107 protein-coding genes and 2 tRNA genes (1 of these 109 cut by a window edge) are annotated in these 115343 nt (G+C 30.7%); 45 read left to right on the top strand and 64 right to left on the bottom strand.

Features of this window, described 5'->3' with window-relative positions:
- The 4 genes from MHN29_RS06330 to MHN29_RS06315 form a co-directional block, all read left to right on the top strand.
- On the top strand, positions 1-448 hold the end of the coding sequence (locus MHN29_RS06330) for a transglutaminase domain-containing protein (RefSeq protein ID WP_235274214.1). 671 nt of this gene lie to the left of the window's left edge; the window shows 448 of its 1119 coding nt (coding positions 672-1119); the start codon falls outside the window, past its left edge; it ends in the stop codon at positions 446-448.
- A 122-nt stretch (positions 449-570) separates the two neighbouring features.
- Positions 571-918, top strand: a complete 348-nt coding sequence (locus MHN29_RS06325; protein ID WP_235274215.1) for a YciI family protein — start codon at positions 571-573, stop codon at positions 916-918.
- Entirely contained in the window at positions 918-2156 is a 1239-nt protein-coding gene (locus tag MHN29_RS06320) for an RNA polymerase sigma factor (protein ID WP_235274216.1), read from the top strand. Before MHN29_RS06325 ends, MHN29_RS06320 begins: the two co-directional genes overlap by 1 nt.
- Positions 2157-2223: 67 nt before the next feature.
- Positions 2224-2565, top strand: coding sequence for a VOC family protein (locus tag MHN29_RS06315; RefSeq protein WP_235274217.1), 342 nt, complete (start codon positions 2224-2226; stop codon positions 2563-2565).
- Positions 2566-2572: 7 nt separating this feature from the next.
- On the opposite strand, the gene MHN29_RS06310 is transcribed toward MHN29_RS06315, so the two are convergent.
- Positions 2573-2743, bottom strand: a complete 171-nt coding sequence (locus MHN29_RS06310; protein ID WP_235274218.1) for a hypothetical protein — start codon at positions 2741-2743, stop codon at positions 2573-2575.
- A 148-nt stretch (positions 2744-2891) separates the two neighbouring features.
- Here MHN29_RS06310 and MHN29_RS06305 point away from each other — a divergent pair, with 148 nt between their 5' ends.
- The gene (locus tag MHN29_RS06305; protein WP_235274219.1) at positions 2892-3986 is read left to right on the top strand and encodes a DUF4476 domain-containing protein; all 1095 of its coding nucleotides are present in this window, start codon (positions 2892-2894) and stop codon (positions 3984-3986) included.
- A gap of 22 nt (positions 3987-4008) precedes the next feature.
- Here MHN29_RS06305 and MHN29_RS06300 read toward each other — a convergent pair whose 3' ends face one another.
- The 13 genes from MHN29_RS06300 to thiL all read right to left on the bottom strand — a co-directional run bounded on the left by MHN29_RS06300 (position 4009) and on the right by thiL (position 14449).
- Entirely contained in the window at positions 4009-4566 is a 558-nt protein-coding gene (locus MHN29_RS06300) for an MOSC domain-containing protein (protein ID WP_235274220.1), read from the bottom strand.
- Positions 4567-4570: 4 nt separating this feature from the next.
- Complete coding sequence (locus tag MHN29_RS06295; RefSeq protein WP_235274221.1) at positions 4571-6067, bottom strand: GH3 auxin-responsive promoter family protein; 1497 nt, start codon at positions 6065-6067, stop codon at positions 4571-4573.
- Positions 6068-6931, bottom strand: coding sequence for a M23 family metallopeptidase (locus MHN29_RS06290; RefSeq protein WP_235274222.1), 864 nt, complete (start codon positions 6929-6931; stop codon positions 6068-6070). It abuts the gene before it with no gap.
- Between the two features lie 91 nt (positions 6932-7022).
- On the bottom strand, positions 7023-7910 hold the full coding sequence (locus tag MHN29_RS06285; protein WP_235274223.1) for a hypothetical protein: 888 nt from the start codon (positions 7908-7910) through the stop codon (positions 7023-7025).
- Positions 7911-7980: 70 nt separating this feature from the next.
- Positions 7981-8418: a Spy/CpxP family protein refolding chaperone gene (locus MHN29_RS06280; protein ID WP_235274224.1), complete on the bottom strand. Its 438-nt coding sequence runs from the start codon at positions 8416-8418 to the stop codon at positions 7981-7983.
- Positions 8419-8474: 56 nt separating this feature from the next.
- Entirely contained in the window at positions 8475-8849 is a 375-nt protein-coding gene (locus MHN29_RS06275) for a hypothetical protein (RefSeq protein ID WP_235274225.1), read from the bottom strand.
- A 6-nt stretch (positions 8850-8855) separates the two neighbouring features.
- Entirely contained in the window at positions 8856-9419 is a 564-nt protein-coding gene (locus tag MHN29_RS06270; RefSeq protein WP_150898412.1) for an RNA polymerase sigma factor, read from the bottom strand.
- A gap of 144 nt (positions 9420-9563) precedes the next feature.
- Positions 9564-10415 (bottom strand): hypothetical protein, encoded by an 852-nt coding sequence (locus tag MHN29_RS06265; RefSeq protein ID WP_235274226.1) that lies wholly within the window; start codon positions 10413-10415, stop codon positions 9564-9566.
- Positions 10416-10481: 66 nt separating this feature from the next.
- Positions 10482-11066: a nicotinate (nicotinamide) nucleotide adenylyltransferase gene (gene nadD, locus MHN29_RS06260; RefSeq protein ID WP_235274227.1), complete on the bottom strand. Its 585-nt coding sequence runs from the start codon at positions 11064-11066 to the stop codon at positions 10482-10484.
- Between the two features lie 9 nt (positions 11067-11075).
- Positions 11076-11678, bottom strand: a complete 603-nt coding sequence (gmk, locus tag MHN29_RS06255) for a guanylate kinase (RefSeq protein ID WP_235274228.1) — start codon at positions 11676-11678, stop codon at positions 11076-11078.
- A 2-nt stretch (positions 11679-11680) separates the two neighbouring features.
- Entirely contained in the window at positions 11681-12547 is an 867-nt protein-coding gene (locus MHN29_RS06250) for a YicC/YloC family endoribonuclease (RefSeq protein ID WP_235274229.1), read from the bottom strand.
- Between the two features lie 214 nt (positions 12548-12761).
- Entirely contained in the window at positions 12762-13232 is a 471-nt protein-coding gene (gene lysM, locus MHN29_RS06245) for a peptidoglycan-binding protein LysM (protein ID WP_235274230.1), read from the bottom strand.
- A 170-nt stretch (positions 13233-13402) separates the two neighbouring features.
- Positions 13403-14449 carry a thiamine-phosphate kinase gene (thiL, locus tag MHN29_RS06240; RefSeq protein ID WP_235274231.1) on the bottom strand — a complete coding sequence of 349 codons (1047 nt, stop codon included), beginning with the start codon at positions 14447-14449 and terminating at the stop codon, positions 13403-13405.
- A 139-nt stretch (positions 14450-14588) separates the two neighbouring features.
- Here thiL and MHN29_RS06235 point away from each other — a divergent pair, with 139 nt between their 5' ends.
- The 8 genes from MHN29_RS06235 to sufD all read left to right on the top strand — a co-directional run bounded on the left by MHN29_RS06235 (position 14589) and on the right by sufD (position 23073).
- Positions 14589-15809 (top strand): choice-of-anchor B family protein, encoded by a 1221-nt coding sequence (locus MHN29_RS06235; RefSeq protein ID WP_235274232.1) that lies wholly within the window; start codon positions 14589-14591, stop codon positions 15807-15809.
- The gene (locus MHN29_RS06230; protein WP_235274233.1) at positions 15810-17138 is read left to right on the top strand and encodes a hypothetical protein; all 1329 of its coding nucleotides are present in this window, start codon (positions 15810-15812) and stop codon (positions 17136-17138) included.
- Positions 17139-17141: 3 nt separating this feature from the next.
- On the top strand, positions 17142-17909 hold the full coding sequence (locus MHN29_RS06225) for an MbnP family protein (protein WP_235274234.1): 768 nt from the start codon (positions 17142-17144) through the stop codon (positions 17907-17909).
- A 49-nt stretch (positions 17910-17958) separates the two neighbouring features.
- Positions 17959-18975 carry a cytochrome-c peroxidase gene (locus tag MHN29_RS06220; protein WP_235274235.1) on the top strand — a complete coding sequence of 339 codons (1017 nt, stop codon included), beginning with the start codon at positions 17959-17961 and terminating at the stop codon, positions 18973-18975.
- 106 nt (positions 18976-19081) lie between these two features.
- Entirely contained in the window at positions 19082-19411 is a 330-nt protein-coding gene (locus tag MHN29_RS06215; protein WP_150898403.1) for an iron-sulfur cluster assembly accessory protein, read from the top strand.
- Positions 19412-19426: 15 nt separating this feature from the next.
- Positions 19427-20875 (top strand): Fe-S cluster assembly protein SufB, encoded by a 1449-nt coding sequence (gene sufB / locus MHN29_RS06210; protein ID WP_150898402.1) that lies wholly within the window; start codon positions 19427-19429, stop codon positions 20873-20875.
- Between the two features lie 102 nt (positions 20876-20977).
- Positions 20978-21730: a Fe-S cluster assembly ATPase SufC gene (gene sufC / locus MHN29_RS06205; protein WP_150898401.1), complete on the top strand. Its 753-nt coding sequence runs from the start codon at positions 20978-20980 to the stop codon at positions 21728-21730.
- A gap of 29 nt (positions 21731-21759) precedes the next feature.
- Positions 21760-23073 (top strand): Fe-S cluster assembly protein SufD, encoded by a 1314-nt coding sequence (gene sufD / locus MHN29_RS06200; RefSeq protein ID WP_235274236.1) that lies wholly within the window; start codon positions 21760-21762, stop codon positions 23071-23073.
- A 69-nt stretch (positions 23074-23142) separates the two neighbouring features.
- Here the strand turns inward: sufD and MHN29_RS06195 are convergent, their stop codons facing one another.
- The 4 genes from MHN29_RS06195 to MHN29_RS06180 all read right to left on the bottom strand — a co-directional run bounded on the left by MHN29_RS06195 (position 23143) and on the right by MHN29_RS06180 (position 30645).
- The gene (locus MHN29_RS06195) at positions 23143-25638 is read right to left on the bottom strand and encodes a trypsin-like peptidase domain-containing protein (RefSeq protein WP_235274237.1); all 2496 of its coding nucleotides are present in this window, start codon (positions 25636-25638) and stop codon (positions 23143-23145) included.
- 96 nt (positions 25639-25734) lie between these two features.
- Positions 25735-27048 carry an amidohydrolase family protein gene (locus MHN29_RS06190; protein ID WP_235274238.1) on the bottom strand — a complete coding sequence of 438 codons (1314 nt, stop codon included), beginning with the start codon at positions 27046-27048 and terminating at the stop codon, positions 25735-25737.
- Between the two features lie 85 nt (positions 27049-27133).
- Positions 27134-27706, bottom strand: a complete 573-nt coding sequence (locus tag MHN29_RS06185; RefSeq protein ID WP_235274239.1) for an AraC family transcriptional regulator — start codon at positions 27704-27706, stop codon at positions 27134-27136.
- 512 nt (positions 27707-28218) lie between these two features.
- Complete coding sequence (locus MHN29_RS06180; protein ID WP_235274240.1) at positions 28219-30645, bottom strand: helix-turn-helix domain-containing protein; 2427 nt, start codon at positions 30643-30645, stop codon at positions 28219-28221.
- Positions 30646-30788: 143 nt separating this feature from the next.
- On the opposite strand from MHN29_RS06180, the gene MHN29_RS06175 reads away from it, so the two are divergent.
- Positions 30789-31499, top strand: coding sequence for a DUF547 domain-containing protein (locus MHN29_RS06175; RefSeq protein ID WP_235274241.1), 711 nt, complete (start codon positions 30789-30791; stop codon positions 31497-31499).
- Between the two features lie 75 nt (positions 31500-31574).
- Here the strand turns inward: MHN29_RS06175 and MHN29_RS06170 are convergent, their stop codons facing one another.
- From MHN29_RS06170 to MHN29_RS06150, 5 genes are all read right to left on the bottom strand, one after another.
- A complete protein-coding gene (locus tag MHN29_RS06170; protein ID WP_235274242.1) occupies positions 31575-32057 on the bottom strand; it encodes an acyltransferase in 483 nt (160 codons plus the stop codon).
- Positions 32058-32164: 107 nt separating this feature from the next.
- Complete coding sequence (locus MHN29_RS06165; RefSeq protein WP_235274243.1) at positions 32165-33043, bottom strand: nuclear transport factor 2 family protein; 879 nt, start codon at positions 33041-33043, stop codon at positions 32165-32167.
- Between the two features lie 100 nt (positions 33044-33143).
- The gene (locus MHN29_RS06160; RefSeq protein WP_235274244.1) at positions 33144-34022 is read right to left on the bottom strand and encodes an AraC family transcriptional regulator; all 879 of its coding nucleotides are present in this window, start codon (positions 34020-34022) and stop codon (positions 33144-33146) included.
- Between the two features lie 98 nt (positions 34023-34120).
- Entirely contained in the window at positions 34121-35332 is a 1212-nt protein-coding gene (gene odhB / locus MHN29_RS06155; protein ID WP_150898391.1) for a 2-oxoglutarate dehydrogenase complex dihydrolipoyllysine-residue succinyltransferase, read from the bottom strand.
- Between the two features lie 34 nt (positions 35333-35366).
- The gene (locus MHN29_RS06150) at positions 35367-38093 is read right to left on the bottom strand and encodes a 2-oxoglutarate dehydrogenase E1 component (protein ID WP_235274245.1); all 2727 of its coding nucleotides are present in this window, start codon (positions 38091-38093) and stop codon (positions 35367-35369) included.
- A 259-nt stretch (positions 38094-38352) separates the two neighbouring features.
- Between MHN29_RS06150 and MHN29_RS06145 the strand changes: the two genes are divergently transcribed.
- The 6 genes from MHN29_RS06145 to bioA all read left to right on the top strand — a co-directional run bounded on the left by MHN29_RS06145 (position 38353) and on the right by bioA (position 41997).
- Positions 38353-38426, top strand: a tRNA-Asn gene (locus MHN29_RS06145).
- A gap of 69 nt (positions 38427-38495) precedes the next feature.
- Positions 38496-38569: transfer RNA gene (locus MHN29_RS06140), tRNA-Asn, on the top strand.
- A 44-nt stretch (positions 38570-38613) separates the two neighbouring features.
- Positions 38614-39738, top strand: coding sequence for a pyridoxal phosphate-dependent aminotransferase family protein (locus tag MHN29_RS06135; protein WP_235274246.1), 1125 nt, complete (start codon positions 38614-38616; stop codon positions 39736-39738).
- Positions 39739-39749: 11 nt separating this feature from the next.
- Positions 39750-40127 carry a DUF2007 domain-containing protein gene (locus MHN29_RS06130; protein ID WP_235274247.1) on the top strand — a complete coding sequence of 126 codons (378 nt, stop codon included), beginning with the start codon at positions 39750-39752 and terminating at the stop codon, positions 40125-40127.
- Positions 40127-40735: a dethiobiotin synthase gene (gene bioD, locus MHN29_RS06125; protein WP_235274248.1), complete on the top strand. Its 609-nt coding sequence runs from the start codon at positions 40127-40129 to the stop codon at positions 40733-40735. The genes MHN29_RS06130 and bioD overlap by 1 nt, the downstream gene beginning before the upstream one ends.
- The gene (bioA, locus tag MHN29_RS06120; RefSeq protein ID WP_235274249.1) at positions 40732-41997 is read left to right on the top strand and encodes an adenosylmethionine--8-amino-7-oxononanoate transaminase; all 1266 of its coding nucleotides are present in this window, start codon (positions 40732-40734) and stop codon (positions 41995-41997) included. The genes bioD and bioA overlap by 4 nt, the downstream gene beginning before the upstream one ends.
- Here bioA and MHN29_RS06115 read toward each other — a convergent pair.
- Positions 41983-42432 carry a cytochrome c oxidase assembly factor Coa1 family protein gene (locus tag MHN29_RS06115; RefSeq protein WP_235274250.1) on the bottom strand — a complete coding sequence of 150 codons (450 nt, stop codon included), beginning with the start codon at positions 42430-42432 and terminating at the stop codon, positions 41983-41985. The two genes, bioA and MHN29_RS06115, sit on opposite strands and share 15 nt — an antisense overlap.
- Positions 42433-42518: 86 nt before the next feature.
- Here MHN29_RS06115 and MHN29_RS06110 point away from each other — a divergent pair, with 86 nt between their 5' ends.
- From MHN29_RS06110 to MHN29_RS06100, 3 genes are all read left to right on the top strand, one after another.
- Positions 42519-43673, top strand: a complete 1155-nt coding sequence (locus tag MHN29_RS06110; RefSeq protein ID WP_235274605.1) for a beta-ketoacyl synthase N-terminal-like domain-containing protein — start codon at positions 42519-42521, stop codon at positions 43671-43673.
- A gap of 36 nt (positions 43674-43709) precedes the next feature.
- Positions 43710-44864 (top strand): biotin synthase BioB, encoded by a 1155-nt coding sequence (bioB, locus tag MHN29_RS06105; protein WP_150898384.1) that lies wholly within the window; start codon positions 43710-43712, stop codon positions 44862-44864.
- A 179-nt stretch (positions 44865-45043) separates the two neighbouring features.
- The gene (locus MHN29_RS06100) at positions 45044-45913 is read left to right on the top strand and encodes a cupin-like domain-containing protein (RefSeq protein ID WP_235274251.1); all 870 of its coding nucleotides are present in this window, start codon (positions 45044-45046) and stop codon (positions 45911-45913) included.
- A 43-nt stretch (positions 45914-45956) separates the two neighbouring features.
- On the opposite strand, the gene MHN29_RS06095 is transcribed toward MHN29_RS06100, so the two are convergent.
- The 8 genes from MHN29_RS06095 to panB all read right to left on the bottom strand — a co-directional run bounded on the left by MHN29_RS06095 (position 45957) and on the right by panB (position 50323).
- Entirely contained in the window at positions 45957-46334 is a 378-nt protein-coding gene (locus MHN29_RS06095; RefSeq protein ID WP_235274252.1) for a hypothetical protein, read from the bottom strand.
- A gap of 23 nt (positions 46335-46357) precedes the next feature.
- Positions 46358-46651, bottom strand: a complete 294-nt coding sequence (locus MHN29_RS06090; RefSeq protein ID WP_235274253.1) for a TM2 domain-containing protein — start codon at positions 46649-46651, stop codon at positions 46358-46360.
- 32 nt (positions 46652-46683) lie between these two features.
- A complete protein-coding gene (locus MHN29_RS06085; protein WP_235274254.1) occupies positions 46684-47076 on the bottom strand; it encodes a VOC family protein in 393 nt (130 codons plus the stop codon).
- Positions 47077-47535 carry a DUF1801 domain-containing protein gene (locus MHN29_RS06080; RefSeq protein WP_235274255.1) on the bottom strand — a complete coding sequence of 153 codons (459 nt, stop codon included), beginning with the start codon at positions 47533-47535 and terminating at the stop codon, positions 47077-47079. It lies immediately after the preceding gene.
- Positions 47536-47541: 6 nt separating this feature from the next.
- A complete protein-coding gene (locus tag MHN29_RS06075; RefSeq protein WP_235274256.1) occupies positions 47542-48003 on the bottom strand; it encodes a DUF4199 domain-containing protein in 462 nt (153 codons plus the stop codon).
- Between the two features lie 81 nt (positions 48004-48084).
- The gene (locus tag MHN29_RS18325; protein ID WP_150898377.1) at positions 48085-48495 is read right to left on the bottom strand and encodes a response regulator transcription factor; all 411 of its coding nucleotides are present in this window, start codon (positions 48493-48495) and stop codon (positions 48085-48087) included.
- Positions 48496-48504: 9 nt separating this feature from the next.
- Positions 48505-49461, bottom strand: a complete 957-nt coding sequence (locus MHN29_RS06065) for a 2-hydroxyacid dehydrogenase (RefSeq protein ID WP_235274257.1) — start codon at positions 49459-49461, stop codon at positions 48505-48507.
- A 43-nt stretch (positions 49462-49504) separates the two neighbouring features.
- Positions 49505-50323 carry a 3-methyl-2-oxobutanoate hydroxymethyltransferase gene (gene panB, locus MHN29_RS06060; RefSeq protein ID WP_235274258.1) on the bottom strand — a complete coding sequence of 273 codons (819 nt, stop codon included), beginning with the start codon at positions 50321-50323 and terminating at the stop codon, positions 49505-49507.
- 169 nt (positions 50324-50492) lie between these two features.
- On the opposite strand from panB, the gene MHN29_RS06055 reads away from it, so the two are divergent.
- The 5 genes from MHN29_RS06055 (at position 50493) to MHN29_RS06035 (ending at position 53499) form a co-directional block, all read left to right on the top strand.
- Positions 50493-50966 (top strand): nuclear transport factor 2 family protein, encoded by a 474-nt coding sequence (locus MHN29_RS06055; RefSeq protein ID WP_235274259.1) that lies wholly within the window; start codon positions 50493-50495, stop codon positions 50964-50966.
- 4 nt (positions 50967-50970) lie between these two features.
- Positions 50971-51888 carry a hypothetical protein gene (locus tag MHN29_RS06050; RefSeq protein ID WP_235274260.1) on the top strand — a complete coding sequence of 306 codons (918 nt, stop codon included), beginning with the start codon at positions 50971-50973 and terminating at the stop codon, positions 51886-51888.
- A 22-nt stretch (positions 51889-51910) separates the two neighbouring features.
- On the top strand, positions 51911-52483 hold the full coding sequence (locus tag MHN29_RS06045; RefSeq protein ID WP_150898372.1) for a sigma-70 family RNA polymerase sigma factor: 573 nt from the start codon (positions 51911-51913) through the stop codon (positions 52481-52483).
- 6 nt (positions 52484-52489) lie between these two features.
- Positions 52490-52750: a hypothetical protein gene (locus tag MHN29_RS06040; RefSeq protein ID WP_150898371.1), complete on the top strand. Its 261-nt coding sequence runs from the start codon at positions 52490-52492 to the stop codon at positions 52748-52750.
- A 107-nt stretch (positions 52751-52857) separates the two neighbouring features.
- Positions 52858-53499, top strand: coding sequence for an O-methyltransferase (locus tag MHN29_RS06035; protein ID WP_235274261.1), 642 nt, complete (start codon positions 52858-52860; stop codon positions 53497-53499).
- A gap of 6 nt (positions 53500-53505) precedes the next feature.
- Here the strand turns inward: MHN29_RS06035 and MHN29_RS06030 are convergent, their stop codons facing one another.
- The 11 genes from MHN29_RS06030 to MHN29_RS05980 form a co-directional block, all read right to left on the bottom strand.
- On the bottom strand, positions 53506-53784 hold the full coding sequence (locus tag MHN29_RS06030; protein WP_150898369.1) for a twin-arginine translocase TatA/TatE family subunit: 279 nt from the start codon (positions 53782-53784) through the stop codon (positions 53506-53508).
- Between the two features lie 93 nt (positions 53785-53877).
- Complete coding sequence (locus tag MHN29_RS06025) at positions 53878-54171, bottom strand: F0F1 ATP synthase subunit epsilon (protein ID WP_150898368.1); 294 nt, start codon at positions 54169-54171, stop codon at positions 53878-53880.
- 39 nt (positions 54172-54210) lie between these two features.
- Positions 54211-55722: a F0F1 ATP synthase subunit beta gene (atpD, locus tag MHN29_RS06020; RefSeq protein WP_150898367.1), complete on the bottom strand. Its 1512-nt coding sequence runs from the start codon at positions 55720-55722 to the stop codon at positions 54211-54213.
- Between the two features lie 179 nt (positions 55723-55901).
- Positions 55902-57275 carry an OmpA family protein gene (locus tag MHN29_RS06015; protein ID WP_235274262.1) on the bottom strand — a complete coding sequence of 458 codons (1374 nt, stop codon included), beginning with the start codon at positions 57273-57275 and terminating at the stop codon, positions 55902-55904.
- 120 nt (positions 57276-57395) lie between these two features.
- Complete coding sequence (kbl, locus tag MHN29_RS06010; RefSeq protein ID WP_235274263.1) at positions 57396-58589, bottom strand: glycine C-acetyltransferase; 1194 nt, start codon at positions 58587-58589, stop codon at positions 57396-57398.
- 48 nt (positions 58590-58637) lie between these two features.
- On the bottom strand, positions 58638-61760 hold the full coding sequence (locus MHN29_RS06005; protein WP_235274264.1) for a UvrD-helicase domain-containing protein: 3123 nt from the start codon (positions 61758-61760) through the stop codon (positions 58638-58640).
- A gap of 51 nt (positions 61761-61811) precedes the next feature.
- Entirely contained in the window at positions 61812-62972 is a 1161-nt protein-coding gene (locus MHN29_RS06000) for a metal ABC transporter permease (protein ID WP_235274265.1), read from the bottom strand.
- Positions 62965-64089, bottom strand: a complete 1125-nt coding sequence (locus MHN29_RS05995; RefSeq protein WP_235274266.1) for a metal ABC transporter permease — start codon at positions 64087-64089, stop codon at positions 62965-62967. The genes MHN29_RS06000 and MHN29_RS05995 overlap by 8 nt, the downstream gene beginning before the upstream one ends.
- A complete protein-coding gene (locus MHN29_RS05990; protein WP_150898361.1) occupies positions 64089-64826 on the bottom strand; it encodes a metal ABC transporter ATP-binding protein in 738 nt (245 codons plus the stop codon). The genes MHN29_RS05995 and MHN29_RS05990 overlap by 1 nt, the downstream gene beginning before the upstream one ends.
- A gap of 1 nt (position 64827) precedes the next feature.
- A complete protein-coding gene (locus MHN29_RS05985; RefSeq protein ID WP_235274267.1) occupies positions 64828-65739 on the bottom strand; it encodes a metal ABC transporter solute-binding protein, Zn/Mn family in 912 nt (303 codons plus the stop codon).
- 1 nt (position 65740) lies between these two features.
- Positions 65741-66397 (bottom strand): metal-dependent transcriptional regulator, encoded by a 657-nt coding sequence (locus MHN29_RS05980; protein ID WP_235274268.1) that lies wholly within the window; start codon positions 66395-66397, stop codon positions 65741-65743.
- Positions 66398-66568: 171 nt separating this feature from the next.
- Here MHN29_RS05980 and MHN29_RS05975 point away from each other — a divergent pair, with 171 nt between their 5' ends.
- The 4 genes from MHN29_RS05975 (at position 66569) to MHN29_RS05960 (ending at position 73741) form a co-directional block, all read left to right on the top strand.
- A complete protein-coding gene (locus tag MHN29_RS05975; protein ID WP_235274269.1) occupies positions 66569-68926 on the top strand; it encodes a TonB-dependent receptor in 2358 nt (785 codons plus the stop codon).
- Positions 68927-69040: 114 nt separating this feature from the next.
- Complete coding sequence (locus MHN29_RS05970; protein ID WP_235274270.1) at positions 69041-69454, top strand: thioredoxin fold domain-containing protein; 414 nt, start codon at positions 69041-69043, stop codon at positions 69452-69454.
- 245 nt (positions 69455-69699) lie between these two features.
- Positions 69700-72516, top strand: a complete 2817-nt coding sequence (locus MHN29_RS05965; RefSeq protein ID WP_235274271.1) for a TonB-dependent receptor — start codon at positions 69700-69702, stop codon at positions 72514-72516.
- Positions 72517-72547: 31 nt separating this feature from the next.
- A complete protein-coding gene (locus tag MHN29_RS05960; RefSeq protein ID WP_235274272.1) occupies positions 72548-73741 on the top strand; it encodes a multidrug transporter in 1194 nt (397 codons plus the stop codon).
- A 51-nt stretch (positions 73742-73792) separates the two neighbouring features.
- Here MHN29_RS05960 and MHN29_RS05955 read toward each other — a convergent pair whose 3' ends face one another.
- From MHN29_RS05955 to rimP, 5 genes are all read right to left on the bottom strand, one after another.
- A complete protein-coding gene (locus MHN29_RS05955) occupies positions 73793-73996 on the bottom strand; it encodes a hypothetical protein (protein ID WP_235274273.1) in 204 nt (67 codons plus the stop codon).
- Positions 73983-74216 carry a hypothetical protein gene (locus tag MHN29_RS05950; RefSeq protein ID WP_235274274.1) on the bottom strand — a complete coding sequence of 78 codons (234 nt, stop codon included), beginning with the start codon at positions 74214-74216 and terminating at the stop codon, positions 73983-73985. Before MHN29_RS05950 ends, MHN29_RS05955 begins: the two co-directional genes overlap by 14 nt.
- Before the next feature lie 82 nt (positions 74217-74298).
- Complete coding sequence (gene infB / locus MHN29_RS05945) at positions 74299-77163, bottom strand: translation initiation factor IF-2 (protein ID WP_235274275.1); 2865 nt, start codon at positions 77161-77163, stop codon at positions 74299-74301.
- Between the two features lie 128 nt (positions 77164-77291).
- Positions 77292-78548, bottom strand: coding sequence for a transcription termination factor NusA (gene nusA / locus MHN29_RS05940; RefSeq protein WP_150898354.1), 1257 nt, complete (start codon positions 78546-78548; stop codon positions 77292-77294).
- Between the two features lie 12 nt (positions 78549-78560).
- Positions 78561-79022 carry a ribosome assembly cofactor RimP gene (gene rimP / locus MHN29_RS05935; protein ID WP_235274276.1) on the bottom strand — a complete coding sequence of 154 codons (462 nt, stop codon included), beginning with the start codon at positions 79020-79022 and terminating at the stop codon, positions 78561-78563.
- A 159-nt stretch (positions 79023-79181) separates the two neighbouring features.
- On the opposite strand from rimP, the gene MHN29_RS05930 reads away from it, so the two are divergent.
- The gene (locus MHN29_RS05930; protein ID WP_235274277.1) at positions 79182-80009 is read left to right on the top strand and encodes a universal stress protein; all 828 of its coding nucleotides are present in this window, start codon (positions 79182-79184) and stop codon (positions 80007-80009) included.
- Between the two features lie 26 nt (positions 80010-80035).
- Here the strand turns inward: MHN29_RS05930 and MHN29_RS05925 are convergent, their stop codons facing one another.
- Together MHN29_RS05925 and MHN29_RS05920 are read right to left on the bottom strand one after the other, a co-directional pair.
- Positions 80036-81028, bottom strand: a complete 993-nt coding sequence (locus MHN29_RS05925) for a glycosyltransferase family 4 protein (RefSeq protein WP_235274278.1) — start codon at positions 81026-81028, stop codon at positions 80036-80038.
- A complete protein-coding gene (locus MHN29_RS05920) occupies positions 81029-81838 on the bottom strand; it encodes a hypothetical protein (RefSeq protein WP_150898350.1) in 810 nt (269 codons plus the stop codon). It abuts the gene before it with no gap.
- A gap of 102 nt (positions 81839-81940) precedes the next feature.
- Between MHN29_RS05920 and MHN29_RS05915 the strand changes: the two genes are divergently transcribed.
- From MHN29_RS05915 to mscL, 3 genes are read left to right on the top strand one after another with little or no spacing between them, the layout of a single operon-like run.
- Positions 81941-82552: a thymidine kinase gene (locus tag MHN29_RS05915; protein ID WP_150898349.1), complete on the top strand. Its 612-nt coding sequence runs from the start codon at positions 81941-81943 to the stop codon at positions 82550-82552.
- A complete protein-coding gene (gene alr / locus MHN29_RS05910) occupies positions 82545-83645 on the top strand; it encodes an alanine racemase (protein WP_235274279.1) in 1101 nt (366 codons plus the stop codon). Before MHN29_RS05915 ends, alr begins: the two co-directional genes overlap by 8 nt.
- Positions 83646-83689: 44 nt before the next feature.
- The gene (gene mscL / locus MHN29_RS05905) at positions 83690-84100 is read left to right on the top strand and encodes a large-conductance mechanosensitive channel protein MscL (protein ID WP_304650939.1); all 411 of its coding nucleotides are present in this window, start codon (positions 83690-83692) and stop codon (positions 84098-84100) included.
- Positions 84101-84159: 59 nt separating this feature from the next.
- On the opposite strand, the gene MHN29_RS05900 is transcribed toward mscL, so the two are convergent.
- Positions 84160-85158 carry a helix-turn-helix transcriptional regulator gene (locus MHN29_RS05900; protein ID WP_235274280.1) on the bottom strand — a complete coding sequence of 333 codons (999 nt, stop codon included), beginning with the start codon at positions 85156-85158 and terminating at the stop codon, positions 84160-84162.
- A gap of 227 nt (positions 85159-85385) precedes the next feature.
- Entirely contained in the window at positions 85386-85976 is a 591-nt protein-coding gene (locus tag MHN29_RS05895) for a carboxymuconolactone decarboxylase family protein (RefSeq protein WP_150898345.1), read from the bottom strand.
- A gap of 119 nt (positions 85977-86095) precedes the next feature.
- Here MHN29_RS05895 and MHN29_RS05890 point away from each other — a divergent pair, with 119 nt between their 5' ends.
- From MHN29_RS05890 to MHN29_RS05880, 3 genes are read left to right on the top strand one after another with little or no spacing between them, the layout of a single operon-like run.
- Complete coding sequence (locus MHN29_RS05890; RefSeq protein ID WP_235274281.1) at positions 86096-86521, top strand: OsmC family protein; 426 nt, start codon at positions 86096-86098, stop codon at positions 86519-86521.
- Positions 86522-86539: 18 nt separating this feature from the next.
- Positions 86540-88225 carry a single-stranded-DNA-specific exonuclease RecJ gene (gene recJ / locus MHN29_RS05885; RefSeq protein WP_235274282.1) on the top strand — a complete coding sequence of 562 codons (1686 nt, stop codon included), beginning with the start codon at positions 86540-86542 and terminating at the stop codon, positions 88223-88225.
- 57 nt (positions 88226-88282) lie between these two features.
- Positions 88283-88627: a hypothetical protein gene (locus MHN29_RS05880; protein ID WP_150898342.1), complete on the top strand. Its 345-nt coding sequence runs from the start codon at positions 88283-88285 to the stop codon at positions 88625-88627.
- 30 nt (positions 88628-88657) lie between these two features.
- Here the strand turns inward: MHN29_RS05880 and MHN29_RS05875 are convergent, their stop codons facing one another.
- The gene (locus MHN29_RS05875; protein ID WP_235274283.1) at positions 88658-89707 is read right to left on the bottom strand and encodes an endonuclease/exonuclease/phosphatase family protein; all 1050 of its coding nucleotides are present in this window, start codon (positions 89705-89707) and stop codon (positions 88658-88660) included.
- 188 nt (positions 89708-89895) lie between these two features.
- Between MHN29_RS05875 and MHN29_RS05870 the strand changes: the two genes are divergently transcribed.
- Together MHN29_RS05870 and MHN29_RS05865 are read left to right on the top strand one after the other, a co-directional pair.
- Positions 89896-92637, top strand: a complete 2742-nt coding sequence (locus tag MHN29_RS05870) for a TonB-dependent receptor (RefSeq protein ID WP_235274284.1) — start codon at positions 89896-89898, stop codon at positions 92635-92637.
- 18 nt (positions 92638-92655) lie between these two features.
- Positions 92656-94656 (top strand): DUF5689 domain-containing protein, encoded by a 2001-nt coding sequence (locus tag MHN29_RS05865; RefSeq protein ID WP_235274285.1) that lies wholly within the window; start codon positions 92656-92658, stop codon positions 94654-94656.
- Positions 94657-94727: 71 nt separating this feature from the next.
- On the opposite strand, the gene MHN29_RS05860 is transcribed toward MHN29_RS05865, so the two are convergent.
- Positions 94728-96800: a M20/M25/M40 family metallo-hydrolase gene (locus MHN29_RS05860; protein ID WP_235274286.1), complete on the bottom strand. Its 2073-nt coding sequence runs from the start codon at positions 96798-96800 to the stop codon at positions 94728-94730.
- A gap of 213 nt (positions 96801-97013) precedes the next feature.
- On the opposite strand from MHN29_RS05860, the gene MHN29_RS05855 reads away from it, so the two are divergent.
- The 3 genes from MHN29_RS05855 to MHN29_RS05845 all read left to right on the top strand — a co-directional run bounded on the left by MHN29_RS05855 (position 97014) and on the right by MHN29_RS05845 (position 101516).
- Entirely contained in the window at positions 97014-97898 is an 885-nt protein-coding gene (locus tag MHN29_RS05855) for a metallophosphoesterase (RefSeq protein ID WP_150898337.1), read from the top strand.
- 75 nt (positions 97899-97973) lie between these two features.
- Entirely contained in the window at positions 97974-99176 is a 1203-nt protein-coding gene (locus tag MHN29_RS05850) for a porin (protein WP_235274287.1), read from the top strand.
- Positions 99177-99251: 75 nt separating this feature from the next.
- Positions 99252-101516, top strand: a complete 2265-nt coding sequence (locus MHN29_RS05845; protein ID WP_235274288.1) for an inorganic phosphate transporter — start codon at positions 99252-99254, stop codon at positions 101514-101516.
- A gap of 63 nt (positions 101517-101579) precedes the next feature.
- On the opposite strand, the gene MHN29_RS05840 is transcribed toward MHN29_RS05845, so the two are convergent.
- From MHN29_RS05840 to leuS, 5 genes are all read right to left on the bottom strand, one after another.
- Entirely contained in the window at positions 101580-102449 is an 870-nt protein-coding gene (locus MHN29_RS05840) for an acyl-CoA thioesterase II (protein ID WP_235274289.1), read from the bottom strand.
- A gap of 2 nt (positions 102450-102451) precedes the next feature.
- Positions 102452-103663 carry a GNAT family N-acetyltransferase gene (locus MHN29_RS05835; RefSeq protein WP_235274290.1) on the bottom strand — a complete coding sequence of 404 codons (1212 nt, stop codon included), beginning with the start codon at positions 103661-103663 and terminating at the stop codon, positions 102452-102454.
- A 51-nt stretch (positions 103664-103714) separates the two neighbouring features.
- Positions 103715-104671, bottom strand: a complete 957-nt coding sequence (locus MHN29_RS05830; RefSeq protein WP_235274291.1) for a hypothetical protein — start codon at positions 104669-104671, stop codon at positions 103715-103717.
- A gap of 65 nt (positions 104672-104736) precedes the next feature.
- Positions 104737-105180, bottom strand: coding sequence for a hypothetical protein (locus MHN29_RS05825; RefSeq protein ID WP_235274292.1), 444 nt, complete (start codon positions 105178-105180; stop codon positions 104737-104739).
- A 94-nt stretch (positions 105181-105274) separates the two neighbouring features.
- Positions 105275-108088: a leucine--tRNA ligase gene (gene leuS / locus MHN29_RS05820; protein ID WP_235274293.1), complete on the bottom strand. Its 2814-nt coding sequence runs from the start codon at positions 108086-108088 to the stop codon at positions 105275-105277.
- Between the two features lie 185 nt (positions 108089-108273).
- Between leuS and MHN29_RS05815 the strand changes: the two genes are divergently transcribed.
- Positions 108274-109179, top strand: a complete 906-nt coding sequence (locus MHN29_RS05815) for a DMT family transporter (RefSeq protein ID WP_235274294.1) — start codon at positions 108274-108276, stop codon at positions 109177-109179.
- Between the two features lie 47 nt (positions 109180-109226).
- On the opposite strand, the gene MHN29_RS05810 is transcribed toward MHN29_RS05815, so the two are convergent.
- The 5 genes from MHN29_RS05810 to MHN29_RS05790 all read right to left on the bottom strand — a co-directional run bounded on the left by MHN29_RS05810 (position 109227) and on the right by MHN29_RS05790 (position 114999).
- The gene (locus MHN29_RS05810; protein WP_235274295.1) at positions 109227-109778 is read right to left on the bottom strand and encodes a DUF2911 domain-containing protein; all 552 of its coding nucleotides are present in this window, start codon (positions 109776-109778) and stop codon (positions 109227-109229) included.
- Positions 109779-109856: 78 nt separating this feature from the next.
- Positions 109857-111101, bottom strand: a complete 1245-nt coding sequence (locus MHN29_RS05805; RefSeq protein WP_235274296.1) for a PepSY domain-containing protein — start codon at positions 111099-111101, stop codon at positions 109857-109859.
- Between the two features lie 64 nt (positions 111102-111165).
- Positions 111166-113514 carry a TonB-dependent receptor gene (locus tag MHN29_RS05800; RefSeq protein WP_235274297.1) on the bottom strand — a complete coding sequence of 783 codons (2349 nt, stop codon included), beginning with the start codon at positions 113512-113514 and terminating at the stop codon, positions 111166-111168.
- A 33-nt stretch (positions 113515-113547) separates the two neighbouring features.
- Complete coding sequence (locus MHN29_RS05795) at positions 113548-114594, bottom strand: transporter (RefSeq protein WP_235274298.1); 1047 nt, start codon at positions 114592-114594, stop codon at positions 113548-113550.
- Positions 114595-114681: 87 nt separating this feature from the next.
- Positions 114682-114999, bottom strand: coding sequence for a hypothetical protein (locus MHN29_RS05790; protein ID WP_235274299.1), 318 nt, complete (start codon positions 114997-114999; stop codon positions 114682-114684).
- Between the last annotated feature and the right edge of the window lie 344 nt (positions 115000-115343).

Below are 115343 nucleotides of genomic sequence, written 5' to 3'. Positions count from 1 at the left end.
TTTAAAAACAAAAGATGCTGAAACAAGAAAATCATCTCCTGGTCATGTTGCTACTGAAGTATATGTTAACAGTTTAAACAAATGGGTCTTTCTAGATGGGCAATTTAATATTATGCCTTCCCTTAACAATACCCCTTTAAATGCCGTTGAATTTCAAGATGCTCTAACAAATAACTACAAAGACTTAAAACTAAAAAGTTTAAAAAAGGTTTCTAAAAGACAATATGCTGAATTTGTATACGACTATCTGTATTATTTAGATACTAGTTTAGATCACAGAACTAGAATAGGTTCTAATATTGAAGCACATAAAATTAAAGATAAAACAAGTATAATGCTTGCTCCAATTGGCGCACCAAATCTTACAAAAGTTAACTTTTGGGACTTGACAATAGATTATTGTTTATATACTAACTCACTAAACGATTTTTACGCTAAACCACAATAAATCAATTGTTTTAATAATTTTCAATTAAATTAGTAACTCTAAGTTATAAAAAAAATTAAAGAAGTGTCCTCTTTACATTTCTGGTATACGTCTTAATAGTAAATAATTTAAAACTTTAATTTATGAAAAATTTTATGATGATTTTTATCGGTAAAGAATATATCGATTTAGGACTTTCAGAAGAAGATGTACAAGCAAGAATGGAAAAATGGTTTGCTTGGAGTAACAAAATGGAACAAGCTGGAATTTTACGTGGAGGTGAAGCTTTGACTCCACAAATAAGACGTGTTGTTGGGAAAAACAGAACAATTACTGACTTAACCTCAGCAGATGTAAAAGAAGTTGTTGGTGGATATTTTTTAGTTGAAGCTAAAGATTTTAACGAAGTGCAAGAAATTGCACAAGATTTTCCTGATTATGACTTAGGGAATACTGTAGAAATTCGTGAAATTATGGTATTTGACAAATAATGAAAGACACTCAAATAGATCATCTTTTCCGCCATCATAGCGGAAAGATGATTTCTGTTTTAACTCGAATTTTTGGGCTTTCTAATTTAGAAATCATTGAAGATGCTATTCAAGATACTTTTTTAAAAGCAAGTAGTAGTTGGCAAAATAAACAACCTGAAAATCCTGAAGCTTGGTTAACTCAAGCTGCTAAAAATAGAGTACTTGATATTTTCAGAAAACTTAAAACTGAACAAAAACACCTGCCTGAAATTAAAAGTGGGATTGAAGTTATAAGTATTAACGAATTATTCTTAGACACTGAAATTGAAGATGCTCAGTTACGAATGATTTTTACTGCCTGTCACCCAAACTTAGCTCCAAAAGACAGAATTACCTTTGCTTTAAAAACAATTTCCGGTTTTAGTATAAAAGAAATAGCTTCTGCTTTACTCACTAAAGAAGAAACAATTAAAAAGCGTTTATTAAGAGCTAGAAAGACAATAAAAAAAACAAAACTTGAATTTAAAATCCCTCAAGGCAATGAGCTTCCTCATCGTATAGAAAGTGTTTTAGAGGTTCTATATCTAATCTTTAACGAAGGTTTTCATTCAAATAAAAAAGAAATTTTAATACAAAAAGAGTTATGTGGAGAAGCTATGCGTTTATGCAAAAGCTTATTGAAAAATAAACACACTAATATTTCTGCAAGTTATGCCTTATTTGGTTTGATGTGTTTTCATGCTGCTCGTTTAGATGCTAAAATAAACACAGAAAATGAATTATTAGATTTAAGAGAACAAGATAGAAACAAATGGTCTTTTCCCTTAATTCAATTAGGCAACGCTATGATGAACAAAGCCGTAGAGGGCAATATATTCTCTTCTTATCATTACGAAGCTGCTATAGCTGCTGAACATATCAAAGCTCCAAGCTTTAAACAAACTAATTGGGATAAAATACTACAATGGTATCAATGCTTACACAAACTACAACCCAATCCTTCTCATTTACTCACTATGGCTGTTGTTTGTTTACAAAACAAAAACTACATAAAAGCTAACTATTATTTTGAGCAATTACAACCTGACATTCTAGAACAACGTTCTTATTTATTTTACGGTGCTAAAGCAGATTACTTTTTTGCAATAAATAACAAAGAAGAAGCTATCAAAAACATTGACTTAGCTATTGAAAAGGTTACCAATAAATTCGAAAAAGAATATTTAAAAAAGAAGAAAATTACTTTTAAAAACTAATTTTAACTTAAGTTGTTTTTGCTTTTTTTAAAAAGACAAATTAGTTTTCAATTCTAAAAATTAAACAATGAACAACAATCATATAAATTACATTGAATTTAAAGCTAAAAACATTGAAAAAATCAAACAATTTTATTCACAAGCTTTTAATTGGACTTTTACTGATTACGGCCCAAGCTATACTGCTTTTTCTAGTAGTGGATTAGAAGGTGGTTTTGAAAAAACTGATCAAAAAATAAACAATGGAGCTTTAGTAGTTTTATACAATGAAAACCTAGAAGAAATCAAACAACACATTATCGAATTAGACGGAATCATTTCTAAAGAAATATTTTCTTTTCCTGGAGGAAAAAGATTTCATTTTATAGATCCTTCTGGAAACGAACTTGCCATTTGGTCTGACAAATAAAACCTAATTAGATTCCTTTTGTAACTCTTTTTTGTTGATACACCTCAGCAATAGTTGGATTTTCGGGACATGATTTTATTTGTTCAAATTCATCTCCCGATTTTACCTTACCAGTTTCTAATATTTTAAAGTAAATTCCTGGAAAATCCTGTTTCCAAAACTGTTTTACGATTTTCATTTTGTTATCCCATCCTTAGTTGCTTTGAATAATTACTGCCAAACTATTTTAATATGATTTATCTAGAAAGCAACTTTTAAATTCTAAAAAATGAATTAGTATTTTCGCGGCTTGTTAAGACTTATTTTTATAAATTAAAATATTAATTATGAAAAAAATATTATTTATTCTCATTACAATTATAATATCCAATTCAGGATATACACAAAATATAAAATACAAAACACCCAAAGCTATTACTACAGACTTAGTAAATCTTACCTTTAAGAAAGTAAAATCTACTAAGTCAAGTTATTTTATAAATTATGATATAAAAAACTTAGGTAATGGAATTCTTTTTCTTAACCGTAAAAACACTAGTGTTTTTGAAAACTCTGGAGAGGTTCGTGCCAGCAAAGGAGATTATAAAATTCTTCCTGGAAAAACCAAAACCATATATAATCAATTTAGAGTAAAATCGCCATTAAGAGCTAATGCTGATTTCTTTGACCTAAAAATAAATGGAATAAAATATGCTAAAAGCTCTAATAAAACTATTAAAGGAGGTTTAATAAAAGTAGAAGAAAAAATTGAAAAAGTTTTTGGGGGTTTTACTTTCAAAATTATTGAATATAACGTTTACACAGATAGACATTATATACAAATTAAATGCACATATAACGGAAAACAAACAACAATTGGTAAGCTTGATTTAACAAAAATTAAAGTAAATGGAGGAAATGCTAAAATTATAAAAAAAGGAGATGTTATTTTCCCTGGAAAATCTTATACTTTTTCAATAAATGTTACTCCTAAAGAAGCTAAATTAAATGTTGATTGTACAGATGCAATTAAAATTTTAGAGCTAAAAAAAATAGAACTAAATACTATTAAAATTGTAAATACTAACTATAAAGAAACCTCTAAAAAAGAAAACAAAAAAAACGATTCTGTTGTTAAAACTCAAAAGCCTTGCGAACTAAGTTATAGTAAATTTACTACTTTAAAAAACACTATAAAAAAACAAATGGATATTGGAAATAAAGCTGTTGAAACAGCTCAAAGTTTCTTAAAAAAAAATAAATGTATCACTACACTACAAGTAATTGAATTAATGGGGATTTTTAATTTAGATGGCTCTAAACTAGAGTTTGCAAAAATGGCATATAAATATACTTCTGATAAAGGTAAATATCATAAAGCAGTTGGAAAATTATCTTATGTTAAAAACAAAGAAGCTCTAGAAGAGTTTTTAAACCAATAATCATTATATAAATCTAGAAAAGTTACATTCCTTTTGTAACTCTTTTTTGTTGATACACCTCAGCAATAGTAGGATTTTCGGGACATGATTTTATTTGTTCAAATTCATCTCCCGATTTTACCTTACCAGTTTCTAATATTTTAAAGTAAATCCCTGGAAAATCCTGTTTCCAAAACTGTTTTACGATTTTCATATTATTAAACCGTACTCCAAGTTTCATGCAAGGTTGACGTGGTTTTGTCACTTCTATAATCACTTCACCTACTTTATAAGTATCTCCTACATGAATTTTAGATTCATCCAAATCATCAATAGTTAGATTTTCTCCAAACATTCCATATCGCCAATCTAAATCTGGGTAAAATTCTTTCCAATAAGCATAGTGTTTTTCTGAATAAGCATAAACTGCCTGCTCTATTCCTCCATGATGCACTCTATCGCAAACCGCATCTCCTCTAACATCTTCTATATCTAAAAAAATAGGTTCATCTATTGTAAATTTAAAAATACCAGTCGTTATCGACTTACCTTTCCAATCAATTTCTTTTCGTTCTCCTATGTTTGTAGATACTACCTTCATTTTTTTATTCTTTTAAAAAGCCCTGTAATACGTCAGCAATCTTTCTATTATCTGATAATTGTGGAATTTTATTTTGACCTCCAAATTTTCCTATAGACTTCATGTACTCGTGGAATCCACCTTTTTTTACTTTTCTAATTATTAAAGGTCGTAGCACTTTTCCTTCAATTAAATCAAAATAATATACATTTTGGGACTGCATTGATGCATCTATTTTGGAAGCTAGTTCTTCTAAATTATCAGGTTCATTTTCAAACTCAATAAACCATTCATGATATGGCAATCCACTTTCTGGATTTACTTGAGGTGCTACTGTAAATTCGCTAACATTTACATCTGTTCCTACTATGGCATCGTTTAAGGCTTTTTCCACTTCCTTACCTATAACGTGTTCTCCAAAAGCAGAAATAAAATGCTTAATACGCCCAGTTACTTTTATCCTATAAGGCTTTAATGAAGTAAACTCTACAGTATCTCCAATATTATATCCCCAAAGTCCTGCTGTAGTATTTAAAATAATTACATAATTTACTCCTAACTGTACATCTTTTAAAGAAATTCTAGTTGGATTTTCATCAAAAAATTCTGTTGCAGGTATAAACTCATAAAAAATACCTGAGTTTAACTGCAATAACATTCCTTTTTCTGTTTGAGTATCTTGATAAGCTATGAATCCTTCTGAAGCAGGATACAATTCTACATAATCAATCTTTTTTCCTATTAATGTTTCAAACTTATTCTTGTAAGGTTCAAAATTTACACCTCCGTAGATAAAAAAGTTAAAATTTGGAAAGATTTCAGAAATTGTTTTTCCTGTTTTATCTATCAATTTCTCAAAATACATTTGTACCCAAGAAGGTATACCACTTATTACCGTCATGTTTTCCGGTAAAGTCTCTTCTACTATTTTATTTACTTTAGTATCCCAATCTTCTATACAATTGGTTTCCCAACTTGGCAAACGGTTTTTTAATAAATAGTTAGGCACATAATGCGCAGCTATTCCGCTTAAACGCCCTAACTTTACCCCATTCATATCTTCTAGAACAGGACTTCCTTGTAAAAAAATCATTTTCCCATCTACAAAACTTGCATCATTTGTTTCAGCAATATAAAACAACAAGGCATTTCGTGCTGCTTTAATATGCGTAGGCATTGATTCTTTTGTTATAGGAATATATTTAGCTCCAGATGTTGTTCCAGATGTTTTTGCATAATACAATGGTTTTCCTTTCCATAACACATTCTCTTCTCCTTCCACCATTCTATCAACATAGCTTCTTAAGCCTTCATAATCGTTTACAGGTACACGTTTTTTAAAATCTTCATAATTATTGATAGAAATAAAATCATGGTCCTGTCCAAAAGCAGTTTTACAACCTTCAGTTACTAGATATTTAAAAACTTTTTCTTGTGTTTCATGAGGTTTATTAGCCCACTTATACACTCTTTTTCGAATCTGTTTTGCAAATGGAATTGCTATTCTTGATTTAATACTCATTTACTGAAAATCTATATAATTTGTTGGATCTACCGGAAATCCATTGCTCCATAACTCGAAATGTAAATGCGGACCTGTAGTTAACTCTCCTGTTGAACCTACACTAGCTATTACTTCTCCTGATTTTACAATATCTCCTTGCTGCTTTAACAATGCTCCGTTATGCTTATAAACCGATATGAATTCATTAGGATGTTGAATTGTTATTACATAACCTGTTTCTGCAGTCCACTCCGATAAAATAACTGTCCCATCTGCAATTGCTTTTACCGGTGTTCCTGTTTGTGCTACAATATCTATTGCATAATGTTTATCGTCTCTATTAAATTTTTGAGACACATTCCCTGTTAAGGGAGAGAAGAATACAATTTTTGCTCTACCTTCTGCACCTTCTGAAAGAGGAAATCGATCTTTTCCTTCAACTTTGTCTCTAAATTGTAAATCTTGTTCTGTAGGTCCTAATTTACTTTCATCAACTACAATGTTTTGAGCTACATCTTTAATTGAATCTACCTTTTCTGGTTCTATTTCCCCAGTAAAAACAGGTTTTAAAGCTTTAGTGTAACGTTCTAATATAGCTAGTTTTTTTTGTAAAGAATCTGACTTATAAGTTGCCCTTGCAGCTTCTTTTTTTAAGCTTGTTGATGAATATCCTGGTATGTATTCTCTTAAACCTGTAAAGGCTATTAATATAGAAGTTAATACAATTAAAACTATTGAAAATACTCCCCCAAAAACAAATACATTAAGACGTGATAATTTTAATGAAAATTTTTCTTGAAATGTATCTTCATTTAAAATTACCAATCGATATTTATCAATTAGTTTTTGTTTAAGCTTTCGCTTTTTTTGAATTTTTGTCACTTTTAATACTAGTTTGAAATTCAAATATACAACGAAAAAATTGTGTAACTATTTTTTCACTCAATTACACAATATGTTAAAAATAGAAGTCTTATAAATCAAACAAATACGAGATAGAGAAATTAAAAAAACTTGTTGTATTTAAACTCGTTTCTCCTTCTAAGGCTGTGGGAAAGTTAAACGTATAACCTAACTCAAAATCAACATTACCTGTACTATATTGTAAAGGTATTTGTAGCTGTGTATTGATTAATCCAAAATCATTATTTTGAACAAACCTAGTAAACTGCATACCTCTAATAGTAAAAGTTTGTGACAATTGAATTGTTTGTTGAGCTAATACTACGTTAAGCTGCGGTTGCAATTTTAAATTATGACGTTTCTTTTTTATTAAATTAAGAACCCCATATGTAGAAGAAACTATTTGAAATGAATTATCGCTTCCAAACAAATAAGTTGTCGACACTTCCGTTCCAAAGGTTTTCTTTTTATTATCTATTTCTACTCCTAATGATAATGCATTTTTAAAAGGGTTGTTTTCTGAGGTATCTGAATAAAAATATCTATCGTATGAAACTGACCATCGATATTGTTTATTTTTTCCGAAACCTTTACCATAACCTATAGTAGCTGATGTATAATCCCACTCTGGTGTAAACTTGTCATAATAAACTCCTGCTAAACCAATAAATAAACCATTTGAATGAATATAGGTTATTTGTGGACTTATATTAAACTGATCTGTTCCAATATCTCTTCCTGAAAAATACGTTTTGTTATTATACTCTACCGATAAATGAAGAAATTGAAGCTCTGTTACCGATTTTAAAAATTCTTCTTCACTTTCCTCCTCTAAAATACTATCTATTATTTCATCTTCTTCTAAAAGCTGAACATCTTCTGATTCTTCAGAAGAGTTTTGACTATAAGTACTGATGATACTTAAAAATAAAGAAAAAAGTAAAAATGTTTTTTTCATATATGCTCTAAAAATACAAAAAAGTGGTTGATAAGATCAACCACTATAATCAAATACACTACAAAAATTTCTATCTTCTCCTTCTATTCTGCATTCTGTTTCTAATATTTTTTTTAACTCGTTTTTTAGAATCTTTATTTTTAAACCGTGTTTTTAGCTGCGCTTTTTGCGATTTAGTAAGTGTGTTTCTAAACTTAGCTTTTACTTGTTTTACACTCTTAGTATTTTGTGCTACTAATTTTTTTTGAGATGATGTTAATGATCTCTTTAAAGCTTGTTGCCTTTCTTGCTTAGTTAAAGCCTGATTTTTTAATATAGCCTTTTGACTAGGAGTAAGCGTAGCTTTAAATGCTTCTCTATTTTTTTTTATTAGTTCTTTTTGGGTTTTTAATAATTGTTTTTGCTCTTTAGAAAGATTTAACTTTTCTATTGAGTTCTGACCTACCACATTTGAAACACCTAATAAAAGCGAAAATATAATTGCTAATATGATTTGTATCGGTTTCATCTTTATTCTTATTAATACTATTCTTTAGACCTTTTATTTCTTAAAAAGTTTTAATCTTACTCAGAAAAAATTTCATCTGTTAGTAATTCGTCATTTACATAATCTTCTAGTAGCTTATCAACATCTGCTTCTTCTGTTACTAATGACGCTATTAAAATATCACTTTCTTCATCACTACTTGTTCCGATAGGATTATACACAGCTAAAGTAAATAACAATGTCACAACCGCCACAGCTGACCAAATAGATATTTTTTTATACAAAGAAACTACTTTTCCTTTTTTCTCTAAAACCGTTTGTTCTAAAATAGACTGTTTAGATTTTGAAAAATAGTCCGACGGTATATCTAAACCTAAATCGGATTTATGTTTTCTTTGTGTATTCATATCAAAAGTATTTCGAATGTTAAAGTTATCATTTTGTGTGCTCATAACAAACTATGCTTTAATTTTTTCTATATACGACATTTTAGTTATGTTGCTTTCTATATACTTTACAGCTCCATAATAATGTGTTTTTACTGTTCCTTCTTTGATATTTAAAATATTTGAAATTTCTCTAAACTTTAAATTATCGTAATATTTCATATAAAATACCTTTTTTTGATTTTCGGGCAATTGACTTAATACCGTTTGCAATTTTAATTGTGCTTCATCTCCATCAAAAAAGATATCATCTTTTAAATCTCCTAAAAACTTATCACTCACATCTTGAAGCGAAGAAAAAGTTTTCTTCTTTTCTTTCTCTATAAAACGCATAGACTCGTTATATGCTATTTTATACATCCAAGTATGAAGTGAACTTTGCTGCTTAAAATTCGCTAAACTTTTATACACTCTTACAAATGTATTTTGCAACACATCATCAGCGTTTTCGTGAGTTCCTACTAATTTTCGAATATGCCAATACAAACGCTCTTGATATAAATCTAATAATTTAGAAAACGCTCGATCTTTATATTTCTTGCTAGTTAATTGATTTATAAAATCAGCTTCGTTCATTGGTTTTTAATAGTCTTGTTTCTTAGTTAGACCTCTAAAGTTTTAAAAAGTTTAGAATTTTCTTATTTTTTTTTAAATTACTAAAAATGAATGGCATAAAAAAACCAGCTCTGTGAGCTGGTTCTTCCCTTAATTAATAAAAACTTACTTCTTTTTCTTATTCAATTTCAAAGTAATCTCTTTAGTATCTCCATTTGTATCTGTTAGTGTTGCTAAATTATCGCAAGAACCATCTCCAAAATCTAATGTAGCAGTTTCTCCATCTCTAGAAAGTTCAATAACTCCACTCACAATATACTTGCAAGCCCATTCTCTTCTTAAATTGGTAGTAATTGTTGCTGTTTTTACAACACCATTTTTATTTATAGATTCCCAGCTCCCTGATATTGAATACACATCATCACCTCTATCATCAGTATCTGCTCCTTCTATTTTCTCTTTTACCTTTGTGCCTTTTTTGATAATTTCAACTCCTGACTCTAAAGTAATTTTAATATCAATAGTAAAAGTTGCTTCTGGATTTCCATTTGAATTTTCTTTTACCTTTACTATAGATTTTCCTCCTTCAACACTATTTCCTTCTACTGAAAAGTTTTCAAAAGTCACTGACTTTGAAAAGCTACTATCAGTTTTAACATACTCTATAATTATTTTACCAGCAAACTCTCTTCCTCTCTTACCTTCACATCCATCTCCAAAATCTAAGGTTACAATTTTTCCTGTTGCTGTTTCTTCTGAAGTTCTTACAACACAACTTGGGTGATTAGAAGAAGGTGTTGCACTTTTACTTTCAAATCCACTTTCTATTCCATCATCTTCAATTACCTCATCAATCTCTGTAGAAATATCATCTGCTAAAACTACATTTAAAGCTTCTTCTGTTGTTACTCCATCTGCTTCTATATCTATACCATCATTAGATTCACAAGATGCAAATAACAATAATCCAGCAATAAAAAGTCCGCTTAATTTTCTTTGTACATTACTTAAAGTCATAATTACTAATTTTAAAAGTTAATCAGTTCTTTGACCTAAGTATTTTTAAAAAGTTTTAAAAAAAAATTATTTTTTATAAAAATTCATCTCATCAACATAAGTCCAAACTTCAGTAGAAAGAAGTGGTTTCATGTTCTTTTTAGCTTTGATTCCATTTCGAATCATTGTTGATGATATTTGTACAATAGGCGCGTCAACTCTATGAATTTTTGAGTTTTCTAAAAATTCATTTTCAACGATACCTTCTGATATTCTTGGGTACACATAAATATTATAATCATCTAAAATTGCTTCATAATTTTTCCATTTATGAAAGCTTTTTAAATTATCCTCTCCCATAATTAGGTTAAAATTATAATCTGGATATTTCTCTGTTATGTGCGCTAAAGTATTTATAGTATAATTAGGTTGTGGCAAATTAAACTCTATATCAGACGGTTTTATTTTATCATACTCTTTGGTTGCTAAATACACCATCTCTAACCTATGATGATTATCTAACAAAGAGCTTTTCTTTTTAAATGGATTGTGCGGAGTAACCACCATCCAAATTTCGTCCAAATCAGAGTTTTCAACCATATGATTTGCTATAATCAAATGACCAATATGAATAGGATTGAATGTCCCAAAATATAATCCGATATTTTTCATACCTAAAACCTACTCCTTTTGACTAGCTTTATCTATACCTAAAAATTCATCAACTAAATCTTCGGCTTCTTGCAAGGCTACTTTTAAATCGTAGTTTTTAATAATTTTATCAAACATTGGTGCTGTTGCCAACTCTATAGGAGCCTTGGCTATTCTTGAAGCTATTTTTTCTTCGCTTTCTTCACCTCTACTTTTTAAACGTCTTAATAACTCATTAATATCTGGTGGCTTTACAAATACAGCTAATGTTTCTTCTGGAAATTTTTCTTTAATACGTAAACCTCCTCTTACATCAATATCGAAAATCACATGCTTCCCTAAAGCCCAAATACGTTCTATCTCAGTTTTTAAAGTACCATAGAAGTTGTTCATATAAACCTCTTCCCATTCTAAAAACTCTTCGTTCTTTATTTTTTGCTTAAAGTCTTTTGCTGAAATAAAATAATAATCTTCTCCATCAACTTCATTACTTCTTGGATCTCTTGACGTTGCTGAAATAGAGAATTCTAATCCAAATCTTTCTTGCTTTAATAAATGACGTACAATTGTTGTTTTTCCTGATCCTGATGGCGCTGAAAACACAAATAATTTCCCTTTAAATTCTTTAGTCATTTCTATAAAACGTTTAATATTTGTTCTTTAATTTTTTCTAACTCGTCTTTCATTTGAATTACCAATTTTTGCATTGGAGCAAAATTTGCTTTAGACCCTGTAGTATTTATCTCTCTTCCTATTTCTTGAATAATAAATCCTAATTTTTTACCATTAGAATCTGGTGTTGCTAATTGTTCCAAGAAATACTCTAAATGATTTGCTAAACGAACTTTCTCTTCGTTTATATCTAATTTTTCTAAATAATAAATTAATTCTTGTTCAAATCGATTTTCATCAATTTCAACTTTTAATTCTGTTAATGCTTTTTGTAAACGCTCTTTAACGTGTTCTATTCTATCTCCATCTAGCTTTTTAATTTCTTCTAAAGCTAACTGAATATTAGCTATTCTTACTTTAAAATCTTCTTCTAAAGATTTAGCTTCATCTTTACGATATTGAATAATTTCTTTTAACGCTTCATCAATATGAATATCTATCTGATTCCACTCTTCTTCATCTAACTCTTCTCTCTCTGTTTTTAAAGCATCTGGCATTCTTACTGCCATCTTTAAAAGTTCAATATCATCAGAAGAACCTGCTTGAGTTACATTTCTTAATTGTTGTATATATTCTCTTACAACAGCATTATTTACAGTTGTTGAAGTTTCATCTGCAGTCATTTCTACATAAATAGAGAAATCTACTTTACCTCTTACTAAATTGCTCGCTAATTTTTTTCGAACAGATAATTCTTTTTCCTTATAATAAGATGGAATTCTAGTATTTAAATCTAAATTCTTACTATTTAGAGATTTAATCTCAATGGTTACTTTCTTAGATGGTAAATGTAGTACGGATTTTCCATAACCCGTCATAGACTGTATCATATCTCTAATTTAATAAACCGCAAATATACATTTATTTATTTTTTACAACCACTTGTTTAGCAACCAAAAAGGCTTTTAAATATTATCTTTCTCAGGTTTTAAATTTTATATCCTAAACACCAATATAAAAATCAATTACTTAAAATGGTTAATCATAAAAATAAAAAAAGTACTGCTAACACAGTACTTCTTTCTTTGGTTGATTAACTCTTGATTAGTCCACTAAAGGTGGTATTCTTAATACTTGCCCTGGATAAATTTTATCAGGGTGCGTTAACATTGGTTTGTTTGCTTCAAAAATAACTGGATACTTCATTGCATTACCATAAAATTCTTTTGCAATTTTACTTAACGAATCTCCGCTTACTACTGTATGAAATTGCGCCATTGCTGCTTCTTCTACCTCTTCAACTTCTGCCACAGTCATATTATCTTCTACAGATGCAATTCCATTAGTATTCCCAACTACTAAGACCACTTTTTCCTTAGTTGCTAAATCTGATGCTTCACCAGATACAGTTGCTTTGTCTTCATCAACAGTAATTGATAAATTTTCAACAGACAACTCTAAAGTATTTACAGCATCTACTAATTTTGCAGCTTTTTCAGAAGCTTCTTCTTCTGTTGTTTTTCCAATACCAAATACTTTGGCACCAGCATTTTTAATAAATGAAAAAATTCCCATTCTTTTTGATTTTTTGTTAATTATTAATTTTTTGCTTGACCAATATACAATTTTTACGCCATTTTTTTTATGCTTTTTCAATTCAACCAAAAACGAATTTCTCAAAAAATATTTTTCAAAAAAAAAGCCATACAACTAAGTATGACTTTTTATATTTTGATTTAACTTTTTTATTCATCAAAAGAATTCCATCCTTGGGCTTTCAATTCCATTTCTTGATTTGCCCTTGTAACTAACTTCATTCCTTGATTTGCCTCTGTCATATGTCCTATAACAGAAAAATTAGGATTACCTTTTATTTTATCAAATTCTGATATTGGAACTGTAAATAACAATTCATAATCTTCTCCTCCACTTAAAGCAATCATAGTACTATCCATGTTAAATTCTTCTGAAGTAGATATTACCTGAGGATCTAATGGTAATTTATCTTCATAAATCTTACATCCTAATTTACTTTGTTTACATATATGCATAATCTCAGAAGAAAGTCCATCAGAAATATCAATCATAGCTGTTGGTTTTACCTCAAGCTCTTTTAACAACTCAGGTACATCTTTACGAGCTTCTGGCTTTAATTGACGTTCTATTAAATAAGTATAATTATCTAAATCAGGTTGATTTTGAGGATTTACCTGAAACACTTGCTTTTCTCTTTCTAAAACCTGTAAACCAAGATATGCTCCTCCTAAATCACCAGAGACAACTATTAAATCAGTTTCTTTAGCTCCATTTCTATAGACTACATCTTCTTTTTTTGCTGATCCTATTGCTGTAACAGAAATTAGCATTCCTTTAGTTGATGATGTTGTATCTCCTCCAATCAAATCTACTTTATAAGTATCGCATGCTAACTTTATACCTGCATATAATTCTTCTACAGCTTCTAATGGAAATCTATTAGAAATAGCTATTGACACAGTTATTTGCTCAGCCACTCCATTCATTGCATACACATCAGATAAGTTAACCATTACAGCTTTGTATCCCAAATGCTTTAAAGGCATATAACTCAAATCGAAATGTACGCCTTCAATAAGTAAATCAGTCGTTATTAACGTTTCTTTCCCCGCTTGACTTATAACTGCTGCATCATCTCCAATTCCTTTCTGAGTTGAAGAATTATATAACTTAAAATGCTCTGTTAAATGGTTAATTAATCCAAACTCTCCTAGCTTAGATAATGAAGTTCTCTCTTGATTTTTATCTTCTAACATACTGCAAAGATAACAACTAGTAGCTAAAAAAAACATTATAAATTAGCAACCTAATTTAAAATATTCATAGGGTTTAACAGTTTATAAATGTTTTATAATTAGTTAATTCTTTAATTTAGTGTTTTAAAAGCTCCCGATTATGATAAAATACAGAACTTTACTCAGCCTTATCTCATTCTCTTTTTTAATTTCTTGCTCTTCAGGTGACACACCTCCATCACAACCACAACCTGATCCTACTAATAAAGTAGAGTGTAAAGGTGGTAAAGCAGGTATTTTTCCTTGTAATGGATATGATTTACTTTTAAATATGCCTTTAAGCACATTTGATGCTGCAGAAGGTAATGATTCATGGGGTTGGACAGATACTACAACCAATAAAGAGTATGCAATTATATGTGTAAACAATGGAACTGCATTTGTAGATATTTCTGACACTGATAACCCTGTTTATTTAGGAAAATTACCAACGGCAACTTCTAACAGTTCTTGGCGAGATGTGAAAGTGTATAAAGACCATGCTTTTATTGTAAGTGAAGCTCCGAGTCATGGAATGCAAGTTTTTGATTTAACTCGATTACGAAACGTTACCAATGCACCAGCAACTTTTACAGCAGATACACATTTTACAGAATTTGGTAGTGCACACAACATGGTTATTAATGAAGACTCTGGTTATGCTTATCCTGTTGGAACAAGTAAAACAGGGACTTATAAAGGAGGTCCCTTATTCATAAACATACAAGATCCTAAAAACCCAAAAAGCGAAGGTGGATGGGGAATGGACAACTACAGTCATGATGCACAAGTTGTTACTTATAATGGCCCAGATACCGATTATACCGGAAAAGAAATTTTAATAGGAAGTAATGAAAATGAAGTAGTAATTGTAGACATTAGTGACAAAGCAAATCCAAAAAGCATATCAAAAATCTCTTACCCTAATGTAGGATACACACATCAAGGTTGGTTCACAGAAAATAAAAAACACTTTATTTTAGGAGATGAATTAGATGAGCAAAACTTTGGAAATAAAACAAGAACTATTGTTTTTGACTTTACCGATTTAGATAATCCGAAATTAGATTTCATATACACAGGTCCTACCAATGCTATAGATCATAATGGCTATGTAAAAAACAATACATTCTATTTAGCAAACTACACTTCTGGTGTTCGTTTTATAGATATTTCAAATATTAATAGTAAGACCATAACAGAGACAGCTTATTTTGATACTTATCCTGATAATGATGGAGCTAGTTTTAATGGTGTATGGAATGTATACCCTTATTTTAAAAGTGGAAAAATTTTGGTAAGTGATATTAATAGAGGTTTATTCATCATCAAAAAACAATAAATGCTAAAAAGACTTTCAATATTTTTTTTTATTACTCTTGCAATTGTAGGCTGTAGCAATGATGATGGTATTAGCTTATCTAACCCTATAAAAGCATTACAGGTAGACTTCATAAAAACTTATGGAGGAACTAGAAATGAAAGTGGAAGAAGTGTTATACAAACTTCAGATAACGGTTATGCTGTTTTAGGCTATACCCAAAGTATTGACGGAGATGTATCTACAACACAAACTAGTATCCAGTACGATTACTGGATTTTAAAATTTGATAAGGACGATAAATTACAATGGCAAAAAACCTATGGCGGCTCTAAGGATGACAGAGCTTACCAAATTATTGAAACAAACGATAAGGGATTCGCAATTATAGGTTATAGTAAAAGTAATGATGGAGATTTAACTAACAATGAAGGTTTTGAAGATGTTTGGATATTAAAATTAGACGCTACTGGAACTATTATTTGGAAAACTACAACTGGATTTTCTGGAACAGATCAAGGCTTTAGCTTAATTCAAACAAGTGATGGTGGTTATTTTGTTGGAAGTATTTTAGATGTAACAGCTTCAGGAGGTCAAGGAAATTCTAAATTTGCAGCAAAACATGCTGGAGGCGATTATTGGGGCATAAAACTAAACTCATCTGGTAATATTGAATGGCGAAAATACTTTGGTGGTCAAAATACAGATACTTGTTATGGTGTAGTAGAAACCACAGATGGTTATATAATGGTTGGATCATCAGATAGTATAGATGTCGATATCAAAAACAACAAAGGTTCATACGACTTTTGGATTGTTAAAATTGATAAAACTGGTAAACTCATTTGGGAAAAGTCTCTAGGAGGTGATCAAATTGATGAAGCAAGAGATATTGCTACAACAAATGATGGTAATTTCATTATCATTGGAGATACTCGAAGTAATAATAAAGATGTAACTCAAAATAATGGAGGTGCTGATGTTTGGGCTACTAAAATAGATCCTAAAGGAAATATAATTTGGCAAAAAAATTATGGAGGCTCTAGTTTTGACGTTGGTCGTTCTGTTCACAAAACATCAGATAATGGTTTTATTATCTCTGGAAGCTCAAGAAGCTCCGATAATGGAATTGTAAACAAAGGACAAAATGATGCCTGGATTCTTAAAATAGATTCTAACGGAAATCAACAATGGCAAAAAACAATTGGAGGTTCTGAAATAGATTTTTGTTACGATGCTGTAGAACTATCTAACGGAAATATTATCGCAGTAGGCGAAAGTAGTAGTAACAACCAAGATATACAAACAAACAAAGGTTTTTCAGACCTATTAATCATAAAATTAAAATAAAAAATGAAAAAATATTTAACCCTCTTTTTAAGCTTACTACTTTTATCTTGTAGTTCAGATAGTGATGAACCTATAAAAGAAGTTACCCTTAAGCTAAACTTTACGCAAAATTGGGATGGAACTGCTATTGAAAAATCAGATTTAAGTAGCTTTGAATTTACCAATAAAGCAGGGACTAAATTAACTATAGACAGATTAAGGTATTTAATTTCGAGAATAACTTTAACGGATGGAAATCAAAACGAAACAGTTTTTGATGGTTATAAACTAGTTGATGTTAGTAAAAGTGATGAATTAACTCATACTTTACCTCAAAAAATGTCTGAGGGATCTTATAAATTAGCCATTACATTTGGTTTTAATAATGACGATAATAAAGATGGTATTTATCAAGACTTGAACACAGCTTCTTGGGGAGTTCCAACAATGCTAGGAGGTGGTTATCACTTCATGCAAATGGACGGGAAATACATTAATAAAAGTGGCGCACAATCAAACTTTAATTATCATGCTATTAAAGCTGTAGATAACACTGACCCTACTAACTTAAAGTTTGAAGATACTTTTTTCACTGTAGAATTAGGTACAATTTTAATTACAAATAATGCTACTATAGAGATTAGAATGAATGTTGCTGAATGGTTTAAAAACCCTAATGAATGGGATTTAAATACACTAAACACTATGTTAATGCCTAATTTTGACGCCCAAAAATTAATGGCTGCTAATGGAAAAATTGGTGTCTTTAGCCTAGGTAACATTTCACAATAAGTTATTAATGGTAAAAAAAAGTATATATATCGTATTTCTTCTTCTTTTAATGAATTGTTCATCAAAAGGAGAAGACGTATATACTCCAGTACCAACTACTTTAAAAATACCTGAGCTCTTCCAACAAAAAATAATTCCTCCTGTTATACCTTCAAATAATCCATTAACAGAAGAAGGCATTGCACTAGGTAAAAAACTATTTTTTGATAAAATTTTATCCAAAGATAACACACAATCATGTGCAACATGTCATGACCCAAAGAGAGCTTTTACCGATGAAACTAGATTTAGTGATGGTGTTGATGGGAATTTAGGAACCCGTAATTCCATGCCTCTTTTTAATTTAGCATGGAATTTTGATGAACGTTTTGCTTGGGATGGAAAAGAATTAAGCTTGGAAAGACAAGCCTTAGAACCTGTTCGTAATCCTATAGAAATGCATAGTAAATGGACTGATGTAGCGCAAAGGATTCAAAACCATGCAGAGTACCCTACACTTTTTAAACAAGCTTTCGGAAATGTTAAAATAGACTCCACTTTAATAACCAAAGCTCTTGCTCAATTTGAAAGAACTTTAATTTCTGGAGACTCTAAATTCGACCAATTTTTATTAGGTAAAGCACAATTAACACCCGAAGAGAAAAATGGCTTTGAGGTGTTTATGGATGAAACTCGTGGAGATTGTTTTCATTGTCATGGAAGCAATAACAACCCTTTATGGACCGATAATAAATTTCATAATAATGGCTTGGATGCTACTTTTACAGATTTAGGTCTTGGTAAAGTTACTGGAGATCCAAATGACAATGGGAAATTTAGAACTCCTTCTATTAGAAACTTAAAATTTACTGCTCCTTATATGCATGATGGTAGATTTGCTACAATAGAAGAAGTAATTGAGCACTATTCAACAGGACTAAAAGCTTCTCCTACAATTGATCCTTTAATGAAAAAAGTGAATCAAGGTGGTGTAAATATTTCCAATAAAGACAAAGCTGATTTAAAAGCTTTTTTACTTACTCTTACAGACAATAACTTTGTCAATAATCCCGATTTTCAAGAATAATCGAGAAAATTAATAACTCTATTTAAAAACACAATGAAAGGTTGTGCAAATAAGTGAGACTTAAATTGTATATTTGCAAACTATTTAGAGTTAATCCACTTATACAATGATAAAAGTTTCAGACACAGCTAAAAAGAAAGTCATTGAACTAATGACAGACGACGGATTTAACGCTACAACCGATTTTGTTCGTGTTGGGGTAAAAAGTGGTGGTTGTTCAGGGTTATCGTACGATTTAACCTTTGATAAAAACACCCAAGAAAATGATAAAATTTTTGAAGAAAACGATGTAAGAATTGTTGTTGACAAAAAAAGTTTTTTATACCTAGTCGGAACTACTTTAGAGTATTCTGGAGGATTAAATGGAAAAGGATTTGTTTTTAACAATCCAAATGCAAACCGTACATGTGGTTGCGGTGAAAGTTTTTCTTTATAACATTACAACTCAATCATGAGCAAGTATACCGAAGACGATTTAAGAGAAGAGTTAAAAACCAAAGAATATGAATATGGTTTTTATACAGATATAGAAAGTGAAACCTTTGCTAAAGGGTTAAACGAAGATGTGGTTCGTGCTATTTCAAAAAAGAAAAACGAACCAGAATGGATGACTGAATGGCGTTTAGAAGCCTTTAGAGTTTGGCAACAAATGGAAGAGCCAGAATGGGCTAATGTAAAATATGAAAAACCAAACTTTCAAGAAATCGCTTATTATTCAGCACCAAAACAAAAACCTAAATTAAATTCTTTAGATGAAGTTGATCCGGAAATGTTGGCAACTTTTGAAAAATTAGGGATTTCTTTAGATGAACAAAAACGTTTAGCTAACGTTGCTGTTGATATTGTAATGGACTCTGTTTCTGTTGCAACAACTTTTAAAGAAACATTAGCTGAGAAAGGAATTATTTTTATGCCAATCTCAGAAGCAATTCAAGAGCATCCTGAATTAGTTAAAAAATATATAGGTTCTGTAGTTCCAACAACAGATAACTTTTATGCAGCATTAAATTCAGCAGTTTTTTCTGATGGATCATTCTGTTATATTCCAAAAGGAGTTCGTTGTCCAATGGAATTATCAACTTATTTTAGAATTAACGAAGGTGGTACAGGACAATTTGAAAGAACTTTAGTAGTTGCTGACAAAGGAAGTTATGTTTCTTACTTAGAAGGATGTACTGCACCTCAACGTGATGAAAATCAATTACACGCAGCTGTTGTTGAATTAATCGCAATGGATGATGCTGAAATTAAATACTCTACAGTACAAAACTGGTTCCCAGGAGATGCTGAAGGTAAAGGAGGAGTTTTCAACTTTGTAACAAAAAGAGGTTTATGCGAAACCAATGCTAAAATTTCTTGGACACAAGTAGAAACTGGATCTGCAGTAACATGGAAGTACCCAAGTTGTGTATTAAAAGGAAATAATTCTGTAGGTGAATTTTACTCAATTGCAGTAACTAATAATCACCAACAAGCAGATACTGGAACGAAAATGATTCACTTAGGAAAAAACACTAAGTCAACCATTATTTCAAAAGGTATATCTGCAGGGAAATCGCAAAACAGCTACCGTGGATTAGTACAAATTAATTCAAGAGCTGAAAACGCACGTAACTTCTCTCAATGTGATTCTTTATTAATGGGTAATGAGTGCGGAGCACATACATTTCCTTACATAGAAGCGAAAAATAAATCGGCACAAATAGAACACGAGGCAACTACAAGTAAAATTGGTGAAGATCAATTATTTTATTGTAACCAACGTGGAATTGATACCGAAAAAGCAATAGCATTAATTGTAAACGGATTTAGTAAAGAAGTACTAAACAAGTTACCAATGGAATTTGCTGTTGAAGCACAAAAATTATTAGAAATTAGTTTAGAAGGAAGTGTAGGTTAAAATTTAATTGATTTTAACCGCTAAGTTAAGTTGTTATTTAACACAACTTTATCCAAAACAAAATAAAAAACACGTAGCAATAGCTAACATAACATAAGAACAATGTTAAAAATAGAAAACTTACACGCACAGGTAGAAGACAAAGACATTCTAAAAGGAATTAATTTAGAAGTTAAAGCTGGAGAGGTACATGCAATCATGGGACCAAATGGTGCAGGAAAAAGTACTTTATCATCTGTAATTGCAGGTAATGAAAATTATGAAGTTACTTCTGGAAACATCGAGTTAGAAGGTGAAGATATTAGCGAATTAGCTCCTGAAGAAAGAGCACATGCAGGAGTATTTTTATCATTCCAATATCCAGTAGAAATTCCTGGTGTTACTGTAACTAACTTTATTAAAACAGCTATTAACGAATCTCGTAAAGCGCAAGGTTTAGAAGAAATGCCTGCGAAAGACATGCTAAAAAAGATTCGTGAAAAATCTGAATTACTAGAAATTGATAGAAAATTCTTATCTCGTTCTTTAAATGAAGGTTTTTCTGGAGGAGAGAAAAAACGTAATGAAATTTTCCAAATGGCTATGTTAGAGCCTAAATTAGCAATCTTAGATGAAACAGATTCTGGTTTAGATATTGATGCATTACGTATTGTTGCTAATGGTGTAAACAAATTAAAATCTGAAAACAACGCAGTTGTAGTTATTACACACTACCAACGTTTATTAGATTATATAGTTCCTGATTATGTACACGTTTTACATGATGGTAAAATTGTAAAAACAGGTGACGCTTCTTTAGCTTTAAAGCTTGAAGAAAAAGGATACGATTGGATTAAAGAAGAGGTAAACTCATAATTAGTTGGATTCAACTAAACATTGAAAGAATGGAGTTAAAAGAGAAATTATTATCATCATATGTAGCCTTTGAAAATGGATTGAATGTTAATTCTGACATTCATGATATTCGTACAAAAGCGTTACAAGAGTTTGAAAAATTAGGATTTCCTACAAAGAAATTAGAAGCTTGGAAATACACTTCTTTAAATTCAGTTTTAAAAGAAGATTATAGCTTATTTCCAGATCATGATATTGCCATAGAATTAGCTGATGTAAAGAAATATTTTATTCACGATATAGATAGTTATAAAATTATTTTTATCGATGGTAAATACAGCTCTTTCTTATCGGAAACAACACACGATGGTATGGATGTATGCTTACTTTCAGCAGCATTATCTAAACCTAAGTACAAACCTGTAATTGAAAACTATTTCAATAAAATAGCTAAGCAAGATAATTTAACATCTTTAAATACTGCTTTTGCTACTGAAGGTGCATTTATTCATATTCCTAGAAACGTAGAAGTTGAAAAACCAATACAGATTATCAACTTTACAACCGGAAAGGAAGATGCTACAATGATTCAACCAAGAAACTTAGTAGTAGCTGAGCGTAATGCACATGTTCAAATTATAGAGCGTCATCAGAGTTTAACAGATAACCCAGTTCTTACTAATGTGGTTACTGAAATTTTTACTGATACACATTCAACTGTTGATTATTATAAAATTCAGAACGATAATGATAACGCTTCTTTAGTAGATAACACTTACATAGAACAACAATCGGAAAGTATTTGTTCTGTACATACTTTCTCTTTTGGAGGAAATATTACACGTAATAACTTAAATTTCTACCAAAAAGGAGAGCGTATTGATTCTATTTTAAAAGGAATTACAATTATTGAAGGAAAACAACATGTTGATCACCATACTTTAGTTCACCATATAGAACCAAACTGTGAGAGTCACCAAGACTACAAAGGTATTTATGGAGGTCGTTCTACAGGAGTTTTCAATGGTAAAGTTATTGTTGAGAAAGAAGCTCAGAAAACAAATGCTTACCAACAAAACAATAATGTTTTAATTAGTGACAAAGCAACGATAAATGCAAAACCTCAATTAGAGATTTTTGCTGATGATGTAAAATGTTCTCATGGTTGTACTATTGGTCAATTAGATGAACAAGCATTGTTCTATATGCAACAACGTGGTATTCCTAAAAAAGAAGCTCGTGCATTATTAATGTATGCTTTTGCTAATACTGTATTAGAAAGTGTAAAAATACCTGAAGTTAAAAAGAGAATTAATAAATTAATAGCTAATAAATTAGGTGTTAATATTGGTTTCGACTTATAATATTAGATTATAAAAAATAAAACAGCCCTCTTAAAAATTAAGAGGGCCGTTTCTTTTATGGATTATTCTCTATTCTATCACAAATCGTTTACTGGTCTTAGTAAACTTATTTTCCAGTCTTAAAATATAGATTCCTGAATTCAGTTTATCGATATTGATTGTTTTTTCTTCAGACAAGCTTCCTTCTTTCAATACTTGTCCTAATACATTTACCACTTTGTAAGATGCATTTGAAAAATTTCTTTCTGGCCCAACTAATTGTAATAATTTGCCTTTTTTAATAGGGTTTGGAGCAATATTTACTGATGTAAAGATTCCTTCATCTTCATTACCTAAAATATCTACTCTAGTATCAAATAATTCTGTGACTATTACATTTGAACTCTCACATGATCCTTCATAAATTTTCACATTACTAAACGTAGAGTTATTTCCAGAACCACCATCATTATCGTTTATAAACACTAATCTATCCATAGCACCAGTATAAGAACTACCTACGGGAATTACATACTTCTTAGTTCCGCTAGCATAATTATCAAAATTAGTGATTCCATAATTTTGTGTACCATGAACTTTAAAATATCTACTAGATGTTAAAGTATTATCGTTTTCAAAACCTACACCATGTATTTCTCCTTGAGAAGTACTACTAAATTCAAACTCAATTACAGTATTTGCTGTAACTGTATAATTTAAAGAAATATACTTCCAAGTATTATTTGTTAAAGTTAATGAAGCTCCTCCAGAACCTACAGAATAATTCCCTGAGCTATCTTGATTTGAAAAAGAAGTAATTGTATAGTCATTAAAGTTTAATGATGAACATCCAGAACTTCCTCCTCCAGAAGTTAATGCTAAATTATCTATGGCTATATCACTAGACCAACCAGATCCAGTTGTACCAACAAATCTTAACCTTACTTCATTTTGACCTACATATGAGCTCAAATTTACTGATTGATTATTCCATTGGTTTCCTTTATTTCCAGAATCACTCCATAAACTAGTCCAACTTGTACCGTTTGTAGAAGCTTCTAATCTTAAAGAACCTACATTGGTACCGTACATATGATTACTAAAAGTAAATGTTGCAGAGCTTACTCCTGATAAATTAAAACAAGGACTTTCTAAAATAGCTGTAGCATTTGCCCCTATTTGACCTGGACTACTATTATTAGAAGCCTCTAAAAACATATAATAATTACCATCTGCGCCGGAACTAGGTCCAGTTCCTGTTGAAGGTGTACCAGAAGCATCTCTTACCCAGTTACCATCATCTCCAGTGGCTTGTGTCCATCCATCTCCTGTTTCAAAACTTTGAGCATAAGGAAAAGAATTTACAGTACTAGAACATCCGGTTGGATTACCTCCACCACCACTACCTACTCCATTTGCAGGCATAGAACTACCAATAGCACTAATTAAATCGTCACTTCTTCCATAAGATCCATTAGGACAAAATCCTGTATTATGAATAGCTACAACAAAATTTGTATTGTAATCAATTACTGGCGAACCTGAACTTCCACCCTCTGTATCCGCATAATAATTCATTCTTTTTCCTGCTCCTCCAGCATTTCCGCAACTTCCCACACAAGAAACTTCTGAAAAACCAGTATCGGTATTCACTGAGATTTCTTTTCTTCTTCCTCCTGGGTGTTGTGGAATATAAATTCTATCACCTACAGATGATACTGTTGGGCTAATACTTAAATAACCATATGTACTAGTTGGATTAGTAGGTAACTTTACCAAAGTATAATCTAAACTAGAACTTGTTTTTACAAAAGTAGCTGAAGATGCCACTACATTTTGAGTAGCACTTGCAGAGCCTGTACAACTTTGGTATTGATAATTGAAAATAAAATCTGTGTTTTGAGCATCAGAAGAAGAACCAATACAGTGATTATTGGTCATTAAATGACCTTCGCTTCCTAATAGCCAACCTGTACAACTAGAACTACCATTAATTATTAATCTACACACGGCTTTCGCTTTTTCATACATATCTGTTCCATTATAACAAGCTATTCGCTCTTTATTATCACTAGAGCAAATAGATTTTCCTTGATGCTTTTCTACCGTTTTAATCAATTTACTTGGAGTAAAACCATAAGCAACTTTAGCAATTTCAAATCCATTGTGTTTACCTACATTTCCAGATGAATATAAGCGAACTTCAACTTTATCATCAAATAATACTTTTGACCAGAAATTACTAATTGTTGTCATACTATTATCAACAATTTTTCCTTTTCCGCCGTATATCATTGATTCTTTACTTTTTGCTCCAATTATTTCTAGATAATCACCTGGAGCTAAATCAAAATTTTTAAAATACAACTTAATGTAAGATGAGTTTTTAGAGTAAAACTCTTTGCTATATACTAATTCCTTTTTTTGTTGGTTTGAGCTTTTCTTTTTAAACTTTTGATAGGTTTTAGTAATCTTGATGTCTGAGTCAAATTCATCACCTATTTTAAAAGCTTTTTGTGCATTTACGACTAATGCACTTAGAAAGATTAGGGCACAAAGTACCCCTTTGAAAAGATAATTTTTCATTTTTGAAGGGTTTTGGTTAATTTGATTCTAAATTACTAATAATCAAAACAATAAACAAAATGAAAATTCAATTTTTAGCTTAAAAAAACTCAAACTCTATTGTTTACAAGAGCTTTCAACCTCTCTTAAAATTTTATCTATCTTACTTTTTGAAAAGAAATTTCCTTTAACAAATACCCCTGCTATTTTCCTTGTATTTATAATATTTTCAAGAGGATTAGCTTCTAATAAAACCAAATTAGCATTCTTACCTTCACTAACACTTCCCTCTTCTGAAATGGCATTAAAATATCTTGCAGGTATAATAGTTGCAGTTTTTAAAGTTTCATAAGTTGTTAAACCTGATTTATTAATAAACTCAAGTTCTGCATGCAATGAAAAACCTGGTAAGAATAAACCATAGGTATCGCTACTTGCTAATAAAGGAACTCCTTCGTTATTTAATAACTTAGTAAACATTTGTTGCCACTCTAACTCCTTAGCTAAACGCTTTAAAGATTTTTTTGAAGTAAACCATTCATACTTACGATAATGAACACTATCTGAAACCCAATAATCTTTATAGTAATTTGGTAAATATTTCAACTCTTCTTTTTTAAGTAGTTCTCTATGCCTATCGTTATCAGCATAATTACTAATCATATCGAATATTCCTAATGTTGGAGACACATACACTCCACTCGTTTTAATTTGTTTAGCAGCTTTTTTCAAAAAAACTGGACTCTCTCTTTCTTCTTCAGAAAAGATATTCATAAACTCTTCTATATGTGCTATCGATTTCATTCGTAAAGAATATTCTAAAGGCATTTTTCTTTGCCCATGACCAATTACTTCTAATTGATTTTTTTGCGCCTCTCTTAACAACTTTAAATAAATATTCTTAGGTAGGTTATCAGCTAACTTTATATAATCATATCCTCTTTTTTTATGATATGCAACTACGGACACTACTTCTTCTTCAGTTTTCAAATCTTTTCTTTGTAAATAGGGTCCTGCGGTATAATATTTAGGAGCAATGGTTAATTCTTCTGATAGCTTTTTGTTTTTAATTTGATCTTGCTTTTTATCTTCAGCCATATTTCTTGCTGAAGTAATACCATTAGCTACTAATAACTTGAATTCATTTTTAATATCTGTTTGATTATGGAAATGCATTTCGGCAAATCCTGGCAACAAATACTTATTAGTTCCTTTAATTAATGTATCATACTTCCAATTTAACAAAGATGAATTTGGTGCTATTTTTTCTATTCTGTTTTTATGAATAAGTACATTATAATTTTTCAGAATGGTATCTACATCCATTGGAATTATATGCACGTTTTCTATAAGTATTTTTTTGTTTTGAGCTTGACTATTTGTAATTACTATGAAGAAAAAAAGTAATACTTTAAAATTGAATTTTATCATAATGGTTTGCTTTAATTTTTCAGCAAACCTAATTCCAACAAGGGTTTAAGGAGTTTAAAAATGTTAGATTCTAAGAAAACAATACTTATTTATGTTGTTTTTGATACTCACTTGGAGTTACTCCTGTATATTTTTTAAAAGCATTGAAAAACGTTGCCTTTGAATTAAAACCAACTTCTAAACCTATTGCTAATAAACTATAATTTGAAAAATCAGGATCTATCAACATTTCTTTTACATCCTCTATTCGATATTTATTAACTATATCTGAAAAGCTCTTATACGGACTTTCTTTTATTAGTTGAGATAAATAACCAGGGCTTATTCCTAATTTTTCAGCAACAAAGTCTCTATTTAATTGTGAACTTCTATGAATATGTTCATCTGACAATAAACGAATGAACTCTTTTATTATCGGATTTTCTATTACTTCGTTAGTAATATTGGCTTTTTTGGTTTTTAAATACTCTCTTATTTCATATTGCTCGTTAGATAATTTAAATCGATAAATACCTATATAAATTATCCAATACATCAATAAAGAAACTCCTATCCATAAATAATTTAATGACTTGCGTTCTAAGTATAAAAACCTATGAAATTCCAATAGAAAACCATAAATTTCTATTAGTGCAAAAATCACCCAAAATACTCGCAACCATTTTATAGTAGATTTTTGCGTTTTAACAAATAGTAACCAAAAGGAGGGCAGTAAAACAATAAAGGGAAAAACAATAGAACATAAACTTATTGCTTTATAAAAAAATGAAACCGAATCCTTTGTTATAAACGGCAACTTATATAAGCCATAAATATTTTCTAAACTAACTATAATATTACATATCGTTAATACTACAAATGGTAAAAAAAATAAGGCTTTAGTTCTTTTGTATATAGAACTTTTTGTAGCCTTATAAAAAAACAACAATAATGTTACTGGATATAAAAATTGCCATAAAAAAAAGTCTAAAAACTGGATTATAACTGGGTTCTTATTCAAATCCCAAAACCAATTATTTATACCGATAATAGATATAATGATAAGTGTAATTCCTAAATATCTATTAGTTGAACTTCTTAAAAACTTAGAAAACAAAATTACTAAGCTTAACACAAAGCAATGTATTATAGCTATTAAAGTAAAAACTTGAAGATAGGATACAACCATTTTTAATTTCTAAAATTAGACCTCATCCATGCTACAATCATTCGCAATTCTCCCCAAGTATACTCATCTTCTACAATCTCTTTTACTTTAGATAAGTTATCCAAACCTGTAGCATTGATAATTCTTTTAGCCTTTTCAAGCTTTTTATTGCTGAATAATTCTGTTATTTCAATATCTCCTTGAGTAACAAAATGTGATAAATGTCCTTCAATAGTACCTATAACCAAACCACGTTTTGCTGCAATTTCTTCTGTATTCAAACCTTCCTTGTATAAATCAAATGTAATATCTTTAGTATTACGTTTGTCTTTCTCTATTTCTACAATTTCAATTTGTGATTTAAGATTATTCGCTTTTGCATAATCATTAATAATTTCTAATATTTCATCACCATATTTATTAACTCTAATTTTACCCATTCCATTTACTTTTATAAGTTGAGATTTATCCATTGGTAATAATTCGCATAGCTCAAACAATGTTTTTTGTGTAAAAACTTGAAATGGTGGAATATCTTCTGAATTAGAAACACTAGTTCTAAATAACTGTAATTCTTCAAATAATTTTTGATGTGCTGTTGAAGTTACAACAGTTCTCTTTTTCTTCTTTTTCTCTGGTTTATCAAGAATAGCTTTTGCTCTTACTTTTAAAAATTCTTCTATTGAAAATTCAGAAGATAATGAGTTAAATAATATTTTTTTTATTCTTAGAAAATCTTCAAAAGCTGATACTTGTTTTTCTATATCTTTTTCTACTGCAGAATTATCCGTGCTGTATGAAAAAGTTTCAAACACATCTATAATCTTTTCTGTAGTCTCTTTTTTAAAATATGCTAGGGCTTTAATATATCTCTCTTGAATGAGATTATTATTTATCTCATCTTCTTTGAGAGCTAAATTTTCTAATTGTATTTTAAATGAATTTGCAACTTTAAGTAAAGGTACAATTCCTTCATCTTTTATCTTTTTCAGAGGCTCTATGACATTTCCCTGCAAAGAAGTTTGATTATTATAATATATATCTATTAAACGTACTACAGGCTGTAAAAACTCATGGTAACTAAATAGATCATTAATTAAATTCAATTGAAACTTCTTTTTCGATTTTTCTAAATCGTCATTAGTAGGCACATTTTCTTCTACTTGCTTATTGAAACTTTTTACTGAATTATCGTTAATGATACTTGAAGATTTAATAGGTGTTTTTAACACAATTCCTTCAAGAGTTTTACATCTACTTAACGCTACATATGTTTGTCCGTGCGCAAATGATGATTCAGCATCAATAATAGCTTTATCAAAAGTTAATCCTTGACTTTTATGTATGGTTATTGCCCATGCTAATCTTAAAGGTATTTGCGTATAAGAGCCTTCCAGCTTCTCTGAAATTTCTTTACTATCCGAATCCAAACTATAAGATATATTTTCCCAAGTTTCAACTGTCGTTTCAATAATATCATTATCGGAACACTTAACAGTAACTGTATCTTCTTCCAACAAAAGAACTGTTCCTATTTTCCCATTGTAATATCTTTTTTCTGGTGAACTATCGTTTTTGATAAACATTACCTGCGCTCCAACTTTTAAAGATAAATGCTCATCATTAGGATAGTTTTTCTCGTTGAAATCTTTATAAACTTCCGCCGTATATGTTATTGCTTTTGTTGTAATTTTATCTAATTCCTCTTGGTTTATCGTATCTGCTTTTTTGTTATGTGTTGTTAGCGTTATATAACCATCTTCTTTTTGAGGTTCAAATTCTGGTTCATATTGACTATTCAATAGTTTTGCTGACGCTTCTGATAGTATATTGGTACGCACTTCATTTAAAAGCTTGATAAAATCTTCATCTTGTTGTCGGTAAATATGCTTTAACTCAACACTAACAGCATTAGCTTCTTGAAAAGCTATGCTACTAAAAAAATAAGCTGTTTTATAATAAGAACTTAAAATAGACCAATCGTTAGGTCTAATTACAGGAGAAAGTTGTTGCAAATCTCCAATCATTAATACTTGTGCTCCTCCAAATACTTTATTTCTGTTTTTATAACGACGTAAAACTTCATCAATACCGTCCAAAACATCAGCCCTTACCATACTTATTTCATCAATAATTACAAGGTCTAACGATTTAATTATATCAATCTTAATTTTGCTAAATTTTCGTTGTATCCTATCTGTATATGGGCTTTGAGATTTAGGAATAATAGGTCCAAAAGGCAATTGAAAAAACGAATGAATTGTAACTCCTTTAGCATTGATAGCAGCAACACCGGTTGGAGCAACAACTACCATTCTTTTTAAACTTTCATTTTTTATTTTACGTAAAAAAGTTGTTTTTCCTGTTCCTGCTTTACCAGTTAAAAATAAATTTCTATCTGTTTTTTCTATAAAATTGAAAGCTAATTCTAACTCCTTATTCTCTATCATACAGCTTTTAAATAGTATTTATTATAAGTATAAACTTAGTTGATTTTATTAGATTTTTAACCTAAATTAAAATATTTTGTAATGTATTGAAAAAAAACGCGTCAAAAGTAATCAAATGTCTCACACTATTTAAAATTTGAAAAATGCGAAAAACTATTATCCTTTTCTGTCTATTATTCGTTAGTATTCAGTCGCAATCACAAACAGATGTATTTAATGCCCTTCTTAAAACTTATGTTAATTCACAAGGAGATGTAGATTATAAAGGGCTTAGAAAAAACCGTGCATTATTAGATCTTTATTTAAAAGATTTGAAAAAAACTGTACCAGGAAAAAATTGGTCGACAGCAAGAGCAAAAGCTTTTTGGATTAATGCCTATAATGCTTACACTATTAAATTAATCTTAGATAGTTATCCTTTAAAAAAGATTACTGATATTAAGAGAAAAGGTAGAAATGCATGGAAAATACCATTTGCTGTAGTTGGTAACAAAACTTATTCACTTGACTATATTGAGCATAAAATATTACGTAGATGGCATGACGATCCAAGAATTCACGTTGCTATAAACGCTGCTTCTAAATCTGGTCCAAGATTCGCTAATTATGCCTTTACAGCTAAAAATATTGATTCAAAATTAGAAGAATTAATGAAAGGCTTTATTAATGATCCTACTAAAAATAAAATTACTATAAACAAAGTTGAAGTTTCTAAGATGTTCGAATGGTATCAAGAAGATTTCACTATAAAACATTCTTTAATTGATTATATTAATAAGTATTCAGACATACAAGTTAACGACAATGCTGAAGTTGTATACTTAGAATATAATTGGAATTTAAACGGAAAATAACATATCCCCTCCCTTAAATTATCACTCAAAACGGAAAAGCAATAGTGTTTTTCCGTTTTTTTTTACATTATACTTTTAGGATATTTTTCTAACAAATTTCGCAGGACTCCCAACCCATAGTTCCCCTGGTGGAACATCTTTAGTTACCACGCTTCCTGCTCCAATCATTGCTTTTTCTCCTATTGTAACTCCTCCTAAAACTGTTGCATTTGCTCCTATAGACGCTCCTTTCTTTATTAAAACCGATTGATATTCTGAATAATACACCTTAGACCTAGGATATTTATCATTTGTAAATGTAACATTCGGCCCTATAAAAACATCATCTTCTATTTTCATTCTATTCCATAAATAAACTCCTGACTTCACAGTAACATTATTTCCTAAAACAACATCGTTTTCTATAAAATTATGGCTGCAAATATTACAATTAGTACCTATGACTGCCCCTTTTAAGATTACACTAAATTGCCAAACTCTTGTTTTAATTCCAATAGCTGTGCTAGTTACGTCTGCTAATGGGTGAATAAACACTTCTTCTTTCTCAAATTCTTTCATATCATACTTATTTTAATGATACTAACTAATTTACAATGATTCAGAATAAAATCAAAAAAACCTATACATCTGTATAGGCTTTGGTTTATTACTATAAATATGAAAAGTTAAAACTTACCGTTTTTATGTGCCATTTCTGACGGTATTTCTTGAATTACATCCCAGTGTTCTACAATCTTACCATCTTTCAATCTAAATAAATCGTAAAATGCTTGAGATTTACCATTCCATTCACCCTCACTCATGGTTAGTATAAAATTTCCTTCTCCTAATACTTTGTGAAGCTTTTGGTATTTGAACATGTTATTCTGTGATGTCAAATACTCTATTGCTTCATTTAATCCAGTTAAATCATCTTTCACCATTGGATTATGCTGTAAATATTCTTCACTACTTACATATTCAGTTATTTTTTGTGGAGCTTTACCAAACAAAACATCATTTACAAAATTGGTTACTATCTCTTTATTCTCTTTAGTTTTATCTATATCTGTTATTGCTGTTTCTCCATCTACTTGCGATCGTCCACTTGCCGTATTGTCTACTTTAACAGTAATATTGTCCCAATGTTCTGCAACCTTACCATTTTCCATTCTCCAAACATCAAACGCAACTACTTCCTTTCCTCCAAATGGTTCTGCATTATGATATGAGTTATGGAATACTATAAAATCGCCATCTTGTAAAATTCTGTGAGTTGTATAAGTTGTTTTTCCTTCTTTTAATACCGGTAAAAAACCTAACACAGGTTCAATTCCTGTTGGTACATGTGGATTGTGTTGTATATAATTTTTTGCAAAATATTTTTTAACTCCATCAACACTATAATCTTTAAAAAAAGCTTCTTGCGCTTTTTGTGCGATCCCTTTTAAATTCTCCATTTTTGTTTCTTTTTTAGTTATCGGTTTCGTTGTTATCTTTTTACGAGGTGTATCACAGCTTACTAAAACTATTGCGCTTAGTAATACTATACATATTTGTTTCATCCTTTTTTAAATTTTAAATGATAGGACAAAATTAATTTGAAATGATAGTTTGGTATAGGTTAACCTAGAGAATAAAAGGGTTAATATCGAACCTAAATAATTACAAGTTATTACTTTTAAACACATTAGGGGTTAATCCCGTATGTTTCTTGAAGTATTTTACAAAATTAGTGGATTCTTCAAACCCCATTTGATAGGCTAATTCTGTACTTTTAATAGTTGAGTTTACTAAGTTTCTCTTAGCTTCTAAGATTATAAAATCATCAATATACTCTTTTGCTGTTTTAGAAATAATCTCTTTACAAACCACATTCAAATGTTTGTAGGTTATATTCAATTTCTCAGCATAGTATACTGCATTTCTACTAAGTGTAAAATCCTTTTTTAGTATTGTTTGAAAAGATAAAAAGAGGGTTAACTTATCAGATTCTTTAATGTAATTTGTATGATTTCTTTTTACTTCTTCTACTTTTGAAAAAATAATATTGAATAGAGAATCTATAATATGTTTTCTATTAAATACTTCAGAAGTTTTATAAAACTCATTAAAAAGTAACTCAATGTATTTTGGAATATTTGAACTTTCTGGAATTTGGATTTGAGAAGAAAAAAGCTGTGGAGTTAGTAATCTAATTGCTGTATCTTGAGGAATATTACTTAACTGATTTTTAAAATATTCTTCTGTAAAAAGAATTAAAAATCCTTTCACATTTCCTTGAAATTTAAAAGCATTTACTTGTCCTTTTGATACATATATTATTGAGTTTTTTCGTACTTCATGCCAAACAAAATCTACCAAATGCTCTGTATTTGCCTCTGTATAAAATGCCAACTGATAAAACTCAAGTTGGTGAGGTTTTTCAGGTAAATGATCTAAACTATTCTTTTGTTTTTCTATACTTTCTAATGTGATTATCTCTACACCTTCTATTTCTGGCGATTTTGACTGAAACGATAAATTAGGTAGTTCTTTAATCATGTTTTATATATAGAAAGCTAAATATAAGATAAAGGTAATTTCTAAAAAACAAAAAATCCCGCTTTGGCGGGATTTTTATATAATTAACTAAGAAAAAATTACATTTCTAATGCTTTCTTAGGGTTGTTATCCATTAATAACTCTACTGGGTTTTCTAATGCTTCTTTAACAGCTACTAAGAAACCTACAGACTCACGACCATCAATAATTCTATGATCATAAGATAAAGCCACATACATAATTGGTTGAATTACAACTTCACCGTTAACAGCCATTGGACGATTAACAATGTTGTGCATTCCTAAAATTCCACTTTGTGGAGGGTTGATGATTGGTGTTGACAACATAGAACCGAATACACCTCCATTAGTAATTGTAAAAGTTCCTCCTGTCATTTCATCAACAGTAATTTGACCATCACGAGCACGTAAAGCTAAACGCTTAACTTCACTTTCAACTCCTCTAAATGATAAATTCTCTGCATTTCTAATTACTGGTACCATTAATCCTTTTGGACCTGAAACTGCAATTGAAATATCTTGGAAATCGTGACTTATTTTGTAATCTCCATCAATCATAGAGTTTACATCTGGGTACATTTTTAATGCTCTAACAACAGCTAAAGTAAAGAAAGACATAAATCCTAAACCAACTCCATGTTTAGCTTTAAAATCTTCTTTGTACTCATTACGTAAATCGAAAATTGGCTGCATGTTTACCTCGTTGAATGTAGTTAACATTGCAGTTTCATTTTTAACAGAAACTAAACGTTGTGCCACTTTACGACGTAACATTGATAATTTTTTACGCTCTGAACTTCTAGAACCGTTAGCTGGCTGAGTTCCCATTGAAGGAACAGCTTTTACTGCATCTTCTTTAGTTACACGACCGTCTTTACCAGTACCTTTTACTGCTGATGCAGAAATTCCTTTTTCAGCTAAAATTTTCTTAGCTGCTGGAGATGCTGCTCCTGTTGCATAAGTTTCTTTAGCTGGTTCTGCTTTTGGAGCTTCTTTTTTCTCCTCAGCTTTTGGAGCTTCTTTCTTTTCAGCTCCTCCTTCTGGTTTTGCAGCACTCATATCAATATGACATACTACAGCTCCTACTGCTACTGCATCACCTTCTTCAGCTTTTAAAGTAATAATTCCACTCTCTTCTGCTGGTAACTCTAACGTTGCTTTGTCAGAATCAACTTCAGCAATAGGTTGATCTTTTTCTACATAATCTCCATCTTCAACTAACCAAGTTGCGATTTCTACTTCTGTAATTGATTCCCCCGGAGAAGGAACTTTCATTTCTAAAACACTCATGTTTTTTATTTTTATTCTGAAATACTTTCTTTATTTAATCAAAAACTTTGTCTAACACACGTTGGTGGCGACGCTTATAACGTGCACTTGAACCTGCTGCTGGTGCCGAATGATAATCTCTCGAAGCACACTCTAATTTAGCTAATTCAAAACGCTCTAACATATAACCCCAAGAACCCATATTTTTTGGTTCCTCTTGTGCCCAAACATAACGTTCTACATTTGGATATCTGTCCATTACTTCCTTTATTTTATCGTTATGTAATGGGAATAATTGCTCTATTCTAATTAATGCTACATCCTCTCTTCCTAACTCTTCTCGTTTCTCTAGCATATCGTAGTAGAACTTACCTGTACAGAACACCATTTTTTTCACTTTAGCAGTATCAACTGTATCGTCAATTACTTCCTGGAAAGTTCCATTTGCTAAATCTTCTATAGGATTCACTGCTTTTGGTAAACGTAATAAACTCTTAGGAGTAAAAACTACTAAAGGCTTTCTAAAATCACGTTTCATCTGACGACGTAATATGTGATACATATTTGCTGGTGTAGAACAATTCGCTACAGTCCAGTTGTCTATTGCCGATGATTGTAAGAAACGTTCAATTCTTGCCGATGAGTGCTCCGGTCCTTGACCTTCGTACCCATGAGGCAATAGCATTACTAATCCGTTTTGTAATTTCCACTTATCTTCTGCTGAAGAAATATATTGATCAAATACAATTTGAGCTCCATTGGCAAAATCACCAAACTGAGCTTCCCAAATAGTTAGTGTATTTGGAGCTGCCATGGCATAACCATAGTCAAAACCTAACACACCATATTCTGATAAATGAGAGTTGAAAATAGTCATCTCCCCTTTATTTTTAGGATTTGTATTTAATAAATTAACACGCTCTAATGTTTCTTCATCACGCATAATTGCATGACGATGCGAGAATGTTCCTCTTTCTACATCTTCTCCAGATATACGTACATTATATCCTTCTTCTAATAAAGTTCCGTAGGCTAAATTTTCAGCCGTTCCCCAGTCTAACATATTTTCTTCAAAGACCATTTTATCACGACCTTTTAAAATACGTTCTGCCTTTCTTACAAACTTATGTCCTTCTGGAGTTGTTGATATTACCTTTGCAATATCTTTTAATGCTTCAACCGAATAAGTAGTATCTACTGGTTGTAACATATCTTGTAATTGCTTACGAACAAATCCATCCCATACTTCTGGCATGAACTCCTGAATCTTAGAAGTTGTTTTCTTTTTAGACTCTGTGAATTCTGCTTCTAAATGTGCTTTGAATTCATTTGTAATTTCTTTTACATAATCAGTTGAAATACTACCTTCTTCAACTAATTTTGCTGCATATATTTCTTTAGCATTTTTATGCTTAGAAATTGCTTTATATAATTTTGGCTGTGTAAAACGAGGTTCATCACCTTCGTTATGTCCATATTTACGATAACCTAAAAGATCTATGTAAATATCTTTTTTGAACTTAGTTCTATATTCTACAGCCATTTCCATTGCATGACAAACTGCTTCTGCATCATCTGCGTTTACATGCAATACTGGCGATAATGTTACTTTAGCCACATCTGTACAATAAGTACTAGAACGTGCGTCTAAATAGTTGGTTGTAAAACCTACCTGATTATTTACTACCACATGAATAGTACCTCCAGTTTTATAACCATTTAAAGTCATCATTTGCCCTACTTCATAAACAATTCCTTGTCCAGCTATAGCAGCATCTCCATGAACTAAAATTGGTAAAATCTTACCATTATCTCCTTTATAATCTAAATCTATTTTAGCACGAACAATTCCTTCAGCTACAGCATCAACTGTTTCTAAGTGAGATGGATTTGGAACCAAATTCATCTTCATTGTTTGTCCGCCTTTGTATTCTTTACTTAAAGTTAAACCTAAATGGTATTTTACATCTCCATCTATGTCTTGATCCTCAAAATCTTTTCCTTCAAACTCGCTAAATAAATCACGAACTGGTTTCTTAAAAATATTTACCAGTGTATTTAAACGACCACGGTGTGCCATACCTAACACACATTCTTCTACTCCATATTTCTCGGCAGCATCACGAAGAGCAACACTTATACCTGGAATTAATGTTTCTCCTCCTTCTACAGAAAAACGCTTTTGACCTACATATTTTGTTTGTAAAAAACTCTCAAAAGTAGAAGCTTGATTCAGTTTAGTAAGTATGTATTTTTTTGCCTCTAAGTCATAACTAGGATGGTTATCATTTTTATTTAAACGATTTTGCCACCATTTTAACTCCTCTGGATTTCTTAGATACATATATTCCACTCCAATACTATCGCAATAAATTGCTTTTAGATGTGAAATGATTTCTGATAAAGAGCTTGGCCCCATACCTAAAATTTCTCCTGCATTAAAAACTGTGTTTAAATCAGCTTTTGTCAGTCCAAAATTTTCAATATCTAAAGTAGGTGTGTATTTTCTTCTATCACGAACTGGATTTGTTTTTGTAAACAAATGTCCACGAGTACGATAACCATTAATTAAATCGATTACCAAAAATTCTTTGCGTACTTCTTCAGGAACTTCGATTGCAACCTCATCATCCGTTAACGAATAATTTTCGTTTGCTAAATCATATCCTTGAAAAAAACTTCTCCAACTTGGTTCTACCGCATCAGGATTTTTCTGATATTGTTCGTACAAATCACCTATAAAACCTGAATGTGCTGCGTTTAAGAACGAAAACTTGTCCATATATATTTTTATGCTTTTCTATCAATAAGAATAATGCTGACAAAAATACAACTTTTAGTAAAAACAAGACTTTTTTTCTTGCTTATTTTAACTAGCATAATCTCCCTCTTCGAAGCTTTGCACTAAAAAATAACGAAAAATAAACTTCTGAAAACCAGAATCAAATAAAATTAATTGTATTTTTTATTAAAAATAATTTGCAGATATAAAAAAAGCCCTTAAATTTGCACTCGCATTTTAAAACAAGTTCGTTTTAAATTCCTCCTTAGCTCAGTTGGTTAGAGCATCTGACTGTTAATCAGAGGGTCCTTGGTTCGAGTCCAAGAGGGGGAGCTAAAATGCTAAAGGCAACGTAGGAGCCGATAATTTCTACAACATACATATTTTGTTCTATAAGAACATTCCTCCTTAGCTCAGTTGGTTAGAGCATCTGACTGTTAATCAGAGGGTCCTTGGTTCGAGTCCAAGAGGGGGAGCAAAAAGACTTACAACTTTGTAAGTCTTTTTTTATTTTTGCACTATGTCATTTCCTAAGAAACTTACTGCTAAATTACTCCAACGTAAAGAAAACAATTCTCTAAGATCACTTGGAAAAGAAATTAACTTAGTTGATTTTTCTTCTAATGACTATTTAGGTTTAGCCAAATCAGAAGTTGTTTTTAATAATGTTCATCAATTTTTAGTAGCGCAAAACATCAAACAAAATGGAGCTACTGGTTCTAGACTTTTATCTGGAAATCACAAATTATACCCACTAGTTGAAAAACAGTTAGCTGAATTTCATAATTCAGAATCTGCTCTAATTTTTAATTCTGGATATGATGCAAACATCGGATTTTTCTCTTCTGTCCCACAACGTGGAGATATTATTTTATATGACGAATTTATACATGCTTCTATTCGAGATGGCATACAACTTTCAAACGCTAGAGCTTATAAGTTTAAACATAACGACATTTTAGACTTAGAAGAAAGAATTATTCGCCTCAACAATTCAAATAATAACAACGAAATTTATGTGATAACAGAATCTGTTTTTTCTATGGATGGAGATAGTCCAAATCTTAAAGAAATTGTTCAGATTTGTAAAACTAATAAAGCCTATTTAATAATTGATGAAGCTCATGCCATTGGTGTTTTCAATAAAGGTTTAGTTGAAACTACAGAAATACACAATGATATTTTTGCTAGGATTGTCACCTTTGGAAAAGCATTAGGATGCCATGGTGCTGCAATTATATCTTCTAATGAATTAAAAAATTATCTCGTTAATTTCTCAAGAAGTTTTATTTATACCACAGGCCTATCGCCTCATGCTCTAGCCACCATTAGTTTTGCCTATAAAGAGCTTCCTAAACTTAAAGAGCAATTACAAAAGAACATCCTCTTTTTCACTAAAGAAACACAACGTTTAAATCTTAATTTTATTAAGAGTGAATCCGCAATTCATTGTTGTATTATTCCAGGAAACGAAAAAGTAAAACTGATAGCTCAAAAGCTTCAAGAAAACGGATTTGATGTAAAACCGATTTTATCTCCTACTGTTAACAAAGGAGAAGAAAGACTTCGCTTTTGCTTACACAGTTATAATTCTTTTAAAGAAATTACCAGTGTTTTAGAGAACCTTGCTACTTTTGCTTTATAAAATTAGCATAAATGAACGATAATCATGTAATTCTAACCGTATTTGAGTATTCAACCGAAGCTCAAGTAATTAAATCTAAATTGGATTCTGAAAACATTAGAACCATGTTAATGGATGAAAAAACTATTGATTCTGACCCTTTATTAAGTCAGGCAATAGGAGGAGTGAAATTATTAGTTCATAAAGATGATTTAGAAAAAGCATTAGCTATATACAACGAAATTAGAGAATACGAAAAAGATGAGAACGGAGTATCTTATCAATGTGGCAAATGCAAATCATCAAGAATTCTTGTTGCACCACCTCAACGAAAAAGTTTCTTTTTTATGCTTTTTCCCTTTTTTGAAAGTAGAAAATTAATTTGTAACGATTGTAAAACAATCTTTTAATGAAAAAATATTTTATCACTGGTATTTCCACAGAAGTGGGAAAAACAGTAGCTTCTGCTATTGTTACGGAAGCTCTAGAAGCTGATTATTGGAAACCTGTTCAAGCTGGCGAATTAGATAATTCAGATGCTCATAAAGTTGAACAACTAATTTCTAATTCTACAACAACCATTCACACCAACGCATACGCATTAAAAACTCCTATGAGTCCACATGCTGCCGCTGAAATAGACAATATAAATATTGAACTTTCTAACATAATTGAACCAAAAACATCAAACAATTTAGTTATTGAAGGTGCTGGTGGGTTATTAGTTCCTTTAAATGATACAGACACTATTTTAGATATTATAAAACCTGATTATAAAGTAATTGTGGTTTCTCGCCATTATTTAGGAAGTATTAATCACACCTTATTAACCATAAATCTTTTAAAAGAAAAAGGTTTTGATGTTTCTTTGATTTTTTCAGGTGATGAGCATCCTACTACTGAATCAATTATTAAAAAAATGACAGGTGTTTCTGTTATTGGAAGAATTGACGAAGAACCATATTTCGATCAAAATGTTATTCGTGAGTATGCTGACCTTTTTAAAAATAAATTATGACACTACAAGAAAGAGATAAACAACACTTATGGCATCCTTTAAAGCAGCACCAAACACATCCAGATAGTTTAGGTATTGTAAAAGCCAAAGGATGTATTTTAACCGATGAGAACGGTAACGAATATATTGATGCTATTTCTTCTTGGTACACTTGTATGTTTGGTCACTGTAATGACTTTATTACCAATAAGGTTTATAAACAAATGCAAACATTAGATCAAATAATGTTTAGTGACTTTACACATGAACCTGCTGTAGCTTTGTCGGAAGAGTTAATTAAGATACTACCAAAAAACCAGAATAGAATATTCTTTAACGACAATGGTTCAACTGCTGTTGAAGCTGGAATTAAAATGGCTTTACAATACTATTTTAACAAAGGCGAAAAAAGAAATACATTCGTTGCTTTTGAAAATGGTTTTCATGGAGATACATTTGGTGCTATGTCTGTATCTGGACTCTCTGTTTACAATGGTCCTTTTGAAGATTTTTTAATGGACATTAAACGTATTCCAGTTCCCAATGGAAACAATAATCAAGAAATTTTAACACTATTAAAACAAATTGTTAGCGAGAATAGTATTGCTGGTTTCATATATGAACCTTTAGTTCAAGGTGCTGCTGGTATGAAAATTCATAAAGCAGAAGATTTAGATTCTGTTTTACAATTTTTTAAAAACAATGATATTTTAACTATTGCTGATGAAGTCATGACAGGATTTGGTAAAACCGGAAATAATTTTGCTTCTGATGAAATTGCCACAAAACCAGATATTATTTGTTTAAGTAAAGCTTTAACCGCTGGTTTGGTTCCTATGGCTATTACTTCTTGTACCGAAGATATTTACAATGAGTTTTTAAGTAATGATATTGCCAAAGGTTTTTTCCATTGTCATACATATTCTGCAAATCCAATAGCATGTAGTGCTGCTTTGGCGAGCATTGAATTATTACAGAGTGATGAAATTCAGAAAAACATTCAAAGAATTTCAAAAGCTCATCAAGATTTTTCAAATCAAATAGCGAATCATGCTAAAATTACTGAAGTACGTTCAAAAGGAGTCATTTTAGCTATTGATTTAAAAACCAATGCTGGAAGATATGGTACATTAAGAGATCAGCTATTAAAATCTTTTATGGACAAAGGTGTATTTTTAAGACCTCTTGGAAATACTATTTATATACAACCTCCTTATGTAATTACTGAACAACAATTGCAAAAGGTATACACAACAATTAAAGAGGTTCTAGATACTTTCTAGAACCTTTTCATTTTCCAGTAAATTTATTTCTTCTTGAGTTTCTTTTATACGCACATATAAATCTTCATAAACCCACTCTCCATCAGTTTTAATTCCTTTTACTACTAAAGTTCCTTCTCCTTTACTACCACTAATTCGAATAGAAAAATCAACATCTCCATCATTATTTCTTAATGAAATATTTCCTGAAGGAATACCATATTTTTCAATATCATCACCAAGTAAAGAAATTATTTTCTCATTATTCCTTACTTGTTCCATAGCATACTCTATCGGTGTTGCATTATCTATCATTTTAGAAACACCAAAAATTGCAGCACCAATTCCAAATACAAAAAACAAAACAATCAAGAGGCAACCACATCCACAACCTCCAACAGGTACTGCCCACATCCAATTTCTACCAAACCAACTTTTTTCGTGCTTTTCATCCATAGAATTAATATTTAATGACAAGATAACTATTAAATTTCTTCATGTTACCTGATTTTAACTTTATTTTTGTCAAAATTTTAAATGTGTTGAAAGAACGTATTTCTATAACAGCAATGGCATCTGTTTCTTCGGTAGGAAGTTCCCAAAATGAAATTTGGAATAACTACCTTAATACGAAACATTATCTAAGTAGTAAGAGTTTTGATAATTTTAAAGCTCATGTAGCTCAATTATCTGATGACATTAAAAATGAAATAAATCAATTAAAGTATTCCGATAATAAGTATAAAAACTTAGACGAAACAGTTTTATATACTTTATATGTAGCACGAAAAGCTATTAAAGATGCAAACTGGAATTCTCAAGATAATTTTGGAATCAATATAGGTTCTTCACGTGGAGCAACTTCTTTATTTGAAAAATACCACAAAGAATTTTTAGAATCAGGAAAATCATCAACATTAAGTTCTCCTACAACAACTTTAGGAAACATTTCATCATGGATTGCACATGACTTACAAAGTAATGGGCCTGAAATTTCACATTCTATTACTTGTTCTACTGGTTTACACTCTTTATTAAATGGAGTTGCATGGTTACAATCTGGAATGACTAATAAATTTATGATTGGTGCCAGTGAAGCCTCTCTAACAGATTTTACTATTGCACAAATGCAAGCTTTAAAAGTTTATTCAAAAGAAACAGATGAATATCCTTGTAAAGCTTTTGATATGACAAAAACAAAAAACACCATGGTTTTAGGAGAAGGAGCTGCTGTTTTTTGCTTAGAATCTGGAATCTCTAAAAATGCAATTGCTTTTATTGATAATGTAGGATATGCTACTGAAGTATTAAAACATAATACGTCAGTTACTACAGATGCAGAATGTTTTCAGAAATCTATGAAAATGGCTTTGAAAAATATTTCTCCTGAGGAAGTAGATGCTATTGTTATGCATGCTCCAGGAACTATAAAAGGAGATCAATCAGAAATAAATGCTATAAAGGCTATTTTTGGAGATAACCAACCTTTTTTAACAACTAATAAATGGAAAGTTGGACATACTTTTGCTACTTCTGGATTATTAAGTTTAGAGTTAGCTATTTTAATGTTACAACATCAAAAAACAATAGAAGTACCATTTGCAGAAAAGCAAAAACAACCAGAAAAACTATCAAAAATACTTGTAAACGCTGTAGGTTTTGGAGGAAATGCAGTTTCTGTGTTACTATCTAAATAATATCCTTATTTTTACCCCAACAAACAACTTGAATTCATGAGCGAAGTAAGACATAACTGGACGAAAGAAGAGATTCTAGAAATATATAATAAACCTATGATGGAGCTTCTATACGAAGCTGCTACAATTCATAGAAAAAGTCACGACCCAAACGTAGTACAAGTTTCTACATTATTATCTATAAAAACTGGTGGGTGTTCTGAAGACTGTGGATATTGTCCACAAGCTGCACGTTACCATACTGATATTAATGGAAACGACTTAATGTCTGTACAACAAGTAAAAGCACAAGCTTTAAGAGCTAAAGCTGGTGGTAGTTCTCGTGTATGTATGGGAGCTGCTTGGAGAAATGTAAAAGACGGGCCTGAGTTTGATCAAGTTTTAGAAATGGTAAGAACTATTAATAAACTTGATATGGAAGTATGCTGTACTTTAGGTATGGTTACTGAAAATCAAGCACAACGTTTAGCTGAAGCTGGACTATATGCTTATAATCACAATTTAGATTCTTCAGAAGAATACTATAAAGAAGTAATTTCTACACGTGGATACCAAGATAGATTAGATACTATTGATAATGTTCGTAAAACAAATGTAACTGTTTGTTCTGGTGGAATTATTGGTATGGGAGAATCTGCTGAAGATAGAGCTGGAATGTTAGTTGCTTTATCAACTTTAGATCCACAACCTGAATCTACTCCAATCAACGCTTTAGTTGCAGTTGAAGGAACTCCTTTAGAAGATGAAAAGCCTGTAGAAATTTGGGATATGGTTCGTATGGTAGCTACTACAAGAATTGTATTACCAGAAACACAAGTACGTTTATCGGCTGGTAGAACTCAGATGAGTAGAGAAGGTCAAGCAATGTGTTTCTTTGCTGGTGCAAACTCTATTTTTGCTGGAGATAAATTACTAACAACTCCAAATCCTGATGTAGACGAAGACATGAAAATGTTTAAGTTATTAGGATTAAACCCTCAAAAGCCGTTTACTAAAAAGGTACAACCAAGAACAGTTGAAGCTGAAGATTCTAATTTTGAAACTTTAGGTGAAAAACCAAAATGGTCTCGTCCTGATCATAAAATTGAGCGCAACGAAAAAAAGAAACAAGAGGCAAAAGAGATAAAAAAACAAACTCTTAAAATTAAGAGAATGTTAACTGATGAACCTCAAAAAGAAACTATAAAATAACTTAAAAAAGAACTACTATTTAGTAGTTCTTTTTTTATACATATAAGTTTGTACCATAATCGCTTATTATTTAAATAAACCCTTTAAATCAACTTTGATTTCAATACATTTTTTAACAAGAATCTTTCTAAATAATTTGGAAACGTTTTCTTAACTTTGCTTCTCTAAAAATTGGGCCCATGGGATTACAGTTACAACAAGTAGACAGAGTTGAAACGATAACAAAAGAAGATTTTATTAAAAACTACTTCAAACCTCAAAAGCCAGTAGTTATTGAGCGTTTTATTGAAGATTGGCCAGCATTTAACAAATGGTCATTAGAATACATGAAGGAAGTTGCTGGAGACAAAACTGTTCCTTTATACGACGACAGACCAGTAGATTACAAAGATGGATTTAATGAACCGCATGCCACTATGAAAATGAGTGAGTATGTTGATTTATTAAAAAGAGAGCCTACGAAATTCCGTATTTTCTTATGGAATATTTTAAAAGAAGTTCCTGTACTTCAAAAGGATTTTAAATTTCCTGACTTTGGTTTACGTTTAATGAAAGGTTTACCAATGTTATTTTTTGGAGGTAGAGACTCGTACACTTTCATGCATTATGATATTGATTTAGCAAATATTTTTCATTTTCATTTTGAAGGTAAAAAGAAGTGTATATTATTTGATCAAAAGCAAAATAAATACTTATACAAAATACCTCATTCATTAATTACAAGAGAAGATATTGATTTTAATGATCCTGATTTTGACAAATGGCCTGCTTTAAAAAAGGCAAAAGGCCATATTGCTGAATTAGAACATGGAAACGTTTTATACATGCCTGAAGGTTATTGGCACTATATGCGTTATGTAACTCCAGGTTTTTCTATGAGTTTACGTGCTATTGCTCGTAACCCAAAAAACTTAGGAAAAGCGATATACAATGTATTTATTATGCGTACTGTTGATAATGTAATGAGACGTATTAGAGGTCAAAAGTGGATTGATTGGAAAAACGAACAAGCCATAATAAAAACTAATAAAGTAAACAAGATTGCATAAAAAAAGCGCCAATTTTGGCGCTTTTTTTATTTTATCCTATTTTTTATTTACCAAATAAGCGTTGAAAGAAATTTTTTGTCTTTGTTGTAGCTTCTTTTAGTTCTTCTTGAGTCTCTTCTGCAAAATCAGCTACATGTTCACCAGCCTCTCCAGCTAATTCTGATGCTTTCTCGGTTACATTTTCTAAAACTTCTCTTGCATCATCTATAAAGTCACTAGCAGTATCTTTTATTTTTTGTACTGACTCTTCTGATACTATATCACTAACTTTATCTTTTATATCTTCTACAGCATCAACAACATGTTCTCCTGTTTCTCCTGCAAGTTCTGAAGCTTTTTCAGTTACTTTATCCATAACGTCTTTTGCTTTATCTAAACCTTCATTTAAACTGTCTTTAAACTTATTATTTTCTGCTTCCATTTCTTTCAATATTTTAAGTTAATTTAAAACCAACCTCTACTATTTGTCTGGTAAGTATATACAAACTCTTCATCTGATTTTGTTAAATAGATTATTCCTTCTATTAAACCTATAACTCCTACAACCCAAGCAGCTATACCACAAGTAATAATACCTAAAATAAAAGTTGATATTAACATTATAATTCCTTCTTTGGTATAACCTAATATAAATTTATGAATCCCTAAACCTCCTAAAATAATAGCTAAAATTCCTGCTAATACTCTTTTACTTTCTTGGTTTGGAACCGCATTTCCATTTTCATCAATTATATTCATGTTTTTCTCTTTAATTATTAATTGCCCTAAATTTATAAAAAAGCATCATCTTTTGGTTCCCATAATTCAATTTTATTTCCATCTAAATCAACAATCCACCCAAACTTACCATAATCGTACTCTTCTATTTTATCAATTACAGTAACTCCTTTTTCTTTAAGTTCTTCTAATAGCTCTACTAAATTTTCAACACGATAGTTAAACATAAAGTCTTTCTCGGATGGCTTAAAATAGTTTGTATCTTTTGGAAATGGACTCCATTGAGTTGATGCTTTTTTCCCTTCATTATCTTTCCACCAAAATGTACATCCCCAATCGTCAGTATTAAATCCTAAATTATTTTTATACCAATCTTTTGTTTTATTTGGATCTTCTGTTTTAAAAAACAAACCACCTATACCTATTACTTTACCTTTCTTCTTCATTTATTTCCTTTTTACATTTGTTTCATAAATATCTATCCATTCTTCTACCGTTATTTTTGTAGTTAATTCTGCTATTAAATCAAATGGAATTTCTTCTATTTTTTTAAATCGTATGCAGCTTTTACCCATATCTAATTTTCTTTTACAATGTTTAGGATATTCAGCCACAAACCAATCTAATAATTCTTTCTTAGCATAAATTCCGTTGTGATATAAATTAATTGAATTTTTCTGTGAAGCAATATTCATAAATGGTAAAGGTAAACTGGTATCACAATGATATCCTTCTGGATAAATTGAATGTGGTACATAATAACCTATCATATTATAATTAATTCCTTCTTCAAAACCTTTTGGAAGATTCTCTTTAATTGTTTTACGTAATCTTTCCATAATTGCTTGTCTTTCCTCTGGAATTTGAGCAATATACTCTTCTGGTGTATCGGCTTTATACTGCATAATGATTTATTTACGTTGTAAAAATAAGGCTGACAATAAAGATATAATAAATCCTATGATACTAACTAAAACTATCATAAATAGGGCTGCAGTAGTACTTGTCATTTCAATTATTTCCGCTTCTCTACCTTGTTTTATTAGCATGTCTTCATAACTTTTAAAAAAGTCGGGATTTATAAATTCTGTATATATAAAATCTGCTATGCCTATTCCTACTCCTACCATTAAAGAAATAAGTGTTCCAATTGCTATAGCTTTTCCTAATGAAATAATTCCATTATTAACATTATCTCGATAATGTTTTATTCCAAAATAAATAAACGATAGTGATATAAATATTGAGACGTATCCTAATATTTCATTTGTACTATAATCTAGATTTTTAATTCCTAAAACAAGATGAAGAGTAAAAATTATAAGGCCTGTTAAAAAACCATAAACTCCATACTTTAGTATTGTGCTTTTCATTTAAGTATATTTTTAAATTCCTGTTAAAACTAAAGAATACCTTCAAAAACAAATTCATACTAAAGTACCAAAAACATATTTTTATAAAATTTGAAGAGATTTTGCTACTTGAACTGCTTGAGTTCTTCGTTTAGAATTTAGTTTTACAAGAATATTTGACACATGAGTTTTTATTGTGCTTTCTGATAAAAATAAAGACTCCGCTATTTCTTTATTTGACAATCCTTCTGCTATTTTTTGAAGTACCTCATACTCTCTTTTGGTTATACTCAGCTCTTCTATTTTTTTATGATTTATTTCTGTAGATATAACTTTTGATTTATTCAAACTCTTTTTATTGATATAAATTCCAATAAAAAAGAAAATCACAGCTATAAATCCAATTATTATTTCAGTTTTTAAACTTCCAGAAACAACAGCATATTTACTAATTTCAAAAAGAAAAAATAATGCTAAAATAAGCGCACTAAAAATGAAAACCGTTTTTCTCATTTTGTCAAGTTAACAAAACTTTGCTTTAATTTTATCAACTATAGTTTGCGCCAACTTTTCTTTACTTTCTATAGTCCAGCCTGCCACATGCGGGGAAAGAATTACATTTTCTGCATTAATTAAAAACTGAAACGCTTCTGGCATTTCTACTTTTCCTGAAGTGTCTTTTTTCTGAAATAAATTTTCAAATGACTTTTTCTCATATTCTAAAACATCTAAACCAGCTCCTAAAACTTTTTTATTTTTTAGAGCTTCTACTAGATCTTCCGTTACTATTGATTTTCCTCTTGCTGTGTTAAGTATCCAAAAAGGTTTTGAGAATTGATTAATGAATGTAGAATTCACCATGTTTATAGTTAATTCTGTCTGAGGAGTATGAAGACTTAAAACATCTGCTTTTTCTTGTAATTCTTCTAAAGATACTTGCTTGCAATTCTCATCTCCCACATTTGGTTTTATATCATAACAAATTACTTCTACATCAAAACCTCTTAACTTTTTAGCAAAGGCTTTTCCCATGTTTCCATAACCTATTAAACCTACTATTTTTCCATCTAACTCAATTCCTCTATTATCTTCTCGAAGCCATTTTCCTTTTCTTACTTCGGTATCTGCTTTATTAAGTTTATTAAAAAGAGAAAGCAACATACCCAATGTATGTTCTCCTACAGCATTTCTATTTCCTTCTGGTGCTGAGATTAAATAAACTCCTTTTTCTTCAGCATAATTACAATCTATATTCTCCAAACCTGCTCCAACTCTACCAATAAATTTTAGATTTGTTGCTTTATCTAAAAATTGTTGATCAATTGTAAATCTACTTCGAATAATAACCCCATCGTATTGATGAATTTTTGCTTCTATTTCTGACTTTGTTGCAGTATAACCTTCCTCATTTGTAAAGCCTAAATCGTTTAACTGACTTAATAATAATGAATGATTTGAATCTAAGTGAAGTATTTTCATTTTACGTATAAAAAAACCTTCTTAATCAGAAGGCTTGTAATTGTTAATATTGCTCTTTTTCGTTAGGAAAATCTTGCGACTTCACATCTTCTATATAACTTTGAAAAGCATTTGTCATTTCTCCATACAAGTCTAAATATCTACGTAAAAAACGAGGATTAAACTCATGTGTCATTCCAAGCATATCGTGTGTTACTAGTACTTGTCCATCTACTCCACCACCTGCTCCAATTCCAATAACTGGAATCGTTAAACTCTTAGCTACTTTTTCTGCTAACACTGCAGGAACTTTTTCTAAAACCAAAGCAAAACATCCTAACTCTTCTAATAATTTCGCGTCTTCTAATAACTTATTAGCTTCCTCTTCTTCTTTTGCTCTTACTGTGTACGTACCAAATTTATATATAGATTGGGGCGTTAATCCTAAATGCCCCATAACAGGAATTCCTGCTGTTAAAATTCTAGAAATTGATTCAGCAATCTCACTTCCTCCTTCTAATTTTACTGCGTGTCCTCCAGATTCTTTCATTACTTTAATGGCAGATTCTAAGGCACTTTTAGAATTTCCTTGATACGTTCCAAAAGGTAAATCAACAACTACCAAACTACGTTCCGCTGCTCTAATTACCGAACTTGCATGATAAATCATTTGATCTAATGTAATTGGTAAAGTTGTTTCATGTCCAGCCATTACATTCGAAGCTGAATCTCCGACTAAAATCACATCAACTCCAGCTCCATCAACAATTTTTGCCATTGTATAATCATAGGCAGTAAGCATGGATATTTTTTCTCCATTAGCTTTCATCTCAACTAATGATTTTGTGGTAATTCTTTTGTATTGTTTTTTAGCTACTGACATTGTTTTTAATTTTCTAGTCTGTAAAAATACACATTTATTCTATTGAACAATTTACTTTAAGGAACTTCTATCATTATTATTAAATTCATAGAAAACTAGTTAATCTTCTGTTAATTATATTTTCTCTCTTTTCTTTTTTAATAGCTTTACTATCTAAAATCTAACAAATATGCATAAAATTACTACTGTTTTAATAGTGTTAATTCTCACAAGTGTTGCTAATGCTCAAAGCAAAAATGAACACGATATGATAAAAAAAACTATTAATACTTTTTTTGAAGGACTTCACAAAGGTGATAGTGCAATTGTTGGCAAAACACTTCATTCCTCTGTTAAAATACAAACGACTTTTACTAACAAAAAGGGTGAAAAAAAGTTGGCTACGGAAAGTAGAGAAAATCTTCTAGCAAAAATTGCAGGTAAAAAACCTGAGCATAAATATTTTGAAAAACTCTTGTCATACGATATTAAAGTAGATGGTAATTTAGCTTCGGCTTGGACTCCTTATGAATTCTATTTTAATGATAAGTTTAGTCATTGTGGAGCCAATTCTTTTCAATTATTTAATAATAATGGAAAATGGGAAATTATTTATTTAGTAGACATGAGACGAAGAAATAGTTGCAAATCTGTAAAAGAATAGTTTAATGAAGAAATACTTACTCTTTTGTTTTTTAATATCTAGCATAGGGTTTTCTCAAAATCCTAAAATGTTTTTACCTAACTTATTTAAAGATCTGCCTAACGTAAGAGATTTTTCAATAAATAAAAATGGAAACGAATTTTATTTTACTGTAGAAAGTTATGCTAAAGAATATTCATTTATTGCTTTTTCTAAAAAAATAAACGGTAAATGGACTAAACCTGAAGCTGTAGCTTTTTCTGGACAGCACAAAGATTTAGAACCTTTTTTATCTCCTGATGGTTTAAAACTATTTTTTGCTTCAAATAGGGTTAGTAATAACACATCTGAAATAAAAAAAGATATGGATATATGGTATGTTACCAGAAACAATCTTATTGATAATTGGTCGGAACCTAAAAAAATAAGTGCAGTAGTAAACACTTCTAAAGACGAATTTTATCCTTCTGTTACAAATAAGGGAGATCTTTTCTTTACAGCTCAATATGAAAATTCAAAAGGAAAAGAAGATATTTATGTTAGTAGATTTAAAGATGGAGAGTATACTAATCCTACCTCTTTAAGCAATAAGATAAATTCAGAAAAATATGAATTTAACGCTTTTGTAGCACCGGATGAAAGTTTTATAATATTTACTTCTTATGGAAGAAAAGATGATTTAGGACGTGGCGATTTGTACATAAGTAGAAAAGATAAAAACAATAATTGGTTACCTGCTGAACATTTACAAAATGGTATTAATTCAAGAAAACTAGATTATTGTCCGTTTGTGGATATGAAGAATAATGTTCTTTATTATACCACTAATAAAAGTTCAATTCCTAAAAGCTTCAAAAAGAGAAAAAAATTAACAGAAATTATTAATTACGTAAATATTAATCCTAATGGATTAAGTAGAATTTATCAGACTACATTTAAATAAAAAATAGCTTATATTTGACGCAATGAACCGAACTGATAAATCCAACACTTTATCTCCAAATAAATGGGTAGATAACTATGCTGATTATTTATTTAATTATGCTATAGTTCGTGTTAATGATTCCAATATAGCTAAAGATTTAGTCCAAGAAACATTTTTTGCTGGACTTAAATCTGCAAAAAACTTTGAAGGTAAATCAACCGAGAGAACTTGGTTAGTTTCAATTTTAAAGAGAAAAATAATTGACTATTATCGAAAAATCAATTCTAAAAAAGGTCAAGCTGAAGTTAGAATGAATTTTTATGATAATGGTGAAAATGAAGGTAACTGGATTGAGGAACGTGTACCTCAGTCTTGGAATAATGAAGCTGAAAAGAGTATTGAAAATAACGAATTAAAGTCTCAAATAGATGAATGTATAGGGCATCTTCCTGAAAAATACGCTATGGTTTTTAGGATGAAAACTATTCAAGAATTTGAAACTGAAGAAATTTGTAAGGAATTAGATATCACTCCGTCGAACCTATGGGTTATTATTCATAGAGCGAGAACTCAGCTAAGAAACTGTATGGAAAAGAACTGGTTTAATAAGTAAAAAACAATGTTTAAAAATTTTAAAATAACATGCGATGAAGCTACTACTATTTGTGATAAAGCACAATATGGTGAAGCTTCATTTTACGAGAAATTACAACTTAATTGGCATATTTTAGTTTGCAAAGTTTGTGCTTTATATTCTAAACAGAATAAAAAGATGACACACATTTTTAAAATGAAAGCTAATGATTGTAAAAACGAAACACAGTGTTTATCTAATAAAGATAAAGAAGCTTTAAAGGAACAATTAAGTCAATTTAATTAACGACTTTGATCTGAATAAGATCAATTTTTGATTTTTTGTTAGATTGAAACGGAATTTATGCTACAATAGATTCCGTTTTTTTATACCTTTGATTTAAAAATATATTCATGCATTTTCTTCCTGAAAAAATTGATGATTACGTTGTTAGTCATTCTCAACAAGAGCCTCAAATCCTTCAAGAATTAACAAGAGAAACTTGGCAAAAAATATTGAACCCAAGAATGTTAAGTGGTGCTTTTCAAGGTAGAGTGTTATCTATGATATCAAAACTAATTCAACCCAAATCAATTTTAGAAATTGGAACCTACACTGGATATTCTGCTTTATGTTTAGCCGAAGGTTTACAAAAGTATGGGATTCTTTATACTATTGATAAGAATGAAGAACTGGAAGAACTTCAATATAAATACTTTCAAAAATCTGAATATAGAGAACAAATCAAGCAAATTATAGGAAATGCTATAGATATTATTCCTTCTATAGATGACACGTTTGATTTAGTATTTATTGATGCTGATAAATCTAATTACTTAAATTATTTTGATTTAATTATCGATAAAATGAATACTGGTGGGATCATTTTATCTGACAATGTACTTTGGAGTGGTAAAGTAGTAGAAGCTTTAAATCCTAAGGATATTGACACAAAAATTCTTTTAGAGTATAATAGAAAGTTAAATGAAGATGATCGCTTAGAAACCATATTATTACCAATTAGAGATGGTTTGACTATAAGCCGAGTAAAATAAAAGTTTTTATCTTCTTTTAATCGGTCCTGTGAAGTCATCTATATTTTCTTTAACTTCATTTACCTCTTTATTAATATCCCTTACAAAATCGGTATCAATACCTTGATTTTTGGCGCTATCGTTTATTTCTTTTTTAATATCGTTAGTTGCGTCTTTAATTTGTCGCATACCTTTTCCTAATCCTCTTGCTATTTCAGGAATTTTATCTGCTCCAAATAACATCACCACTAATAATAAGATTACAAAAATCTCAGGCCCTCCTATAAATAAAAATATTCCGTTCATAAGTACAAAGATAATTAATTTCGATAGTTTAATGATTTATAAAACAAAAAAAGCCAAACACTATGTTTGGCTTTTTCTTATTATTTAAATCAATTAGTCTGCTAGAATAATTGCTTTATTTTCTTTCATTTCTAAAGTTCCAGACTTTATGCTTAAAGTTAAAACTTTATCATCTTCTGGTAAACTTACAATACTACCATGCAAGTCATCAAAAACTTTATGGTCTTGAGTATGTACATGTACTTTTACTGTTCCTTCGTTTAAAATAGATACAACTGGTGCGTGATTATTTAAAATCTGGAATTCACCATTTATACCTGGTACAGTAACAGAATCTACCTCAGATGAAAACAAAATAGCTTCTGGTGTTACAATTTCTAAAAACATAATTTCAATAGAATTAATTATTGTTAATTGTTAATTGAATTATGCTTCAGCTAACATTTTCTCACCAGCATCAATTGCTTCTTGTATAGAACCTCTTAAGTTAAACGCTGCCTCTGGGTACTTATCTAACTCTCCATCCATAATCATATTAAATCCTTTAATAGTGTCTTTAATATCAACTAAACATCCTGGGATACCAGTAAACTGCTCAGCTACGTGGAATGGTTGAGATAAGAAACGTTGTACACGACGTGCTCTGTGAACTACTAATTTATCTTCCTCAGATAACTCTTCCATACCTAAGATTGCGATAATATCTTGTAATTCTTTATATCTCTGTAAAATTTCTTTTACTCTTTGTGCAGTATTATAGTGCTCATCACCTAAAATTTCTGGTGATAAAATTCTAGAAGTAGAATCTAATGGATCTACTGCTGGATAAATACCTAACTCAGCAATTTTACGAGATAATACAGTTGTTGCATCTAAGTGAGCAAACGTTGTAGCTGGTGCTGGATCCGTTAAATCATCTGCAGGTACATAAACTGCTTGTACAGAAGTAATAGATCCTTTCTTAGTAGAAGTAATACGCTCTTGCATTGCTCCCATCTCTGTTGCTAATGTTGGTTGGTAACCTACCGCTGATGGCATACGTCCTAATAACGCCGATACCTCAGAACCTGCTTGTGTAAAACGGAAGATATTATCAACGAAGAATAATACATCTTTTCCTTGAGCTTCTCCTGCACCATCACGGAAATATTCAGCAATAGTTAAACCAGATAAAGCTACACGTGCACGTGCTCCAGGTGGCTCATTCATTTGACCGAATACGAATGTTGCTTTAGAGTCTCTCATTCCTGGTTTATCAACTTTAGATAAATCCCATCCTCCTTCTTCCATAGAATGCATGAAATCATCACCATATTTGATAATTCCAGATTCTAACATCTCTCTTAATAAATCATTTCCTTCACGAGTTCTCTCTCCAACTCCTGCAAATACAGATAAACCTCCGTGTCCTTTTGCAATGTTGTTAATTAACTCCTGAATTAATACTGTTTTACCTACTCCAGCTCCTCCAAATAATCCAATCTTACCTCCTTTTGCGTAAGGCTCAATTAAGTCAATTACTTTAATTCCAGTAAATAATACTTCAGTAGAAGTTGATAATTCATCAAATTTTGGTGCTTGACGGTGGATAGATAATCCTGAATCACCAGATTTTGGTAAGTCTCCTAATCCATCAATAGCATCACCAGTTACGTTGAATAAACGACCATAAATATCATTTCCTATTGGCATTTGAATTGGATTTCCTGTAGCTACTACTTCCGTACCTCTACTTAATCCATCAGTTGCATCCATAGAGATTGTACGAACCGTATCTTCTCCAACATGTTGTTGTACTTCTAAAACTAAAGTTGAACCATCAGCTTTTTTAATTTCTAATGAATCGTAAATCTTTGGTAATTCAGCATTTTCTGTATTAAACTCAACATCGATAACTGGACCAATAATTTGAGAAACTTTACCTGTTATTGTAGACATTACTATATGTAATTAAAGTTATTTAATTTGCTATGTGAGCTTTAGCTCCTTTTTTCAAGGTGCAAAGGTAATTTTTTTAAAGGAATTTAAAAAACCTTTTAAACTATTTTTCATAAAAAAAAGTATATAAAAAAAGCCTCGCAAATGCGAGGCTTTAATTATCTATGTTTTTGGTTAAATTATTTTACTAATTTAATCTCTACACGTCTGTTTTGTGCTCTACCAGCTCTAGTTTTGTTATCAGCGATTGGGTAATCTTCACCAAATCCTTGAGATGATAATCTGTTAGCAGCAACTCCAGCTTTACCTACTAAGTAATCTAATACAGCTTTAGCTCTTCTTTGAGATAACTTCATGTTAGTTGAAGCTCTACCTTGGCTATCTGTATGTCCTTGAATACTAAAGTTAGCTTTTGGATATTCTTTCATAATACCAGCAATTAAATCTAATTTACCAGTAACTCCTCTTCTAAAAGTAGTTCTTCCAGAGTTAAAGTAGATAGCTCTTGCGAAATCATTTAATTTCTTTACAGCCTCTTCTTTAATTACAACCTCAGGACATCCGTTGTTAGATGCAACTCCAGCAACTTTAGGACACTTATCGTCTTTGTCTAAAACTCCGTCACCATCAGTATCTGGCCAAGGGCATCCATTGTTTTCAGCTGGTCCTGCAGTGTTAGGACACTTATCTTTACTATCAATTACACCGTCTCCGTCAGCATCAGGACATCCGTTGTTAGCTTTAGTTCCTTTTTCAGTTGGACAAGCATCATCTTTATCAGCAATACCGTCACCATCTGTATCAGGACATCCATTCAAAGCAGCTAAACCAGCTACTTCTGGACAAGCATCATCAGAATCTTTGATTCCATCACCGTCAGTATCAGGACATCCGTTGAATTCTTTTAATCCTGCAACCTCTGGACAAGCATCATCTTTGTCATATACACCATCTCCGTCAGTATCTTTACCTCCGAATTTGAATACTAAACCAACTGAGTGTTGGAAGTGATCTTGTACTTTACCAGCAAATTCTTTCTTAGCTCCTGATTGAAAGTTTAAACCTAAATTTTCGTTGAACCAAGTGTTAAATCCTAAACCTGCGTTTAACATTCCTTCAGAACCTTCAGCTCCTGCAGCGTTAACACCGTTAGTATAACCTCCACCTAAATATACATAAGGATCAAACCAAGAAGTATCTCCAAATAAATTATTTAAGTCATATTTTACGTTTGCATCGATAGCCCAGTAAAGCTCATCAGTATCATTTTCACTGTTTACAGTCTCAATTTTATTTAAAGAACCTGCTAACTGTAAAGTAAAACCATCGTTTAAATATCTGTCAACAGTAATTCTAGAAATAGAAGGTAAAACATTCCAGTCACTAGTACCGATATAATCTTTTGCATAATCTCCAAACTTAGTTGGGATTCTTACGTCAACTGCGTTGACACCAAATCCAACCGCCCATGGGTTGTCTGAATCCTGTGCGTTTATCGTTCCAATAGTAGCGAACGAAAACAAAGCTATCACAGCTAATTTGATTTGTTTCATTATTAAAAATTTAAATTAAAAGTTCGTTTATATATAGCGCAAATGTAAGTTGTAAAAACTTATTTACAAAAGCAAATCTACAAAAACTTATAACAATTACAAGTTTTTACCTTAATATCTTTATATCACATTTAACTCTTTTCCTACTCTAACAAAAGCATTTACGGCTTTATCTATATGCTCTTTTTCATGTGCAGCTGATAATTGAACTCTAATTCTAGCTTGCTCCTTTGGCACTACTGGATAGAAAAATCCAATTACATAAATTCCTTCTTCTAATAGTTTATTAGCCATCACTTGTGATAACTTGGCATCGTATAACATTACAGGTACAATTGCTGCATCTGCACCTACTAAATCAAAACCAGCTTTTTCCATTTCAGTTCTGAAATAATTTGTATTCCACTCTAATTTATCTCTTAAAGTAGTGTCATTTGATAACAAATCAAATACTTTTAAAGAAGCTCCTACAATTGCTGGCGCTAATGAATTTGAAAATAGATATGGACGTGAGCGTTGACGTAAGATTTCAATAATTTCTTTTTTACCTGTAGTATAACCTCCCATTGCTCCTCCAAGAGCTTTTCCTAATGTCCCTGTAACTATATCTACACGATCCATTACATTTTTCAGTTCTACTGTACCTCTTCCTGTCTTTCCTATGAATCCAGCTGCATGGCATTCATCAACCATTACTAACGCATCGTACTTATCTGCTAAATCACAAATTTCATCTAATTTAGCTACAATTCCGTCCATAGAAAAAACTCCATCAGTTACTATGATTTTAAATCTATGGTTATGTTTATTGGCTTCTATCAATTGTTCTTCTAATGAAGCCATATCATTATTTGCATAACGATATCTTGCTGCTTTACATAAACGAACCCCATCGATAATTGAAGCATGATTTAAACTGTCAGATATAATGGCATCTTCTTTTGTTAATAAAGGCTCAAAAACTCCACCGTTTGCATCAAAAGCTGCTGCATATAAAATAGTATCTTCTGTTGTATAAAAATCTGCTATCTTTTTTTCTAAATTTTTATGGATATCTTGAGTTCCACAAATAAAACGTACTGAAGACATTCCAAATCCATGAGTATCCATTGTATCTTTTGCTGCTTGAATTACCTCTGGGTGATTTGACAACCCTAAATAATTATTTGCACAAAAGTTAATTACTTCTTCTCCTGTTGAAACTTTAATTACTGCATCTTGTGATGATGTAATAATTCGTTCAGATTTATACAATCCAGCATCTTTAATATCTTGAATTTCTTGCTGTAATTGTTCTTTTATTTTTCCGTACATAATTTATGTTTGAAAGTTGTTTGCTTTTTAAATGGTCAAAGTTAGCTCTTATACCTCTTCAATCAAATTTTTTTCATTAATATATATGAGGAGCTTTTTCTTCACTACATAGCCCATAGATTTTAATACTCGTTCATACCTCAACAATTGTTGATGATAACTTTTAGATGGCTTACCTGTTTTATAATCTATAATTATAATTTCTCCGTTTTTATCAAAAACAAGTCGATCTGGAATCATAATTTGGTTATCTACATCAACAATTTCTCTTTCATTATAAACTGTTATATTCTCTGAAAAATACTCTTCTAGCAATGGGTGATTTACGATTCTATTTATATCTTTTTTTATAAACTCTGAATCTTTATTATCAATAATTCCCTGCTGAACATATTGATTTATTACTTTACTAACATCTTCTTTTATTATTATTTTCGACATAATCTCATGAATAAGAATCCCGAATTTAATAGCTTCTTCCTGTTCTGTATTCCATAATTTTGATGCACTCGCTAGCATCTGAATATTATGTTCTTTCCAAGATGTTGAAATAAATGCTTCTTGAATATTTGTTGATGACACCTCTTTTTCCTTTTTTACAAGCCTTTCTATATTTCCAAAAGAGTACTCTAATTCATCTTCTTTCCATTCTTCTATTTTCTTCAAATAATTAATAAAAATTCCTGAATAGTAATTTGTATTCTCTCCTGTTTTTGTAATCCTTTTTTCTGTTATGACATGCAATTGTTCAACTGGTCTTGTTAAAGCTACATACAACAAATTAAAATTATCTAATTCTAATTCTTCTCGCTGATGATTATAGATTTCCGCTCCAGTAGCATTTAAATAGCTCAAATCTTTACTAAATGGAACTAATAACTCATTAAAACCATTAAAATTTTCTGGCAATTTATTTAACCAAATCTTTGGATTTATTTGTCGATAAATATCCAAATCATAAGGAAAAATAACTACCGGAAACTCCAGTCCTTTAGATTTATGAATTGTCATTACTTGTACTGCATTACCACTTTCTGGTACTACTATACTCAGATTCTGTTTTTTCTCTTCCCAAAACTCCAAAAACTCTTGAATGCTAGTTCCTTTTCTTTGTTGCTCCAATACAACATCTAAAAAAAACTGAACATAAGCATCTGATGAATTAATTAATTTAAAACTTCGAATTATTTCTTCTACTTTTTCATAAAAAGGCAATTGATGAAAAGTTGATAATTCAAATGAAATTCCATAGTCTTTTAAATTTTGAAATATTGTTTCATTTGACTGATGAATAAACTCCGAAATAAATGAATGTTTGTTTTTTTCAAAATTTAAATGATTATGCAAAAAGTACAAGACTTCTAACAAAGTTTCTTTATCATTTGAATATTGAAGTACACGTAATATGTTAACTGTAAAATTAACTTTAGTACTATTTTGCAACAACAATGTTTCTGAAGAAATAATATTAATCCCATTTTCCGATAAATAATTGGCTACCGCTATTCCATCCTTCTTTTTTCTCACCAATACACAAATCTCATTCAACAAGAAATCATCTTCTAAACTTCGAATGATTTCTAAAACTTTCTTTGGGTATTTTATCTGTTCATTTTCTTTTTCTTCTTCCTTTTCTAAAAAAGATATTGAAACAAAACCTCCTTTTTTTGAGTTCTCCTCTTGCTTATTTCCTTCAATAAACAGTTGTTTATAATCTTCATTTTGAAGAAAGTTTGCTGTATGTTGAAAAAATGAATTATTAAAATTCACTACCTCTGAAAAACTCCTATAGTTTCTTTCTAATGTTTTTACTTCTTTTGGTATATAAAATGGATTTCCTTTTTCTGACCCTAAGTTTATAAACTGCTCTGCTTTACCTCCACGCCAACGATAAATAGCTTGTTTTCCATCTCCAACCAATAATAAACTTGCATTTTCTTGAGACAGTGCATTATTTATTAAGGGAATTAAGTTTTGCCACTGCAATACAGATGTATCTTGCATTTCATCAATAAAATAATGCATAAATCGCTGACCAATTCGTTCATAAATAAACGGCGCTGGTTGGTCTTTTATATTATCAGATATTAATTGATTAAACTCTGCATTTAACCGAAGATTGTTTTCTTCTTTTATTTCTGTTAATTCTAAGTTTATATAATTTAAAACGGCTAACGGAATGATACTTTTTAACACCAACTTATTTAACAAATGCTGCTGATACAACTTCTCTGATTGCATATACAGATTTAGTAATTCTGGTAAAATTTCTTCTATAGTCGTTTTAATATCATCTGATTTAGATTTCGAATAAAAATTATTCTCTTCTATCCTTTCTCTAAGTTTCGAATCTTCAAAAAACTTTGCTTTATCAGGACTTTCAGACAATGCTACAAAATGATTAGGCAACATTGACCTATAAAAATCTTTATGACTTAATTGAGCTTCTTCTATAATTTGCAATCCCTTGTTTCCAATTTCTTGCAAATTTTCTTTTATCTCTTTTTCATGTTTTGACAACTTATTTTTTAGTCCTGTAAAGTCTTCTAATTTTTTATCTGCTAGCTGTCTAAAATGCTCTGTATCATCTTCGTTTAATAAAATCCTAGAAAACTCGCTTAGCTCTCTTGAAATATCCCATGACTTGTCATCATCCGCTTTATCTAAAGAAAAATCAATTAATAACTTCGTTAAATCTTTATCTGTTCCAATTTTAGAAATTAAAATATCAACTGCTTCATTCAACAGTGAAATTGCATCCATTTCAACTTCAAAATTTAAAGACAGCCCTAAGTCATATGCAAAGCTTTTTATTATTTTATGAGTAAAACTATCAATTGTAGTTATTGAAAAAGCTGAATAATTCTGTAGAATTGCTTCTATAATCTTTTTACTCCTTTCTTGAATAATTGATTTCTCAACTGGTATTTCATTAATTATTAGTTGGAACAAATCGTTTTCTATTCCTTCTGAAAAATCGTGTAAATTTTCCAATACACGTTCTTTCATCTCTCCAGCAGCTTTGTTTGTAAAAGTTATGGCTAGTACTTTTTGAAAACGAAAAATATCATTAGAATTTAACAATACTTTTAAGTATTCTTTTACTAATGTAAAAGTCTTTCCGCTTCCTGCTGATGCGTTATATACCTGAAATGTTGATACTTCTTGCACAATTATTTTTTAGATGCTAATTGCACGAATTTACATAAAGTTCCTTTGTTTTTAACCTCTAAACAAAAAGAAATCTTTTTTCATTGATTCTATTTCAGAATCATCATTTGTTATGATATAATCTATTGCTTTCTCTGTAAAGGCCTTTCCCTTTTCAGTCAGCGAAATAATTTTATTTTCTATCAAAATCATGTTGTTTTTCTCTGCTAATTCCACAATAGATTTAGCTTTAACTTTATGCCAATTGATATGTTCATTTAAATGATTTATATGTCTTTCTCTTTCTTCACTATGATTATTTAAATGTAATAAAAAAGTAAGCAACTGTACTTCTTTTTGTTGTTGCTTATTCCTATACAAAACAGAAATTAACCCTTTATTGGGCGCAAATAAATATACTATTAGAAAAACAATTCCTAAGATGGTTGTCATCGAACCAGATATGGAAGCATCTAACCAATGCGCAACCCAATAACCAATAATTGCCGATAATACTCCAAAGACTACTGATAACACTAACATTTTTTTTAAATCGTTAGTTAATAAATAAGCAGTAGCAGCCGGTGCAATCATTAAAGCAACTACCAAAATTGCTCCCACCGCATCAAATGCCCCAACTGTTGTTATAGATGCTACACTCATCAATCCATAATGAAGTATTGCTGGTGAAAAACCTAATGCTGTTGCCAATCCTTTATCGAAAGTACTTACTTTTAATTCTTTAAAAAAAGCTAACAAAAGACCTAATGTAATTAATAAAATAGTACCAATTATCCATAACGATTTCGGACCTAAATCAACTTCATTTATCAGTAATCTATCAAAAGGTGCAAAAGCTAATTCACCTAACAAAACTGCATCAACATCTAAATGAACATCGTTTGCATTTTTAGCTATTAAAAGTACACCTATACTAAATAATGCAGGAAACACTAATCCAATTGCCGTATCTTCTTTAACTAGTTTTGTTTTTTGAATATACTCTACTAAGACAACCGTTATTATTCCTGATAAAGCTCCCATTAAAATAAGTAATGGAGAATTTAAATCGTGTGTAATAAAAAAACCTATTACCAATCCAGGTAAGATAGAATGACTTATAGCATCACTAATCAATGCCATTTTTCTTAGTACTAAGAACACTCCAGGTATTGCACAGGCAATTGCCACTAAGCTTGCTATTAATTGTATTTCTATCTGAGCACTACTCATTTTCTATATTTTGATTATATAAGTTTCCAGCAAATTGATAACCTTCTTCTGTCATTGACCACATTTTACCTTCAACTTTGATATACTTTTTCTCTTCTAACTTTTTTAAAGTCCCTCTTGTATACCCCTGAAAATTATTTAGAATTTTTACGGCATGGGGATGAGATTTATCTTCATGAGTTTTTACTAAATCAAACATAAAAGATAGTGTTTTGTGCAATTTCAAATCTCGTCGGTTTTTTAAAAAACGTATTTGACGAAATAACAAACCTCTTGTTGGTGAAAAAATAAATGAAATAACTACAAATATTGCTGCTACTAATACTATTACTGGGCCTGTTGATAAATTGGACTGACTTGAACTAATCCCTGTTCCAACAACACCTGCTAGTAAACCAAAAACTGCTGCTAGTATTACCATAGTACTTAAACTATTTGTCCATTGCCTTGCAGCTGCAGCTGGTGCCAATAACATAGCGCTCATTAAAACTACTCCAACTGTTTGCAATCCTAAAACAATAGCTAAAACAATAAAACCAGTAATTAAAGCGTCTATAAATTTTATATTAAAACCTAAGGTCTTCGCATAATCTGCATCAAATAATAGCAGTTTGAACTCTTTCCAAAAAAGTAATAACACTAGTAAACAAACCCCAGTAACAATTACCATAAACCAAACATCCTTAACTAATAATGTTGCTGCTTGTCCAAACAAAAACTTATCTAAACCAGATTGATTTGCATTGGGTTGCTTCTGAATGAATGTTAATAACAACATTCCAAATCCAAAAAACACTGAAAGAATTAACCCTAAAGCTGTATCTGTTTTTAAATGTGTATTCTTAACGATTCCACGAATCCAAAAAGCACCAATAAGACCACTAATCAATGCCCCTAACAATAACACATTTGTATCTTTTGTTCCTGTGATTAAAAATGCTATTGCAATTCCTGGTAAAGATGCGTGAGAAATTGCATCACCTAGTAAACTTTGTTTTCTTAATACAGCAAAACTTCCTAACATTCCACAGATAGCTCCCAAAATTGCAGTACCAATTGTTATCGTACGAAGTGTATAATCGGAAAAAACGAGTTTAAAATATTCTTGTAAATCCATTATTGCTGCACACTTACTTTATAATTAATTCCGTAAGTCTTGGTTAAGTTATCATCATTAAATATTTCTTTAACTGGACCTGTAGCAATTTTCTTAACATTCAAAAAGGTTACCCAATCAAAATATTCAGGAACTGTCTGCAAATCGTGATGTACTACAACTACGGTTTTTCCAGCTTTACGCAACTCTTTTAGTATATTAATTATTGCTATTTCTGTAGTTGCATCTACACCCTGAAATGGCTCATCCATAAAATAAATTGAAGCATTTTGAACTAAAGCTCTTGCTAAAAAAACACGTTGTTGTTGTCCTCCTGAAAGTTGAGATATTTGCCTGTTTTTAAATGGCAGCATTCCTACTTTTTCAAGCGCTTCTAATGCTGCTTTCTTTTGAGCTCCTCCTGGTCTTTTAATCCACCCTAAACTTCCATAGGTTCCCATCATCACAACATCTAATGCTGTTGTCGGAAAATCCCAATCTACACTACCTTTTTGTGGAACATAGGCTACCAACTTTCGCTGCTTCTCGTATGATTTTCCATATACAGAAACACTTCCAGCAATTGGATTTATAATACCTAAGATCGATTTTATCAAAGTAGATTTTCCTGCTCCATTTGGCCCAACAATTGCCATTAAAACTCCTTCAGGAATAGCTAAATCGATATCCCAAAGTACAGGTTTATAATTATAAGCTACTGTTAAATCGTCTACTGTTACTGCATATTTTGTTTCCATACTATTTCAATGCATCTATTATGGTATTTACATTGGCTTTATACATACCGATGTAAGTTCCTTCTTTTGTTCCTGCATTTCCTAATGCATCAGAATATAATGTTCCTCCTATTGCTACTTCTTTTTCTTTTGACTTTACTGCTTCTTGTAAAGCTTCTATAGTTCTTTTAGGAACTGAACTTTCTACAAAAATGGCTTTAACATCATTATCTATAATAAACTTTGCTAATTTTTGCACATCTTGAACTCCAGCCTCAGTTGCTGTTGATAAACCTTGTAATCCTACCACATTAAAATTATGCTGCCTTCCAAAATAATTAAATGCATCATGAGCTGTAACTAATATTCTTTTATCTATTGGTAACTCATTTATTTTTGCACTAATATTTTGATTCAACTCCTTTAATTTCTTTAAATATTCTTCTCCATTACTTTTGTAAAATGCTGCGTTTTTAGAATCTAGAGTTGATAGTTTATCAACCACATATGATGTAATCTTTATCCAATTATTAATATCAAACCATATATGTGGATCATAATTTGATGCAAAAGCTTCAGATCCTATCAAAGTATTTTTATCTATAATATCAGAAACAGTAATTGTTTTTTTATTTTGATGCTTCATCTTTTCGAAAACCTCCTCTAGCTTTCCTTCTAAATGCAATCCATTATAAATAACCACATCTGCATTGAACAGCTTGGACACATCTCCTTCACTTGCTTTATATAAATGAGGATCAACACCTGCTCCCATTAAACCATTCACTTCAACTTTATCTCCTCCTATGTTTTTCACCAAATCGGTAATCATAGTAGTAGTGGTAACAACATTTAATTTATCGTTTTTCTTTTTTACCTTGTTATTACAACTTACCAGTATTAAAACTGCAATTAAGCCAACTATTCTTTTCATTTTATTTTTTTTGTATATAAATATTATTTGCCACCTTGTTTGAAATCGTCATTTCCTTTCCGTTTATTTTCACTAAGAACGAATCATCAAAAGGCTCTTTATCTAACACTTCTATGTTTTTTCCTAAACCTATTTCTTGTTTATCTAAAAAACGTAAAAACTCAGAAGAAGTATCATTTACCCCTACACAAACTCCTTTCTCACTTTTCTCTAGTGTAGACAACAAGCTTTTTTGTATTTGTGGTAAATTCCCATCTTTATCAGGAATAGGGTCTCCATGTGGGTCTCTCTTAGGATAGCCTAAAAACGAATCCAATTCATCTATTAACTTAGGCGATTTTATATGCTCTAATTGTTCAGCTACCTCGTGAACTTCATCCCAAGTAAAATTAAGCTTCTGCACTAAAAAAACCTCCCACAATCTATGTTTACGTATAATATTAGCAGCTGTTCTCTTCCCAAAGTCTGTTAAAGTTACTCCTTGATATTTTTTATAAACCAACACTTCCTTATCAGATAACTTTTTAATCATATCTGTTACCGAAGAAGCTTTTGTTGCTAACTTCTTTGCTATAGCATTTGTATTAATCCCTTTATCAGATATTGCTGCTAAATGATAAATTGTTTTTATATAATTTTCTTCTGACTGACTAAACATTCTATTTTTTTGGTTCAACAAAAATACAAATTCTGTTTTAGATAAAATAATTTTTAGACAAGACTAAAAATTATTTTATCTTTGCAGAAAAATATATTACATGTGGTGCAAGTAATTTTTAATTGCAACTTAGTTGCGTTAATGATATATTTGCAAAAACATCACTTTACAATGAGAAAACAATTAGCTCTTTTTGCAATACTCTTTTTGCAAATAACTTATTCTGCTTTTAGCCAGAATGTATCAGGAAAAATAACCTCAAAAAATGAACCTGTACCATTTGCCTCTGTTTATATAAAAAATGGTACTATTGGAGTAACTGCCAACGCAGATGGGTACTATGAATTGAATATCCCTATCGGTAAAACTATTATTGAGGTGAGCTCTCAAGGTTTTAGAAAAACATCTAAACAAATTACAACTAAGCCAGATGAAAAAATCAATTTAAATTTTGAATTGTTCGAAGATGTATTAGGTTTAGATGAAGTGGTTATTAGTGCTACTAGAAACAGAGTAGAACGCAAAGAAACTCCTGTTGTTGTTTCAACCATAAAACCGCGTTTGTTAACAGCTACTCAATCTGCTTCTATGGCCGATGGATTGAATTACGCACCAGGTGTTCGTGTAGAAACTAACTGTCAAAACTGTGGATTTACACAAGTTCGTTTAAATGGTTTAGATGGTGGTTATACCCAAGTATTATTAAATAGTAGACCTGTTTTCACATCGTTAATTGGTGTATATGGTTTAGAGCAAATTCCAACAAATATAATTGAGCGAATTGAAGTTGTTAGAAGTGGAGGTTCTGCATTATATGGTTCAAGCGCTATTGCAGGTACTGTTAATGTTATTACTAAAGACCCAGTTTTAAATACTTGGGAAATTGGTTCTAACTTCGCTTTTATTGATGGTAAATCAATTGATAGAACATTAACATTTAACACCTCTGTTGTTGCTGATGATTTAAATAGTGGTGTTTCATTGTTTGGAATGAATAGAAATCGTGAAAGCCTTGATGTAAATGGTGATGGTTTTACAGAGCTAGTTAAATTAAAAAACACAACTGTTGGTGCTAAAGCTTTTGTAAAACCTACTGAAAAAAGTAGAATATCAGTCAATTTAAATTCTATAAAAGAATATAGACGTGGTGGTGATAAACTAAACCTTGCTCCTCAATTTACTGATATTACAGAAGAATTAGATCACGATACTTTCATTGGTGGAGCAGATTATGAAGTTTATAGTAAGGATGACTCTGGTAAATTTCAAATTTACACTTCTGCTTCTTATACCGATAGAGGTAGTTATTATGGTGGACTTGGTGGTGGAAGAACTAAACAAGATAGTATTTTAGCTAACAATGCTTTTGGAACTACTAAAGATTTAGCTTGGGTAAATGGTTTACAATACACAAAATCATTTAAAAATAAAGATATTTTAACCGTTGGAACAGAATATAACTTTACATCTACTGAAGATAAAATAGAAGGTTATAATCGTTTGGTTGATCAATCAGTTAAATCGTTAGGAGTTTACGGACAATATGAATGGAAACCTTCAAATAAGTTTACAGCTTTAATTGGTGCTCGTTTAGATAATGTTAATGTTGATGGAACTTATACTATCGGTACAATTTCCAGAAATGTTAATGTAAGTCAAACAACTTTATCTCCAAGATTAACCCTTTCTTATCAGTTTACTGATGCCTTGAAGTTTAGGGGAGGTTATGCAAGAGGTTTTAGAGCTCCACAAGCATTCAATGAAGATGTACATATTTCTAGTGTTGGTGGAGAGCCACAATTTGTGATTCTTTCAGACAATTTAAAAACTGAATTTTCAAACGCTTTTACAGGGTCATTAAACTATTCAAAAAGTATTAATTTACTACAATTAGATTTCTTACTAGAAGGTTTTTATACAACATTAGAAAACCCTTTTACATTAGTAAGCACAGGTTCTACATTATCTAACGGTTCTATAGTAGAAGAAGTAAGAAATGGTTCTGGAGCAAAAGTATACGGAACTAATTTTGAATTTGGAATATCACCAAACCCTAAATGGCAATTTCAATTAGGAGGAACTATACAAGCATCGAAATATAATGATCCACAAATTTTATTTGAAACAGACGGAACTACTCCAGGAGAATCAAATATTGTGGTTAATGAATTTGTAAGAAACCCAAACTTTTACGGTTATATAAATACTTCTTGGATTCCTAACAAAAAAATAAATATTGATCTTACAGGAACTTATACAGGTGGTATGACTGTTCCTAGAGTTATTAGTGATACAGGATTTTTACGACTAAACGAAGTGGGAGATTTCTTTGATTTGAATTTAAAATTAGAATCTCATATTGATTTCAATGATAATTTTATGACAACAATCTCAGCTGGGGTAAAAAATATGTTTAATGCTTATCAAAATGATTTTGATACTGGAGCTACTAGAGATTCTGACTATATCTATGGACCAAGTGCTCCAAGAACATTCTTCATTGGTATAAAATTTGGTAAATTTCATTAATCAGTATTACATAAAAACATATAGCAAGAACTTTTGAAAACATTAAAAAACAACATATTATTTCTTTTTTTCTTTGGTTGTTTTATAGTTAGTACAATCGCGCAAAAACAAAAAGTGAATTGGATTTCTTTTGAGCAATTAGACGATTCTTTAGCAGTAAAACCTAAAAAAGTATTTATCTCATTTTATACTGATTGGTGCGTTTATTGTAAAAAAATGAATAAAGTTGCTTTTAAAGACCCTAAAGTAATTTCTGTTCTAAACTCAGAATATTATGCTGTTAAAATGGATGCTGAAACAGAGAAGACTATAGAATTTGAAGGAAGAGAATATATTAATAATGAAATTGGAAAGAATAGAAAACCAATACATCAAATCCCATTATTATTGGCTTCGAGAAAAAACAGGTCTTTTTCATTACCTGCAACAATAATTTTAAACAAAACATTTAAAGTTACTCAACGTCATTTCGAATATTTATCTTCTAAGAAAATGTTGAAAGTTTTAAAACCTAAAACAACTCTTTAACCGAGCATAGAATCGATGTTCAAAAACACATAATTCACATATAAAATACGAAAATTGTAAAAAAAGGAAAGCTTAAAAATGAGCTTTCCTTTTTTAGTAATATAAAATTAATGTCTTCATAACATTACGGTATTCTGTTAACATTTAAGAAACATTCTAATAAAACAAGGATAATTTACATGTAACATTAGCTTTACAATCTAGTTTCACATTTGCAGGGTATTTAAAGAACTCAAGTAATTATAATGAAAAAATTAATATTTATTACTCTTTTAAGCCTTTGCAATTTTGCATTTTCACAAAGCAAAGGAACTGTATCTGGTACCCTTACAGATAAAGAGATGAATGGAGAAGCATTACCTTTTGCTAATGTTTTTATAAAAGGAACTACTATTGGTGGTACCACAGACATGGATGGTAAATATACCTTAAATGTTCCTGTAGGAAATCAAACTATCGTATTTAGTTTCGTTGGTTATCAAACAATTGAAAAAGCTATTGTAGTTAAAGCTGGAGAGACTTTAATTATAAATCAAGAACTAGGAGCTAACGAAGGAGTAACTTTAGATGAAGTAGAAATTAAAGCTACTACAAGTAAAGATAAGGCTAGCGCTTTATTACTAGATCAAAAGAAAGCTGTAGTTATTAAAGAAAGTATTGGTGCGGAAGAATTATCTTCAAAAGGAATTTCAGATGCTGCGGGGGCTGTATCTAAAATATCTGGTGTTTCAAAACAAGAAGGTTCAAGCAATGTATATGTTCGTGGTTTAGGTGATCGTTATTTAAACACTACTATGAATGGTCTTTCATTACCATCAAATAATATTGCTAAGAAAAACATTGATTTAAATTTATTTCCGTCAGATATTATTCAAAATGTATCTATTAGTAAAGCATATTCTTCTAATTTTTATGGAGATTTTGCTGCTGGTAATATTGATATTTCTTCAAAAGAATATAAAGGAAATGGTTTTGTAGAAGTTAATCTTGGTTCTGGTGTTAACTCTAGAGCTATGGGAGAAGATTTCCAAAAAAGTGAAGGAACTGGATATTTTGGCTACTACAATAGATTTAAGCACAACCCATATGCTGTAGTGCTTTCTCATGGTGTTGACCCAGTAAGTGCAGGTAGCCCTATTAACAGTTCTATTGGAATCAATGCTGGTAAATCTTTCGATTTTGAAGACGGTTCTAGATTAAGTCTTTTTGGTACAGCTTCTTTTAGTAGAGCTTTCGAATATAGAGAAGGACCTTTAGTTGACTATACCAATGTATTTAAAAAGCGTTTTCCTAACGCTAAAGAATATGCATACAGCACTTCTACAACTGCTATGTTAAGTGCATTATACAGAATTAATAGCGAGCATAAATTAAAATACACATCACTATTCTTAAACAATTCAGGAGATGAAGTTGGTTATTATGGTTTCAAAGGATTAGGACAAAATAGAGATGCTTTAAGAGATACTGATAAAGGTTTCTATCAAATGAACGTTCAATATAATCAAGATTTAGTTTTTGTAAATCAAATAACTGGTGATCATAGATTTGAAGACAATAAACTAAAACTAACATGGGGTATTGGTTATAACAATGTTTTCGCTCACGAACCAGATAGAAAAAGAATCAGTTTAGAAAATTTTCATTATTCATTAGATAATGATCCAAGTACAAATCCTGTATTCTTTACAAATAACTCATTTGACAATCAGCGTTATTTCCAAAAAATTATTGATGAGGAATTAAACAGTAGAGTAAACTTAACTTATCAAGCATCTGAAAAAGTAGGTTTAAACTTCGGTTATAACGGAAGAATTAAAGAAAGAGACTTTGAAAATATCAGATATGGTTACGATATTTTAAATAAGCAATACGAAATAACTGATGTTAATAATTTTGATGCAATATTTAATATTAATAATGCTCAAATATTAAAAAGCCAGACTGGTAAAATTTTCAGGTTAGATGTATTTAGAAAAATACCTGGTTATGAAAACAGTAATATTGCTAGTTTACCAGGTGTAAATGAAAACACATATAACGGTAAATTAAGTATACATGCAGGTTATGTATCAGCTGAAATAAAAGCAGGTGAAAAATGGGTAATCGTACCAGGAATTAGAGTTGAATCTTTTGCTCAGGATATAAAATATAATGTAATAAACATTAACCCAAGTGATCCTGGTTTTAGAAATGCTTCAGAAACATTCTTCTTACCAAGTTTAAACCTTAAATATTCATTAAACGAAGATCAAAACTTACGTTTTAACTTTAGTCAAACAGTATCTGTTCCAGAATTTAAGGAGGTAGCTCCATTTATTTATGAAGGTATTGGACAAAGAATTGGAGGTAATCCAGACTTATTAGACGATCCTTCTTTCTCAAAGATTTTTAATCTTGATTTAAAGTATGAGTGGTTTATTTCTAAAGATGAGTTATTATCGGTAGCTGCTTTTGGAAAGCAAATTAATGATCCGGTAAACTTAGTAATAGCAAATAGTGCTGCTGGTAACCAACGTTATTTTAGAACTGGAGACAAAGCAACAGTTTTAGGAGTAGAGTTAGAAGCGCGTAAAAATTTAATTAAAAATGAAGATGATGAAACATTAATCTCTGCTGGATTCAACTTTACTTACATGCATACTAAGCAGGATTTAAAGCAAAATATTACAGGAGTTTCTCGTTACAGCACAACATTTAATAGAGATAGCGACGAGCTTCAAGGAGCTTCTCCTATATTAATTAATGCTAATATTAACTATAGTCCAGTAAACTTTAAAAACTATAAACCTATTACTTCTTTAGTTTTCTCATATTTCTCAGACAGAATTGACGCTTTAGGAGCTGGTGCTTTAGGAAACATCATAGAAAAAGGAATACCAACATTAGATTTTATTTGGAAAAATAAAATTGGTGAACAATGGGAAGTAAACTTAAGTGCAAAGAATTTACTAGACCCATCAATTAAAAGAATTAGAGAAAATACTTCTATAGGTAACGTAGTTCTTTCAGAATACAAAAGAGGAACAAACATTAGTTTAGGTCTTAAATACAAATTTTAACAAAACACAACATATCTTAAACTTTAAAACAATGAAAAATAATTTTTTATTAGGATTAGCTTTAGCTGCTACTTTATTTACATCATGTGGTGATGATGGTACAGCTGATATCGTTATTAATGATAATAGCACAACTAACAACAATGGTGGTGGAACTCCTACAACTGGTGAAACAGTTGAATTAAAAGGAAATTATACTGCTGATTTAACATTAGACTCTTCAAAGTCTTACCTTATCACTGGACCAACTATTTTTGAAGATGGTACTACTTTAACAATACCAGCTGGTACTGTTGTTAAGGCTGCTGCTACTGGTGCAGATGTTTATTTAGCAATTGCTCAAGGTGCTAAAATTATGGCTGAAGGAACTTCTAGTCAACCAATTATTTTTACTTCTAATGCAAATACACCAAACGCTGGTGATTGGGGAGGATTAATTTTATTAGGAAAAGCTCCAATTAATTCAGTAGCTGGAGGAACTGCAACTTCTACTTCTGAGATTGCAAGTTTACCTTATGGAGGTAACATTGCTGATGACGATTCAGGTATTTTAAGTTACGTAAGAGTTGAGTACTCTGGAGGTAAAGCTGATGGTCAGTCTGAAAACAATGGATTTTCTTTCTATGGTGTAGGTAACAAAACAAAAATAGAGTACATCCAAATGTTTGAAGGAAAAGATGATGGAGTAGAATTCTTTGGTGGAACTGTAAACGTAGATTATGTTTCTGTTGTAAACGCTCAAGATGATTCTATCGACTGGACTGAAGGATATACTGGAACTATTACTAATGCTTATGTAAAGCACGGTGTTGATCACGATAAAGGTATTGAAGCTGACGGTTATAATACTGATATAGGAAACTTATCTAGCCCTAAATATTTTTCTAAACCTACTGTAAACAATTTAACTATTGAAGGATTAGGTTCAGGTACTGCTAATGAAGCTATTCGTTTAAGAGCTGGTACTCAAGGAATTTTTACTAATGTTTTATTAGTTGGTTTCGCTGAAGGGTTTGACTTAGATGGTGACGCTACTGACAACCCAACTGGTGCTGGTGTAACTTCTGGTGATTTAAAAGCAAATGATGTTAAATTTGATGACGTTACTACTAAAATGAAAAACGATACAGGAGTTAGCTTTACAATGGCTGATTTCTTAACTGAAAATGCTGCTTCTGCAGGTACAGACTATGCTACTTGGGGAGCTAACTGGACAAGAAAATAACATATTCTTTTACCCTCTAAAATAAAAAAGCCGAGCTAATGCTCGGTTTTTTTATTCATTTATTTTAATAAAACTATATAACAAATCTTCTAGTTTTTTTAATTCAATTGGCGGACTCCCTGCATCAAATGTTGAAGATGTATACTTTTTTCCTTCAACTTCTATTGCAAAGCTTGCTATTAATGCTGAATCATTATATCTTCTATTAGTTGGTGATTTTAGCGCTTCTATATCATTTAAATTAATTTTCTTCATCAACTCTTATAATCTCCTTAAATCTCCTTACTTTTTCTTCAGAAAGCTTAAATTCTAGTTCTTTTCCATTCTTTTGATACTTAATTGTATTTTCTTCAACTCTTATTTCAATAGCTGTTCCTCTAGTATGCGCTTTGTAGATTATTTTATTAAGTTTTTGAGCAGAACAATTAGTAACCACCACAACAAAAAATAATGTTATTACTTTCAGATATTTCATTTATATAGTTTAAAATTTCATAAATATAAAAAAGGCATCTCATGTGAGATGCCTTTTTTATATTCAATTAAATAAGTAAATATTATTTAAGCTTTTTTCTTACTGCAATTTCAGTATAAGCTTCTATAGTATCGCCTTCTTTAATATCGTTGTATCCTTTAATTTGAAGACCACAATCGTATCCTTTCTTAACTTCTTTTACGTCATCTTTAAAACGTTTTAATGAAGTTAACACACCATCATGAACTACAATTCCTTCTCTAATAATACGAACCTTAGAGTCTCTTGTTATCTTACCATTCATTACCATACATCCTGCAATGTTACCAACTTTAGAAATCTTATAAACTTCTCTAATCTCAACATTACCAAGAACTTCTTCTTTCATTTCTGGCGACAACATTCCTTCCATTGCGTCTTTCAGATCGTTAATTGCATCATAGATAATTGAATAAGTTCTAATATCAACTTCTTCTCTATCTGCTACTAAACGTGCATTACCTTGTGGACGAACGTTAAATCCTACAATAATTGCATCAGATGCTGTTGCTAATAATACGTCAGACTCAGTAATTGCTCCAACTCCTTTATGTAAGATATTAACTTGAATTTCTTCTGTAGATAATTTTTGGAATGAATCTGTTAAAGCTTCTACCGATCCATCTACATCTCCTTTTAAGATAATATTTAATTCTTTAAAGTCTCCTAATGCAATACGACGACCAATTTCTGCTAACGTTAAAGTTTTCTGAGTTCTTACAGATTGCTCTCTTTGTAATTGAGAACGTTTTGCTGCTATTTGTTTAGCTTCACGCTCATCTTCAAATACCTTGAACTTATCACCTGCTTGTGGTGCTCCATCTAATCCTAAGATTGATACTGGTGTAGATGGTCCAGCTTCTTTAACTTTATTTCCTTTATCATCAAACATAGCTCTTACCTTACCACTATGTTTACCTGCTAAGATATAATCACCAATTTTTAAAGTACCTGCTTGTACTAATATTGTTGATACATATCCTCTTCCTTTATCTAATAATGCTTCTACTACAGCTCCAGATGCATTCTTGTTAGGATTAGCTTTTAATTCTAATACTTCAGCTTCTAATAATACTTTTTCCAGTAATTCATCAACTCCTTGACCTGTTTTAGCAGATATTTCTTGAGATTGAATGTTACCTCCCCAATCTTCTACTAATAAGTTCATAGAAGAAAGTTGTGTTTTAATATTATCAGGATTTGCATTTGGCTTATCAATCTTATTGATTGCAAAAATGATTGGAACTCCTGCAGCTTGTGCGTGAGATATTGCCTCTTTTGTTTGTGGCATTACATCATCATCGGCAGCTACTACAATAATTACTAAATCGGTTACTTGAGCTCCACGAGCACGCATTGCTGTAAAGGCCTCGTGACCTGGTGTATCTAAAAATGCTATTTTTTGATCTCCTACATTTACTGCATAAGCACCAATATGTTGTGTAATTCCTCCAGATTCTCCTTCAATTACATTTGCTTTACGAATGTAATCTAATAACGAAGTTTTACCGTGATCTACGTGTCCCATTACCGTAATAATAGGTGCACGAGTTTCTAAATCTTCTGGTTTGTCTTCTACTTCTTCAATAGATTCTTCTACCTCAGCTCCAACAAACTCTACTGTATAATTAAACTCCTCTGCAACTATTGATAATGTTTCAGCATCTAAACGTTGGTTCATTGTTACCATCATTCCTAACATCATACATGAAGAAATAATGTTAGTAACTGGAACATCCATCATTGTAGCAACCTCACTAACAGTAACAAATTCAGTTACTTTTAAGATTTTGCTTTCTGCTTGTGCTGCTTGTAAATCAGCTTCCGATTGTTCACGGTGAGCATCTCTTTTATTTCTACGATATTTAGCAGCCTTCCCTTTTTTAGATTTACCTTGAAGTCTTTCTAAAGTTTCACGTACTTGTTTTTGTACTTCTGCTTCTGTAGGCTCTTCTTTTTTAACAACAGGTCTTTGTCCACCTCTACCTCTAAATCCTTGACGGTTTCCACCTCGATTTCCACCTCGGTTTTGACCTCCTTTATTTTGTCCTGGTTTAGCTGAATTTCCAGCTCCTGGTGCACCTGGCTTGCTAATTCTTTTACGTTTCTTTTTATCTCCGTCAGTTTTCGCTTCTGGCTTCTTTTTCTTAGGTCTTTCAAATTGTTTTAAATCAATTTTTTGACCAGTAATTTTAGGACCATCAAGCTTTTTATACTGAGTTTTAATTTTCTCAGCATTTTCAGGAGTAATTTCAACAGGTTTTTCTGCTTTTACTTCCTCTTTTTTTGTTTCCACAACCTTTTTAGGAGTCTCTTTTATTTCGACTTTTTTAGGTGCTTCAGTTTTTACTACTTCAGGTTTCACTATCTTAGGTTTTTCAACCTTTATTGGTTCCTCTTTCTTTTCCTCAACCTTTACAGCTGGCTTTTCAACTTTTGGGGCTTCTTGAATAGGAGTTTCCTTTTTAGGTTCTTTTTTTACCTCTTTTACCTCTTTAGGTTCTTCAACCTTCTTAGGTTCTTCTTTTTTAGCTTCAACCGCTTTACCAGTCTTTACATCAATCTTACCTACAGTCTTAAGCTCTAATTTTTCAGCTTTGGCTTTTAAAACTTCTTGTTTTTTAGCTTCGTCTTCTAATCTTTTCTTCTCTTGCTCTACTTCTAACTGCTGACGAATAGCTTCTTTTTCTTTACGCTTTTCTTCACTCACTTCTTTAGAGGCTACTTTCTTTGATTTATCTGTTTTGAATCCATCAAATAATATTTGATACTCCTTATCAGAAATTTTAGTAGTAGGACGTGCTTCTATTTCATGACCATTTTTAGCCAAGTGTTCTACAGCTCTATCTAAAGAAATATTTAATTCTCTTAATACTTTATTAAGTCTTAATTTGTTGCCTTCAGCCATAAATTATTTTATACTTTATATTCAAAAAACACACTTTATACATAGTATAGTTATGCTCTTTTTCTCTGTTTGTCAGATTTTATATTGATTTCTATCAATTTCGTTGGAGACTGACTTCCATTATTAATTTAGTCTTCGAATTCTTCTTTTAAAATTCGTTGTACTTCTACAATTGTTTCTTCTTCTAAATCAGTTCTTTGTACTAACATAGACACGTCTTTTTCAAGTACACTCTTTGCTGTTTCTAAACCAATTTTCTTAAACTCAGCTATTACCCAAGCTTCTATTTCATCTGAAAATTCTGTTAACTCAACATCTTCTTCTTCTATTCCTTCACGTTGAACATCAATTTCATAACCTGTTAATTCACTTGCTAAACGAATATTAACTCCTGAACGTCCAATTGCTTTTGAAACTTCTTCTGGTTTTAATAAAACATTTACACGTCCTTTCTTACCATTCTTTTCCTCTTCAAAAGGTTTGATGTCAACAGAGGTTACTTTTGCTGGACTTAACGCTCTAGCTACAAATAACTGCTCGTTTTTTGTGTAGTTTATTACATCAATATTTTCGTTTCCTAATTCACGAACAATACCGTGAATACGAGATCCTTTAACTCCAACACAAGCTCCAACCGGATCAATTCTATCATCATAAGAATCTACTGCAATCTTTGCTTTATCTCCAGGGATTCTTGCTACTCCTTCAATAGTGATTAATCCATCAAATACTTCAGGAATTTCTTGCTCAAATAATTTTACTAAGAAAGCTGGAGAAGTTCTTGATAATATGATTGCTGGTTTATTACCTCTTAATTCAACCGATTTTATTACTCCACGAACTGCATCTCCTTTTCTAAAGAAATCTGAACGAATTTGCTCGCTTTTTGGTAAAACGATTTCATTTCCTTCATCATCTAATAAGATTACTGCGTTATGACGAATATGGTGTACTTCTGCACTATAAATTTCTCCTTCTAACTCCTTGAACTGTTTGAAAATATTAGTACTATCATGTTCGTGAATTTTAGAAATTAAGTTTTGACGTAACGCTAAAATTGCTCGTCTACCTAAATCTATTAACTTCACTTCCTCAGATACATCTTCACCTATTTCAAAATCTGGTTCTATTTTTCTTGCTTCACTAAGTTCAATTTCTTCATTATCATCTTCAGAAAACCCATCTGCTACAACCACACGGTTTCTCCAAATCTCTAAATCTCCTTTATCTGGATTGATAATAATATCAAAGTTTTCATCTGAACCAAACCTACGTTTTAATGCAGCACGAAATACTTCTTCTAAGATAGACATAAGTGTTACCCTGTCTATACTCTTATTGTCTTTAAACTCTGAAAATGACTCTATTAGTGCAATATTTTCCATTTCATCCTCTTATTAAAATATGATCTTCACTTTTGCTTCTTTAATATCTTCATACTGTAAAGTTATTGTTTTCTCTACCGTATGCTTTCCTTTACCTATTGGCTTAGGCTCTCTTGCTTTCCAATGTAACGTAATATTTTCATCCGTTACTTCGGTTAATGTTCCTTCAAACTCTTCGGTTGCTGTTTTAACCTTAAGAATTCTATTAACATTCTTTCTATACTGGCGTTTTACCATAAGTGGATGAGAAATATCTGGAGTAGTTACTTCCAAAGAAAAATCCTCTTCTTCTCTATCTAAATTATGTTCTATTTTTCTACTAATACGAACACATTCACTTAATTGAACTCCTGAATCTCCATCTACTATCACTTTGATCTTACTATTAGCTAAAAACTGTAAGTCTATCAAGTACAACGACTCGTTTTCTTGTAAAGCTTCATCTAATAACTCTCTTACTTTTTCTTGATTCATCCTAAGGTATAAAAAGAGGGGACTTTCGTCCCCTTCATCCATCTAATTAATAAATTCGCTGCAAAGATAGTAAGTTATTCATTAACACACAAGTGTCTTTCACTTTCTAATTTAAAATGTTTTTCGTAAATTGAAAACATCCACCTTAAATTTTTTATTATGAAAAAAATATTAGTACCCACTGATTTTTCCATACCCTCAGAACATGCTTTGAAGCTAGCTTCCAGTTTGGCAAAAAAGTCTAAAAGCGAGGTCCATTTACTTCACATGGTTGAATTACCTACTGGTATAATAGACATGGGGAGTGGTAGTAACTTCAGCATACCTGAAAGCATGCTATACATACGAAAAGTACGCGATAAACTGATTCAGTATAAAAATCAATTTTTCCCAAAAATTGAAAGTATTAAACATGCTATTCGTTTTCAAAATCCATACGAAGGCATACGCGATTATTCTAAAAAAATAAATGCCGATTTGATTACCATGGGAACCAAAGGACATACTGAATTAGAAGAGATGTTAATTGGATCTAACACTGAAAAAGTTGTAAGAAATTCTGAAATACCAGTTTTAGTTACTAAAGCAAATGAAGAAGAATTTAAACCTAAAAATTTGGTTTTTGCTTCTAGCTTTAAACCTCAGAAAAACAATGCTTTTGAGAAGTTTTTAGATTTCGCAAGCAATTTTAAGAGTAAAATTCATTTATTAAAAATCAACACACCACATAAGTTTGAAAACTCTCAGCTTTCAAGACAAAAAATAAAAGAATTTGCCGATAGACACAATTTTTCAGATTACTCTATAAACATATACAACGACTCTTCTGTTGAGAACGGAATTTTAAATTTCTCAAACGAAAAAAATGCTGATATCATAGCACTAGCAACTCATGGAAGAAGTGGTTTATCACATATTTTCAATGGTAGTATTACTAAAAATTTATCTAAGAGTTCCATTAAACCAATGCTAACTTTTAAAGTTTAGCTAAAAGCACATCCCCTATTGTGCTTTTACCTATACAGTTGGTTATATACTGCTAGTAATTCGTTTGCTTCTTTTTTAGCACTCCAGTTCTTTTCAATTTCCTTCCTTGCCTGCTCACCCACGTATGCTAATTCATTTTGAATTAAACCTTTTAGCACTGCTCTTAACTCTTCTACATTTCCAGACTCAAATAGATATCCTGATTTCCCATGCTCTATTAATTCGGAATGTACACCAACATTTTTGGTAGCAATTGTTGTGTTAGCACAAGACATAGCCTCTGCACATACTAATGAAAAACCTTCAGTAAACGAAGGAACCACTGCTATTTTAGAAGCTTGATAATATGTTATTATCTCTTTGGTTTCGTTTACAAAATAAACTTGCCCTTCTACGTTAGCAGCTAATTCTTTCAACTCTTCTAAGAACTCAGGCTTATCTACCTTACCAACAATAACTACTGCCCAATCTTTGTGAGTTTTCAACTCTTGGGTTATGGCTTCTAATAAAACTTTTTGTCCTTTAGCTTTTCTAACTCTTCCTGCACAAAGAATTATATTTTTTTGCGAAACATCTTTTAATCTTTTTTCTTCATTTGGAATAAAACTATCTGTATCAACTCCATGAGATACTTTTGTGTTTTTTATTCCTAATTTATCATGCATAGAAGTTGTCAATGTAACAACACTATCTGATTTTTTAAGTAAAAACCTTGTTAAACCTGAAGGATCAGTTTCTGCATGTCGAGTTAAAACTAATTTAAATTTTGCTCCTAAGAATCGATACCATAGCATTTTTAACACTTCATTATTTCTATGGCAATGAACAACTATTTTCTTTTTAGAAAACAATAAGTTTTTTAATTCTTTTGTAGTTATTTTATCTCCTTCAATACCATAACCATAAAGATATGTTTGACACATTCTCTTTAAGTTGGGCATTACATTTTCTATACTTCTTGTAACACCAGTTCTCCTTTTGTGGAAGTGCGTATGTACAACTATTAAATCAGAATTCATTTAAGCAAACCTTCTTTCTATAATTTCTAACAATCTTGTTTCATATTCTTCTTTATCAGACCAATCATAATCTGGTTTTACCATTTTAACAACAAACTTTTTAGCCTCTTTTTCCGTCTTCATTGTATTCAACTGAGAAACCACTCTGTTAAAATCTGCTTGATCTCCATTAAACAAGTGTTTCACAAAAGCTATTCTATCGTTAAGACCTATTTGAATTGAACTTTGCAAACGATCGTTAAGTGTTTTCTTTACATCTACTTTTTCAAATAAGTTTGCCATTACGTCAACTGGAAGTGTATCTTCTAGCTCCTCCTCTAAAGTAGTTGTCTTTTTCTCACCAACATCTTTTACATCGTTCTTTGTATCTTCATTACCATTAAAAAGCAATTCTTCCAATTCATCAAAAGGCTGCTCCATAATTTCTTCTACAACCTCTAGATTCATTTTCTCATCAGCTATCTCTTCAATTACTTTATCTGCAATTTCTTCAGCTTCTTTTTCTACCTCTTCTTCAATATCTTCTTCTAGTTGATGTACAATTCTATCCTCTTCAACCAGAGGCTCTTCTATTTTATTGTGTTTTTCAACTTTTCTTATTTCTGCTTGCACAACATCATCCAACAACTCTTCTTTTGTCTTAGTAGGATTTGGAGTATTATTTATATACTCTTCTACATAAGCTAAAACAGAAAGCTTTTCATAAACTTCATGTGCTTTTTCCTTCAAAGCAAACACATCTTCTTTATTTTTCATTTTTAAAATGCTGTGTGCTAAACTAGTTAAATCGGATGCAAGTTTTTTGTGCATAAGTTGTTGTTTGAAATTAATATTTACTCTTAAATTTTAATAAATTTGTTCCCTATTTCGAAAGAAATGCAAATATCAATAATTAGAGCTTAAAATTACAAAATGTTTCTTGAAAATACAGTAAATCATACAGAACAATTTGGGTGGATTGAGGTAATTTGTGGCTCAATGTTTTCAGGCAAAACCGAAGAATTAATTCGTCGTTTAAAACGTGCACAGTTTGCAAAACAACGTGTAGAGATATTTAAACCGGCAGTTGACACTCGCTATGACGACGAAGAAGTGGTTTCTCATAACTATAATAGAATACGTTCTACTCCTGTTCCTGCTTCTTCTAACATTCGTTTATTAGCAAATGACGTAGATGTTGTTGGGATTGATGAAGCTCAGTTTTTTGACGATGAAATTGTTACAGTTTGTAACGATTTAGCAAATAGGGGGATTAGAGTTATTGTAGCTGGATTAGATATGGATTTTAAAGGACAACCTTTTGGACCTATGCCAGCTCTTATGGCTACTGCAGAATATGTAACCAAAGTACATGCTGTTTGTACTCATACAGGAAACTTAGCTCATTATAGCTACAGAAAAGCTATGAGCGAAGACCTTGTTCTCTTAGGAGAAACTCAAGAATATGAACCTCTTAGCAGAGCTGCTTACTACAAAGCAATAAGAGAGCAAAATAATAAGAAAGAAAATTTATCTGATGAATAATCATGTTACCGTTTTAGAAATAGACGCTCTATCTCTACAACATAACCTCGCTTATTTTAAACAAAAACTAAATCCTAACACAAAGGTTTTAGCTGTTGTTAAAGCTTTTGGTTACGGAAGTGAATCTACAGAAATAGCTAAATTACTTCAAGATAAGGTAGATTATTTTGCTGTTGCTTATTCTAACGAAGGTATCATTTTACGTGAAGCGGGTATTAAAACTCCTATTTTAGTTTTACATCCACAAATTCAAAACTTAGAAGAAATTGTTAAACATAGCTTAGAACCTAATTTATATAATTTCAAAATACTTGATGCTTTTCTTAAACTATCTGATGAAACCCCTTTAATGAACTATCCTATTCATATTAAATTCAATACTGGTTTAAACAGGTTAGGTTTTTGGCATACAGATGTTCCAACAATCATTACACAGATAAAAAGCTCAAACAATATAAAGGTTCAATCTATCTTTTCTCATCTTGCTGCCAGTGAAGATCCTAATGAACAAAATTTCACTATTGGACAAATTAACAACTTTGCCTACATCGTAAAACAATTTTATGATCATTTAGGATACGAACCTATGATTCATATTCTAAACACATCTGGTGTTATCAATTATCCTCAAGCACAATTTGATATGGTTCGTGTTGGAATTGGCTTGTATGGCTTTGGAAACAACGAGCAAGAAACAAGTCAATTAAGAAACACACATACCTTAAAATCAATTATCTCTCAAATACACTTAATCCAACCAGGAGAAACTGTAGGATATAATAGAGCTTTTGTTGCTAGTAGACCTACTCAAAGTGCAACTATTCCTGTTGGTCATGCTGATGGTATATCTAGGAAGTTAGGTAATAAAAAAGGTTATGTTTTTATTAATGGTCAACCTGTTCCAATTATAGGTAATGTTTGTATGGATATGATTATGGTTGATGTTACTGACATAGATTGTAAAGAAGGTGATGAAGTTATTCTTTTCAACCATCAAAAGCACATCGAATATATTGCACACAACTGTGAAACAATTCCTTACGAAATTCTAACTGCTATTTCTCAGCGCGTAAAAAGATTGGTTAAGAGTTAATTTTTTTTTAATTTACAACTCAATTAACTATAAAAACCAAAAATATGGGAATGCTCAAAGAGTTTAAAGACTTTGCAATGAAAGGGAACCTAGTCGACATTGCAGTAGGTTTTGTAATGGGTGCTGCTTTTAATAAAGTAGTAGCTTCTTTTACTGGAGGAATCGTTTCTCCTCTTATTGGACTATTATTTAATGCCGACTTTAAAGACTTAAAGTACATTATAAAAGATGGTGTTGCTGACGAATCTGGAAAAATAACAGGTGAAGTAGCTGTACTTTATGGTGAATTTCTAACTAACTTAATTGACTTTATCATTGTTGCCTTTGTAATGTTTATGATTGTTAAAGCCGTTAATAAGTTAAAGAAAAAAGAAGAACCGGCCCCTGCTCCTCCTAAAGGTCCAACTCAAGAAGAATTATTAGCACAAATTAGAGACTTATTAAAAGATAAATAAGCCACTAAAAGTGAACAAATACTAAAAAAGCACTTGTAATAAATTACAAGTGCTTTTTTTTATATAAATGACATAATAGCCTTTGAATTTATTTGATGTTTTAACTGCTCTATCTTCTCATACATTAATGTAAAAAACATCCTTCTCTCTACCTCTGCACTACCTGATATATTTTGAGAAAATTGTAATTGTTTTTGAAAATACTCATCTACTTCGTTACAAATTATTTTATCCTCAATTCTCATATAAGAAAGAGACGTATAAGGCACTAACAAGCCTTTTTTTGTCTCAGACTTTAAAAATAAAACATGATTAATATTTACCAATTTATTATAGTACAACTCATATTTTAAACCTTTTTTAGAATTCCAGGTTTTGTTCTTGGCTTTATCTTCAATCCTTTCAATAAGCAATAATATCTCATCACATAATTGTAAAGCCTCAGTTCGAGTTATCAATTTAGTTTTATAAAAGTAATATATTGTATGTAAGCAACTATTAATTGTAGTATCACTCCAAACATCAGTTATAGAAACTTCTTTAAATTTTTCTCTGAAACGTTTGGATTCATTTGTAAAAAATTGCTTTTCAATAAATTTACTAAAAGGCTCTATTTTACTTTCTTCTTTTTTAGACAGGAAATTCAGATATACATAAACTCTAAATTTACTATACAATGTATTTACAGGAATATGATAAATTGGAATATTTTTAGCTGTATAATACACTTTTGAATTCTTATCAGACGCATAAGTAGCTACATAAAAAGCTATATCTTTATAAAAATCATTTACACCTTCATAAGTGTTTACATAATCATTTTTAATAATACTTTTAGATAAAGTACTACTAATATTATACAGTTTATTTAATGAAATTTTATAATATTTTGCTAACTCTAACGCTTCTTTAAATGACAATGATGTTTTACCATTTATTCGTCTATAAGCAGCATCATAACTTATATCAAGTACATCAGCTATCTCTTCAGTAAACAAAACATTGTTTGGTAACTTTTCTTTTATAAGATTGAAAAGCTTATCTTTTTCTACACTCATACTTTTTACTCAATAGATTTTTCTTAAAAACCGCAAAAAGAAATTTTTTCTTTTGCATTATTCACAACCACGCTTAACATAAAAACTTATTAATTTGTTTAACAAGCTTATGCTAGGTGATCAGGGGGGAACATCTATTTAAGTAAAAAGAAAGTCTTCTCTTTCCAGAGAGAAGACTTTTGTTTTGCTCTAAAGTACGTAATTTTTAAAATTAAGTCAAGTATCGGTTAAATATGTTTTCCTTTTTCCCAACCATGCTTTCCTAAATACTGTTCTCCACTCTCTACAGCTCCATCTTCAATAGAAGTCCCCATAGAGTCATTCCAACGATTTAGGTATCCAAATAAAGAAATTACACCTAACATTTCTACTATTTCTCCTTCATCCCAATGTTTGTATAATTCTGTCTTAATTTTCTCATCAACCATGTTAGGCACCATAGATGCAGCTAAAGAAAAATCCAATGCCGCTCTTTCAGCATCAGAAAATGCAGGATGAGTTTTATACTCCCAAATATTATCTAATTGCTCTTGTTCAGCTCCATAACGTTCAGCTGCTCTAATAGCATGTGCTTGACAATATCTACAACCTGTAGCATTACTTGAAACCCAAGCAATCATTCTTTTTAAAGCAGATGTTACTCTACCTTCATTAGCCATAACAGCTTTATTCAAATTGATAAAAGCTTTAGAAATGGCTGGTCTACGCTGCATTGTTAAAACTGAATTTGGACAAAACCCTAATGTTTCATTAAAAAACTCAGCTAATTCTTTTGTTTCTAAGTCATGATCTGCTGATAACGGTGTTACTAGTGGCATATATTTTTATTTTTGTTTTTATTAATAACTTTTTGCACTACGTTTGTGTAATAATTCGACTTTCTAAGTCGACAGACACACAAAACAACTTACGCAAGAAACAAAAAAATAATCAAATTATGGCATCACACACAGTCACAACAGTTTGGAAAGAAAACATGCAATTTGAAACCGACAATCCAAGCGGGCATAAAGTTTTAATTGATACTTCAGAAGAAAATGGAGGAAACAATTCTGGTTTAGGTCCAAAAGCCATGATGTTATCATCGCTAGCAGGATGCTCTGGTTTAGATGTTGTATCTTTATTAAAAAAAATGAGAACTTCTGTAAACGATTTTAAAATGGAAGTTACTGGAGAATTAACCGAAGAACACCCTAAATATTACGATAAAGTTACCGTCGATTATCATTTTTATGGAGATAATTTAGATGAAGATAAAATAAATAAAGCTGTTAAATTATCTATAGATAAGTATTGTGGTGTAATGGAAATGTTTAGAAAATTTGCTGAAGTAAAAACTGCCATTCATTTTCACAATAATTAAATTATTAAAAAAATTGCTATGCGTTGGAAATCAAAACCAGAGCCAAACTCTAGTAACGTAAATCAATTAGCTAAAGAACTTGGTGTTAGTAAAGTTCTTGCTAAAATTTTGGTTCAAAGAAACATTGACACTTTTGATAAAGCTAAATTATTTTTTCGTCCTAATTTAAATGATTTACACGATCCTTTTTTAATGAAGGACATGAATATAGCTGTCCAACGAATAGAAGAAGCTATTAAAAAAGGTGAAAACATTTTAGTATACGGCGATTATGATGTTGATGGGACTACGGCTGTTTCTTTAATGTCTTCTTATCTAAAAACTATTCACCCTAACATTTCTACTTATATCCCAGACAGATATAAAGAAGGATATGGTGTATCATATGACGGAATTGATTTTGCTGACGACAATGACTTTTCTCTTATTATAGCTTTAGACTGTGGTATCAAAGCAATAGATAAAGTAGCATATGCTAGTAGTAAAAATATTGATTTTATTATTTGTGATCATCACAAGCCTGGGAACGAAGTCCCAAAAGCTGTTGCTGTTTTAAACCCTAAACAAGTAGATTGTAATTATCCTTATGATGAATTATGTGGTTGCGGAGTTGGTTTTAAACTAATACAAGCATTAGCTTCTAGAAGAGGAGAAACTATTAATGATCTAATTCCTTATTTAGATTTAGTTGCTACCGCTATTGCTGCCGATATTGTTCCTATGACTGGAGAAAACAGAACTTTAACTTATTTCGGTTTACAAGTTATTAACTCCCAACCAAGAAATGGTATTAAAGCAATTATACAACAAACTCAAAAGAAAGAACTTACCATTACTGATGTTGTATTTATTATTGCTCCAAGAATTAATGCTGCTGGTAGAATGAAACACGGTAATTATGCTGTCGAATTACTTACAGAAATGAACCTTGATGCGGCAGTAGAATTTGCAGTCGCAATTGAAAAATTTAATTCAGACCGAAAAGATTTAGACAAAAAAATTACCCAAGAAGCTTTAATACAAATTGAAGAGAATAAAGAAGAAGAGAATTTCACTTCTGTTGTTTTTGATGAATCTTGGCATAAAGGAGTAATAGGTATTGTAGCTTCTCGATTAATTGAAACCTACTATCGTCCTACTTTAGTATTTACCAAAAGCGGAGAAAAACTAGCTGCTTCGGCACGCTCTGTAAAAGGTTTTGATGTATATAATGCTTTAGAACAATGTTCTGAGTTTATAGAACAATTTGGAGGGCATAAATATGCAGCAGGTTTAACACTTCTTCCTGAACAATATGAAAACTTCAAAGCTAAATTTGAAGAGGTAGTTTCTAAAACAATAGACAAGGACTTATTGACACCTGAAGTTAGTATTGATGCTGAAATTGATTTATCTGAAATTACCCCTAAGTTTTATCGAATTATCCAACAAATGGCTCCGTTTGGCCCTCTAAATATGAAACCTGTTTTTTCCACATCATCAGTTAGAGATAATGGATACGGAAAACAAGTTGGAGCAGACAAAACCCATTTAAAACTAAACATTATTTACGGTTCAGATAACAAAACTTATAATGCTATTGGTTTTAATCTTGGTAAAAAAATTAGTTTCATCCAAAATGATTTTGATATTGTTTACACATTAGATCAAAACACTTGGAACAATTATACTTCACTACAATTAGTTTTAAAAGATTTAAGATAATTTTATTTAGACCAAATCTAAATAAAATGTATATTTGTTTCCATAATAATTTTGAATATGGAAAATGTTATAAAAATATACGATAATAATATTGGAATCTCTTTTCGTTGGAAAGGCATGGATTCTAATCTAACACAAATAATATTTAACGATACTGGTTTTCATTTAACTGAAAATGAAATAGAAGAGTTTTTAGAAAAAGTAGTAGATTCAAAACTACAAAGGAATTGTTCTACTTGCATTAAAGGCGAAAACTGTAAGTCTATTTTATTACAAACACCTTCAGAAAAAGTAAGCATGGCCGTTTCTCAAGTTGAACTTGGTCAAATTGATGACTTATTAAAAGGTACACTTTTTCAACTTCGTTTAAATAGTTATTTAGCTGATATATGTAAAAATTAAAAGAGCTTGCAATTGCAAGCTCTTTTAATTTTATTTTTCTTTAATTAAGTACATATATACTGGATAGTGATCGCTATATCCTCCTGTATATCTACCAAAAGAGAAACTTCTAAACGGATATCCTTTATAACGTCCTTTCTTTTGAGTTAAAAATCTTTTATTAAAAATTCCAGATTTAAACATTTTAAAAGAAGAGAAGTCTTTCTCTCCTTTATCTAATAATGGAGAAGAAATAAGAACTTGATCAAAAAGATTGATATTATCTCTATATCCTAATGTATTAAATCCACGACGGAACATGTTTTCATATGGATTATAAATATCTCCTTCATTTACGTTCTTCTTTTTAGCTTTTGTTTTTAATACTGTTTTAAAACTAGAGTTAATAGGATCGTCGTTGAAGTCACCCATAATAATCACTTTTGGGTTTGGATCTGTTTTCTTAATATTCTCTATTATTTGAGTAACTTTATAAGCAGCTTTTTCACGTAAAGGTCTACTTTTAGCTTCTCCTCCTCTACGAGATGGCCAGTGATTTACAATTACATGCACTAACTCATCATCTAAATATCCAGAAACCAAAAGAATATCTCTAGTATATACTTTTCTATTATTTGAATAAATATTAGGATTAAAAGCTTCAAAGTGAATTGGCTTGAAATAACGCTTTTGATATAATAAAGCTACATCGATTCCTCTCTTATCAGGAGAATCAAAATGAATAATACCGTAACGTTTTTTCTTTAGTTTTTCAGTATTAACTAAATCTTCTAAAACTTTTTTATTCTCAACCTCAACAACTCCTAGAATTGCAGGGCTGGTTTTAGCTTTTTCAGCTCCTAATTGAATAATTACATCAGAAAGTTTTTCTAATTTATCTTTATAAACTTCTTCTCGATTTCCTTCCATTTCCATCATAGGGCTAGCCTCATCATTCTTTTCAGGATCATTAACTGTATCAAAAAGATTCTCTAAGTTATAAAAACCTACTGTTCTTATCTTAAACTTCTTAGGTGCTTTTTGAGCAAAAGAAGTTGAAACTACTAATGCAACAATAAAAAGGGATAATATTTTCTTCATTTTATAAAATTTACGGGGCAAAAATAAAACAAATTTTAAGCCAAATAATTTTTTAACATATAAAACCGCTTATTCATAATGTTAACTTAACATTAACCTAATTATAATTTTACTAATTTTGCATCCCTTTTGTCATATTTTTGGCAAGTTGGAATTAACATATTTAAATATTTTATAAACAAACATTTATGAGAAATTTTACGATAACAATGTTGTTGGTATTCTCTGGCTTATTTGCCATGAATGCGCAGAACGTTGTAAAAGGAATCGTAATTAACAGCGATTCTGAAAAACCTCTACAAGGTGTTTCTGTAAGTGTAAAAGAAGCCAATATCAGTAGTACTACTGATGCCAATGGTGCTTTTACATTAAATGGGTTACCAGACGGAAGACAAATTGTAGTTGTATCCCTTAGCGGGTTTGAAACCCAAAACTTCCCTGTTCAATTAGCTGGTAAGACAATCGATTTAGGTACTATAATGATGTATGAAGATATATCAGAGGATCAAGATTTAAGTACCATCACTATTACTGATGATGAGTTAAACGATGATACCAGTGCTGCCGACAACATTTCTGGATTATTACAATCTTCTAGAGATGTGTATTTACGTACTGCTGCTTTTGAATGGAGTTCTTCTTTTTACAGAATTCGTGGTTTAGATTCTGAAAATGGTAAAGTTCTTATCAATGGTATTGAAATGAACAAATTGTATAACGGTCGTCCACAATGGAGTAACTGGGGTGGTTTAAACGATGTTTTACGTAATCAAGAATTCAGTACAGGTTTAACACCTTCTAATTATACATTTGGTGGAGTTTTAGGTTCTACTAATATTAATACAAGAGCTTCTGAATACAGAAAAGGAGGTAGAGTTTCTTATGCTTCTTCAAACAGAAGTTATACACACCGTTTAATGGCAACTTATGCTTCTGGTTTATTAGAAAACGGATGGGCAATTGCTGCTTCTGGTAGTAAAAGGTATGCTGAAGAAGGTTTTGTTGATGGAAGTTTATATAATGCACATTCTATTTTTGTTTCTCTTGAAAAACAAATCAATAACGATCATAGTTTAAACTTAACTGTTATTCAAGCTGAAAATAGAAGAGGTAAGGCAGCTCCTCATACTCAAGAAGTATACGATATAAGAGGTATTAAATATAACTCATATTGGGGATATCAAGCTGGTGAAATTCGTAACTCACGTATTAGAAGAGTTAACGAGCCTATTATTATGTTAAACCACTACTGGAACATTGGTGAATCTACTACATTAAACACTGGTGTTGCTTATCAATTTGGAGAAATAGGTAATAGCCGTTTAGATTTCAATGGAGGAAACAATCCAGACCCTACATATTATAGAAAATTACCAAGTTATTATTTATCTAACCCAAATGGACCAGATTACGAAGGTGCTTACAAAGCTTTAACAAACTTCCAGAACGATGGACAAATCAATTGGGATGATTTATACTTTGGTAATGAAGGTGATAAAGATGATGCTCGTTTTGTTTTATATGAAGACAGAAATGATGATAAGCAATTTACTGCTAATACAATTCTTAATTCAGAATTAACTGACAACATTACTTTAAACGCTAGTTTAGAATACCGTAGATTAAAGTCTGAAAACTTTGCAACTATCATCGATATGTTAGGTGCTAACTTTTATAAAGATGTAAATAACTTTGGAGCTAACTTTGATCAACAACAAAGTAATATTTTAACTCCAGAAAGATTTGTTACTAAAGGAGATCGTTTTAAATACAACTACAACTTAGAGTCTCAAGTTTATGGTGGTTTTGCTCAATTACAATTTAAGTATAACAAAGTAGATTTTTATGTTGCAGGTTCTGCACATAACACATCTCACCAAAGAGAAGGTTTATATCAAAATGGATATTTCCCAACAAATTCTTTAGGTAAATCTGAAAAGTTAAACTTTTTTAACTTTGGAGCTAAAGCAGGAGCTACTTATAAAATTTCTGGACGTCACTTATTAGACTTCAACGGAGGATACCTTACAAAGGCTCCAACAATCAGAAACTCTTTTGCTAATTCAAGAATTAACAACTTAACTGTAGCTGATGTTAGCTCTTTAGATAGTGAGAAAATAATGTCTTTCGATGCTTCTTATATTTTAAGAACTCCATTCATTACTTCTAAATTAACAGGTTACTACACTGATATTAAAGATGCAACTGAGATTTCGTTCTTCTTTGCTGATGGTTTAAATGGTAACTCTTCTGCTTTCATTCAAGAAATTTTAACAGGAATTGATAAGCGTCATATGGGAGTTGAATTTGGTATTGAAGCTCAAGTAACTCCAACTATTAAGTTAAGAGGTGCTGCTAACTACGGTCAGTATACATACAACAACAACCCAGATATCGTAGCTAAATCTGATGATCCAAGTTTCTCTTTTGATAGAAGAAAAGCTTTATTAAAAGATTATAGAGTTGCTGCTGGTCCACAAACAGCTTACTCTTTTGGATTCGATTATAGAGATCCTGATTATTGGTTCGTAGGTGTTACTGCTAACTACTTTGATAACGCATACGTTGATGTATCTCCAATTAGAAGAACTGATAACTTCTCAAATGATATTGACGGACAAGTATTTGCTGATTACGATCCTGTATTAGCAAGACAATTATTAGCTCAAGAAAAATTTGATGACTACTTCACTTTAAATGCTATTGGAGGTAAATCATGGAAAGTAGGAAACAATAAATTCATCAGTATTTTTGCTAGCATAAGCAACATTTTAGGTGAAGAATATAAAACTGGTGGTTTCGAACAAGGAAGAAATGCTAATTATCGTGAATTAAGAGACGATAACGCAAATGGTGCTCCTTCTTTTGGAAACAAGTACTGGTTTGGTAGAGGTACTACTTACTTCTTAAATGTAAATTATAGATTTTAATAAAAACAACATAACAAAATGAAAAATTTAACCTTATATAGAATATTTGCAATTTTATTTGTTGCAATTTCTTTTTCATCATGTGTTAAAGATGGTGATTTCGTTATCCCTAGTGCAGGTGAAGATAAACAATACACAAACTTAAAGTCGTTAAAAGAAATTACTGACTTATATACTGGAGGTGTTTTAGATTTTAACGAGTATATCCAAACTTCTGGAGATACAGAAATTAATACTTATGGGTATGTTATTTCTAACGATAGAGCTGGTAACTTTTACAAGACTTTAATTATTCAAGATAAAATTGAAAACCCAACTGTTGGTTTAGAAGTTAGAATCGATGCTACTAACTTAAACGCGATGTACAACGTTGGTAGAAAAGTATACATTAAACTTAACGGTTTAGCTTTAAGCAAGTACTTTACTACTTTCCAAATTGGTGTTAAGAATGCAGCAGGAACTGGTACTGATAGAATTAAAGATACTGACTATATTGATTACATAGACAGATCTTCTGAAATAGCTAATTTAGTACCTACAAACTTAAAGATTGGAGAAATTACTGATAATCACATCAACACTTTAGTTAAGATTGATGATTTACAGTCTGAGCAAAAAGGATTAACATATGCTGATCCAAACAGTACTTTTTCTGTAAACAGAACTTTCAAAAGCTGTGCTACTTTCGAATCAATCATTATGAGAACAAGTGGTTTCTCTGACTTTAAATCTTTACCTATTCCTGATAAAAAAGGTAGTGTAACTGCTATTTTAAATAAATTTAGTAGTGATTATCAATTATTCATTAGAGATACTAAAGATGTTGATTTTACTCAAGAATATGGTTGTTTCAACAATCCTACTTTAAAAACTTTAGCTGACGTTAAAGCTTTATTCACAGGTAGTGAAACTACAATTACTGAGAGCTATAAAATCAAAGTAGTTATTACTTCTGATCTTGCTAAGAGTAATATTTCTAACAGAAATGCTTTTGCTCAAGATGCATCTGCTGCAATTGCTTTACGTTTTAGTGAAGCTTACAACTTAAATATTGGTGATGAAGTAGAAATCGCTGTTGGTGGATTAAAATTAAGTGAGTACAATGGTTTATTACAATTAAACTTATCAAACTCAGATATTATTGGTAAAACAGCTGGAACTTTACCTGCTCCAGAAGTAATTACTTTTGCACAAGCTTTAACTGGAAATTACGAAAGTAAATTAGTTACAATTGAAGGAGTTCAATTTAAAGATATTACTAAAACTTATTCTGGTTCTAACCTTTTAACTTCAGACTGTACTGATGAGTTAACTACTTATGTTAGATCTGATGCTACTTTTGCTACAACTAATGTTAGCGATAAAAAAGGTTCTATTACTGGTATTATGTCTGATTTTAATGGACCACAAATTTATATAAGAGATGCTTCTGATGTAAACTTTACTGAAGCTTACGCTTGTGGAAGTACTGGTGGTGGAACTGGACCTGTTGATTTATTCTTCTCTGAATATGCTGAAGGTTCTAGTAACAACAAATACTTAGAAATCTACAATCCTTCTACTGAAACTGTAGACTTAACAAAATATGCATTCCCAAGTGTTTCTAACGCTCCTTCAACAGTAGGACAACACGAATTTTGGAATGAGTTTTCTCCAGGTGCTACAATTGCTCCAGGTGGTGTATACATTATAGCTCACCCTTCTGCTGATGCTGCAATCTTAGCTAAAGCAAATCAAACTCACACATACTTAAGTAATGGTGATGATGGTTATGCATTAGTATACGGATCGGAATCTAGTTATACTGTTTTAGACTGGTTAGGTGACTTCAACGGAGATCCAGGTTCTGGATGGGAAGTTGCTGGAGTTGCAAACGCTACTAAAGACCACACGTTAGTTAGAAAATCTTCAGTTGTGAAAGGTAACACTAGCTGGTCTGCTAGTGCTGGAACTGATGCTGCTAACTCAGAATGGGAAGTAAAAGCTCAAGATGACTTTACTTCATTAGGAAGTAGATAATATTTGATTATTATACAATCTAAAAACCCAAGTTTAAAACTTGGGTTTTTTATTTCTAAATAAGATTATCTCTATTTTTTCACAAGCTGTTGTGTATACTTTTTTCCTGTTTTATCTAACGTTATAAAATAAACTCCGGTAGATAAATCCGAAATATTAATTACCTCTTCTTCAACACTCATTGAAACTTCTTTAAGCAACCTTCCTTTTGAATCATAAAGTTTCACTGTTCTATCTTTCCATAGTTCATTAAAAACTTTTATTTTAAAAGAGTTACCTTCTACAGGATTAGGAGAAAACAAAATAACATCTTTATCATTTACCAAAACCTTTTTCTTTGTTTTTGTTTCTCTCTTATTACTATTACAACTTCCTATATTTTTCCATCCAGTGGCTGTTCTTTCATATAATATATTAGAATAAACAACCTTATCCCCTGTTTGATAATTTACCGATGCATCGTAATTAGCAATACCATCACAAATATTAACTAGTGTAGCTTCTGATATAATTACTGAATAATCTTCTACTTCTCCATAATTAAAAGAACCACACGGATTAGGTATTGCATTATAACGCATAGCAACTCTCATTCGAGTTTTTCCTAATTTAGCATTAGCTGGAATTGTAAAAGAACCAGTAACTGGAGTATCTTTTGATGCACTTTTAGTCCAAACTTGTTCCCCTGGATCTTCAAAATCTGCATCTTGATTATAATCTATCCAAACAGCATATCCTTCATTATACACAGTACCAGTCCATTTAGGCGTAACTGTAATTGTATATTGATTATTTTTATTTAATTCTGTAGATAAGCTAGTAAAATCCTGATATCCATTTCCACCATCCGAATTATTATTAATATTTCCTAAAGTAACATTTTGTATGTACTCATCATTTACATTATCTCCTTTTAAACTACAATAAGTTGGTACAACTACACTCCCTTCACTTTTAGCAACTTCAATTAAATATTCCAATCCAAGCTTAGCAAATTTTGCTGCGTGTGTTGCATTTGGTGTAACAGATCTATTAAACGTATCATTTACAGTATGAATATATGGGTTGGAACCACTAAAAGATGCTTCAAAAGGAAATGCCGCATCATAACCTTGCTGTGCCCAACTGTAATGATCTGAGCAACCATAATTACAACGTGTATAATCATAAGTAAATTGATGATTACCTGATGAGTTATATGTATCCATTAATTGAGCTAAAAAAGAATTTAAAGCACTACTATTATAACTATCATCTGAGATATAAACATCTTTGGGTGATCCTTTATAGTTTGTCATATCAAACTGAACATATGAAATTACATTGACGTTTCTACTTTTATAGTCTTGTGCAATTTCTTTAGAACCCCTCAAACCAACTTCTTCTGCGGCATATGCCATAAACTCAATAGTCCTTTGAGGTTTAAAATTCATTTCTAAAAGTACTCTTGCTACTTCAGTAATTGTTGCTATTCCAGAAGCATTATCATCAGCTCCTGGAGCATTCGTTTCTCTCTCAGGGCTTACAGAATCTATATGTCCACCTAAAATAACAAACTCATTAGGAATATCTTTTCCTTCAATTGTCATAATAAGGGAAGGCATTGTAGTACTGTTATGGTTCACTAATTTTACTGAAACATCAGCTCTTCCATTTGCCATTGTTTCCCATTTTTGTTTTAAATCTAAAACAGATTGATTGGCTTTCTGCGTCGTATGATACCTGGTACCATAATTTTCTAACTCAACAATTTGATTCGCTATATTAGTATTATTTACCAATCCAATTGCTTGGTTTACTTTTTGGTTTTCTGAAATACTATAACTAGCTTTTTTTAAACTCTTACCTCTTTGAGCTAATTTTCTAATAGTTTTAATTGCTTCTGCTTCTGACGATTCATAAATAAATCCTGGACCATGAGTTAAAATCATATGATGCAATTTTTCTGCGGCTTTGTTTCCTAACTTCACAGCACTAAATCCATTTAAAGAAGAAATAATTTTAATATCCTTTGGAGCAATTTTTTTTAGTTCTAAGGCATTAGGGGTTTCAATAGTTCCATAAAACATTTTTTCTTGACTATAAATGTTAGAAACTTGAATACATAACAATAATAACGGAATTAATAAGTATGTTTTTTTCATTTTTACGGGGGGTTAAATTAATTATACTTAGAAATAAGCTTATGCTTATAACAATATCTAAGTTACTTAAAATCAGCATCAAAAAACATTTTAAAATGAAAAATATTATTCCAGGATACTAATATTCAATTATTTAAAAACATCGAATCAATTAATATTCTATAAAACATTTACTTTAGCATATTCATATTCTATAATATTTATAAGTAAGTAATGTCTTCTAATAGCAGAATAACTAGAGCTTTTAAAAATGCCAAGAAATTAGAATTAACTGAACAATCAAAATATGTATTATTTTCAGATTGTCATAGAGGTGATAATAGTTTTGCAGACGACTTTTCCCACAATAGAAAAATATTTCATTATGCATTGTCACAATATTTACAAAAAGACTTTACATATATAGAGCTAGGTGATGGAGATGAGCTTTGGGAAAATAAATTTGCTAACATTTTTAATGCTAATAAAGATGTGTACTTACTTTTAAGAGAGTTTCATAAAAAAAATCATTTGCATTTTATTTGGGGGAATCACGATATGGATTATAGAAATCCAAAAAAAGTTGCTAAGAATTTAGACTATTACTACGATACTGTTGATGGAAAAAATAAAGAACTTCTAAAAAACGCTTCTTTTTCTGAAGCAATAAGGCTAGAACAAGAAGATGGAAAATCTATTTTCTTATTACATGGGCATCAAGCCGATTGGTTTAATTATAACTTTTGGAAACTGAGTAGGTTCTTAGTTAAAATACTCTGGCGTCCATTACAATTAATAGGAATAGATGATCCGACAAGTCCTGCAAAAAACTTCAAAGAACTTATAAAAGTTGAAAGTCGTTTAGAAGAGTGGATTCAAAAGAATAACAATCAAATGATTGTAACTGGTCATACGCATCGTCCTAGATTTCCTTCTCCAAATGAATTACCTCATTTTAACGATGGAAGTTGTGTACACCCAAGATGTATTACTGGACTTGAAATAGAAAATCAGCAAATTACTCTTATTAAATGGCATGTAGTTACCAATGAAGATGGTACTATGCAAATTTCAAGGACTATTTTGGAAGGTCCTGAAAACTTGTCTCATTATATTTAAAATTTTAATATATCCTATATTTATATTAGTATTGCCAGCTTTTTACGACCAATGGAGTCGAATTATATAAAATTAATGAAATTAGAGAAACTATTTATCATCTTTGGTATGCTTATGACATTAAGTATGCACTCTCAAAAATCAAATGCTCCAAAATTTGGAAATGGTTTATTTAACCTAATTGGAAAAGACAGTACTTGGTCTATGAATGCTTCAGCAAGAATGCAATTTTTAACCACTGCTAAATGGGATTCAAACTCTGATGGTCTTTCTAATAATTCATCTGCATTTAAAATAAGAAGAGCTCGTTTAAATTTAAAAGGATTTGCATTTTCTCCAAAGTTAAAGTACAAATTAGAATTAGGCTTTTCTAATTCAGATATTGGTGGAGCTTCAGAATTTACAAACAACGCTCCAAGATATATTTTAGATGCTGTTGTTAAATGGAACTTTTATCAAAATTTCGAATTATGGGTTGGTCAAGCAAAATTACCAGGAAATAGGGAACGTATAATTTCCTCTGGAAATATGCAATTTGTTGATCGTTCTTTGTTAAATGCTGTATTTAATATTGACCGTGATTTAGGATTTCAATTAAGACACCAATTTCATATTTCTGAAAACTTTATTATTAAAGAGACCTTTGCTTTTTCACAAGGAGAAGGACGTAATGTTACAACTGGTAACATTGGTGGTTATCAATATACAGCTCATTTAGAACTATTTCCTTTTGGAAAATTCACTAAAAATGGTCATTTCATAGGTGGTAGTCTTTTTAGAGAAAATAAACCTAAACTTGCTATAGGTATGAGCTATGATTTTAATGACAACGCTGTAAAAAATAGAAGTAATTTAGGAGCATATATGAAAAATGATACTGGCTTTTACGAAACAGATATTACGACCTACTTTTTAGATGCAATATTTAAGTATAAAAACTTCTCTTTTATGGGGGAATTTGCTCATAGAAATGCCAAAGATCCTATTGCAAAAAACTCAGATGGCTCTTTAACTGGTGATATTGTACAGATTGGAAACTCCTTAAATTTACAAACCGGTTATCTATTTCCTAAAAACTGGGAATTATCTGGTCGTTATACCAATGTTTCTTTCGGTAAAGAAATAACGAGTAAAAACACTCAAAATCAATACACTATCGGGCTTTCAAAATATATTTCAGGCCATAAATTAAAGGTACAAACTGATGTAAGTTACTTAGATATAACAACTAGTACAAATCAGCTAATGTACCGATTACAAATAGATGTTCATTTTTAAAAAAAAATAACGTAAACCTAACACAAACACTGCTCAGTGTTTGTAGATTTGCAAATCTTAATCAAAAACAAAAAAATGGGAGATCCATATATTTTAATGCTTATCGCTTTAGCTGCTTTAGCTATTGTCGATTTAGTTGTTGGAGTAAGTAACGATGCTGTTAATTTCTTAAATTCTGCTATTGGTTCTAAAGCCATTAAGGTTAGAAATATAATGATAATAGCTAGTATCGGTGTGTTCATGGGAGCTGTTACCTCAAGTGGAATGATGGAAGTTGCACGTAAAGGTATTTTCAACCCAAATATGTTCATGTTTCAAGATATCATGTTCATATTTATGGCTGTTATGATTACTGATATTTTATTACTAGATATCTTCAACTCCCTAGGAATGCCTACTTCGACTACCGTATCTATTGTATTTGAATTATTAGGAGCTGCAGTATGTATTTCTTTAATCAAAATTTCTACAAACGATGCTCAATCTATAACTGATATTTGGAATTACATTAACCATAAAAAAGCAGTAGAAATTATAAACGGAATACTACTCTCCGTTGTGGTAGCCTTTTCTGTAGGTGCCATTGTACAGTTTATTTCTCGTTTAATTTACTCTTTCAATTTTGAGAAAAAACCTAGTTATGTTAACGCCATTTTTGGAGGTTTTGCTATTACTGCTATTACTTATTTTATAATTATAAAAGGGTTGAAAGGAACTCCGTTTTACAAAGACGTAAAACACTTAATTGAAGGAAATACTTTAGAAATAATTATTGGAAGTTTTGTTGTTTGGAGTTTAATATCTCAAGCTTTAATTAGTGTATTTAAGCTTAATGTTTTAAAACTTATTATTGGAGTTGGAACATTTTCATTAGCTATGGCTTTTTCTGGAAATGACTTGGTAAACTTTGTTGGAGTGCCAGTTGCAGCATGGAACTCATATCAAGCATTAAATGACCCATTAATTAATACTGCTAATTTAGGTCCTGAAGCTTTCAAAATGGGAATCTTAGCAAAAAAAGTACCTTCTAATGTATGGCTATTATTATTTGCAGGAGCTATTATGGTAGTTACTTTATGGACTTCAAGTAAAGCGAAAAAAGTAATTGAAACAGGTATTAACTTATCACGTCAAGGAGATGGACATGAAAAATTCCAACCAAATCCTTTATCTAGAATAGTTGTTAGAATTGCAATGGGATTAAATACAGTTATAACTTCTGTTGTACCTAAAAAAACATTAGCTTTTGTTGATTCTAAATTTCAGAAACCTGTTATAGAATTGCCTAAAGACAAAACATACGAAATGCCTGCTTTTGATTTAGTAAGAGCATCTGTAAACTTAATCGTAGCTGGTATTTTAATTTCTATAGCTACTTCTATGAAGTTACCTTTATCTACTACTTATGTAACTTTTATGGTTGCCATGGGTACTTCTTTAGCTGATAGAGCTTGGGGACGTGAAAGTGCTGTATATAGAGTTGCTGGTGTAATTAACGTTGTTGGAGGTTGGTTCTTAACCGCTTTAACTGCCTTTGTTGCCGCAGCTTTAGTTGCTTACTTAATTAGCTGGGATATGGTAATGATTCCTGTTTTATTATTAGTCGTTGCACTATTAATAGGAAGAAATACTTTAATTCACAGAAAGAAATCTAAAGAAGAAAAAAAGCAAATGCATATTGAAAGAGCTGAATTAATTACCATTAATGGAGTAATTGAAGAAAGCGCTGATCATATTGCTGAAGTTGCAACACGTGTTAATAAATTATATACAAATGTAGTTAACGATTTAGCTAATCACGATTTAAATAAATTACGTAAAACTGATAAACACGTAGGAAAATTAAACGATGAAATTGATGGCTTAAAAGATGGAGTATTCTACTTTATTAAATCGTTAGATGATTCTTCTGTACAAGCAAGTAGATTTTACATTTTAGTTTTAGGGTATTTACAAGACGTTGCTCAGTCTATTAGTTATATTTCTAGAGCAAGTTTTAAACACGTTAATAACAATCACAAAAACTTAAAGAAAGGACAATTAAAAGACCTTAAACATATAGACAATATACTATCTAAATTATTAGAAGAAATTAGCTCTACTTTTGAAAAAAGAAGCTTTGATAATTTAGAGCAAATTATTAACGAAAAGAAAGAGTTATTGGTAGATGTTGCTGCTTCTATTGAAAAGCAAGTTGCACGTATTAGAACTGATGAAACAAGTCCTAAAAACACTACATTATACTTTAGTATTTTGATAGAAACTCAAGATTTAGTTTCTGGTTTAATGAGCTTATTAGAAACTTACGAAGAGTTTCATATAAGTACTAAAAACATCTAGTTGATACTTTATAAAACAAAAAAATCCCGAGCAAATTTACTCGGGATTTTTTTATACTTCTTTTTATTTCGCCTTCATTGGTCTCATTAGGCCTTCTTGAGCCACTGAAGCAATTAACTCACCTTTTCTGGTGTATATATTGCCACAAGCAAAACCACGAGCTCCAAAGCTATTAGGACTCTCTATAGAAAACAGCATCCAATCGTCAAAAGTAAAATCTCTGTAAAACCACATGGAATGGTCTAAGCTTGCCATTTGTGTATTTCCAAAATTAGCTACACTTGCATTTGGGTTTAAACAAGCTGTTAAAATATTATAATCGGATATATAAGTTAATATTTGTTGTTTTAAAGCCAAAGATAAATCTACTTGATCTCCTTTCAACTTAAACCAAACATCTACAACCGGAGGTAAATCTTGCATATCGAGAGGATTGGCAATTTGTACAGGTTTAAAATCTATGGGTCTTTCTATACTTAAAAATGCTTTTAGCTTTTTAGGTAAGAAATCTCCAAACTGATCTAACATATCTGTCCAGCTATATAATTCTTCTGGTTGTTTTATATCTTTTTTTATTGGCATTTGATGTTCATATCCTTCTTCTTTTTTATGGAAGGAACAAGCCAATATAAAAATCGTTTTATCTTCTTGATGTGCTGTTACCCTACGAGTTGAAAAACTTCCTCCATCTCGTATTACTTGAACATTATAGGTAATAGGCTTTTCTAAATTACCTGCTTCTAAAAAATATGAATGTAACGAATGTAATACACGTTCTTCTGAAACGGTTCTATAAGCAGCGTTTAATGACTGTGCCAATACTTGTCCTCCAAATACATTTGGACTTCCAATATCTTTGCTTATTCCATTAAAATTATTGTCTCCAATATCTTTTAAAGTAAGTATATCTAATAACTCTTGTGTGTTTTTCATTTTTACAAATTAACTTGCTCTCTTAATTCTTTCTTTTTGAATGGATACTTTTGTTTAAACTCTGATGGTTGAATTCTTTTTAAAAACAAACTCAAAATACGATTTGGTATCGTATTCTTATGTCGTAAATAGATTGTTAAATCTTGAGGCTTAGCCCCAACAGAACTTTTTATTTCACTAGCTGTTCTTCCAAAATTAATTGTCTTTACTTTTTTATCTATCCCCAAACTTATATAATCATACAACATTCTTTGATATACAGCATATTCTTTATTATAACCATAATCAATCCCAACAAAATGCGCATCCAATGATTTCTTATTAAAAATCCCTGATAAGAAACCTACCAGTTTATCTTCTAACCAATAGGCTTTTAAAAAATAGTTATCTCCTAAATTTTCTTTTAAAGTTCTATAGGTTTCTATATTAAAATCTCCTAAATTGAAACTTGACTTTGTAGATACTGTTTTATACAACACTTTCATTTCTGGCTTCAAGTCTTTTAATCTGTCTTCTGTGACATCTTCAACTTTTAAAAGACTACTCAACTTTAATGCTCTTTTTGCTTTTACTCTAAATTTTGTTTTTAAAGCAGCTAAATAATCTTCAATAGAACTCCAATCCTCATCTAATTCTAGAACCATGTTCGGATCTACTTTAAACGAATTATATCCTTCTTCATGCAACTCATGCGTTATATAAAGTGATTCTTTTTCAAAATCTTTTAGCATAAAAGCATCAGCTGTATTCTTAGCACTAACATTTGAATAATTTACTACTGCTTTAGCAATTTGCTTAAGTACTTCTTTTTTATTTTGATTATTCTTAATGAAAACTCCATGCTCTCCACTTACAAATGTATTACCACAAGTAAGTACTTTAAATGGTTTTTCCGGAGAAATAATTCTGAGCTTTCTCCCCATACACTTTACCCATTCTACAATAGATTGCATGTCGTTTTGAACACTATCTAAATAAAAGTCGACTATTTGAATATTAGCTAAAGCAATTGCTTTGTTATTAGTATCAAACAATATAATGTATGCAAAATGTATTGTTTTATTGTTTTGCTCTAATGCCTCTAAGTATTTAGGGGTAAAATAGATATTATCCGTACAACCTAATTCTTCCCATACTTCATTAGGTACTTCTTTAATTGAAGAAAAGTATTTAGTATTCGAATTTTGATTTTTACTACAAGATAAAATATTCACGTATGCCCCTTTAATTTTAGTGTAAAATACTAAAACTTTATTTAATAAATTCTATTGCACATTCATATTCCAAACTGGCACATTGAAAATCTTACTTATTTTAACTGTATCACTTAAAAGATACTGCTTATCTCCATGGTTTAATAAATTGAATCGTTTACCATCATTAGTTACCAAGTTTGCTTCGTAACAAAAATATCCTCCTGATGATTTTCCTGGTATAAACTTTTCAAGTACTTGAAGTGCATAAGCATGTTGGAAAGGAATAATTTCGCCTCCAATAACCATTTTTCTTTTTCGAGTATGGAAATAAGCCTTTGCACCTGTACTGATTAATAGAAAAACACCTACTAATAAAAATACTCCTCCTGTTGTAAAAAATATTTTACCTGCTTGCATAAAACTCATTGCTTCTTTTGAAAATTCAAAAAACTCAACAAAAGACCATAAAGTAAAGTTTCCTCCAACTAAAAAGAATCCCCAAGCCACAAACTTCATGTACGAACTTGAACTAATTTTATAACCTTTATTCGTTTTCTTTAAGTGTTCGCTTAAGAAATTACTACCAGAACCTTCTGTAGCTTCCCATGATATTTGTTGCCCTATTGCATCTTGGGTAAAATCGCCAAAATTGAAAATTATTTCTTTGTTATTGGGCGAACTCTTTTTTCTTCTAACTAAAAAACTTGAGATAAACATTCCACCAAACATGAAGACAAAAACAACTAGCATTCCGCCAAGCTTATAATATAAGTATCGTTGTTTACCATAGGTTAACGTTTTAATACGAACTGTGGTTTCTAAACGACTTATTGTATTTAAATCTCTTCTAGTTGGGGTTTCTAACTGCCTTAAAGAGTCTAATTGTACAACTTCTTGATGTAATTCTGTTTGCTGTTTATTATATGCTTGATACTTTTTTTGTATTTCAGGCATTACGACAAAAAACACAATTCCTATTGGGATTAATACAAAAAGCCAAGAGCTATTGAAAGTAAACTTTTTCATAATTATTTATTAAGAATAAAAAGCCATTACTAAGAGTAATGACTTTAATTAAATTTGATTGTTTTTTATTTACAAAATGGAACTGTATATGTTCCTTCTACTGTATTATCTCCCGTAGAATCTGCTTTAATTTTAACTGTAACTTCTGTTGAAGTTAACTTTTCTACAGTAACTGTACTATTTAATTTATTTAAAGGTGTTTCTCCTTTTTTATTAAATACAACATTCGCTTTAGTTGTACTACCTACTTTATTTTCTACATCTGTTGAAACATACAAAGTATAGTCTAAAATAGAAGAATTACAATCTGCTGTAACATTGGTTATGTTAATACTTAAGTTATTTCCACTAACAAATGCTTTTCCTCCTTGAGCTACAAATGAAATACCATGTACTTTTCCTTTTAAAGGAGTATTTGCAATTCCTCCTAAATTATCAGAATCACTATCTGAACATCCTACAAAAACAACAGCTAATACAATAGCAGCAAGTTTAATTACGTTTTTCATTTTAATTTTTTGAATATTTCCGTGAAAGTACTTAAAAAATAAAAAACCACAAACAAAAAATGCTTGTGGTTTTCTTATTGTTATAAAGGTTTTATTAACCTACTATATTGATTATTTTACCTGGTACTACAATTACTTTTTTAGGTATTCTTCCTTGTAATTGTGCTTGTGTTTTTTCATGTGCCATTACCGTTTTTTCTATTTCATCTTTACTCATATCTAATGGTAATTCTAATGTAAAACGCATTTTACCATTAAATGAAATTGGGTAATTCTTAGCACTCTCTACTAAATGAGAAGCTTCAAATTTTGGAAATGCTACTGTAGAAATAGATTCTGTATGTCCTAACTTATTCCATAACTCTTCTGAAATATGCGGAGCGTATGGAGAAACTAATACTAATAACGGTTCTAAAATAGCACGTTTATTACATTTTTGCGCTGTTAATTCATTTACCGCAATCATAAAAGTAGAAACAGAAGTATTGAAAGAGAAGTTCTCTATATCTTCCTCTACCTTCTTAATTGTTTTATGTAATGTTTTTAATTCATCCTTTGTTGGTTCAGTATCAGAAACATTAATTCCGTTCTCTCCCACGTATAATTTCCATAATTTCTTTAAGAAAGAATACACTCCTGAAATTCCAGATGTTTTCCAAGGTTTAGTTTGTTCTAATGGTCCTAAGAACATTTCAAATAAACGTAATGCATCTGCACCATATTCTTCACAAATATCATCAGGATTTACAACATTAAACCAACGCTTTGACATTTTTTCTACCTCACGACCTACAATATACTTTCCTTCTTCTAAAACAAACTCTGCATTTTCAAATTGAGGTTGCCATTTTTTAAGGGCTTCAATATTTAATTCATCAGAAGTATTAATCAACTTAACATCTACTCTTATTTCATCTGTTTCATATTCTCCTTTAAGATTTTTAGAAACATATTTATCTGTTCCAGTAATTCTGTAGACAATAGCTGATGTTCCTAAAATCATTCCTTGGTTGATTAATTTTTTTGCAAACTCATCAACTGGTAACAATCCTCTATCGAATAAGAATTTTTGCCAAAAACGTGCATATAATAAGTGTCCTGTTGCATGCTCAGATCCACCAATGTATAAATCTACTTCTTTCCAATAATCAACCGCTTCTTTACTTACAAACTCTCCTTCGTTTGTTGAATCCATGTAACGGTTAAAATACCATGAACTTCCAGCCCATCCTGGCATTGTATTTAGTTCTAATGGGAAAATAGTTTCATTATCTATTAAATCATTGCTAACTACCTCAGCAGTTTCTGCATTCCAAGCCCAAACCTCAGCATTTCCTAATGGTGGTTTTCCATCTTCTGTTGGTAAATATTTTTCTACCTCAGGCAATACTATTGGTAAATGTTTTGCTTCAATCATTTGAGGCATTCCACTCTTATAATAAACTGGGAATGGTTCTCCCCAATAACGCTGACGGCTAAATACCGCATCACGTAAACGATAGTTTATTTTTCCGTAACCAAAACCGCGTTTTTCTAATTCATAGATTATGGTTTTCATTCCTTTCTTATAATTTAAACCATCTAAGAAATCGGAATTTGCTAATTTAATTCCATCTTTAGCATCATTGGCTTTTTCTGAAATATCTACATCTGCAAAAATATTTGGTATCTCTAACCCAAAGTATTTAGCAAAATCATAATCACGTTGATCTCCACAAGGAACCGCCATAACTGCACCTGTACCGTAACTTGCTAATACATAATCACCAATCCAAATTGGCACTTGTTTTCCTGTAAATGGATGTAAAGCATAGGCTCCTGTAAATACTCCCGAAATAGTTTTTACATCTGCCATACGATCTCTTTCCGAACGCTTTGATGTTGCTTCGACATAAGCTTCAACAGCTTCACGTTGTTCGTCTGTAGTTATTTTAGCTACTAATTCATGCTCTGGAGCTAATGTCATAAAACTTACTCCAAAAATTGTATCAGGACGTGTTGTAAACACATCTATTTTAGCATCATAATTTTCCACATCAAAAGAAACCATGGCTCCTTGGCTTCTTCCTATCCAATTTGTTTGAGAATCTTTTAATGGTTGTGGCCAATCTATATTTTGTAAACCATCTAATAAACGTTGTGCATAAGCAGAAATACGCATAGACCATTGGGTCATTTTTTTACGTACTACTGGATGTCCTCCTCTTTCTGAAACTCCGTTTACTATTTCATCATTTGCAAGTACTGTTCCTAAAGCTGGACACCAGTTTACTTCTGTATCTGATAAAAATGTTAAACGATATTGTAATAATATTTCTTGTTGTTTTTCTACTGAAAAATCTTTCCATTCTTCTGCTGAAAAAACAGTAATATCTTCATCTGAAACTGCATTGATGTTTGCATTTCCTTCTGTTTCAAATTTTGAAACTAAAGTTGAAACATCTTCTGCTTTGTCTGTATCTTTATTATACCAAGAGTTGAACAACTGGATAAAAATCCATTGTGTCCACTTGTAATATTCTGGATTAGAAGTACGAACCTCACGTGACCAATCGAAAGAAAAACCAATATTGTCTAACTGACGACGGTACGTTTTAATATTCGTTTCAGTTGTTATTGCTGGATGCTGTCCTGTTTGAATAGCATATTGTTCTGCAGGTAATCCAAAAGAATCATATCCTTGTGGGTGCAGTACATTAAATCCTTTATGACGCTTATAACGTGCATATATATCACTAGCAATATATCCTAATGGATGTCCTACATGCAGTCCTGCTCCTGATGGGTAAGGAAACATGTCTAAAACATAATATTTAGGTTTATCTGACGTATTACTGGCTTTAAATGTTTGGTTATCTGCCCAAAACTGTTGCCACCTCTTTTCTATTTCTTGGTGATTATATTGCATTGTCTCTCTTTTAAGAAGCTGCAAATTTACGGTTATTGTTTGGAAGTTTAAAGTAAAAAAATGGCTTAAACTATTATTATCATGTTATATAAAATGAACAAAAACTTCACACTTGTTAATCTTTGTTGGGAAATAGTTTATTTTAAAAAAATGAATGTTCTTTGCAATAGATTAAATTCATTATTTTGAAAAACAATATTTTAAAAGCTCATCTTGCTTTACTCAGTGCCAATGTTATTTATGGCGCTAATTATTTAATTGCTAAAGGAGTAATGCCTAATAAAATAGGACCTTCTGCTTTTGTTTTTTTAAGAATTTTAGGTGCTGGAATTCTTTTTTGGATTATTAAATCGTTTATAAAAGAAAAAATTGAGAAAAAAGATTTTCCTAAGCTAATACTTTGTGGATTGCTAGGAGTTGCCGCAAATCAATTATTGTTTTTTCACGGTTTAAATTTAACATCTCCTATTGATGCTTCCATAATTATTACAGCGGTTCCAATTGTTGCTGTGGTTTTTAGCGCTATTCTTTTAAAAGAAAAAATAACTCTTTTTAAACTTTTAGGAATTACCATAGGTGGTATTGGTGCAGTATTATTAATTTGGTATGGAAATCAGTCGAAAGGAACTAGTTCTTTACTTGGTAATCTTTTTATTTTTATCAATGCTATTTCTTATGGCTTGTATTTGGTACTTGTTAAACCTTTGATGCAGAAATACAACTCTATTACCATTATTAGTTGGGTATTCTTATTTGGATTTATGTTTATGTTTCCATTTGGAGCAACTGATATTGTTACTGTTGATTTTTCTGCATTTACTACTCAAACATACTTAGCAATTTCTTTTGTTATTATTGGAACTACCTTTTTAGCTTACTTATTTAACATTTATGCTTTAAACTATGTTTCTCCTTCAGTTAATGGTAGCTATATATATTTACAGCCTGCCGTTAGTTTTATTATGGTTAGTATTTATGCTTATGTATTAGGTTACACACAATATGCCCAAGATATTAACCCTGTTAAAATAATAAGCTGTTTTCTTGTAGTAATAGGTGTTTACTTAATTAGTAAAACTCCTAAAAAATAAAACACAAAAAAGCCTCATAATTTTATGAGGCTTTTCTTTTAAACTGTCTATTCGTTTTTACCTTTTATTGGTAGCGATACAATTGTTTTATCCCAACCTAAATACATTGTCAAATCGTTTTCTTTTCCTTCAAAAACAATTGAGAAATTTTTAATCGCTTTTTTGGTTTTAGAAACTTTAGCTTTTACTCTTATAACATCATCACTTTCATTATAAAAAAACGCTCCCCAAACATTTAAAGCAGTATTTAAAATTATTGTCCATTCTTTATCTCCTGGAATTGTAAACATTGAATAGGTTCCTGCTTCAACTGTTTTTCCTCCAAAATTCACATCTTTATAAAAAGTAATTTCGGCTGCTTCATTAGCTCCTGTTCTCCATATTTTTCCATTAGGGGCTAATTTTGACAAAGATCTCTTCTTTAAATGCGGACGACTATAAATCACTTTAACTAACTTATCTAATATTCTAGATTTGCTAGGATACATAGCAGCGTCCATTGGACTCTTGTCTAATTTTGGAAAATTTTGTGCATTTACTTCATTTGAGAAAACTAAAGTAATTACAAAAACTAAAACTGTTAAAATAGTTTTTTTCATGAGGTACTTATTTAAGGTGAATTCTAATTATCAAAATTATATAAGCTAACGTAAAAATTCACTAAAATTATGTAAAATTTATTCATCTAAAAGTATACCAGACTTTTTTGATATGAATTCAAAAGCTACAATTAGTCCTAAACTAATTCCAAAAAGAGGTAACAACAATCCTAATAATAGTAACAAAACTATAACAACTGGACCAATTGTAAACTTTTTAGAAACTTTAGGAATTCCTAATTTCCCTTCAGGTTTTCTTATGATGTATGAGACTATTGCTCCAACACTCATAATAGTTAATAAGATTGCAACTCCAAACATTAACCACCAATTCCAAACTCCAAACTGACCTTGGTGAAATGCCATTACCCACATTCTTCCTCTCATTAAAAAACCAACATCGCTCCAATTATGCTTTTTTATTAACTTACCTGAATATTGATCAAAATGTAACATTTTTTGAGCTTCTAAATCAAATGTTTTGTTAGAAACACTAAACGTACTCTGAGCATTTTTAGGAAGCCCTATACTTACTACTCCTTTCAGGTTTTGCTGCTTTGCAATTGTAACCATTTCATCTAAAGTTAAAGCTTTATCTGAAACAACTGATATTAAACCTCTTCCACTCCATGTTTTCGGATAACCTGTATTTGTGAGTTTCTGTATTTTCTTAAAATTAGCACCAAAAACATCTGTCCATGGTAAGCCTCCAGCCAAAGTAATAAGCAATAATCCCGAAATCCAAAATCCAATTACTGCATGTAAATCTCTAAACAAAATTCTTCTTCCTTCTTTGAACCGAATTGTAAAAATTCCTTTTATACCTCTTTGAAATGGCCAACAAACATACAATCCTGTTATAATTAATACTATCATCCAACTAGCAATCAATTCAACTAGTTTTGTTCCTATTTTACCTCCTAATAATTCTCCGTGCAACTTTCTAATTGAATACATCCAAGTATCTTTTGGAGAGAATTTCCCAGAAACCTCAGCTGCATAAGGATTAACAAACAATGATTTTTTATGACTAAATCTACCCGAAACAAACTCAGTAGCTTTTTCTGAATTTAAAGACAACACCATACCATTGGGCTTCTTCTTCATTTGATTCTTTGCTATTTCCCATTGTTGTTGAAAAGAAATTGGTTTTTGAGATGTAATTTCTACATTTTTAAACTTCTCTTTGGCCTCTTTTTCTATTTTGGGATTAAACAAATAAACCGCTCCTGTTATTGACAAAATCAATACAAAAGGAAGTGATATAATTCCAGCAATAAAATGCCATTTCCACAACCACTGATTTAATTTTCTATTTTTCATCTTGAATATTTTTTAACCTCATAGCTTTACTACTATGAGGTTAATTTTTAGCTATCGCTTACTATTAAAAGTTATATTTCACTCCAAAATGAAATGCTCTTGGATTACCAATACTATACGTATTTTGCTTACTCCATCTACTGTATGAAGCTCTAACTGCATAAAGCTTATCAAAAATATTCAATGCTTGTCCCCAAATTTCAAACTGCTTGTAAGTATAATTTGCTCTAAAATTGAAAATGTTATGCCCTCCATATGTAGAAGTTCCTAAAATGTCTCCTCCAGAAGTATCTTTTCCTATTACAGCTTGCCCTTCAAAACTTGTGTTATATTCTCCAATTTGCTCATGCTCTAACGTTAAAAGCAAATCAGATATTGGCTTATAATTTAAAGAAGCTGTACTTATATAATTAGGAGCTGTTTGCATATCTGTATTAGAATAATCTACATTGTTTTCAAAAAATGATAAGTATTCATGTGTAGCATAACTTCCACTATAATTAACAAATAAATTAGGTATCACATTATATCGTAGTCCTAATTCTACTCCCATAGAACGTGTTTTTCCTGCGTTTTTTTGAATAAAATTTCCTGAAGTATCTCTAATAGAAACTAATCTATTGATACCATCTAATTGGTATACTGCTATATCTACCTTTAATTTCGACGGTATTGAATAATATGCTCCTAGTTCGTAATTATGAAATTCCGCTGGTTTTAAAGTAAATGCATTCCCTGTAGTATTCTTCCCATTTCTGAATAAAGTTCCCACTTGTGGCGGAGTAAATCCTTTTGAGTAATTAGAATAAATCCCCGCCCTCTTTGTTAAATTTAGATTTACTCCTAGTTTAGGTGAAAAGTTTGTATAGGTTACTTTAGTATCTTGAACTCCAGAATTAGCTTCATCTAAATTATCATAATCATATGTAAAACCATCGTAACGTAAAGCTCCAGTTAGTTTTACTTTTTCTATAGGTGAAATTTCAAATTGCGCATATCCTGCGTAATTAAATATATCTGCTTGATATTTTAAGATATAATCTCCATTTTTAACCGAATAATCAATATTTTGAGCAGTCGCTATATCTACAACAACATCGATATTTTCTGCCTGATAGGTTTGAGGTGAAAAATCGGTAGTTGCTCCAACTATTAAACTAGAATTAGCAAAATTAAAATCGATTTTATGCTGAATCAAACCTACATAACTTTTAAATTTATTAGAATTGATTTCTCCTCTTCCAGTTCCATCTAACACACCACTAACTCTATTTTGTCTAATTCTGTATGATGGTATTTGGTTCATTTCATTATTTCTGTAAATGAAATTGAACGATGTTTTATTAGATTCATTCCAATACTTATCTATTGTAGAACGAAACCTAAATGCTTTAGCTTCTCTTTCTGTAAATGTTTGATTACTTTCATAATTTCCATCTGTATAATTTTTCTCTGAAATAGAACCAGACATATCAGATCTATAATCGATATAAGTTAAGCTATTAGTCCATTTTAAACTTTCAGAAAAATCATTTACATTTTTAAATGAGACTGCTGTTTTTTCATAATCTGAATGTCCAACCACTCCATTATCTCTACGTATATGATGTCCCCCCACATAAAAACCATACTTTTCGTTTACTGTTGTAGAGGCTTCTAGTTCGTATTTTGTTAGTCCCAAATCATTTATCTGATACCCAACAGAACCTCCAAAGTCTTTTCTAGGATTTTTAGTAATAAAATTGAAACTTCCTCCAATAGCTTCACTTCCATAAATACTCGATGCTGGTCCTTTTAACACCTCAACTCTACCAAAAGTTGTATTGTTCATTTCCAATAATGCATTGTGATTAAACACTGCTACTGGACGTATTGGCAAACCATCTTCTACATACAAAAACAACGATTTTGTTGATATTGGCGAACGTGTTGCCATAAAATGTTGTTCGTTACTAGAAGCTTTTGATGTACTCATAAACACCCCTGGCACTTGATTTACTAATTGTTCTATTCCGAAAGCTTTGGTTTCTTGAATTTGTTTTTCAGTTAGTAAACCTATAGATGCCGAAACTTCTTGCCTCTTTTGTGTTTCTCTACTTGCTGAAACGATAACCTCTTCTAAACTTTCTATTACTTGCTTTAAAACAATAAGGTTATTATTGCTTAACTGCATTTTTTTTGTTTCATAACCTATACTTGATATTTGAACAGTTCCTTCTTCTAATTTTATAGAGAAGTTTCCTTCAATATCTGTTATGGTTCCTTTGTTTTTATTTGTTAATGATGCAACTGTAGCTCCTACAATTGGATTATTTTGATTGTTTACTACTTTACCTTTGAATATTGTTTGTGAAAAACCGTTAAATATAGGCAATAGTAACCCTAGGCATATAAATAATGCTTGCTTTTTCATAATGAAAAATAACTTGATATGTTTAATTAAAATCTATAAAGAATACTGTAGTCCCGCTGTAATTGTTTCTTTATTTTTTAACTGAATTCCGTTTAAGTTTTGATATAATGGAGTACTAAATTCAAATCCGAATCGAAGATTTTTTAATGAACCTTTAAAAGCATATACATTAAAACCTAAACCTCCATTGATAAATTTCCCTCCAGAATTCATTGTATCTGCAGTAGTAACCATCATAGGATTTAAATTAGAGTTTCTTCCATTAATTGAACTTACAATTAACCCTTCTAAACGAGCTGAAAAACTTAACCATTGATGAGTTTTAACTGCAAACCAAGAATTTAAGCTGTAACGATTTCCTAAAGAATAATCATACTCATTTTTCCCAAAACGATATGTTGCTTTTAACTGACTTCCCCAAGAAACAGTTTCTGCTTGCCCTAAGTATGTTAATCCTAAATCTGCATCATAAGTTCCACTTCCTATTTGCATTGGATATGGTAATTGAATTTTATTTGGATTTGACATAGGTGTTACATCTTTTGCATTTAATTCTCCTGTAGGAATAGAAATACCAACATTAGCGTGTAACGAACCTCTATTTTCGTTGATAAACTTATATAACATCCCTAGTTTTATATCTCCTAAACCAGACGAAGAAGTTGAAAAAGGCATGATCATTCCAGTCATCATGTTGCGCATTTGTAAATCCATATCGTTTTCAATATAATTTACCATTGCCATTAAAGTAACTTTATCAGATGGTGCATACATAGCTCCTAGCATATGCATTTTCATTGGCATTGAAAGTGGTGTAACCATATAGCCAGCATTATGTGCTTCTGTATTCGAAATAGCGTCACTTCCTTTTTGTAACCCCTCCATATTCATATACATAAATCTATACGAAAACATTACCTCTCCTTTATGGTGGTAATGGTCTCCCATTACACTTATTGGTGCATGACCATCTGGCCTATTAGATTTCCATTCGTTTTTATGTTCAGTTGCTTCTTGAGCGTTTATTATTTGTGATAAGGATATAAGAATCCCTGTAAAGATGATTTTTGATAATTTCATCAGTTATGTTTTTAAATTTTACAATAGTATTTTAGGCTATTTATCTATAAGACAAATAGCTTTTTATTAAAGGCGTTTATGTAAAATTTATACCGTAGGTGGATGGAAGATTGTATTTGAAAATAAATAAGAATACTTATTATTGTAAGAAAATAATTGTTTTGCATTATTAAAAAGAACTTTTTCTTCTTTTACTGAAAGTAATTCAACAAAACCTATTGGGTATTCTTCTATATTTATTCGTAACGATTTAAAATCATCATCTTGTTGCTTTTCTAGCTTTTTCATTAATTGACATTTACCATTACATCCTAGGTCTGGTTTGTCTTTATTAATACACAAAACCTTCGATATATAATCGTAGTTTATTGCGTACTCAACAAACGGTGTTATTGGTCGTAACATCGCAATTGTGTACAACAAAACAAATAAATATATGCTTAGTTTTTGTAACAAAATGATTTTGAAATCTTAGAAGTGCAAAGATACTTCAAGTTGTTTTTTTTCTCAATAAAAAGAGCTATAAATATTATTTTAATTTGTTCTAAATAAATTGCTATATTTGCACCAGATTTTAGAAATATGATTGTCTTTTATACTGAAAATAAAAAGGTTACACCAATTGTTCCTATTCAAAAAGAAACAGCATGCTCTACAGCTTGTGCGTCTAACTGTATAAAACCTAAAAGTAAGTGTTGCAATAAGTACCAAAAAAAAGGCATCAACTGTAAGCGATGCCCTTTAACTTT

The organism is Tenacibaculum sp. Cn5-46 (genome assembly GCF_022347705.1).
Lineage (GTDB): Bacteria > Bacteroidota > Bacteroidia > Flavobacteriales > Flavobacteriaceae > Polaribacter > Polaribacter aiptasiae.
This window is presented reverse-complemented; position numbering and strand designations above follow the sequence as displayed.

Coding starts and splice junctions, on each gene's coding strand:
- MHN29_RS06325 (WP_235274215.1), top strand. CDS start 571: ATGAAAAATTTTATGATGATTTTTATCGGTAAAGAATATATCGATTTA.
- MHN29_RS06320 (WP_235274216.1), top strand. CDS start 918: ATGAAAGACACTCAAATAGATCATCTTTTCCGCCATCATAGCGGAAAG.
- MHN29_RS06315 (WP_235274217.1), top strand. CDS start 2,224: ATGAACAACAATCATATAAATTACATTGAATTTAAAGCTAAAAACATT.
- MHN29_RS06310 (WP_235274218.1), bottom strand. CDS start 2,743: ATGAAAATCGTAAAACAGTTTTGGAAACAGGATTTTCCAGGAATTTAC.
- MHN29_RS06305 (WP_235274219.1), top strand. CDS start 2,892: ATGAAAAAAATATTATTTATTCTCATTACAATTATAATATCCAATTCA.
- MHN29_RS06300 (WP_235274220.1), bottom strand. CDS start 4,566: ATGAAGGTAGTATCTACAAACATAGGAGAACGAAAAGAAATTGATTGG.
- MHN29_RS06295 (WP_235274221.1), bottom strand. CDS start 6,067: ATGAGTATTAAATCAAGAATAGCAATTCCATTTGCAAAACAGATTCGA.
- MHN29_RS06285 (WP_235274223.1), bottom strand. CDS start 7,910: ATGAAAAAAACATTTTTACTTTTTTCTTTATTTTTAAGTATCATCAGT.
- MHN29_RS06280 (WP_235274224.1), bottom strand. CDS start 8,418: ATGAAACCGATACAAATCATATTAGCAATTATATTTTCGCTTTTATTA.
- MHN29_RS06275 (WP_235274225.1), bottom strand. CDS start 8,849: ATGAGCACACAAAATGATAACTTTAACATTCGAAATACTTTTGATATG.
- MHN29_RS06270 (WP_150898412.1), bottom strand. CDS start 9,419: ATGAACGAAGCTGATTTTATAAATCAATTAACTAGCAAGAAATATAAA.
- MHN29_RS06265 (WP_235274226.1), bottom strand. CDS start 10,415: ATGACTTTAAGTAATGTACAAAGAAAATTAAGCGGACTTTTTATTGCT.
- nadD (WP_235274227.1), bottom strand. CDS start 11,066: ATGAAAAATATCGGATTATATTTTGGGACATTCAATCCTATTCATATT.
- gmk (WP_235274228.1), bottom strand. CDS start 11,678: ATGACTAAAGAATTTAAAGGGAAATTATTTGTGTTTTCAGCGCCATCA.
- MHN29_RS06250 (WP_235274229.1), bottom strand. CDS start 12,547: ATGATACAGTCTATGACGGGTTATGGAAAATCCGTACTACATTTACCA.
- lysM (WP_235274230.1), bottom strand. CDS start 13,232: ATGGGAATTTTTTCATTTATTAAAAATGCTGGTGCCAAAGTATTTGGT.
- thiL (WP_235274231.1), bottom strand. CDS start 14,449: ATGTTAGAAGATAAAAATCAAGAGAGAACTTCATTATCTAAGCTAGGA.
- MHN29_RS06235 (WP_235274232.1), top strand. CDS start 14,589: ATGATAAAATACAGAACTTTACTCAGCCTTATCTCATTCTCTTTTTTA.
- MHN29_RS06230 (WP_235274233.1), top strand. CDS start 15,810: ATGCTAAAAAGACTTTCAATATTTTTTTTTATTACTCTTGCAATTGTA.
- MHN29_RS06225 (WP_235274234.1), top strand. CDS start 17,142: ATGAAAAAATATTTAACCCTCTTTTTAAGCTTACTACTTTTATCTTGT.
- MHN29_RS06220 (WP_235274235.1), top strand. CDS start 17,959: ATGAATTGTTCATCAAAAGGAGAAGACGTATATACTCCAGTACCAACT.
- MHN29_RS06215 (WP_150898403.1), top strand. CDS start 19,082: ATGATAAAAGTTTCAGACACAGCTAAAAAGAAAGTCATTGAACTAATG.
- sufB (WP_150898402.1), top strand. CDS start 19,427: ATGAGCAAGTATACCGAAGACGATTTAAGAGAAGAGTTAAAAACCAAA.
- sufC (WP_150898401.1), top strand. CDS start 20,978: ATGTTAAAAATAGAAAACTTACACGCACAGGTAGAAGACAAAGACATT.
- sufD (WP_235274236.1), top strand. CDS start 21,760: ATGGAGTTAAAAGAGAAATTATTATCATCATATGTAGCCTTTGAAAAT.
- MHN29_RS06195 (WP_235274237.1), bottom strand. CDS start 25,638: ATGAAAAATTATCTTTTCAAAGGGGTACTTTGTGCCCTAATCTTTCTA.
- MHN29_RS06190 (WP_235274238.1), bottom strand. CDS start 27,048: ATGATAAAATTCAATTTTAAAGTATTACTTTTTTTCTTCATAGTAATT.
- MHN29_RS06180 (WP_235274240.1), bottom strand. CDS start 30,645: ATGATAGAGAATAAGGAGTTAGAATTAGCTTTCAATTTTATAGAAAAA.
- MHN29_RS06175 (WP_235274241.1), top strand. CDS start 30,789: ATGCGAAAAACTATTATCCTTTTCTGTCTATTATTCGTTAGTATTCAG.
- MHN29_RS06170 (WP_235274242.1), bottom strand. CDS start 32,057: ATGAAAGAATTTGAGAAAGAAGAAGTGTTTATTCACCCATTAGCAGAC.
- MHN29_RS06165 (WP_235274243.1), bottom strand. CDS start 33,043: ATGAAACAAATATGTATAGTATTACTAAGCGCAATAGTTTTAGTAAGC.
- MHN29_RS06160 (WP_235274244.1), bottom strand. CDS start 34,022: ATGATTAAAGAACTACCTAATTTATCGTTTCAGTCAAAATCGCCAGAA.
- odhB (WP_150898391.1), bottom strand. CDS start 35,332: ATGAGTGTTTTAGAAATGAAAGTTCCTTCTCCGGGGGAATCAATTACA.
- MHN29_RS06150 (WP_235274245.1), bottom strand. CDS start 38,093: ATGGACAAGTTTTCGTTCTTAAACGCAGCACATTCAGGTTTTATAGGT.
- MHN29_RS06135 (WP_235274246.1), top strand. CDS start 38,614: ATGTCATTTCCTAAGAAACTTACTGCTAAATTACTCCAACGTAAAGAA.
- MHN29_RS06130 (WP_235274247.1), top strand. CDS start 39,750: ATGAACGATAATCATGTAATTCTAACCGTATTTGAGTATTCAACCGAA.
- bioD (WP_235274248.1), top strand. CDS start 40,127: ATGAAAAAATATTTTATCACTGGTATTTCCACAGAAGTGGGAAAAACA.
- bioA (WP_235274249.1), top strand. CDS start 40,732: ATGACACTACAAGAAAGAGATAAACAACACTTATGGCATCCTTTAAAG.
- MHN29_RS06115 (WP_235274250.1), bottom strand. CDS start 42,432: ATGGATGAAAAGCACGAAAAAAGTTGGTTTGGTAGAAATTGGATGTGG.
- bioB (WP_150898384.1), top strand. CDS start 43,710: ATGAGCGAAGTAAGACATAACTGGACGAAAGAAGAGATTCTAGAAATA.
- MHN29_RS06100 (WP_235274251.1), top strand. CDS start 45,044: ATGGGATTACAGTTACAACAAGTAGACAGAGTTGAAACGATAACAAAA.
- MHN29_RS06095 (WP_235274252.1), bottom strand. CDS start 46,334: ATGGAAGCAGAAAATAATAAGTTTAAAGACAGTTTAAATGAAGGTTTA.
- MHN29_RS06090 (WP_235274253.1), bottom strand. CDS start 46,651: ATGAATATAATTGATGAAAATGGAAATGCGGTTCCAAACCAAGAAAGT.
- MHN29_RS06085 (WP_235274254.1), bottom strand. CDS start 47,076: ATGAAGAAGAAAGGTAAAGTAATAGGTATAGGTGGTTTGTTTTTTAAA.
- MHN29_RS06080 (WP_235274255.1), bottom strand. CDS start 47,535: ATGCAGTATAAAGCCGATACACCAGAAGAGTATATTGCTCAAATTCCA.
- MHN29_RS06075 (WP_235274256.1), bottom strand. CDS start 48,003: ATGAAAAGCACAATACTAAAGTATGGAGTTTATGGTTTTTTAACAGGC.
- MHN29_RS18325 (WP_150898377.1), bottom strand. CDS start 48,495: ATGAGAAAAACGGTTTTCATTTTTAGTGCGCTTATTTTAGCATTATTT.
- MHN29_RS06065 (WP_235274257.1), bottom strand. CDS start 49,461: ATGAAAATACTTCACTTAGATTCAAATCATTCATTATTATTAAGTCAG.
- panB (WP_235274258.1), bottom strand. CDS start 50,323: ATGTCAGTAGCTAAAAAACAATACAAAAGAATTACCACAAAATCATTA.
- MHN29_RS06055 (WP_235274259.1), top strand. CDS start 50,493: ATGCATAAAATTACTACTGTTTTAATAGTGTTAATTCTCACAAGTGTT.
- MHN29_RS06050 (WP_235274260.1), top strand. CDS start 50,971: ATGAAGAAATACTTACTCTTTTGTTTTTTAATATCTAGCATAGGGTTT.
- MHN29_RS06045 (WP_150898372.1), top strand. CDS start 51,911: ATGAACCGAACTGATAAATCCAACACTTTATCTCCAAATAAATGGGTA.
- MHN29_RS06040 (WP_150898371.1), top strand. CDS start 52,490: ATGTTTAAAAATTTTAAAATAACATGCGATGAAGCTACTACTATTTGT.
- MHN29_RS06035 (WP_235274261.1), top strand. CDS start 52,858: ATGCATTTTCTTCCTGAAAAAATTGATGATTACGTTGTTAGTCATTCT.
- MHN29_RS06030 (WP_150898369.1), bottom strand. CDS start 53,784: ATGAACGGAATATTTTTATTTATAGGAGGGCCTGAGATTTTTGTAATC.
- MHN29_RS06025 (WP_150898368.1), bottom strand. CDS start 54,171: ATGTTTTTAGAAATTGTAACACCAGAAGCTATTTTGTTTTCATCTGAG.
- atpD (WP_150898367.1), bottom strand. CDS start 55,722: ATGTCTACAATAACAGGTAAAGTTTCTCAAATTATTGGTCCAGTTATC.
- MHN29_RS06015 (WP_235274262.1), bottom strand. CDS start 57,275: ATGAAACAAATCAAATTAGCTGTGATAGCTTTGTTTTCGTTCGCTACT.
- kbl (WP_235274263.1), bottom strand. CDS start 58,589: ATGTACGGAAAAATAAAAGAACAATTACAGCAAGAAATTCAAGATATT.
- MHN29_RS06000 (WP_235274265.1), bottom strand. CDS start 62,972: ATGAGTAGTGCTCAGATAGAAATACAATTAATAGCAAGCTTAGTGGCA.
- MHN29_RS05995 (WP_235274266.1), bottom strand. CDS start 64,089: ATGGATTTACAAGAATATTTTAAACTCGTTTTTTCCGATTATACACTT.
- MHN29_RS05990 (WP_150898361.1), bottom strand. CDS start 64,826: ATGGAAACAAAATATGCAGTAACAGTAGACGATTTAACAGTAGCTTAT.
- MHN29_RS05985 (WP_235274267.1), bottom strand. CDS start 65,739: ATGAAAAGAATAGTTGGCTTAATTGCAGTTTTAATACTGGTAAGTTGT.
- MHN29_RS05980 (WP_235274268.1), bottom strand. CDS start 66,397: ATGTTTAGTCAGTCAGAAGAAAATTATATAAAAACAATTTATCATTTA.
- MHN29_RS05975 (WP_235274269.1), top strand. CDS start 66,569: ATGAGAAAACAATTAGCTCTTTTTGCAATACTCTTTTTGCAAATAACT.
- MHN29_RS05965 (WP_235274271.1), top strand. CDS start 69,700: ATGAAAAAATTAATATTTATTACTCTTTTAAGCCTTTGCAATTTTGCA.
- MHN29_RS05960 (WP_235274272.1), top strand. CDS start 72,548: ATGAAAAATAATTTTTTATTAGGATTAGCTTTAGCTGCTACTTTATTT.
- MHN29_RS05955 (WP_235274273.1), bottom strand. CDS start 73,996: ATGAAGAAAATTAATTTAAATGATATAGAAGCGCTAAAATCACCAACT.
- MHN29_RS05950 (WP_235274274.1), bottom strand. CDS start 74,216: ATGAAATATCTGAAAGTAATAACATTATTTTTTGTTGTGGTGGTTACT.
- infB (WP_235274275.1), bottom strand. CDS start 77,163: ATGGCTGAAGGCAACAAATTAAGACTTAATAAAGTATTAAGAGAATTA.
- nusA (WP_150898354.1), bottom strand. CDS start 78,548: ATGGAAAATATTGCACTAATAGAGTCATTTTCAGAGTTTAAAGACAAT.
- rimP (WP_235274276.1), bottom strand. CDS start 79,022: ATGAATCAAGAAAAAGTAAGAGAGTTATTAGATGAAGCTTTACAAGAA.
- MHN29_RS05930 (WP_235274277.1), top strand. CDS start 79,182: ATGAAAAAAATATTAGTACCCACTGATTTTTCCATACCCTCAGAACAT.
- MHN29_RS05925 (WP_235274278.1), bottom strand. CDS start 81,028: ATGAATTCTGATTTAATAGTTGTACATACGCACTTCCACAAAAGGAGA.
- MHN29_RS05920 (WP_150898350.1), bottom strand. CDS start 81,838: ATGCACAAAAAACTTGCATCCGATTTAACTAGTTTAGCACACAGCATT.
- MHN29_RS05915 (WP_150898349.1), top strand. CDS start 81,941: ATGTTTCTTGAAAATACAGTAAATCATACAGAACAATTTGGGTGGATT.
- alr (WP_235274279.1), top strand. CDS start 82,545: ATGAATAATCATGTTACCGTTTTAGAAATAGACGCTCTATCTCTACAA.
- mscL (WP_304650939.1), top strand. CDS start 83,690: ATGGGAATGCTCAAAGAGTTTAAAGACTTTGCAATGAAAGGGAACCTA.
- MHN29_RS05900 (WP_235274280.1), bottom strand. CDS start 85,158: ATGAGTGTAGAAAAAGATAAGCTTTTCAATCTTATAAAAGAAAAGTTA.
- MHN29_RS05895 (WP_150898345.1), bottom strand. CDS start 85,976: ATGCCACTAGTAACACCGTTATCAGCAGATCATGACTTAGAAACAAAA.
- MHN29_RS05890 (WP_235274281.1), top strand. CDS start 86,096: ATGGCATCACACACAGTCACAACAGTTTGGAAAGAAAACATGCAATTT.
- recJ (WP_235274282.1), top strand. CDS start 86,540: ATGCGTTGGAAATCAAAACCAGAGCCAAACTCTAGTAACGTAAATCAA.
- MHN29_RS05880 (WP_150898342.1), top strand. CDS start 88,283: ATGGAAAATGTTATAAAAATATACGATAATAATATTGGAATCTCTTTT.
- MHN29_RS05875 (WP_235274283.1), bottom strand. CDS start 89,707: ATGAAGAAAATATTATCCCTTTTTATTGTTGCATTAGTAGTTTCAACT.
- MHN29_RS05870 (WP_235274284.1), top strand. CDS start 89,896: ATGAGAAATTTTACGATAACAATGTTGTTGGTATTCTCTGGCTTATTT.
- MHN29_RS05865 (WP_235274285.1), top strand. CDS start 92,656: ATGAAAAATTTAACCTTATATAGAATATTTGCAATTTTATTTGTTGCA.
- MHN29_RS05860 (WP_235274286.1), bottom strand. CDS start 96,800: ATGAAAAAAACATACTTATTAATTCCGTTATTATTGTTATGTATTCAA.
- MHN29_RS05855 (WP_150898337.1), top strand. CDS start 97,014: ATGTCTTCTAATAGCAGAATAACTAGAGCTTTTAAAAATGCCAAGAAA.
- MHN29_RS05850 (WP_235274287.1), top strand. CDS start 97,974: ATGAAATTAGAGAAACTATTTATCATCTTTGGTATGCTTATGACATTA.
- MHN29_RS05845 (WP_235274288.1), top strand. CDS start 99,252: ATGGGAGATCCATATATTTTAATGCTTATCGCTTTAGCTGCTTTAGCT.
- MHN29_RS05840 (WP_235274289.1), bottom strand. CDS start 102,449: ATGAAAAACACACAAGAGTTATTAGATATACTTACTTTAAAAGATATT.
- MHN29_RS05830 (WP_235274291.1), bottom strand. CDS start 104,671: ATGAAAAAGTTTACTTTCAATAGCTCTTGGCTTTTTGTATTAATCCCA.
- MHN29_RS05825 (WP_235274292.1), bottom strand. CDS start 105,180: ATGAAAAACGTAATTAAACTTGCTGCTATTGTATTAGCTGTTGTTTTT.
- leuS (WP_235274293.1), bottom strand. CDS start 108,088: ATGCAATATAATCACCAAGAAATAGAAAAGAGGTGGCAACAGTTTTGG.
- MHN29_RS05810 (WP_235274295.1), bottom strand. CDS start 109,778: ATGAAAAAAACTATTTTAACAGTTTTAGTTTTTGTAATTACTTTAGTT.
- MHN29_RS05805 (WP_235274296.1), bottom strand. CDS start 111,101: ATGAAAAATAGAAAATTAAATCAGTGGTTGTGGAAATGGCATTTTATT.
- MHN29_RS05800 (WP_235274297.1), bottom strand. CDS start 113,514: ATGAAAAAGCAAGCATTATTTATATGCCTAGGGTTACTATTGCCTATA.
- MHN29_RS05795 (WP_235274298.1), bottom strand. CDS start 114,594: ATGAAATTATCAAAAATCATCTTTACAGGGATTCTTATATCCTTATCA.
- MHN29_RS05790 (WP_235274299.1), bottom strand. CDS start 114,999: ATGTTACGACCAATAACACCGTTTGTTGAGTACGCAATAAACTACGAT.